At 66.8% G+C, this 112,740-nt stretch carries 120 protein-coding genes and 1 pseudogene (2 of these 121 running past the window's edge); 81 read left to right on the top strand and 40 right to left on the bottom strand.

Annotation, left to right across the window (positions count from 1 at the left end; genetic code table 11):
- A protein-coding gene (locus A5645_RS19530; RefSeq protein ID WP_065035120.1) for a formylglycine-generating enzyme family protein crosses the window boundary here: on the top strand, window positions 1-821 show its 3' portion. 73 nt of this gene lie to the left of the window's left edge; 821 of the gene's 894 nt are visible here — the last part of the coding sequence; its start codon lies off the left edge, out of view; the stop codon is at window positions 819-821.
- Between the two features lie 103 nt (window positions 822-924).
- Window positions 925-1,869, top strand: coding sequence for a DUF4436 domain-containing protein (locus tag A5645_RS19525; RefSeq protein ID WP_065035119.1), 945 nt, complete (start codon window positions 925-927; stop codon window positions 1,867-1,869).
- A 25-nt stretch (window positions 1,870-1,894) separates the two neighbouring features.
- Here the strand turns inward: A5645_RS19525 and pstS are convergent, their stop codons facing one another.
- Entirely contained in the window at window positions 1,895-3,001 is a 1,107-nt protein-coding gene (pstS, locus tag A5645_RS19520) for a phosphate ABC transporter substrate-binding protein PstS (protein WP_436405515.1), read from the bottom strand.
- A gap of 491 nt (window positions 3,002-3,492) precedes the next feature.
- On the opposite strand from pstS, the gene A5645_RS19515 reads away from it, so the two are divergent.
- The 13 genes from A5645_RS19515 to rplO all read left to right on the top strand — a co-directional run bounded on the left by A5645_RS19515 (window position 3,493) and on the right by rplO (window position 10,853).
- Window positions 3,493-4,413, top strand: coding sequence for a DUF4436 domain-containing protein (locus A5645_RS19515; RefSeq protein WP_065035117.1), 921 nt, complete (start codon window positions 3,493-3,495; stop codon window positions 4,411-4,413).
- Between the two features lie 107 nt (window positions 4,414-4,520).
- Entirely contained in the window at window positions 4,521-5,369 is an 849-nt protein-coding gene (locus tag A5645_RS19510; RefSeq protein WP_065035148.1) for a DUF4436 domain-containing protein, read from the top strand.
- A gap of 287 nt (window positions 5,370-5,656) precedes the next feature.
- Window positions 5,657-6,481, top strand: coding sequence for a DUF4436 domain-containing protein (locus tag A5645_RS19505; protein WP_414467393.1), 825 nt, complete (start codon window positions 5,657-5,659; stop codon window positions 6,479-6,481).
- A 231-nt stretch (window positions 6,482-6,712) separates the two neighbouring features.
- Entirely contained in the window at window positions 6,713-7,081 is a 369-nt protein-coding gene (rplN, locus tag A5645_RS19500) for a 50S ribosomal protein L14 (protein ID WP_036352708.1), read from the top strand.
- Window positions 7,082-7,399, top strand: a complete 318-nt coding sequence (gene rplX, locus A5645_RS19495) for a 50S ribosomal protein L24 (RefSeq protein WP_065035116.1) — start codon at window positions 7,082-7,084, stop codon at window positions 7,397-7,399.
- The gene (gene rplE, locus A5645_RS19490; protein WP_065035115.1) at window positions 7,399-7,962 is read left to right on the top strand and encodes a 50S ribosomal protein L5; all 564 of its coding nucleotides are present in this window, start codon (window positions 7,399-7,401) and stop codon (window positions 7,960-7,962) included. Before rplX ends, rplE begins: the two co-directional genes overlap by 1 nt.
- A 4-nt stretch (window positions 7,963-7,966) precedes the next feature.
- Window positions 7,967-8,152, top strand: coding sequence for a type Z 30S ribosomal protein S14 (locus A5645_RS19485; RefSeq protein WP_011739072.1), 186 nt, complete (start codon window positions 7,967-7,969; stop codon window positions 8,150-8,152).
- Between the two features lie 13 nt (window positions 8,153-8,165).
- Window positions 8,166-8,564: a 30S ribosomal protein S8 gene (rpsH, locus tag A5645_RS19480; RefSeq protein ID WP_036352718.1), complete on the top strand. Its 399-nt coding sequence runs from the start codon at window positions 8,166-8,168 to the stop codon at window positions 8,562-8,564.
- Between the two features lie 20 nt (window positions 8,565-8,584).
- On the top strand, window positions 8,585-9,124 hold the full coding sequence (rplF, locus tag A5645_RS19475) for a 50S ribosomal protein L6 (RefSeq protein WP_065130725.1): 540 nt from the start codon (window positions 8,585-8,587) through the stop codon (window positions 9,122-9,124).
- Window positions 9,125-9,126: 2 nt separating this feature from the next.
- Window positions 9,127-9,495, top strand: a complete 369-nt coding sequence (gene rplR, locus A5645_RS19470; protein WP_065035113.1) for a 50S ribosomal protein L18 — start codon at window positions 9,127-9,129, stop codon at window positions 9,493-9,495.
- A 37-nt stretch (window positions 9,496-9,532) separates the two neighbouring features.
- Window positions 9,533-10,213, top strand: a complete 681-nt coding sequence (rpsE, locus tag A5645_RS19465) for a 30S ribosomal protein S5 (RefSeq protein ID WP_065130724.1) — start codon at window positions 9,533-9,535, stop codon at window positions 10,211-10,213.
- Entirely contained in the window at window positions 10,210-10,410 is a 201-nt protein-coding gene (rpmD, locus tag A5645_RS19460; protein ID WP_036352730.1) for a 50S ribosomal protein L30, read from the top strand. The genes rpsE and rpmD overlap by 4 nt, the downstream gene beginning before the upstream one ends.
- 2 nt (window positions 10,411-10,412) lie before the next feature.
- The gene (gene rplO, locus A5645_RS19455) at window positions 10,413-10,853 is read left to right on the top strand and encodes a 50S ribosomal protein L15 (RefSeq protein WP_065035111.1); all 441 of its coding nucleotides are present in this window, start codon (window positions 10,413-10,415) and stop codon (window positions 10,851-10,853) included.
- An 81-nt stretch (window positions 10,854-10,934) separates the two neighbouring features.
- Here the strand turns inward: rplO and A5645_RS19450 are convergent, their stop codons facing one another.
- Window positions 10,935-11,861 carry an LLM class flavin-dependent oxidoreductase gene (locus tag A5645_RS19450; RefSeq protein WP_065130723.1) on the bottom strand — a complete coding sequence of 309 codons (927 nt, stop codon included), beginning with the start codon at window positions 11,859-11,861 and terminating at the stop codon, window positions 10,935-10,937.
- Between the two features lie 65 nt (window positions 11,862-11,926).
- Between A5645_RS19450 and sppA the strand changes: the two genes are divergently transcribed.
- On the top strand, window positions 11,927-13,708 hold the full coding sequence (gene sppA / locus A5645_RS19445) for a signal peptide peptidase SppA (protein ID WP_065130722.1): 1,782 nt from the start codon (window positions 11,927-11,929) through the stop codon (window positions 13,706-13,708).
- A 19-nt stretch (window positions 13,709-13,727) separates the two neighbouring features.
- On the opposite strand, the gene A5645_RS19440 is transcribed toward sppA, so the two are convergent.
- Together A5645_RS19440 and A5645_RS19435 are read right to left on the bottom strand one after the other, a co-directional pair.
- Window positions 13,728-14,639, bottom strand: a complete 912-nt coding sequence (locus tag A5645_RS19440) for a class I SAM-dependent methyltransferase (RefSeq protein ID WP_065130721.1) — start codon at window positions 14,637-14,639, stop codon at window positions 13,728-13,730.
- A gap of 15 nt (window positions 14,640-14,654) precedes the next feature.
- Window positions 14,655-15,608 (bottom strand): class I SAM-dependent methyltransferase, encoded by a 954-nt coding sequence (locus tag A5645_RS19435; RefSeq protein ID WP_065130720.1) that lies wholly within the window; start codon window positions 15,606-15,608, stop codon window positions 14,655-14,657.
- Between the two features lie 110 nt (window positions 15,609-15,718).
- On the opposite strand from A5645_RS19435, the gene A5645_RS19430 reads away from it, so the two are divergent.
- Together A5645_RS19430 and A5645_RS19425 are read left to right on the top strand one after the other, a co-directional pair.
- Window positions 15,719-16,474, top strand: a complete 756-nt coding sequence (locus A5645_RS19430; RefSeq protein WP_065130906.1) for an SDR family NAD(P)-dependent oxidoreductase — start codon at window positions 15,719-15,721, stop codon at window positions 16,472-16,474.
- The gene (locus tag A5645_RS19425) at window positions 16,471-17,703 is read left to right on the top strand and encodes a zinc-dependent alcohol dehydrogenase (RefSeq protein ID WP_065130719.1); all 1,233 of its coding nucleotides are present in this window, start codon (window positions 16,471-16,473) and stop codon (window positions 17,701-17,703) included. Before A5645_RS19430 ends, A5645_RS19425 begins: the two co-directional genes overlap by 4 nt.
- A gap of 23 nt (window positions 17,704-17,726) precedes the next feature.
- Here the strand turns inward: A5645_RS19425 and A5645_RS19420 are convergent, their stop codons facing one another.
- Complete coding sequence (locus A5645_RS19420) at window positions 17,727-18,371, bottom strand: class I SAM-dependent methyltransferase (protein ID WP_436405513.1); 645 nt, start codon at window positions 18,369-18,371, stop codon at window positions 17,727-17,729.
- Window positions 18,372-18,445: 74 nt separating this feature from the next.
- On the opposite strand from A5645_RS19420, the gene A5645_RS19415 reads away from it, so the two are divergent.
- The 3 genes from A5645_RS19415 to A5645_RS19405 all read left to right on the top strand — a co-directional run bounded on the left by A5645_RS19415 (window position 18,446) and on the right by A5645_RS19405 (window position 21,169).
- Window positions 18,446-19,297 (top strand): helix-turn-helix transcriptional regulator, encoded by an 852-nt coding sequence (locus A5645_RS19415; RefSeq protein ID WP_065130717.1) that lies wholly within the window; start codon window positions 18,446-18,448, stop codon window positions 19,295-19,297.
- 115 nt (window positions 19,298-19,412) lie between these two features.
- Window positions 19,413-19,946, top strand: a complete 534-nt coding sequence (locus A5645_RS19410) for a TetR/AcrR family transcriptional regulator (protein WP_065130716.1) — start codon at window positions 19,413-19,415, stop codon at window positions 19,944-19,946.
- The gene (locus tag A5645_RS19405; RefSeq protein ID WP_065130715.1) at window positions 19,943-21,169 is read left to right on the top strand and encodes a cytochrome P450; all 1,227 of its coding nucleotides are present in this window, start codon (window positions 19,943-19,945) and stop codon (window positions 21,167-21,169) included. The genes A5645_RS19410 and A5645_RS19405 overlap by 4 nt, the downstream gene beginning before the upstream one ends.
- On the opposite strand, the gene A5645_RS19400 is transcribed toward A5645_RS19405, so the two are convergent.
- Both A5645_RS19400 and A5645_RS19395 read right to left on the bottom strand, forming a co-directional pair.
- A complete protein-coding gene (locus A5645_RS19400) occupies window positions 21,166-22,074 on the bottom strand; it encodes an MBL fold metallo-hydrolase (protein ID WP_065130714.1) in 909 nt (302 codons plus the stop codon). The two genes, A5645_RS19405 and A5645_RS19400, sit on opposite strands and share 4 nt — an antisense overlap.
- Window positions 22,075-22,085: 11 nt before the next feature.
- Complete coding sequence (locus A5645_RS19395; RefSeq protein ID WP_065130713.1) at window positions 22,086-22,982, bottom strand: LysR family transcriptional regulator; 897 nt, start codon at window positions 22,980-22,982, stop codon at window positions 22,086-22,088.
- A gap of 71 nt (window positions 22,983-23,053) precedes the next feature.
- Between A5645_RS19395 and A5645_RS19390 the strand changes: the two genes are divergently transcribed.
- Window positions 23,054-23,770, top strand: coding sequence for an SDR family oxidoreductase (locus A5645_RS19390; protein ID WP_065130712.1), 717 nt, complete (start codon window positions 23,054-23,056; stop codon window positions 23,768-23,770).
- A 40-nt stretch (window positions 23,771-23,810) separates the two neighbouring features.
- On the opposite strand, the gene A5645_RS19385 is transcribed toward A5645_RS19390, so the two are convergent.
- Window positions 23,811-24,401: a TetR/AcrR family transcriptional regulator gene (locus A5645_RS19385; protein ID WP_065130711.1), complete on the bottom strand. Its 591-nt coding sequence runs from the start codon at window positions 24,399-24,401 to the stop codon at window positions 23,811-23,813.
- Between the two features lie 153 nt (window positions 24,402-24,554).
- On the opposite strand from A5645_RS19385, the gene A5645_RS19380 reads away from it, so the two are divergent.
- The 4 genes from A5645_RS19380 (at window position 24,555) to A5645_RS19365 (ending at window position 29,782) form a co-directional block, all read left to right on the top strand.
- A complete protein-coding gene (locus A5645_RS19380) occupies window positions 24,555-26,048 on the top strand; it encodes a flavin-containing monooxygenase (RefSeq protein WP_065130710.1) in 1,494 nt (497 codons plus the stop codon).
- Between the two features lie 54 nt (window positions 26,049-26,102).
- On the top strand, window positions 26,103-26,891 hold the full coding sequence (locus tag A5645_RS19375) for an alpha/beta hydrolase (RefSeq protein ID WP_253867069.1): 789 nt from the start codon (window positions 26,103-26,105) through the stop codon (window positions 26,889-26,891).
- A 384-nt stretch (window positions 26,892-27,275) separates the two neighbouring features.
- The gene (locus tag A5645_RS19370) at window positions 27,276-28,178 is read left to right on the top strand and encodes an SAM-dependent methyltransferase (RefSeq protein ID WP_155768084.1); all 903 of its coding nucleotides are present in this window, start codon (window positions 27,276-27,278) and stop codon (window positions 28,176-28,178) included.
- Between the two features lie 50 nt (window positions 28,179-28,228).
- Window positions 28,229-29,782, top strand: coding sequence for a GMC family oxidoreductase (locus tag A5645_RS19365; protein WP_081288465.1), 1,554 nt, complete (start codon window positions 28,229-28,231; stop codon window positions 29,780-29,782).
- Window positions 29,783-29,853: 71 nt separating this feature from the next.
- On the opposite strand, the gene A5645_RS19360 is transcribed toward A5645_RS19365, so the two are convergent.
- Together A5645_RS19360 and A5645_RS19355 are read right to left on the bottom strand one after the other, a co-directional pair.
- Entirely contained in the window at window positions 29,854-30,504 is a 651-nt protein-coding gene (locus A5645_RS19360) for an L-fuculose-phosphate aldolase (RefSeq protein WP_065035097.1), read from the bottom strand.
- Window positions 30,501-31,481 carry an NAD(P)-dependent oxidoreductase gene (locus tag A5645_RS19355; protein ID WP_065035096.1) on the bottom strand — a complete coding sequence of 327 codons (981 nt, stop codon included), beginning with the start codon at window positions 31,479-31,481 and terminating at the stop codon, window positions 30,501-30,503. Before A5645_RS19355 ends, A5645_RS19360 begins: the two co-directional genes overlap by 4 nt.
- A gap of 30 nt (window positions 31,482-31,511) precedes the next feature.
- Between A5645_RS19355 and A5645_RS19350 the strand changes: the two genes are divergently transcribed.
- Together A5645_RS19350 and A5645_RS19345 are read left to right on the top strand one after the other, a co-directional pair.
- Window positions 31,512-32,858, top strand: a complete 1,347-nt coding sequence (locus A5645_RS19350) for a xylulokinase (protein WP_065130709.1) — start codon at window positions 31,512-31,514, stop codon at window positions 32,856-32,858.
- A 68-nt stretch (window positions 32,859-32,926) separates the two neighbouring features.
- Entirely contained in the window at window positions 32,927-33,592 is a 666-nt protein-coding gene (locus A5645_RS19345) for a GNAT family N-acetyltransferase (protein ID WP_065035142.1), read from the top strand.
- Here the strand turns inward: A5645_RS19345 and A5645_RS19340 are convergent.
- Both A5645_RS19340 and A5645_RS19335 read right to left on the bottom strand, forming a co-directional pair.
- Window positions 33,579-34,505: a class I SAM-dependent methyltransferase gene (locus A5645_RS19340; protein ID WP_065130708.1), complete on the bottom strand. Its 927-nt coding sequence runs from the start codon at window positions 34,503-34,505 to the stop codon at window positions 33,579-33,581. The two genes, A5645_RS19345 and A5645_RS19340, sit on opposite strands and share 14 nt — an antisense overlap.
- 13 nt (window positions 34,506-34,518) lie before the next feature.
- Entirely contained in the window at window positions 34,519-35,463 is a 945-nt protein-coding gene (locus A5645_RS19335) for an SAM-dependent methyltransferase (protein ID WP_065130707.1), read from the bottom strand.
- A 254-nt stretch (window positions 35,464-35,717) separates the two neighbouring features.
- Here A5645_RS19335 and secY point away from each other — a divergent pair, with 254 nt between their 5' ends.
- Genes secY through A5645_RS19305 form a run of 6 tightly spaced genes read left to right on the top strand, consistent with a single transcriptional unit; the run spans window position 35,718 to window position 40,175 of the window.
- Window positions 35,718-37,043: a preprotein translocase subunit SecY gene (gene secY / locus A5645_RS19330; RefSeq protein ID WP_036352793.1), complete on the top strand. Its 1,326-nt coding sequence runs from the start codon at window positions 35,718-35,720 to the stop codon at window positions 37,041-37,043.
- A complete protein-coding gene (locus tag A5645_RS19325; RefSeq protein WP_065035092.1) occupies window positions 37,040-37,585 on the top strand; it encodes an adenylate kinase in 546 nt (181 codons plus the stop codon). The genes secY and A5645_RS19325 overlap by 4 nt, the downstream gene beginning before the upstream one ends.
- 2 nt (window positions 37,586-37,587) lie before the next feature.
- The gene (gene map, locus A5645_RS19320) at window positions 37,588-38,385 is read left to right on the top strand and encodes a type I methionyl aminopeptidase (protein ID WP_065035091.1); all 798 of its coding nucleotides are present in this window, start codon (window positions 37,588-37,590) and stop codon (window positions 38,383-38,385) included.
- 46 nt (window positions 38,386-38,431) lie between these two features.
- The gene (locus tag A5645_RS19315) at window positions 38,432-38,968 is read left to right on the top strand and encodes a sigma-70 family RNA polymerase sigma factor (protein ID WP_081282255.1); all 537 of its coding nucleotides are present in this window, start codon (window positions 38,432-38,434) and stop codon (window positions 38,966-38,968) included.
- Between the two features lie 6 nt (window positions 38,969-38,974).
- Window positions 38,975-39,667, top strand: a complete 693-nt coding sequence (locus tag A5645_RS19310; protein ID WP_065035090.1) for an anti-sigma factor family protein — start codon at window positions 38,975-38,977, stop codon at window positions 39,665-39,667.
- 7 nt (window positions 39,668-39,674) lie between these two features.
- Window positions 39,675-40,175, top strand: coding sequence for a MarR family winged helix-turn-helix transcriptional regulator (locus A5645_RS19305; RefSeq protein WP_036352803.1), 501 nt, complete (start codon window positions 39,675-39,677; stop codon window positions 40,173-40,175).
- 110 nt (window positions 40,176-40,285) lie between these two features.
- Here A5645_RS19305 and mmsB read toward each other — a convergent pair whose 3' ends face one another.
- The 9 genes from mmsB to A5645_RS19260 all read right to left on the bottom strand — a co-directional run bounded on the left by mmsB (window position 40,286) and on the right by A5645_RS19260 (window position 49,899).
- Window positions 40,286-41,158 carry a 3-hydroxyisobutyrate dehydrogenase gene (gene mmsB, locus A5645_RS19300; protein WP_081288463.1) on the bottom strand — a complete coding sequence of 291 codons (873 nt, stop codon included), beginning with the start codon at window positions 41,156-41,158 and terminating at the stop codon, window positions 40,286-40,288.
- Window positions 41,159-41,179: 21 nt separating this feature from the next.
- Window positions 41,180-42,340: an isobutyryl-CoA dehydrogenase gene (locus A5645_RS19295; RefSeq protein ID WP_065035087.1), complete on the bottom strand. Its 1,161-nt coding sequence runs from the start codon at window positions 42,338-42,340 to the stop codon at window positions 41,180-41,182.
- A gap of 7 nt (window positions 42,341-42,347) precedes the next feature.
- Window positions 42,348-43,868 carry a CoA-acylating methylmalonate-semialdehyde dehydrogenase gene (locus A5645_RS19290; RefSeq protein ID WP_065035086.1) on the bottom strand — a complete coding sequence of 507 codons (1,521 nt, stop codon included), beginning with the start codon at window positions 43,866-43,868 and terminating at the stop codon, window positions 42,348-42,350.
- A 113-nt stretch (window positions 43,869-43,981) separates the two neighbouring features.
- Window positions 43,982-45,856 carry a PecA family PE domain-processing aspartic protease gene (locus A5645_RS29145; RefSeq protein WP_065130705.1) on the bottom strand — a complete coding sequence of 625 codons (1,875 nt, stop codon included), beginning with the start codon at window positions 45,854-45,856 and terminating at the stop codon, window positions 43,982-43,984.
- 103 nt (window positions 45,857-45,959) lie between these two features.
- Complete coding sequence (locus A5645_RS19280; protein ID WP_065035140.1) at window positions 45,960-46,457, bottom strand: lipoprotein LpqH; 498 nt, start codon at window positions 46,455-46,457, stop codon at window positions 45,960-45,962.
- Window positions 46,458-46,548: 91 nt separating this feature from the next.
- The gene (gene rfbC, locus A5645_RS19275; RefSeq protein WP_065035084.1) at window positions 46,549-47,157 is read right to left on the bottom strand and encodes a dTDP-4-dehydrorhamnose 3,5-epimerase; all 609 of its coding nucleotides are present in this window, start codon (window positions 47,155-47,157) and stop codon (window positions 46,549-46,551) included.
- 1 nt (window position 47,158) lies between these two features.
- On the bottom strand, window positions 47,159-48,154 hold the full coding sequence (gene rfbB / locus A5645_RS19270; protein WP_065130704.1) for a dTDP-glucose 4,6-dehydratase: 996 nt from the start codon (window positions 48,152-48,154) through the stop codon (window positions 47,159-47,161).
- Window positions 48,155-48,164: 10 nt separating this feature from the next.
- On the bottom strand, window positions 48,165-49,025 hold the full coding sequence (locus tag A5645_RS19265) for an LLM class F420-dependent oxidoreductase (protein ID WP_065035082.1): 861 nt from the start codon (window positions 49,023-49,025) through the stop codon (window positions 48,165-48,167).
- Window positions 49,026-49,044: 19 nt separating this feature from the next.
- Window positions 49,045-49,899 (bottom strand): LLM class F420-dependent oxidoreductase, encoded by an 855-nt coding sequence (locus A5645_RS19260; RefSeq protein WP_065130703.1) that lies wholly within the window; start codon window positions 49,897-49,899, stop codon window positions 49,045-49,047.
- 241 nt (window positions 49,900-50,140) lie between these two features.
- On the opposite strand from A5645_RS19260, the gene infA reads away from it, so the two are divergent.
- The 8 genes from infA to truA all read left to right on the top strand — a co-directional run bounded on the left by infA (window position 50,141) and on the right by truA (window position 54,825).
- Entirely contained in the window at window positions 50,141-50,362 is a 222-nt protein-coding gene (infA, locus tag A5645_RS19255) for a translation initiation factor IF-1 (protein WP_003418601.1), read from the top strand.
- A 38-nt stretch (window positions 50,363-50,400) separates the two neighbouring features.
- A complete protein-coding gene (gene rpmJ, locus A5645_RS27270) occupies window positions 50,401-50,514 on the top strand; it encodes a 50S ribosomal protein L36 (RefSeq protein ID WP_003879483.1) in 114 nt (37 codons plus the stop codon).
- Window positions 50,515-50,680: 166 nt separating this feature from the next.
- Entirely contained in the window at window positions 50,681-51,055 is a 375-nt protein-coding gene (rpsM, locus tag A5645_RS19250; protein WP_036352829.1) for a 30S ribosomal protein S13, read from the top strand.
- A 3-nt stretch (window positions 51,056-51,058) separates the two neighbouring features.
- Window positions 51,059-51,475, top strand: coding sequence for a 30S ribosomal protein S11 (gene rpsK / locus A5645_RS19245; protein ID WP_036352831.1), 417 nt, complete (start codon window positions 51,059-51,061; stop codon window positions 51,473-51,475).
- Window positions 51,476-51,490: 15 nt separating this feature from the next.
- Complete coding sequence (gene rpsD / locus A5645_RS19240; RefSeq protein WP_065035080.1) at window positions 51,491-52,096, top strand: 30S ribosomal protein S4; 606 nt, start codon at window positions 51,491-51,493, stop codon at window positions 52,094-52,096.
- Window positions 52,097-52,179: 83 nt separating this feature from the next.
- Window positions 52,180-53,223: a DNA-directed RNA polymerase subunit alpha gene (locus tag A5645_RS19235; RefSeq protein WP_036352837.1), complete on the top strand. Its 1,044-nt coding sequence runs from the start codon at window positions 52,180-52,182 to the stop codon at window positions 53,221-53,223.
- A gap of 113 nt (window positions 53,224-53,336) precedes the next feature.
- Window positions 53,337-53,984, top strand: coding sequence for a 50S ribosomal protein L17 (gene rplQ / locus A5645_RS19230; RefSeq protein WP_065035079.1), 648 nt, complete (start codon window positions 53,337-53,339; stop codon window positions 53,982-53,984).
- On the top strand, window positions 53,980-54,825 hold the full coding sequence (truA, locus tag A5645_RS19225; RefSeq protein WP_065035078.1) for a tRNA pseudouridine(38-40) synthase TruA: 846 nt from the start codon (window positions 53,980-53,982) through the stop codon (window positions 54,823-54,825). The genes rplQ and truA overlap by 5 nt, the downstream gene beginning before the upstream one ends.
- Here truA and A5645_RS19220 read toward each other — a convergent pair.
- Complete coding sequence (locus tag A5645_RS19220) at window positions 54,822-55,481, bottom strand: cutinase family protein (protein ID WP_065130702.1); 660 nt, start codon at window positions 55,479-55,481, stop codon at window positions 54,822-54,824. The two genes, truA and A5645_RS19220, sit on opposite strands and share 4 nt — an antisense overlap.
- A gap of 32 nt (window positions 55,482-55,513) precedes the next feature.
- Window positions 55,514-56,308, bottom strand: a complete 795-nt coding sequence (locus A5645_RS19215; RefSeq protein WP_081288441.1) for a cutinase family protein — start codon at window positions 56,306-56,308, stop codon at window positions 55,514-55,516.
- Window positions 56,309-56,392: 84 nt separating this feature from the next.
- On the opposite strand from A5645_RS19215, the gene eccB reads away from it, so the two are divergent.
- Window positions 56,393-57,814, top strand: a complete 1,422-nt coding sequence (eccB, locus tag A5645_RS19210; RefSeq protein ID WP_301336996.1) for a type VII secretion protein EccB — start codon at window positions 56,393-56,395, stop codon at window positions 57,812-57,814.
- Here the strand turns inward: eccB and mycP are convergent.
- Both mycP and eccD read right to left on the bottom strand, forming a co-directional pair.
- Window positions 57,785-59,083, bottom strand: coding sequence for a type VII secretion-associated serine protease mycosin (mycP, locus tag A5645_RS19205; RefSeq protein ID WP_065130701.1), 1,299 nt, complete (start codon window positions 59,081-59,083; stop codon window positions 57,785-57,787). The genes eccB and mycP overlap by 30 nt on opposite strands.
- Window positions 59,080-60,405, bottom strand: coding sequence for a type VII secretion integral membrane protein EccD (eccD, locus tag A5645_RS19200; RefSeq protein ID WP_065130700.1), 1,326 nt, complete (start codon window positions 60,403-60,405; stop codon window positions 59,080-59,082). Before eccD ends, mycP begins: the two co-directional genes overlap by 4 nt.
- 93 nt (window positions 60,406-60,498) lie before the next feature.
- On the opposite strand from eccD, the gene eccCb reads away from it, so the two are divergent.
- From eccCb to A5645_RS19155, 9 genes are all read left to right on the top strand, one after another.
- Window positions 60,499-64,020, top strand: a complete 3,522-nt coding sequence (gene eccCb / locus A5645_RS19195; RefSeq protein ID WP_065130699.1) for a type VII secretion protein EccCb — start codon at window positions 60,499-60,501, stop codon at window positions 64,018-64,020.
- Window positions 64,017-65,234 (top strand): type VII secretion-associated protein, encoded by a 1,218-nt coding sequence (locus A5645_RS19190; protein ID WP_065130698.1) that lies wholly within the window; start codon window positions 64,017-64,019, stop codon window positions 65,232-65,234. The genes eccCb and A5645_RS19190 overlap by 4 nt, the downstream gene beginning before the upstream one ends.
- Window positions 65,235-65,298: 64 nt before the next feature.
- Window positions 65,299-65,607, top strand: a complete 309-nt coding sequence (locus tag A5645_RS19185) for a WXG100 family type VII secretion target (RefSeq protein WP_065130697.1) — start codon at window positions 65,299-65,301, stop codon at window positions 65,605-65,607.
- A complete protein-coding gene (locus A5645_RS19180; protein WP_065035071.1) occupies window positions 65,604-65,909 on the top strand; it encodes a WXG100 family type VII secretion target in 306 nt (101 codons plus the stop codon). The genes A5645_RS19185 and A5645_RS19180 overlap by 4 nt, the downstream gene beginning before the upstream one ends.
- A gap of 168 nt (window positions 65,910-66,077) precedes the next feature.
- Window positions 66,078-66,521 carry a 50S ribosomal protein L13 gene (gene rplM / locus A5645_RS19175; protein WP_065035070.1) on the top strand — a complete coding sequence of 148 codons (444 nt, stop codon included), beginning with the start codon at window positions 66,078-66,080 and terminating at the stop codon, window positions 66,519-66,521.
- Window positions 66,518-66,982, top strand: coding sequence for a 30S ribosomal protein S9 (gene rpsI / locus A5645_RS19170; protein WP_065035069.1), 465 nt, complete (start codon window positions 66,518-66,520; stop codon window positions 66,980-66,982). Before rplM ends, rpsI begins: the two co-directional genes overlap by 4 nt.
- Window positions 66,983-67,130: 148 nt before the next feature.
- Window positions 67,131-68,468: a phosphoglucosamine mutase gene (glmM, locus tag A5645_RS19165; protein ID WP_065130696.1), complete on the top strand. Its 1,338-nt coding sequence runs from the start codon at window positions 67,131-67,133 to the stop codon at window positions 68,466-68,468.
- Window positions 68,469-68,518: 50 nt separating this feature from the next.
- On the top strand, window positions 68,519-68,806 hold the full coding sequence (locus A5645_RS19160; protein ID WP_065130695.1) for a type VII secretion target: 288 nt from the start codon (window positions 68,519-68,521) through the stop codon (window positions 68,804-68,806).
- Window positions 68,806-70,110 (top strand): WXG100 family type VII secretion target, encoded by a 1,305-nt coding sequence (locus tag A5645_RS19155; RefSeq protein ID WP_065130694.1) that lies wholly within the window; start codon window positions 68,806-68,808, stop codon window positions 70,108-70,110. The genes A5645_RS19160 and A5645_RS19155 overlap by 1 nt, the downstream gene beginning before the upstream one ends.
- A 4-nt stretch (window positions 70,111-70,114) precedes the next feature.
- Here the strand turns inward: A5645_RS19155 and A5645_RS19150 are convergent, their stop codons facing one another.
- The 4 genes from A5645_RS19150 to A5645_RS19135 are packed head-to-tail and all read right to left on the bottom strand — an operon-like array spanning window position 70,115 to window position 72,912.
- Window positions 70,115-71,158, bottom strand: a complete 1,044-nt coding sequence (locus tag A5645_RS19150; RefSeq protein WP_065130693.1) for an LLM class F420-dependent oxidoreductase — start codon at window positions 71,156-71,158, stop codon at window positions 70,115-70,117.
- Between the two features lie 17 nt (window positions 71,159-71,175).
- Window positions 71,176-71,526 carry a nuclear transport factor 2 family protein gene (locus tag A5645_RS19145; RefSeq protein ID WP_065130692.1) on the bottom strand — a complete coding sequence of 117 codons (351 nt, stop codon included), beginning with the start codon at window positions 71,524-71,526 and terminating at the stop codon, window positions 71,176-71,178.
- Window positions 71,523-72,362, bottom strand: coding sequence for a dienelactone hydrolase family protein (locus A5645_RS19140; RefSeq protein WP_065130691.1), 840 nt, complete (start codon window positions 72,360-72,362; stop codon window positions 71,523-71,525). The genes A5645_RS19145 and A5645_RS19140 overlap by 4 nt, the downstream gene beginning before the upstream one ends.
- Window positions 72,363-72,381: 19 nt before the next feature.
- Entirely contained in the window at window positions 72,382-72,912 is a 531-nt protein-coding gene (locus A5645_RS19135; protein WP_253867067.1) for a DUF2510 domain-containing protein, read from the bottom strand.
- Window positions 72,913-72,996: 84 nt separating this feature from the next.
- Between A5645_RS19135 and glmS the strand changes: the two genes are divergently transcribed.
- The 5 genes from glmS to A5645_RS19110 are packed head-to-tail and all read left to right on the top strand — an operon-like array spanning window position 72,997 to window position 78,237.
- Complete coding sequence (glmS, locus tag A5645_RS19130; protein WP_065130690.1) at window positions 72,997-74,871, top strand: glutamine--fructose-6-phosphate transaminase (isomerizing); 1,875 nt, start codon at window positions 72,997-72,999, stop codon at window positions 74,869-74,871.
- A 19-nt stretch (window positions 74,872-74,890) separates the two neighbouring features.
- Window positions 74,891-75,772: a DUF4436 domain-containing protein gene (locus tag A5645_RS19125; protein WP_065130689.1), complete on the top strand. Its 882-nt coding sequence runs from the start codon at window positions 74,891-74,893 to the stop codon at window positions 75,770-75,772.
- A 24-nt stretch (window positions 75,773-75,796) separates the two neighbouring features.
- Window positions 75,797-76,672, top strand: coding sequence for a DUF4436 domain-containing protein (locus A5645_RS19120; protein ID WP_065130688.1), 876 nt, complete (start codon window positions 75,797-75,799; stop codon window positions 76,670-76,672).
- Complete coding sequence (locus A5645_RS19115) at window positions 76,669-77,505, top strand: DUF4436 domain-containing protein (protein WP_065130687.1); 837 nt, start codon at window positions 76,669-76,671, stop codon at window positions 77,503-77,505. The genes A5645_RS19120 and A5645_RS19115 overlap by 4 nt, the downstream gene beginning before the upstream one ends.
- Window positions 77,506-77,514: 9 nt before the next feature.
- A complete protein-coding gene (locus A5645_RS19110; RefSeq protein WP_065130686.1) occupies window positions 77,515-78,237 on the top strand; it encodes a rhomboid-like protein in 723 nt (240 codons plus the stop codon).
- Here the strand turns inward: A5645_RS19110 and A5645_RS19105 are convergent.
- Window positions 78,234-79,157, bottom strand: coding sequence for a class I SAM-dependent methyltransferase (locus tag A5645_RS19105; protein WP_065130685.1), 924 nt, complete (start codon window positions 79,155-79,157; stop codon window positions 78,234-78,236). The genes A5645_RS19110 and A5645_RS19105 overlap by 4 nt on opposite strands.
- A 76-nt stretch (window positions 79,158-79,233) precedes the next feature.
- On the opposite strand from A5645_RS19105, the gene A5645_RS19100 reads away from it, so the two are divergent.
- The 11 genes from A5645_RS19100 to A5645_RS19050 all read left to right on the top strand — a co-directional run bounded on the left by A5645_RS19100 (window position 79,234) and on the right by A5645_RS19050 (window position 91,154).
- A complete protein-coding gene (locus A5645_RS19100) occupies window positions 79,234-80,649 on the top strand; it encodes an NAD(P)H-hydrate dehydratase (protein ID WP_065130900.1) in 1,416 nt (471 codons plus the stop codon).
- A gap of 30 nt (window positions 80,650-80,679) precedes the next feature.
- The gene (gad, locus tag A5645_RS19095) at window positions 80,680-82,074 is read left to right on the top strand and encodes a glutamate decarboxylase (RefSeq protein WP_065130684.1); all 1,395 of its coding nucleotides are present in this window, start codon (window positions 80,680-80,682) and stop codon (window positions 82,072-82,074) included.
- 126 nt (window positions 82,075-82,200) lie between these two features.
- Window positions 82,201-83,376 carry an alanine racemase gene (gene alr / locus A5645_RS19090; protein WP_065130683.1) on the top strand — a complete coding sequence of 392 codons (1,176 nt, stop codon included), beginning with the start codon at window positions 82,201-82,203 and terminating at the stop codon, window positions 83,374-83,376.
- A gap of 52 nt (window positions 83,377-83,428) precedes the next feature.
- Complete coding sequence (locus A5645_RS19085) at window positions 83,429-84,493, top strand: alpha/beta fold hydrolase (RefSeq protein WP_155768099.1); 1,065 nt, start codon at window positions 83,429-83,431, stop codon at window positions 84,491-84,493.
- Window positions 84,486-84,989: a tRNA (adenosine(37)-N6)-threonylcarbamoyltransferase complex ATPase subunit type 1 TsaE gene (tsaE, locus tag A5645_RS19080; RefSeq protein ID WP_065130682.1), complete on the top strand. Its 504-nt coding sequence runs from the start codon at window positions 84,486-84,488 to the stop codon at window positions 84,987-84,989. Before A5645_RS19085 ends, tsaE begins: the two co-directional genes overlap by 8 nt.
- Window positions 84,980-85,609: a tRNA (adenosine(37)-N6)-threonylcarbamoyltransferase complex dimerization subunit type 1 TsaB gene (gene tsaB / locus A5645_RS19075; RefSeq protein WP_172830567.1), complete on the top strand. Its 630-nt coding sequence runs from the start codon at window positions 84,980-84,982 to the stop codon at window positions 85,607-85,609. Before tsaE ends, tsaB begins: the two co-directional genes overlap by 10 nt.
- Window positions 85,606-86,073 carry a ribosomal protein S18-alanine N-acetyltransferase gene (gene rimI, locus A5645_RS19070; protein WP_065130681.1) on the top strand — a complete coding sequence of 156 codons (468 nt, stop codon included), beginning with the start codon at window positions 85,606-85,608 and terminating at the stop codon, window positions 86,071-86,073. Before tsaB ends, rimI begins: the two co-directional genes overlap by 4 nt.
- A complete protein-coding gene (gene tsaD / locus A5645_RS19065; protein ID WP_065130680.1) occupies window positions 86,070-87,104 on the top strand; it encodes a tRNA (adenosine(37)-N6)-threonylcarbamoyltransferase complex transferase subunit TsaD in 1,035 nt (344 codons plus the stop codon). Before rimI ends, tsaD begins: the two co-directional genes overlap by 4 nt.
- Before the next feature lie 242 nt (window positions 87,105-87,346).
- Entirely contained in the window at window positions 87,347-87,649 is a 303-nt protein-coding gene (gene groES / locus A5645_RS19060; protein WP_036352908.1) for a co-chaperone GroES, read from the top strand.
- Between the two features lie 87 nt (window positions 87,650-87,736).
- Window positions 87,737-89,356 carry a chaperonin GroEL gene (gene groL, locus A5645_RS19055; protein WP_065130679.1) on the top strand — a complete coding sequence of 540 codons (1,620 nt, stop codon included), beginning with the start codon at window positions 87,737-87,739 and terminating at the stop codon, window positions 89,354-89,356.
- Between the two features lie 271 nt (window positions 89,357-89,627).
- A complete protein-coding gene (locus A5645_RS19050) occupies window positions 89,628-91,154 on the top strand; it encodes an adenylate/guanylate cyclase domain-containing protein (RefSeq protein WP_065130678.1) in 1,527 nt (508 codons plus the stop codon).
- On the opposite strand, the gene A5645_RS19045 is transcribed toward A5645_RS19050, so the two are convergent.
- Complete coding sequence (locus tag A5645_RS19045) at window positions 91,139-91,651, bottom strand: hypothetical protein (protein ID WP_065130677.1); 513 nt, start codon at window positions 91,649-91,651, stop codon at window positions 91,139-91,141. The two genes, A5645_RS19050 and A5645_RS19045, sit on opposite strands and share 16 nt — an antisense overlap.
- A 115-nt stretch (window positions 91,652-91,766) precedes the next feature.
- Here A5645_RS19045 and A5645_RS19040 point away from each other — a divergent pair, with 115 nt between their 5' ends.
- Window positions 91,767-92,624 carry an alpha/beta fold hydrolase gene (locus tag A5645_RS19040; protein ID WP_065130676.1) on the top strand — a complete coding sequence of 286 codons (858 nt, stop codon included), beginning with the start codon at window positions 91,767-91,769 and terminating at the stop codon, window positions 92,622-92,624.
- A gap of 32 nt (window positions 92,625-92,656) precedes the next feature.
- On the opposite strand, the gene A5645_RS19035 is transcribed toward A5645_RS19040, so the two are convergent.
- Window positions 92,657-93,421 (bottom strand): superoxide dismutase family protein, encoded by a 765-nt coding sequence (locus A5645_RS19035; RefSeq protein WP_065130675.1) that lies wholly within the window; start codon window positions 93,419-93,421, stop codon window positions 92,657-92,659.
- 39 nt (window positions 93,422-93,460) lie between these two features.
- Window positions 93,461-93,826 (bottom strand): cupin domain-containing protein, encoded by a 366-nt coding sequence (locus A5645_RS19030; RefSeq protein ID WP_065038035.1) that lies wholly within the window; start codon window positions 93,824-93,826, stop codon window positions 93,461-93,463.
- 117 nt (window positions 93,827-93,943) lie between these two features.
- Between A5645_RS19030 and A5645_RS19025 the strand changes: the two genes are divergently transcribed.
- Window positions 93,944-94,795, top strand: a complete 852-nt coding sequence (locus A5645_RS19025; RefSeq protein WP_065130674.1) for a LysR family transcriptional regulator — start codon at window positions 93,944-93,946, stop codon at window positions 94,793-94,795.
- Here the strand turns inward: A5645_RS19025 and A5645_RS19020 are convergent.
- Window positions 94,782-95,234: an OsmC family protein gene (locus A5645_RS19020; protein WP_065130673.1), complete on the bottom strand. Its 453-nt coding sequence runs from the start codon at window positions 95,232-95,234 to the stop codon at window positions 94,782-94,784. The genes A5645_RS19025 and A5645_RS19020 overlap by 14 nt on opposite strands.
- Window positions 95,235-95,322: 88 nt before the next feature.
- Here A5645_RS19020 and A5645_RS19015 point away from each other — a divergent pair.
- Window positions 95,323-96,246: pseudogene (locus A5645_RS19015) on the top strand (LLM class F420-dependent oxidoreductase).
- A 28-nt stretch (window positions 96,247-96,274) separates the two neighbouring features.
- A complete protein-coding gene (locus A5645_RS19010; protein ID WP_065130672.1) occupies window positions 96,275-97,330 on the top strand; it encodes a DUF4185 domain-containing protein in 1,056 nt (351 codons plus the stop codon).
- Window positions 97,331-97,470: 140 nt separating this feature from the next.
- Here the strand turns inward: A5645_RS19010 and A5645_RS19005 are convergent, their stop codons facing one another.
- Window positions 97,471-97,779, bottom strand: a complete 309-nt coding sequence (locus tag A5645_RS19005) for a WhiB family transcriptional regulator (protein WP_036352919.1) — start codon at window positions 97,777-97,779, stop codon at window positions 97,471-97,473.
- Between the two features lie 420 nt (window positions 97,780-98,199).
- Here A5645_RS19005 and A5645_RS19000 point away from each other — a divergent pair, with 420 nt between their 5' ends.
- The 3 genes from A5645_RS19000 (at window position 98,200) to A5645_RS18990 (ending at window position 100,680) form a co-directional block, all read left to right on the top strand.
- Entirely contained in the window at window positions 98,200-99,000 is an 801-nt protein-coding gene (locus tag A5645_RS19000) for a hypothetical protein (RefSeq protein ID WP_155768098.1), read from the top strand.
- A gap of 80 nt (window positions 99,001-99,080) precedes the next feature.
- Window positions 99,081-99,656: an ECF RNA polymerase sigma factor SigD gene (gene sigD, locus A5645_RS18995; protein ID WP_065141251.1), complete on the top strand. Its 576-nt coding sequence runs from the start codon at window positions 99,081-99,083 to the stop codon at window positions 99,654-99,656.
- Window positions 99,649-100,680, top strand: a complete 1,032-nt coding sequence (locus A5645_RS18990) for an anti-sigma-D factor RsdA (protein WP_065130671.1) — start codon at window positions 99,649-99,651, stop codon at window positions 100,678-100,680. The genes sigD and A5645_RS18990 overlap by 8 nt, the downstream gene beginning before the upstream one ends.
- A gap of 32 nt (window positions 100,681-100,712) precedes the next feature.
- Here A5645_RS18990 and A5645_RS18985 read toward each other — a convergent pair whose 3' ends face one another.
- Complete coding sequence (locus A5645_RS18985; protein ID WP_036356422.1) at window positions 100,713-101,126, bottom strand: DUF5319 domain-containing protein; 414 nt, start codon at window positions 101,124-101,126, stop codon at window positions 100,713-100,715.
- Window positions 101,127-101,301: 175 nt separating this feature from the next.
- Here A5645_RS18985 and guaB point away from each other — a divergent pair, with 175 nt between their 5' ends.
- Genes guaB through A5645_RS18970 form a run of 3 tightly spaced genes read left to right on the top strand, consistent with a single transcriptional unit; the run spans window position 101,302 to window position 105,835 of the window.
- Window positions 101,302-102,900, top strand: coding sequence for an IMP dehydrogenase (gene guaB, locus A5645_RS18980; protein WP_036352927.1), 1,599 nt, complete (start codon window positions 101,302-101,304; stop codon window positions 102,898-102,900).
- A 17-nt stretch (window positions 102,901-102,917) separates the two neighbouring features.
- Window positions 102,918-104,045 carry a GuaB3 family IMP dehydrogenase-related protein gene (locus A5645_RS18975; protein WP_065036103.1) on the top strand — a complete coding sequence of 376 codons (1,128 nt, stop codon included), beginning with the start codon at window positions 102,918-102,920 and terminating at the stop codon, window positions 104,043-104,045.
- Between the two features lie 44 nt (window positions 104,046-104,089).
- Entirely contained in the window at window positions 104,090-105,835 is a 1,746-nt protein-coding gene (locus A5645_RS18970; protein WP_065130670.1) for a GMC oxidoreductase, read from the top strand.
- 8 nt (window positions 105,836-105,843) lie between these two features.
- Here A5645_RS18970 and A5645_RS18965 read toward each other — a convergent pair whose 3' ends face one another.
- Window positions 105,844-106,740: a TauD/TfdA dioxygenase family protein gene (locus A5645_RS18965; protein WP_065130669.1), complete on the bottom strand. Its 897-nt coding sequence runs from the start codon at window positions 106,738-106,740 to the stop codon at window positions 105,844-105,846.
- Window positions 106,741-106,939: 199 nt separating this feature from the next.
- Here A5645_RS18965 and A5645_RS18960 point away from each other — a divergent pair, with 199 nt between their 5' ends.
- From A5645_RS18960 to A5645_RS18950, 3 genes are all read left to right on the top strand, one after another.
- Window positions 106,940-107,509, top strand: a complete 570-nt coding sequence (locus A5645_RS18960; protein WP_081288438.1) for a TetR/AcrR family transcriptional regulator — start codon at window positions 106,940-106,942, stop codon at window positions 107,507-107,509.
- A 24-nt stretch (window positions 107,510-107,533) separates the two neighbouring features.
- The gene (locus A5645_RS18955) at window positions 107,534-108,229 is read left to right on the top strand and encodes a dTDP-4-amino-4,6-dideoxyglucose formyltransferase (RefSeq protein ID WP_065130667.1); all 696 of its coding nucleotides are present in this window, start codon (window positions 107,534-107,536) and stop codon (window positions 108,227-108,229) included.
- A 115-nt stretch (window positions 108,230-108,344) separates the two neighbouring features.
- On the top strand, window positions 108,345-109,913 hold the full coding sequence (locus tag A5645_RS18950; protein ID WP_065130666.1) for an FAD/NAD(P)-binding protein: 1,569 nt from the start codon (window positions 108,345-108,347) through the stop codon (window positions 109,911-109,913).
- Between the two features lie 4 nt (window positions 109,914-109,917).
- Here the strand turns inward: A5645_RS18950 and A5645_RS18945 are convergent, their stop codons facing one another.
- The 3 genes from A5645_RS18945 to A5645_RS18935 all read right to left on the bottom strand — a co-directional run.
- Window positions 109,918-110,913 (bottom strand): glycosyltransferase, encoded by a 996-nt coding sequence (locus A5645_RS18945; protein WP_065036118.1) that lies wholly within the window; start codon window positions 110,911-110,913, stop codon window positions 109,918-109,920.
- A 29-nt stretch (window positions 110,914-110,942) separates the two neighbouring features.
- Window positions 110,943-112,067, bottom strand: coding sequence for a DegT/DnrJ/EryC1/StrS family aminotransferase (locus A5645_RS18940; protein WP_366663769.1), 1,125 nt, complete (start codon window positions 112,065-112,067; stop codon window positions 110,943-110,945).
- A 279-nt stretch (window positions 112,068-112,346) separates the two neighbouring features.
- Window positions 112,347-112,740 carry the final stretch of a glycoside hydrolase family 65 protein gene (locus A5645_RS18935; protein WP_065036110.1) on the bottom strand. It continues 1,979 nt past the right edge of the window, so only the last 394 of its 2,373 coding nucleotides appear in the window; its start codon lies beyond the right edge, outside the window; its stop codon occupies window positions 112,347-112,349.

The following is a 112,740-nucleotide window of genomic DNA, read 5'->3' as shown; positions in this document are numbered from 1 at the left end:
CGCCGATCCATACCGTGACGGTGGCCGGGTTCGCGGTGGAACGCCACCCGGTGACCAACGCCCAGTTCGCCGAATTCGTTGCCGCGACAGGCTATGTGACCGTCGCAGAGCAGCCCCTGGACGCGGCCCTGTATCCGGGGGCCGATCCCGCCGATCTGTGTCCAGGCGCCATGGTGTTCCGTCCCACGCGGGGACCGGTCGACCTGCGCGACTGGCGGCAGTGGTGGGACTGGGCACCCGGAGCGAGCTGGCGGCAGCCCTTCGGTCCCGACAGCGACGTCGCGGACCGCCCCGATCACCCGGTCGTGCAAGTGGCGTTTCCTGACGCCGCGGCCTACGCACGATGGGCGGGACGGCGCCTGCCGACCGAAGCCGAATGGGAGTACGCCGCCCGCGCCGGGGCGGCCGGCCGATACGCGTGGGGTGACGAGGAAAAGCCCGACGGCCAGTTGATGGCAAACACCTGGCAGGGGCGGTTCCCGTACCGCAACGACGGCGCACTCGGCTGGTTCGGCACGTCGCCGGTCGGCACCTTTGCGCCCAACGGTTTTGGCCTTTCCGACATGATCGGCAACGTCTGGGAATGGACCACAACGGAGTTCAGCGCGCACCACCGCCTCGACCAGCCGCCGAAAGCATGCTGCGCCCCCGCCAATCCGGCCGACCCGTCGATCAGCCAAACCCTCAAGGGCGGCTCCCATCTGTGCGCGCCGGAGTACTGCCACCGCTACCGGCCGTCGGCCCGCTCGCCGCAGACCCAGGACACCGCGACCACCCATATCGGATTCCGTTGCGTGCTGGATTCAACCCGAGTCGAATAAATTCCCCGCCGGACGCCGCGCCGCATTGCGGGCGGAATGTCTATGAGTTTCAATAGCCTTTCGCCAGCAAATCCCCAGCGCTTCCACCGAAAGGCCGCGTCCGATGAGCCATCAGGCCCCGCCGCCCGCCCCGCCCGCGCCGCCACAGAGTCAGCCGGCCGGGCCACCGCCGGGGCAGCCGAAGCAGCCGTCACGGGCGCGGCGGCTGCTGATCGATCTCGGTGTGGTCCTGGCCGTGGTGTTTGTGTACGTGATCTCATTGGTCGGCGTCCATCTCCTGGCTACGTCAGCCGAACCGCTCCCACCCGCGGACCTGGGCACCACCGACGACACCGTGGTGCAGGTGAAGGTCGAGGAACTGGACACGGTCAACAATCGCCTGAAAGTGAGTGTCCTTGTCAGTCCCGAACAGTCGAAAGTCGACAAGGATTTCCACACGCTGACTCAGGATCTGACAGTGCACCTGTATCCCGAGAATGACTTGGGGGACCTGCAATACCCGGTCGGTAAGGCGCCTGCGCAGCAAAGCACTTACCTTGACGCCGAGGGCGATCCGGCCAACTGGCCGTTCGACTCCTACACCACCGGAACGATCCAGGCCGAGGTGTACTCGGGGACCGGGTCTAACCGCGTCAAGGAGGACGCGCGCGTCGAGGTGATCGGCGAGGTCGGCGGCTGGGATGTCAGCGTCCGACGTGTAGGTGAATCCAGCCAGACCGATCCTCGTCCTGATGACGTGATCATCACCTTGCACCGGTCCAAGAGCACCCTGATCTTCGACATCGGCATCGTCCTGGTATTGATCTCGCTGCCCGCGCTGGCGTTGTGGGTGTCCATCCCAATGGTGTTGGGCAAGAAGAAGTTCCTGCCGCCGTTCGTATCCTGGTTCGCCGCCATGCTGTTCGCGGTGGTCCCGCTGCGAAATATCTTCCCGGGCAAGCCGCCGGAGGGCTCGTGGGTGGATCAGGCCATCACGCTGTGGGTGCTGCTGGCGCTGATCGTTGCGATGACGTTGTTCATCGTGGCGTACCGAAAACAGTCGGACTGAAGTCCAGCCTCGTCGATCGGAACAATCACTCTGCCTGCACGGAGCCACCGACAGCGCTGATCGCGTCGACGGCTTCGGACACCCGCGCCTGGAACTGGGGCGACAGCGGGATGTAGCCGACCCTGTTCAGGTCCAACTGGCCGGGGCCGATCGCCGCCTGCAGGAACGCCTTGACCGCGTTGGCTACCTCGGCCGTGGGGTATCGAGAGCAGACGATCTCGTAGGTGGCCAGCACGATCGGGTAGACGTCGGGTTGAGCAGGGTTGTAGAACGACGAGATGTCGAGTACCAGGTCGTTGCCTTGGCCGACGATCTTGGCGCCCCTGATCGTCTTGCCGACGGTGTCGGTACCGATCCGCACCGGGCGCAGTGACCTGCGGCTGGCGGGAGTTTTGATCTCGGCGGCGAAGAGCCCCTGTTTGAGTGCGAAGGACAATTCGTTGTAGCTGATCGCTCCCTCGGTGGCTTTAACGATTGCTGCCGTGCCGTCGTTGCCGGCAGCGCCGACCCCGACGCCGCCGCTGAATGCCTTGCCGGCACCCGCTGTCCAGGCCCCGCCGGACGCGGCTTGCAGATACGACTGAAAGTTGTAGGTTGTGCCGGACGCGTCGCTGCGATAGATGACTCGGATATCTTCTGCCGGCATGGATGCGTTCAGTGCGGTGAGGGCGGGGTCGTCCCAGCGCGTGATAGTGCCGTTGAAGATCTTGGCAAGGGTGGGCCCGTCGAGCACCAGGGAATCGACCTTGGCGAGGTTATACGTGATCGCCATCGGGCCGAACACCACAGGCAGGTTCCAAGCGTCGGCACCGCCGCACCGCTCCTTGGCCGCGGCGTACTGATCTCGCGACAGCGGTGTATCCGAACCCGCGAAATCGGTTTCCCCAGACAAAAATTCGTTGATACCGGCACCCGATCCATTGGGGTCGTATCTGAGAGTCTGGTTGCCGCAGGCCGTGTGATACGCGTCGATGAACCGCAACATCGCATAGGTCTGTGCGGTCGAGCCGCTGGCGATCAAGGTCTGTTTACCGCCGCAGTCCACCTTGGCTCCGCTGACATATGGCAGGTTGGCGTGGGCGGCGCTGCTGCATCCCGAGAGCACCACCGCGCCCGCAGCCAGCAAGCTCATCGCGACACTCGGTTTGCGCTTCATGTCAGGTTTCTCCCTTGAGACGCCCGGCACCGTGGCGAGCGGTGGCTGGCGGCGTGCTTCGGACGATGAATCACCCGGCTCGGATACACGTTGACAATTACCGCCACTGGAATCAGTTGGCAAGCAAACATCAGATGAACCGGCATTCGGCGCCGGACGAATAACGGTTCTCCACAATTTCGGTCGCGAATTAGCCTGGCTTGCAATGACTTCGATGTATCGGCCGTCGCTCATAGTCGGATTCTCCGCACTGTCAATCTCGTATCAAGGTAGCCATACGGACGGCGGATTGCCGCGAGATGTACTGATAGTGAACGAAATTACAGAAAGCGTAAGGACGGGATTAGTTTGCTAGCATCGAGACCCATGTTGTTTGGCCCAGCCGGACCGGGTCCGCGACTCGTGGGTGGAGGTGACCAGTGACCCTTCAAGCGCCACCCAATGCGCCGACGGATGATCCGCAGGCGATGGCGGACGAACAACCCAAGAAGAAGGAAGCGACTGGGAAAGAGCCGAGCCGATCACGCATTTTGATCGGCATGATCATTCTTCTGGTTGTCGTCATCGCTTATGCGTTGTCGCTGGTCGGTGTCCACATCCTGCAAAGATCAGAAGGGCCGCTACCGCCGCTGGACCTCAGCCAGGGTGGCGGTGACGCCACGATTGTGCAGCTGCGGCTTGAGGAACTGAAGCCGGTAGCTAACCGCCTCACGGTCAATGTGCTTGTCTATCCGGCAATTTCGGCGTATGACAACCGCTTCGATGTGCTGGGCACCGACGTTGCGGTGCGCCTGTATCCGCCGAGCGATCTGGGAGACTTGCACTACCCGAAGGGAAAGGCGCCAGCCCAACTCACCAGCACCGTCGAAGCGCACGGCGATCCCGGTAACTGGCCCTTCGACACGTACCGCACCGAGTCGATTTCGGCCGACGCTTTCGTCGGTTCTGGCGACGGCCTCAAGAAGGTGCCTGCCCGTGTGGAGATCACCGGATCGCTGGACGGCTGGGACGTCACCGTCAACCGCGTTCACGACGCCGCCGCCTTGCCGACCGCACGCTCCATGGACAACGGGAACGTGGTCATCACCTTCAAGAGGGCGAAGGGCCCGCTCATCTTCGACCTGGGCATCTGCCTGGTGCTCATCGCCTTGCCCACCTTGGCGCTGTTGGTTGCCGTTCCAATGGCATTGGGCAGACGAAAGTTTCTGCCGCCGTTCGCAACTTGGTACGCCGCCAACCTGTTTGCCATCGTCCCGTTGCGCAACATACTGCCGGGTGCCCCGCCGCCGGGCTCCTGGATCGACCAAGCGATCGTGCAATGGGTCTTGATCGCGTTGGTGACGGCGATGAGCTTGTATATCTTCGCCTGGGTTCGACAAGGCGACTGATCTCCAACCGGGCGCCGTCGCGCCGGCCGATTGCTACCATCTGCTCCGTGTCATCGCCCGAGGCCGCGCCGCCGGTGCACGAGCCGGGGCCGCCCGAACACAAGCACATGTCGGTGCGCAAGCACCTGGTGCTGGACACGTCGATCATCGTCGGAGTCTCGGTGCTCTGGCTTATCGGAGTGCTCAGCTACAAATGGCTGGCACCGCATCCGCTGCCGAAGGTCGACCTGGGCACCACCGACGACCCGTTGGTCGTGGTGCACGTCGAGCAGCTCAACGCCACCGAGCAATTGCTTGAGGTGAAGGTCTTGCTCCGGCCGGATGAGTCCATCATCAACCGGCGACTCAACCGGCTCACCGCCGAATCGGCGGTGCGGTTCGTCTCGCAGAACGACATGGCCGAATTGCAGTACCACACCGGCAAAGCTCCGGAATGGGTGTCGACCACCATCGACGCCCGCGGCAAGTCCACGGAATGGCCGGTGGACGAATACGTCACGGACCCGATTCAGGCCGAATGGCTCGTCGGTGCCGCGGATACCAGCCACTACGAGCCGGCGCGGGTCGAGGTGGAAGGGGCGGTGGACGGATTCGATATTCACCTCGAAAGGGTGGCCAGCTCAGACCCGAAAGCGCCCGCCGCCGTCGTCATCAAGCTGAAGCGGACCAAGGCGCAGCAATTCTTCGACATCGGAATCTGTTTGGTGCTGATCACGTTGCCGGCGCTCGCGTTGTTCGTCGCCATTCAGATGGTGACCAGGCGGCGGCCGTTCCTGCCGCCGTTCGGCACCTGGTATGCGGCCATGCTGTTCGCGGTGGTGCCGCTGCGAAACTTCCTGCCCGGAGCCCCGCCACCCGGTGCCTGGATCGACCAGGGACTGGTGATCTGGGTGCTGTTGGGCCTGGCCACCGCCATGGTCATCTACATCATCGCCTGGTACCGCGACCGGGCGTAGCTGGCAGCAAACAAAATCGGCGCGCCCGCCGGCGCCGTGGCCGTTGCCGTGTTAACGGTGATGACATCGATTGTTACGAGCGCGTAGCCGCCTTCGTCAAAAAGTGCTAGCAAACTCATAGATTGCTAACATCTGGCTCCGTGACGGTTCATCGGAACTTGGCCATCTCGGCAGGTCATCCGGCAGCTGCGGGTTCCGACTTCGAGCTGGCCACGACCTACGTGCTGCCCGCCCACGGTCAAGATCCGCCGAACCGAACCCGCCACAGACGAGCGGTCGACCTTTCGGTGGTCGTCGGTGTCGCTGTCGTCTACCTGCTGTCACTGTTCGGCTATCACTGGCTGGCCACCGCGCCCGGCCCACTGCCCGACCCGGACCTGAGCACCGCCGACAACAGCGTCGTCCTGGTGCGCATCGAGCAGCTGCACCCCGTCGAGCACCGGCTCGACGTAAAGGTGCTGGTGATGCCGGACAGTTCGATGATCGACAAGCGACTCGACGTGTTGACGACGGAGGCGTCGGTGCGTTTCGACCCCGACAACGACCTGGGGGATCTGCAGTACCCGAAGGGAAAGGCGCCGGCCCAGGTCGCGACGACGATCCAGGCGCACGGCAACCCCGGGGACTGGCCGTTCGACACCTACCGGACCGACACCATCCAGGCCGACGTGCTCTTCGGCACCGATGAGGGGCGGCAACCCCGGCACGCCCGGGTCGAGGTGACCGGATTGCTGGAGGGCTGGGACGTCTCGGCCACCCGGGTCGGACGCGCGGGCCAGGACCCGAATCGCCCCGACGACGTCGTCATAACGCTGCAGCGGGCCAAGGGGCCGCTGGTCTTCGACCTGGGAATCTGCCTCGTCCTGGTCGCGCTGCCCACCCTGGCGCTGTTCGTCGCGATCCAGATGTTCACCGGCCGGCGCAAGTTCCTGCCGCCGTTCTCGACCTGGTACGCAGCCATGCTGTTCGCCGTGGTGCCGTTGCGCAACATCCTGCCCGGTTCACCGCCGGCCGGCTCCTGGGTTGACCAGGCCGTCGTGATCTGGGTATTGATAGGGCTGGCCACGGCGCTGGTGCTCTACGTACTGGCCTGGCACCGGCAGGGCGACTGAGCGGCCGGACGATCGCCAATTTGGCGCTGAGCTGGCTGTCACCTAGACTCTAGGGGTTGCCTTGGGCAGACCTCGGCTGGTTCATGTGTAAGCATTCACCGGCCCCGCGTGCCCTTCGGGAACGAATGCTTTTCAAGACCGCGCTCGGCTCGTGCTGCCGTCGGTTGTGCCCGTCCCGGGTACACCGCCTGTTCTCTTGCCGCGCACACGTCAACCAGGTCAGGAGATCTAGTGATTCAGCAGGAATCGCGGCTCAAGGTCGCCGACAACACCGGCGCCAAGGAGATCTTGTGCATCCGGGTGCTCGGTGGTTCGTCGCGACGCTACGCCGGCATCGGTGACGTCATCGTCGCCACGGTCAAGGACGCCATCCCCGGCGGCAACGTCAAGCGGGGCGACGTCGTGAAGGCCGTCGTGGTGCGCACCGTCAAGGAACGCCGGCGGCCCGACGGCAGCTACATCAAGTTCGACGAGAACGCCGCGGTGATCATCAAGCCCGACAACGACCCGCGCGGCACGCGCATCTTCGGCCCGGTCGGCCGTGAGTTGCGAGAGAAGAAGTTCATGAAGATCATCTCGCTGGCCCCGGAGGTGTTGTAGATGAAGGTCCACAAAGGCGACACCGTGCTGGTCATCGCCGGCAAGGACAAGGGCGCCAAGGGCAAGGTCATTCAGGCCTACCCCGACCGCAACCGGGTGCTTGTTGAGGGTGTCAACCGCATCAAGAAGCACACAGCGGTGTCGACCAATCAGCGTGGCGCCCGCTCCGGCGGCATCGTCACACAGGAAGCGCCGATCCACGTGTCCAACGTGATGGTCGTTGATTCGGACGGCAAGCCCACTCGCGTCGGTTACCGCGTCGACGAGGAGACCGGCAAGCGGGTCCGTATCTCCAAGCGCAACGGCAAGGACATCTGATGACCACTGCAGAGAAGACTCAGCCGCGCTTGAAAGAGCGCTACCGCAACGAGATTCGCGACGCGCTACACAAGCAGTTCAATTACCGCAACGTGATGCAGATCCCGACGGTGACCAAGGTCGTTGTCAACATGGGTGTCGGTGAGGCCGCTCGCGACGCGAAGTTGATCAACGGCGCCGTCAACGACCTGGCGCTGATCACCGGGCAACGTCCCGAGATCCGCAAGGCGCGAAAGTCCATCGCGCAGTTCAAGTTGCGCGAGGGAATGCCGATCGGCGTACGGGTTACGCTGCGCGGCGACCGGATGTGGGAGTTCCTCGACCGGCTCACGTCGATCGCACTGCCCCGTATCCGTGACTTCCGCGGGTTGTCACCCAAGCAGTTCGACGGTGTCGGCAACTACACCTTCGGGCTGGCCGAGCAGTCGGTTTTCCACGAGATCGACGTCGACAAGATCGACCGGGTCCGCGGCATGGACATCAACGTCGTCACTTCGGCGACGAACGACGACGAAGGACGAGCGCTGTTGCGGGCCCTCGGCTTTCCCTTCAAGGAGAACTGAGCAGATGGCGAAGAAAGCACTGGTCAACAAGGCCGCGCGCAAGCCGAAGTTTGCAGTGCGCGGCTACACCCGCTGCAGCAAGTGCGGCCGTCCGCGCGCGGTGTTCCGCAAGTTCGGGCTGTGCCGGATCTGCCTGCGCGAAATGGCGCATGCGGGCGAGTTGCCCGGCGTGCAGAAGAGCAGCTGGTGAGGAGTAGCGCTCAATGACTATGACCGACCCGATCGCAGACTTCTTGACCCGTTTGCGCAACGCCAACTCGGCGTACCACGACGAAGTGACCTTGCCGCACTCCAAGATCAAGGCCAACATCGCCCAGATCCTCAAGAACGAGGGGTACATCACCGACTTCCGTACCGAGGATGCTCGGGTGGGCAAGTCGCTGATCGTCCAGCTCAAGTACGGACCCAGTCGGGAGCGCAGCATCGCCGGCCTGAAGCGGGTGTCCAAGCCCGGCCTGCGCGTGTACGCGAAGTCCACCAACCTGCCGCGCGTGCTCGGCGGCCTCGGCGTTGCGATCATTTCGACGTCGTCGGGTCTGCTCACCGACCGTCAGGCAGCCAGACAGGGCGTGGGCGGCGAAGTCCTCGCTTACGTCTGGTAGTAGGGGAGAGGCAGCGAAAGATGTCGCGAATTGGTAAGCAGCCGGTTCCGGTTCCGGCCGGGGTCGACGTAACGATCGAGGGCCAGAACGTCTCGGTGAAGGGGCCCAAGGGCACCCTCGAATTGACGGTGGCCGAGCCAATCTCCGTGTCGCGCAACGACGATGGCGCAATTGTGGTGACGCGTCCCAACGACGAGCGGCACAACCGCTCGTTACACGGGCTGTCGCGGACCCTGGTGTCGAACCTGGTCACGGGCGTGACCGAGGGCTACACGACCAAGATGGAAATCTACGGTGTCGGTTACCGTGTGCAGCTCAAGGGCAGCAACCTGGAGTTCGCGCTGGGATACAGCCACCCGGTTGTGATCGAGGCACCCGAAGGCATCACCTTCGCGGTCCAGGCGCCCACCAAGTTCACGGTCTCCGGGATCGACAAGCAGAAGGTCGGCCAAATCTCGGCGAATATCCGTCGCCTGCGCCGTCCCGACCCGTACAAGGGCAAGGGCGTGCGCTACGAGGGCGAGCAGATCCGCCGCAAGGTCGGAAAGACAGGTAAGTAGTCATGGCGCAAACATTTTCCGCAACCCGGCGGGTCTCGCGGCTGCGTAGGCACGCCCGGCTGCGCAAGAAGATCTCGGGCACCGCGGAGCGTCCCCGCTTGGTGGTGAACCGGTCATCGCGGCACATCCACGTGCAGCTGGTGAACGACCTCAACGGCACCACCGTGGCCGCCGCTTCGTCTATCGAAGCCGACGTCCGCGGTCTGGACGGGGACAAGAAGGCCCGTAGCGTGCGGGTCGGCCAGTTGATCGCCGAGCGTGCCAAGGCAGCCGGCGTCGACACCGTGGTGTTCGACCGCGGCGGCTACACCTACGGTGGACGGATCGCGGCATTGGCTGATGCCGCCCGCGAGAACGGATTGCAATTCTGATGAGCAGCATCAGCCTGATGAACGGAAGGTTCGCATAATGGCGGAACAGCCGGCTGGGGGCCCGGGCCCGGACAGTCGTGACGGCCGCGACTCGCGCGACGGACGGGGCCGCCGGGACGGCGGTGGCCGTGGTGGCCGCGACCGTGACCGTGACGGCGACAAAGGCAACTACTTGGAGCGGGTCGTCGCGATCAACCGCGTCTCCAAGGTGGTCAAGGGTGGTCGGCGCTTCAGCTTCACCGCCCTGGTCATCGTGGGTGACGGCAACGGCATGGTCGGCGTCGGTTACGGCAAGGCCAAGGAAGTTCCGGCCGCCATCGCCAAGGGCGTCGAAGAGGCTCGCAAGGGCTTCTTCCGCGTGCCGCTGATCGGCGGAACGATCACGCACCCGGTGCAAGGTGAGGCCGCAGCCGGCGTCGTGCTGCTGCGTCCGGCGAGCCCGGGCACTGGTGTGATCGCCGGTGGTGCGGCCCGCGCGGTGTTGGAATGCGCTGGGGTGCACGACATTCTGGCGAAGTCGTTGGGCAGTGACAACGCGATCAACGTGGTGCACGCCACCGTCGCCGCCCTCAAGATGTTGCAGCGTCCCGAGGAGGTGGCCGCCCGGCGCGGTCTGCCGATCGAGGATGTCGCCCCGGCCGGGATGCTGAAGGCCCGTCGCGAAAGTGACGCGCTGGCCAGGGCCGCGGTGGCAAGAGAGGCTCAGGCACAACCATGAGTGACGGACAGCTGAAGATCACCCAGGTGCGCAGCACCATCGGGGCACGCTGGAAGCAACGCGAGAGCCTGCGCACGCTGGGCCTGCGCAAGATTCGCCACTCGGTGATCCGCGACGACAACGCACAGACCCGCGGGCTGATTGCCGTGGTGCGCCACCTCGTCGAGGTGGAGCCCGCGAATACCGGAGGTAAGTAGAAGTGACCATCAAGCTGCACGACCTGCGGCCTGCGCCCGGGTCGAAGACCGCGCGCACCCGTGTCGGCCGCGGTGAGGGTTCCAAGGGCAAGTCCGCGGGTCGCGGCACCAAAGGAACGAAGGCGCGCAAGAACGTTCCGGCGACCTTCGAGGGCGGGCAGATGCCGCTGCACATGCGGCTGCCCAAGCTCAAGGGGTTCCGCAACCGGTTCCGTACCGAGTACCAGGTCGTCAATGTCGGCGACATCAACCGGCTGTTCCCCGAAGGGGGCTCGGTTGGTATCGATGAGCTGGTGGCCAAAGGCGCCGTTCGCAAGAACACGTTGGTGAAGGTCCTCGGTGACGGCAAGCTGACCGTCAAGGTGGACCTCACCGCGCACAAGTTCAGCGGCAGCGCCCGCGAGAAGATCACTGCCGCCGGCGGCTCGGCCACCGAGCTTTAGTACCGCGCGTACCCCCGCGAGAAGACGCAAAAGCTCCCGCACGCCCGGCGTGTCGGGAGCTTTTGCGTCTGCTCGCGCAACCTAACTGAGCTGCGGAATGACCTCTGCGGCAAGACGTTCCATCTGCTCCCGATCCTCCGCCACGTTCTTGCCGACCGGATTGAGCAACAGCATCTCCGCGCCCGCATACATCACCTCGCGCAGCCCGCGGACCACGTCAGCCGGAGTCCCTGACACCGGGACCGCCTCGATGCCGGCCATCTTTCCGTAGATTCTTCGCAGCCCGGCGAGCACGCGTTCGCGAGCCCGATCGGCGTCGTCGTCGATCATCAGATAGACCCGCTTGCCGATGGTGAAGTGCGCGGGATCCCTTTCCTGTTCGGTCAGTTCCCGGCGCACCACCTGCACCGCGCTGGCGAAGTCGGCCGTCGTCGACGACCCGGCGCCCAGGAAGGCGTCGCCATGGCGCACGGCGCGGGCCAGTGCCTTGGGCGCGGAACCGCCGAACCAGATGGGCGGATGCGGTCGCTGCACCGGCTTGGGCTGGATGGGCAGGTCGTCGACCTCACGGAACCGACCGTGGAATGTCACCCGCGGTTCGTCCGACCAGGCCGCCTTCATCAACCGCAGGCCCTCGGTGAAATAGCTGATGTACGTGTCCTTCTCGACGCCGAAGGCGGCGAACCTGCGGCGACCACCACCCGGCGCGACCCCGATGTCCAGCCGCCCGTGGCTGAGCCGGTCCACCGCGGTCACCGAAGACGCCAGCTGCAACGGATCGTGCAGTGAGGTCACCAGGACGGCGACCCCGAGCCGCAGCCGCTGGGTGCAGGCTGCGGCGTAGGCCAGCAATTCCAGGGGCGCCAGCAGGGGTGCATCACCGATGACTTGTTCGAGCACCCAACCGCCCTCGAAACCGAGATATTCGGCCCGGGTCAGGTACGAGCGCAGTCCGTCGGCATCGAAACCGTCCGAGTCGAATTGGGGAATGGCAATCGCGTATCGCACGCCTCCACGGTACGGGTGAAGTTTGGTTGCTCGCGCCAACTCGGGCGATCGGTACGCTGGCAAACATGTTCGCCTTTCTGCCTACGCTGCCCGGCTTCGACGACGTGCGCGCCCTCGTCGGCCGGGTCGACACCGCTCGACACCACGGCGTACCCAACGGCTGTGTGCTGGAGCTGAACCTGCGCAGCGCCCCGCCGGAGACGACCGGCTTCGACCCGCTGACGCTCATCACCGGTGGCGGACGCCAGCTGGCGCTGCGCGATGCGGTCGCGGCCATCCACCGCGCCGCCGAGGACCCTCGGGTCGCCGGCCTCATCGCCCGGGTACAGCTGCCGCCCTCGCCGATAGCGGCGGTGCAGGAGTTGCGCGATGCCATCGCGGCGTTCAGCGCGGTCAAGCCATCGCTGGCCTGGGCCGAAACCTATCCCGGCACACTGTCCTACTACCTGGCTTCAGCATTCCGAGAGGTGTGGATGCAGCCCTCCGGCGACGTCGGGCTGATCGGGTTCGCCAGCCACGCAATGTTCCTGCGCGATGCGCTGGAGAAGGCGGGCGTCGAAGCCCAATTCATCGCAAAGGGCGAATACAAGTCGGCGGCAAACCTTTTCACCGAGGACGGCTTCACCGAGGCGCATCGCGAGGCGGTCACCCGGATGCTGGAAAGCCTGCAATCTCAGGTGTGGCAGGCGGTTTCGGAATCCCGCAAGATCAATGTCGGCCTGCTCGACGAGTTGGCCGACCGCGCCCCGTTGCTGCGTGACGACGCGATCGAATCCGGTCTGGTGGACCGGATCGGATTCCGCGACGAGGCGTATGCCCGGATAGCGGAATTAGTCGGCGTCAGTCCCGCGGAGTATGAAGACGCCGACGACAAACCACTGCGCATGTATCTGGCGCGCTACGCCGGTGCCGCCCGGTCGCGGTTGGCGCCGCCGGTGCCGTCGATGCCGGGACGCCGGGCCAAGCCGACGATCGCCGTCGTCACCCTCGAAGGCGCGATCGTCAACGGCCGGGGCGGACCGCAGGGTTTGCCGATCGGACCGTCCAGCGCCGGCGGCGACACTATCGCGGCGGCGCTGCGTGAAGCGGCGGCCCAGGAGTCGGTGTCGGCGATCGTGCTACGGGTGGACAGCCCCGGGGGCTCGGTAACGGCGTCGGAAACCATCTGGCGGGAGGTGCTGCGGGCCCGCGAACGCGGCAAGCCGGTGGTGGCGTCGATGGGTTCGGTCGCGGCGTCCGGGGGTTACTACGTCTCGATGGGCGCGGACGCGATTGTGGCCAATCCGGGCACCATCACCGGTTCCATCGGCGTCATCACCGGCAAGCTGGTGGTTCGTGACCTGAAGGACCGCCTCGGTGTCAGCTCCGACACAGTGCGGACCAACGCCAACGCCGACGCCTGGTCCATCGACGCGCCGTTCACTCCGGAACAGCAGGCCATCCGCGAGGCCGAGGCGGACCTGTTCTACAACGACTTCGTTCAGCGGGTCGCCGACGGCCGAAATCTCACCACCGACGACGTGGAAGTCGTTGCCCGAGGCCGGGTTTGGACGGGTGCCGACGCGCTTGAGCGCGGTCTGGTCGACGAACTCGGTGGTTTGCGGACCGCGGTGCGCCGCGCCAAGGTGCTGGCCGGGCTGGACCCGGACGACGAGGTCCGGGTGCTTAGCTATCCCGGCTCGTCGCTGCTGGACATGGTGCGGCGGACGTCGTCACAGCCTGCCGCGGCGTCGCTGCCCGACGCGGTGGGGGCACTGCTCGTCCGGTCCGTGCTGGGCGTCATCGAACAAGCGGGGCAGACGTTGAGCGGCGCCAATGTGCTGTGGCTGGGCCCGTCGCGCTTCTGATTCCCAGCGCGGCGCGCGGTCAGCGCAACGCGCCGCTGATGAAGATGATCTCACCGAGTGGGTCGTCGTCTTCGGTGGCCCGAACGGGTAATCCGTTTTGGCGGAACAGGTCGGTGCGGGTGACGCCGTCGACTTCCCACCCCTTACCCCGCAGATAATCGAGCACATGGTTGCGCTCGCCGGAGTAGACCAGCGACGCCATGTCGACGTCGAGACCGTGATTGCGCAACGAACCGGACATCTCGCGTACCCGGTCGGCGTTGAAATCGATGATGCCGGGCACGAATTCGGTCGCTACGGTGCTGCCGGGCACACTGAGTGCGGTGATGTTGTCGAAGAGCCGGTCCTGGGCGTCCGGCGGTAAGTAGATCAGGAGACCCTCGGCAAGCCACGCAACAGGTTTCGTCGCGTCCAGACCGGCCGCCTGCAACGCCGCCGGCCAGTCGCCCCGCAGGTCGATCGCGACCGGGCGCCGCGTGGCGGTGGGTTCAGCGCCGATACCGGCCAGGGTCGACGTCTTGAACTCGATCACCTGCGGCTGGTCAATCTCGTAGACCACCATGCCGTCCGGCCAAGGCAACCGGTAGGCGCGCGCGTCCAGCCCGGACGCCAGGATGACGGCTTGTCGCACCCCGTTGCTGGTGGCGTTCGCGAAGTATTCATCAAAGTACTTGGTGCGCACGCCCATTCCGTTGATCATCGCCTGCATGCGGTCGGGCGAGAAATTCTCGAAGGACTCGAGTTCGAGCTCACCGTCGATCATCTTGGTGAAGAAGTCCACCCCTACCGCGCGAACCAGCGGGTCAGCGAACGGATCGTGGATCAAGCCGTCAGGGGACTTGGTCGCCAGCGCGCGCCCCGCGGCCACCATGGTCGCGGTGGCACCGACGCTCGATGCGAGGTCCCAGTTGTCGTCGTGAGCGCGTGCCATACCCGTCCCGTCTGCTCAATGTGTGGTGTACAAGGTGCCACTGATGTACAACATCTCCACCGCGGGTACGTCTTCCTCGACCTCTGGTGAAAGTCCGTTGGTCGCACGCAATTCCGGTAGCGGGATGCTGGTCATCAGCCAACCGCGGTCGGTCAGGTAGGCCGCGGCCTCGTTGCGGTCACCGAAGTATACGAGCGTGGTCATATCCAGATCGAGCCCGTGCGCGCGCCAACGCTCCGAGACGGCCCGCATGCGCTCCCGTAACCGGTCCTCGTCCCCGTCGTCGACCCTGTTCATGCTTTCGCTGGCGATCCTGCTGCCCAACGCGCTGAGCCCGGTGACGGTCTCGAGCAAGCGGTCCTGGGCATCCGGCGGCAAATAACCGAGCAATCCTTCGGCGCTCCAGGCGGTTGGTAGGGCGGGGTCGAAGCCCGCTGCGCGCAAGGCGGCGGGCCAGTCATCGCGCAGGTCTACCGCGACCGTGCGGCGGTCGGCGCGCGGGTAAGCGCCCAAATTGGCCATCGTGCGTGACTTGAACTCGATGACTTGCGGTTGGTCGACTTCGTAGACGACGGTCCGTCCCGGCCAGGGCAGCCGGTACGCACGCGAGTCCAGTCCCGCGGCCAGGATCACGGCCTGGGTGATGCCGGCGCGGGCCGCGTCCAAAAAGAACTCGTCGAAGAATTTGGTGCGGACGGCCATGTTGTCGGCGGCGGTGGCTACCGCGTTGAAGGGGCGCTCGGGGTCGTCGTCGAGGTCGGCGGCACTGAGTTCGCCGGTCGCCAGCCGGGTGAGCACATCGATGCCGACGGCCCGCACCAGCGGCTCGGCGAACGGGTCGTCGATGAGCGGATTTTCCGCGCGGGTCGCCATTGCGCGCGCGGCCGCGACCATGGTGGCGGTCACTCCGACGCTGGACGCCAGATCCCAGCTGTCTCCCTCGTATCGTGCGGAACCGGAGGACGTCATGCAGTGCCTCATTCGCCAGATAGCCGTTGATCTTTAGCCAACGTAACAAACTTTGACCGGCAAAGTGGCTGCGGGTCGGCCGGCTTAGCGGCAACCTGTAACCCATGACTCTGGCAGGCAAACGAGTGCTCATCACGGGGGCCTCATCGGGTGTCGGCGCGGCGCTGGCGAGAGCGGTGGCCGCGCAGGGGGCGGTGGTGGGCCTGATCGCCCGCCGGGAGGATCGCCTGGCCGACGTCCTCGCCGACTGCCGCGCGGACTCGCCCGAGTCGGTGATGTGGGTCGCCGATCTCGCGGACGGGGTGGCGGCGAGTCGGCTGGCCTTGCAGGCGTGGCACGCGCTGGGCGGCATCGACGTGCTGGTGAACAACGCGGCGGTGCCCAAACGCCGGGCCGTGACTGCGCTCAAACCCGACGAGGTCGAGGGCGTGATGCGGGTGAACTTCTTCGCGCCGATGCGGCTGACGCTGGCACTACTGCCGCGCATGCTGGCCCGCCGCTCGGGCGTCGTCGTCAACGTGGCCAGCGTCGCGGGACGACTGGGTATCGTCAACGAAACAGCCTATTGTGCAAGCAAGTTCGCACTATCCGGGTGGAGCGAGGCCATGGCGATGGATCTGGCGGGCACCGGAGTCTCGGTGAAGCTGATCCAGCTTGGTCCGGTAGACACCGAGATCTGGGATCGTCCCGACAACGACGAGCCCCGCTACCACGGCCCGAAGGTGGCACCCGGGGAAGTCGCGGCGGGCATCATCGCGGCACTGGACAGCGAGCGCTTCGAGCACTACCTGCCGGATCTGAAGGCCGTGGTCGACGCGAAGAACGCGGACCTCGATGCGTTCATCGCCGGCATGGCATCGCAATGAGAGCGCTGGTCTACGGGGTGCAGGCCGAGGACGTCGGGGTCCCCGAGCACGCGGGTCCGCTGGTACAGAACCTGGCCCGTACCCCCACGGCGTTGCGAGATGTGCCGGATCCCGTTCTGCTGCATGAGGACTGGGTGATTACCCGGCCGCTGTTGACCGGCATCTGCGGGTCGGACTCCAAGCAGATTCTGCTGGACTTCGGCGCCGACGATGCCGACAACGCCCTGGCCGCGTTCTGCTCCTTCCCGCAGGTGATGGGGCATGAAGTGGTCGCCGAGGTGGTCGAGCTGGGGCCGCGGGCCAGGGGCCTCGAGGCGGGGCAGCGGGTGGTGCTGAACCCGTGGCTGTCGTGCGGGCCCCGTGGCATCGCGCCGCCGTGCCCCGCCTGCGAAAGCGGCGACTACAGCCTGTGCTGGAGCTTCACCGACGGTGACATCAAGCCCGGCATTCACACCGGGGTGTCGGCCGATGTCACCGGCGGATACGCCGAGTTGATGCCGGCCCATGACAGCATGTTGTTTCCCGTTGCGGATTCGATGCCGGACGAGGCCGCGGTGTTCGCCGACCCGTTCTCGGTTTCCCTGCATGCGATCACCCGCCACCCACCGCCCCGTTCGGGCCGGGCCCTGGTGTACGGCGCAGGTTCGCTCGGCCTGTGCGCGGTCGCCATCTTGGGCGCCCTGTACCCGGACGTGGCGGTGGCGGTCGTGGCGCGGTTCGATGCTCAAGCCGAGCTGGCCCGACGGTTCGGTGCGGCCAAAGTCCTTGCGCACGAACCACGGTCGGTTCTCGTCGAGGAACTCGTCGCCTGGGGCGGCGGACGATTACGCCAACCGTTACTGGGCTTGCCAATGGCCTATCCCGGTGCCGTCGACGTCGTCTATGACACGGTGGGCAAGCCGGAGACATTCGAGGTCGGGGTGCGGGTGCTGCGCGCGCGGGGGACGCTGGTCAAGGCCGGGGTGCACGCGCCCGGCCGCTGGGAGTGGAGCCCGCTGTACTTCAAGGAGATCAGCTGGGTCGGCTCCAACGCCTTCGGCGTCGAGGAAGTCGACGGTCAGCGCAAGCATGCCATCGAGCACTACCTCGATCTGGTGACGGCCGGCCGCATCGATCTGCGGCCCATGCTCACGCACGCGTTCCGGCTGGAGCAGTGGCGGGAGGCGTTTCTGGCAGTAGCCGATCAGGGTGAAAGCGGTGCGGTGAAGGTGGCGATCGACCAGCGCTGAGCGTGCTTGCCCGGCGAGCGTGACTACGTCGGACGTGTCGCCTGGTAGTAGGTCAGCTGCCCGACGATCCGTTGCCGGTGGGAGGCGACTTCGGTGCAGTCGAAGCCCGCGTCGCGCAGCAACCGCGGGATCGCGTCGCCGAAGTTGCCCGCCGCGTGATGGTTGCGCCGGATGAGTCGCGACATCAGGCCCCCGCTGTGCGCGTCGCCGCCGATGTCCACCAGGTGCAGCCTGCCGCCGGGACGCAACACCCGGTAAATCTCCGCGGCCGCTGCGGTCTTCGCCTCGCTGTCCAGATGGTGCAGCATCATCGACGACAGCACCCGGTCGAACTCGCCGTCGGAATAGGGGAGCCGTTGGGCATAGCCCTGTTCGAAGCGAATCCGGCTCATCCCGGCCGCTTTTCGTTTCGCCACTTCCAGTATCCGTGGGTCCGGATCGGAGCCGGTGACGTCCGCCGAGGGGTGGGCGCGCTTGACTTCTAGTGCTAGATTGCCCGTACCGCAACCGATTTCCAATACGCGGTGACCATCGGAGATATCGGCCTGCGTAACGAGTCGCTGGTAGACGCCCTTGAACCCCATCAGGCGCGCGATCAGGTCGTAGGCCGGCAGGAACGCGTCATGACCGGTGGCCGGCAGGTAGTCATGCGGATGATGTTTGGTCATACGCTCCATGCTGAGCCATTGCTCGGCTGAGTAATTGGGTGATCGTTGCCGAAATTGGGACTATCTTTGGCCATATGACTCAGCCGGCCCGACTCGTCCAGCACCGCGGCGGCGTACCCGTTTACCGGTACCGGACCGGCCCGGACACACCCCCGGTGTCGATCGCCCGGCACGACGAGCTCGTCGAACCGCGGCCGCACATCCACGACTTTCCTGCGCTCTGGTACGTCGCCCGGACGGGAATGGTGTACGTGGCGGCGCCAGGCAAGGTGCTCGATCCGGGCCGGGTGGTTCCCGCGGAAGACGGGGTCGCTGTGTTCTTCGACCCGGCCGCCCTCGGCGAGGATGCGCGGTCGCCGTGGCCGGCCTGGCAAACCCACCCCCTGTTGTTCCCTTTCCTGCACGGGCAGTCGGGTGGCGTGCTCGCGCTGGAGGTGCCGGTGGCCCGGCGAGCGGCGTGGGATGACACGATCCGATCGATCGAAACGGAATTGACGCAGCGTCTGCAGGGCTACCGGCAGGCCGCGCTGGCGCATTTGACCCTCTTACTGATCGAACTGGCGCGTTTGGCCAGTGACGTGGTGGCCGATCTACGGCGTAGCGGGGAGCCGCTGCTGGCCGAGGTGTTCGAGGTGATCGACAGACGGCTCGGTGAGCCGCTGTCGCTGCGCGACGTCGCGGGTGAGGTAGGCATGACACCCGGGCACTTGACCACAGTGGTGCGCCGTCGCACCGGACGAACAGTGCAGGAGTGGATTATTGAACGCCGGATGGCCGAAGCGCGCGAACTGTTGACCGAGACCGAACTTCCCGTCGGTGAGGTGGCCAGGCGGGTCGGCATCGCCGATCCCGGGTATTTCAGCCGTTTGTTCAGCCGTACCCACGGTGGCACGCCCCGCCAGTGGCGTGCGCGGCAGAGCCGCTGATCGGTCGATCGGTCGGCCCGATGACGCCCTTGCGCCGCACCCGCTCGCCGCAATCGTTGACAGCCTTGTCGAACACTGTTCTAATCAGAACGCTGTTCGAAACGGGGGTGCGGGGATGCAGACGCCGGTGCTGCGGTACGGCGCCCTGGACCGCGCGCACCTGACCAAGCACCTGTGGCAGATGGCCAAGCGCGTGGGTGTGAAACAGGTGACGATCCGCGCCCTGGCGGCAGAGGCAGGCACGCGACCGTCGTCGGTGTACTACCACGTGCGCGACAAACGTGAACTGCTCGATTTGCTGATCGAATCGGTGCTGGCGCAGATCGAAGTGCCTCAAAAGGGTGGCTGGGAGTCCAAACTGGTTGCGCTCTACACCAACGCCTTCAAGGTGCTCATCGAGGTCCCGGGCATCGCGGGCCTGCTCCAGGAACACCCACACACCGCCGCGGCCACCGAGATGGATCGCGCCTCCCGCGCCATATTGCACCAATCCGGCTTGCCCAAAAGAGATTTCGAGGCGGCTCATGCCACGCTCTACGTGCACCTGCTGGGTTCGGTGCAGCTTGCACACCTGGGCGCCCTCGGCGACCGGACATTCAGCTACGGGTTGCGGGTGATTCTGAACGGACTGCGTAAGGAAATCAAATGACGGAAACCGCAATCGATCTGGCTCATCCGGACGTTTGGGCGTCGTCCTTCCCGGAGGGCCTGTTCGCGCAGTTGCGGGCCCGTGCGCCAGTGTTCCATCAACAACTCACCGATGACGTCAAGTCGGCGGTGGGCCGCGAGTTCTGGGTGTGCACCAAGCACGCCGACGTGGCCCGGGTGCATCGCGACTATGAATCGTTCACCGCCACAAGGGGTCCGCTCATCCAGGATGTGCCGCTCTTCGACGCTTACCCGGCAATCGTCAGCCTGGACCCGCCGGATCACACCATCCGTCGCCGAGTCATCACTCGTGCCTTCACGCCCCGCGCGGTAGCCAAGTTGGAGGACGGGATTCGCGCCAGGGCCGCCGCGATGGCCGGCGAGTTGCTGAACAACGGTGGCGGCGAGTTCGTCGATCTCGCCGCGGGGCTGCCGATCTCGGTGATCGGCGACATCGTGGGTATCCCCGAGGCGGACCGGCCGCGGGTTTTCGGCCTGATCGATCGGGTGTTGAAGAGCGCAGGGGCGCAGATGTCGGTTCCAGAGGGCGAGGACCTGATGCCGTTCATGGAGCTGTTCCAATACGCCAGCGAGTTGACGGCGCAGAAGCGGGCACATCCGGTCGACGACATCTGGAGCGCCCTGTGTACGACCGAGATCACCTCGGAATCCGGGGATAGCTTCCTGCTGCCGGCCAACGAGTTGGAGATCTTCTTCTTCATCCTCGGCTTGGCCGGCGCCGACACGACTCGCAATGCGCTGTGTGACGGCATCCGCGCATTCGTGGCCAACCCCGACCAGATCGCCGCCTATCGGTCCGATCCACAATCGCGTCCCACCGCGGTCGAAGAGGTGATCCGCTATTCCACGCCGATCATCTTCTGGGTGCGCGGGGCGACCAAGGACGTGCGACTTGGGGACGCGCTTATCCCGGAGGGTGCGCGGGTGGTCACCATGCTGCGCTCGGCGAACCGGGACGAGGACGTCTTCGCCGATCCTTACCGGTTCGACATCCGCCGGGATCCGAACCCACACCAGTCCTTCGGAGGCGGGGGTGCCCATCACTGCTTGGGCGCGATGCTGGCCCGCGCCGAGGTGCGGGCGGCACTCGACGAAATCCTGTTGCACACCAACAGGATCGAACTCGGCGAGCCCCAACTGCAGCTGCCCAATCTGTGCAACAACATGACCGTGTACGAGTCGCTGCCGATCGGCCTGAGTTAGAGCGTTTCGAGGTCCAGCCAGCGGTCGATGTCGAACCGGCCGTCTTGCGCGCGCAGGGTCGCGCCGCCGCGGCCGGGATAGTGAGCGGGGACGACGGCGGCTCCGGCGTGGACGGATTGGGTGAAAATGCGGTGCCGGGTTTCCGCGGCCGCGGCCGCGTCGACGTCGAAGGCGCAGGCGTCGAAGGGCCGGCGCACCTGCAGCGGGCTGTGGGTGAGGTCGCCGACGAAGACAGCCGGCTCACCCGCGTCCAGCCACAGCACCGAGGAACCCGGCGTGTGGCCCGGCGCCGGTCGCAGTCGCAGTGACGGGCTGATTTGGTAGTCATCCGACCACTGGACGAGCTGTCCCGCCTCATCGATGGGCAGGACGCTGTCCTCGAACACCAGGCGGTCAGCTTGCTGGCCGGCCTCCTCCTCCGCCGTGCGCGGCGGCTGGCGGGCCGCCCGCCCGTCCGGTTCGAAATGGCGGTAGTCGAGCGCGGGCACCAGGTACCGGGCGTTGGGAAATGTCGGGACCCAAACTCCGTTGTCCAGCAATGTATTCCACCCAACATGGTCGGAGTGGACATGGGTGTTGACCACCACGTCGACGGCGTTTCGGTCGATGCCCGCCTGTTGCAGGGTGGTCAGGAATGCGGTGTTCAGCCGGTTCAGCGGTGGCATCTGCGGACGGGTGCGGTCATTGCCGACGCCGGTGTCCACCACCACGGTGAGCCCGTCCACTTGGACCACCCAGCTTTGAATCGCGATGTGGCACTTCTCGGTGCCGGGATCGAAGAATTCGGGCACCAGCAAATCGGAGTTGTCGTGCCAGCCCGCCGCAGGTGTCCCCGGGAAGACGCGGGTAGGCAGGTCGAAGCGCAACTCCAAAACCCGCGTCAGGGTGGCACGACCGAGTTTCATCGGCACCTATGTTATGCGTGCGCGGCCGGATCGATCGTCTGCCCGGCACACGCCAGCGCGGCCGCGATGAACTCGTCGCGAGCCGCATCCGCCACCGTGCCGTCCCACGCCAGCACCACCTGGCTGGGCGCCAGGTCGTCGGCCGGCAGCACCCGCAGGTCGGGCCGTCGGTAGGAGTTCACCGTCGAGCGCGGTAACACCGCGAAACCTGCTCGCGCGGCAACCATTTCGAGCTTCTGCTCGACTCCGCTGACCGACGACTGCACGGCCTGGCGGCGCAGCGCCGGGCCGGCGACCGCGTACCACTCGGGCACCGATGCCGGATCTTGCAGCAGGCGCCGCGACGCCAGGTCCGCCAGCGATACCGATCGCCGCGCGGCCAGCGGGTCATCGGCGGGCAGCACCACGTCACGGGGTTCCTCCAGTAGCGGCGCGGTCGCCAGCCCGGAAAGGTCGAATGGAGAACGGGCGTACACCACCTGCGCATCGCCGCGGCGGATCACCTCGGCCTGCTCGCTCCAATTCACGGGCACGATCACCACCCGCCGCGCCGGATCGACCGCCTCGAAGGCGCGCGCCGCCGCGGTCGCCAGCAGGCCGGGCAACACACCGACGGTGACGACGATGGCGGGGGCTTCGCTCCGCGACAACCGTTGCCGCAGTGCCTGAACCTCCGTGAGCAGAAACCGGCCGTCTTCGAGGAGCCGCGACCCGGCGGCGGTCAGTGTGGTGCCACGGGTGTCCCGGTTGAGTAACTTGACGCCCAACTCGCGCTCGAGCGAGCGGATCTGGCGTGACAGCACCGGCTGGGCGATGTGCAGGCGTGCCGCCGCGCGGCCGAAATTGAGTTCCTCCGCTACCGCCACGAAGTAGCGCAGCTTGCGCATGTCCAGGTCGGTGGAGGTCATACCTAAAGGGTATCGCTCCGGGACGAAAAGAGTCTTGGACGAAACGAGGCGTCCGGCCCGACTCTGGATGCATGAGCTTGCGCAACCAACGCGTCCTGATCATCGGCGGGACGTCGGGCATCGGTCTTGCGGTGGCCGCGGCGGTCGCCGAGCAGGGCGCGACGCCCGTCGTCGCCTCGCGCCGCGCCTCGAGCGTCGAGCGCGCGCTGGCCGCACTGCCCGCCGGCGCACGCGGCGCCGCAGTCGATCTCGCCGACCTATCGTCCATCGAGCGGCTCGCCGACGAGGTGGGGCCCGTCGAGCATCTGGTCTACACCGCGGGCGAGCCGCTGGAGATGGTCCCGCTGGCGGGGCTGACGCCGGAGGTGATTCTTGGCTTCTATCAGACCCGTTTCGTCGGCGTGTGCAGCGCAGTGCGGGTCTTCGGCCCGCGCCTGCCCTCCGGCGGGTCGATCACGCTGACCAGCGGATCGGCCAGTGAGCAACCCGAATTCGGGCCGCTTCCGGTGAGCCTGTGTGGCGCGATGAACGCACTGACCGCCGCCCTGGCCGTCGAGCTCGCGCCGATACGGGTGAACGCCGTCGCGCCGGGCGTGGTGCGCTCGCCGCTGTGGGACACCATGGATGCTGCCGCCCGAGAGGGGATGTTCACCCAAGCGGCACAGGGGATTCCGCTGCACCGGATCGGGGAGCCCGACGAGGTGGCGCGGGCCTATCTGTACTGCATCGAGCAGGCCTATTCCACCGGGGCCGTGGTCAAGGTCGACGGTGGCAGCGTCCTTGTGTAGGTGTCACGTCCCTCAGGCGCCAGTGGTGCCGCCGTCGCAATCACTGGGCGGATTGAGCGCAGGAAGCGGTGGCAATGCCGCGGATGGCGGCCCGCACCCGTTCGGACACCGCGTCGGGGGACGCGGTGTCGAACTTGCCGTCCAGGTGCAGGAAGGCCAGACCGTGCACGAGGCTCCACAGGGCGTTGCTCGTGGCTTCGACGTCAGCGCTTGGGAAGCACGCTCGGGCGGCGCCACTGACGAGCTGCCAGATCGCGGCCGTGGCGGCGACCCGTTCGCTGTTGTCGCGCTCGCAGGGCTCACCGAACATCAATCGGAACAAGGCTGGGCGGCGCAGGGCGAACTCGACGTAGGCGAGACCCAGTTCCGCGAGATCCTCTGCGGTACTTGGCGAGGGGTTGGGGGCGGCCATGCAGTCCGCCAGTTCTCGATAGCCGACGGCGGCGACCGCGGAGACCAATGCGTCGCGGTCCTCATAGTGGCGGTATGGCGCGCCGGGCGACACGCCGGCGCGGCGTGCCACCGCGCGCAGCGACAGGCCGGCGGTGTTGCCGTCCTCCTCGAGGAGTTCGATCGCCGCGCGCACACATGCGGCGCGCAGGTCGCCGTGGTGGTATGTGGAACTCGGCATGAGCTAGGTCACACTCCCAGATGTAGACACTGCATACATCGCGGATTAATGTAAGCACTGTTTATCAGGATAGGTCAGTGGCCGGCGGTGTACCGCATCGGGTTCTGCCTCACATTCCGAGCAATCGCTCCTGCGAGCCCATTTGGAGGCGTCGTGAACTCAAATGCCTTTTCTCACAACCACATCGTCATTGTCGGCGCCGGATTCGGCGGACTCGCCGTGGCTATCCGGCTGCAGCAAGCCGGATTGAACAACTTTGTGGTGCTGGACCGCGCCGCGGACATCGGCGGCGTGTGGCGGGACAACACCTATCCGGGCGCTGCCGTCGACGTCCAGTGTCAGCTGTACTCGTATTCATCCGCGCTGAATCCACAGTGGCGCAACCTGTTCGCGAAACAACCGGAGATCTGGAATTACCTGCATGATGTGGTCCAGCGGTTCGGGTTACAGCCCCACCTGTTGCTCCACTGCGCCGTCGACAGGCTGGATTGGGATCGCGTCCAACAGCTTTGGCGAATCCAGACAGCGCAGGGAGAGCGGACCGCCAACCACGTCGTGATCGCCACGGGGGCGTTGGCGGAACCCAACATTCCGGAAATTCCAGGCATCGAACGGTTTGGTGGAGCGTCGTTCCATTCGGCCCGGTGGGACCACGGGATCGACCTCACCGGAGAACGCGTCGCGGTCATCGGAACCGGTGCGTCGGCCGCACAATTCATCCCGGCCTTACAGCCAACTGTCGGTCATATGACGGTATTTCAACGGACGCCCGCGTGGGTCTTACCGCGGCACGACCGCGAGATCAGTGTCCGCAAGCAGCAACTGCTTAGGGCTGTGCCCCCTCTGCAACGGCTACAACGGTTGCGCTTCTACCTCAAGCGCGAGCGACTTCTTCTGGGATTCCGTCATCCCGCATTTCAGAAACCGGCCGAGTTCCTCGCACGCAAGCATCTTTACGCACAAGTCAAGGACCCCGAACTGCGGGCGAAGCTGCTTCCCAGCTATCGGCTGGGCTGCAAACGCGTGCTGATCTCCGACGACTACCTGTCCGCACTCGCCAAGCCCAACGTCACCGTGATCACCGAAGGTATTCAGGCGATCACCCCGGACGGCATTATCGACGGCACCGGCACCGAACATCGTTTCAACACAATAATTCTCGGGACGGGATTCAAGACGGATCGGTTGCCGTTGACCGACCGCATCCACGGCGTCGACGGGACGAGCATGGCGGAGAGGTGGGCCGACAATCCCACCGCCTATCTGGGCACCACGGTCGCGGGCTTTCCCAACTGCTATCTGATCGCCGGACCCAACACCGGCCTCGGACACACATCGGTGCTGTACATGTACGAGTCCCAGGCCAACTACATTGCCTCGACGATCGGTTATGCGCGCGCACATTCCGTTGCCGCCCTCGAACCGACCGTCCAGGCGCAGGAGTCGTACACCGCCGAAGTGGATCGGCTCAGCGCCGGAACGGTGTGGTCGAGTGGCGGCTGCCGGAGTTGGTACTTGAACGCCAACGGCCGCAACACCAACCTATGGCCCGGCGGCACCCTCAGCTACCGGCGGCTGACGCGGCGGTTCGACCCCGACCATTACGTGTTGCGTGGCCGGCTCGCGCCCGCGCCGGCGTCACCGTGAGTTGCGGACGCCCATCAGCCCATTCGCAGGCATCGGCAGGAAGGCGAGGCCGCCGTGCTGGAAGTGATCGACAAAGGTGAAACCAGCGAAATGCACCCGTACCCCTTGCTATTCGTGCATGGCGCATGGCACGGGGCCTGGTGCTGGGACGAGTACTTCCTTGATTTCTTCGCCGGCCGGGGGTTTCGGGTCCTGGCCCCCAGCCTGCGAGGTCACGGTGCCAGTCCGGTCGAGAAATCCGTCCGGATGTGCTCTATTTCGGAATTCGTCCGCGATGTGGCCACGGTTGCGCAGCGGCTGCCGCGGCCGCCGGTGCTGGTGGGGCATTCCATGGGCGGGTTCGTCGTGCAGAAGTACCTGGAAAGTCACGATGCGCCGGCCGCGGTGCTGATCTCCTCGGCGCCGCCACGTGGCCAACTCGGCTCCCTGATCCGCTCGCTCCGCCGGCATCCCTGGCGTTCAACGAAATTCGCGATAACGGCAAACCCCGCCGACCTGTGCGGATCCCCTGCGGGTACCCGGGAGATGTTCTTCGGCCGCCGCGCTCCCGACCATCTCGTCCAGGTCACCGTCGCGCGGCTTCAGCCGGACAGCATGCGGGCCATGTTCTTCGACATGGTGACCGGCGATCTGGTGGACACGAGAAAGATCAACACACCGATGCTTGTCATGGGCGGGCCAAACGACCAAATCTATTCGGCCCGGGACATCGGCCGTACCGCCGAGGCCTATCGGACGTACCCGGTGTTCATCCCGCACGCGGGGCACGACATCATGCTGGAGCCGGGATGGAGTACGGCGGCCGAGACGATCGAGTCCTGGCTTGGTCAACATGGGCTCTGAGCTCGTCCCGTTTCGACGCCCAATCGGAAACGCCGCTGCCGCAAGGCGCTCGACCCCGCGACGTGAAACGCGGGTATCGGTCGGCGCAGAGAGCGCTCTGGACAGACGGCATCGCTATGCCGGGAACGAGATTCCCGAGACACGGTCCTTCGACGGTCCCGCCCGGGCGATCAAATTCTCGGGTCGACCATCGCTTTTGATGATCGCGGCACTCATGACGTCAAGGGCGTACCGGGCCGCTAGTTCGTCATGGCAGTGCGCAACACCGGGTGCCGACACCAATGGGCACCGCGGCGAGCAACGGCACCGAAACGCGTTGAGGTGCATCTGGTTTCAACTTGATGCTCACTATCTGTCCGGGATCGACCACACAAAAGGAGACCGATGAATGTGAACGAAGTTCTGGAGGGAGTGGGGTGGACGGGTCTGATGACCGCGTACAGCCGTGCGCATGAGTCGCTGCGGAAAGACCGAATGTTCGACGATCCGCTTGCCGCGGCGGTCGTTACGACCGCGAACGGGATCGGGTCTGCAACCGACGAGCAATTGCCGCGCCTGGGACCGGCAACAAACGACGGTTCGTCGAGTCTGTGGAACTTGTTCAGCTTCTATTTCGCACACCGCACGGTCTTTTACGACAACCGTGTGCTGAAGGCGATCGACGCGGGGTGCCGACAGATTGTCCTCTTGGGCGCAGGATTCGACGGTCGTGCATTTCGGTTGGGGCTGCCCGGGGACGCCACCGTATTCGAGATAGATCAGGCATCGGTGCTTGGTTTCAAAGAGCGGGTCCTGCTGCAGCACAGTCTTATTCCCAGCTGCTCTCGGGTGCCGCTATCGGCCGATCTTCGGCAGGAGATCGGGGGCCCACTGATAGCCGCCGGATTTCGACCGGATCAACAAACGCTGTGGATCGCAGAGGGGCTGCTGATGTATTTCACCCAGGCGGAGGCCGATCGGCTGCTCGACCGTGTCTCAGCTTTGTCAGCCGCCGGAAGTCATTTCATCAGTGAGTATTTCACTACCCAATGGGACTTCGAGGACGTCAACTACGAACTGTTGGACGAAAAAGACCGGGCGGTCTGGGACCTGCTGACGTGGGAATTTCCCAGCGATCCGGTGGCCCAGAAGCCCGGAGATTGGCTCGCATCGCACGGGTGGCAGATCCGCAGCTGCACGACGGTCGGCGAATTCGGCCGCGCTGCTCGTCGCGAAGTGCCACCGCAGTTTGCGACGGCGGACGGCCCAGACATCTGGCTGTTCGACGGCACCAAAGGTGCCGGTTGAGGTTTGAGCGCGACCCAGCCAACTTCATTCGAATCAGTCAGGAGAAGATCGTGAATACCGTTTTTGAGCCGCGATACGACGTCATCGTGTGCGGCGCTGGCTCGTCGGGATCGGTGGTCGCCGGTCGGTTGGCCGAGAATCCCGACATCAAGGTCTTGCTGTTGGAGGCCGGTGGCAACGACGACGTCCCCAGCGTGACCGATGCAACGCAATGGCCGGCCAACCTGGGCAGCGAACGCGATTGGGGCTTCATGTCCGATCCGGACCCGCGGTTGCACGGACGGGCGATCCCCTTCTCGATGGGCAAAGTGCTCGGCGGCGGGTCCAGCATCAACCTGATGATCTGGGCGCGGGGACACCGCGATGATTGGGATCACTACGCTGCCGAGGCCGGTGAACCGGCCTGGGATTACGAGTCAACCCTCGAGCTGTACCGCCGGATCGAGGATTGGCAGGGTAGCGGTGAGCCCGGTCATCGAGGCCGGGGCGGGCCGGTGTTCGTCCAACCGGCGCCCAATGCGCATCCCCTCGCCGCGGCAACGTTGGAAGCGGCCAGGGCGCTGGGGATTCCGACTTACCAAAGCGCCAACGGCCGCCTGATGGAAGAGACTCGCGGCGCGGCCATCACCGACCTGCGCTGGCGTGACGAAAGGCGTCTATCGGTCTTTCGCACGTACACCGCTCCGCACCAAGAACAATCGAACCTGACCGTGGTACCGCACGCACTGGTCACCCGTGTGATCTTCGACGGCAACCGGACCACTGGTGTCGAGGTGGTCCACGCCGGCGAGGTTCACCGGGTGGCCGCGGCGGCCGAGGTCGTACTGTCGCTCGGTGCCATTCACACCCCAAAGGTCCTGATGCAATCCGGTATCGGCGACGCGGGCGAATTGCGTCGCGTCGGCGTCGACGTTCGCGAGAACCTGCCCGGGGTCGGGCGCAATCTGCAGGACCACTTCGGTTTCGACTGCGTGTGGGAATTACCCGAAACCATACCGGGCAGCGTTCAGGTGGGATCGGCATTGTTCTGGGATTCCGGAGCCGCCGATCTCGGGGGACCGGACCTGTTCGCATGTTCTGGGGCCTTTCCCAAGGCCACCGTGGAGAACGCCGCGAAATTCGCCCTACCGCACAGCGGTTGGACTCTGTTCGGTTCACCGACTCACCCCAAGAGCCGGGGTCGGCTTCGGCTGACCGGCGGTGATCCGACCGATCCCATCAGGATCGAAGCCAATGCCCTGTCGGAGCCCGAGGACCTCAAATCAGCGATCACCTGCGTCGAAATGCTGCGCGAGATCGGCAACTCCCGGGAGCTTCGTCCTTTCGTGGCGCGCGAGGTCATGCCGGGCGACCTCACGGGGGCCGAGTTGGAGACTTTTCTGCGCAACGCAGTCACCACCTATTGGCACGAATGCGGTACGGCGAAGATGGGCCGCGATTCCATGTCCGTGGTCGACGGACACCTCAAGGTCTACGGAGTCGAAGGCCTGCGCGTTGCCGACGCGTCCATCCTTCCTCGCATCACCGTTGCCAACACCATGGCACCGTGCGTCGTCATCGGTGAACGGGCCGCGGATTTCATTCGTGCCGAGCATCGAGTGTGAATTCAGCCCCGACCAAGCGTCGCGGGATTCACACTCGCCAGGGCCCTGCACACCCGGCGAGCCGGCGCGGATCAGTTGGCGCGCAGGTAGCTGTACACCCCGGCGAAATTGCGGTTGACCTCCTCAGGCACCGGCACCGGGCCGCCGAGTGCCCTTGCACCCCAGGCGATCTGCGCGGTTCGCTCGACCAGCGCGGTGATGTGCAGGGCTTTGTCCGGTCGCGGACCGACCGCCACCAGCCCGTGGTTGGCGATCAGGGCCGCGCCGCGACCCTCCAGCGCCTTGACCGCGTTCGTGCCGACATCGGGTGTGCCGGAGGCGGCGTACTCGGCACACCGCACGTCACCGCCGCAGTACACCGCGAACTCGTCGATGCACGCCGGGATCGGCTGATGCGCGACCGCGAACATGGTGGCCCAGACGGGGTGGCTGTGGATGACGCTGGCGATGTCGTCGAAGGCGTGATAGCACGCCAGGTGCAACTGCATCTCCGTCGACGGCATGCGGCCGTCCTTGGCTTGCAGCACAGCGCCTTCCGGGTCGACCAGGACGAGGTCGTCGAGCGCCATGTCGGCGTAGTCGACCGATGACGGCGTGATCACCAAGTTGCCGTCGGAGCGCCTCGCCGAGATGTTGCCGGCGGTACCCTCCACGAGGCCGCGGCGCAGCATGTCCTTGGCCGCCGCCAGTACTGAGTGTTCGGCGTTGTCCACAAACTTCACGAGCCCAGCACCTCCGGGTTGACGATATGGGCGGGCGTCTCATCAGACAGCAGTGCCGCCAAGTCGTCGGCAACCATCTGTGCCTGCCGGGCTTCAGTGTTCCACGTGGCGCCGCCGATGTGCGGCGTCAGGACCACGTTGGCCATCTGGGTCAGGGGGTGGTCGGTGGGCAGCCACTCGCCGGCGAAGTGGTCCAGCCCGGCCGCGGCCACCTTGCCGCTGCGCAACGCCTCGACGAGGGCGTCGGTGTCGTGCAGCTGAGCCCGCGCGGTGTTGAGGAAGACGACGCCATCGCGCATGGCGGCAAACTGCTCGGCGCCGATCATCCCCACGGTGTCGTCGGTGACAGGCGCATGCAGCGAGACGACATCGGCCTCGCCGAGCAACTCGGCGAGACCGTGCGAGGCCCTGTCGTTGTAAGGGTCGTGGGCGATGACCCGCAGGCCCAATCCGGACAATCGCCACGCGGTGGCCCGGCCCACCGCACCGAGACCCACCAGGCCGGCAGTGAGGCCGGCGATCTCCCAACTCCGGAAGCGCTGATACGGAATGGTGCCGTCCCGAAAGATGTTGCCTGCGCGCACGTCCGCGTCCGCGGTCAGCAGGCCGCGGGTGGCGGCCAGCAGGAGCGCCACCGTCATCTCGGCGACCGCGTCGGCGTTGCGCGCGGGTGTGTTCAGCACCGGGATGCCGGCCGCCGTGGCCCCCGGGATGTCGACGTTGTTCGGGTCGCCGCGGGTTGACGCGATGGCCCGCAGGCCCAGCTCGAAGACCGGTCCTTTGACCGAATCACTCTCTACCACAACGATATCGGTGCCTTCGGCGGCGACCCGCTCGGCCAGTTGTTCGGCCGTGTAGATGCGCAGCGGCGTGTGCTCAATCCAAGGGTCATAGATCACATCGGCCAATTGCCGAAGCTTGGCAAAGCCTGGTCCCCGCAGCGGGGCGGTCACCAGGGCGCGTGGTCGAGACGTCACGAATGCCAATGCTGGCGTACCGTTGCGCCCGTGTCACGCGCAGACGTCACAATCGGCATCGACGTCGGCACCACCGCGGCCAAGGCGGTCGCGGCCGACGAGAACGGTCGCGTGCATGCGCGGGCACGGATTCCGCACCAGCTTCGGGTGCCGGCCCCCGACCGTCTCGAGCACGACGCCGACGAAGCCTGGCGACGGGGCCCGGTGGCCGCGCTCGAAGGGCTGAATCTGCCTGCGAACACGAAGGTTAAGGCGATCGCGGTCTCGTCCATGGTGCCTTCGCTGACCGCTGTCGACTCAAGCGGGCATCCGTTGACGCCAGGACTGCTCTACGGCGATGTGCGGGGCCGGGTTCCCGAGGCCGCCGCCCAACCGCTTCCCGCGGTCGGCGAGGCGGTCGAGTTCCTGCGCTGGACGGCCGCAGCGGCGCCCGGTGCGGCCGGGTACTGGCCGGCGCCCGCCGTCGCCAACCACGCGTTGGCTGGGGAACCGGTCATCGACTTCGCCACCGCCATCACCTCCCTGCCGTTGTTCGACGGCACCGGGTGGAACGCCGCGGCCTGCGCGGATTGCGGTGCCACGGTCGAGCAGATGCCGCGGGTCGAAACCTTCGGTACACCGATCGGGCGGGTGCCGGGCTCGGGTGCGGTGCTGGCAACGGGCGCCATCGACGCTCTGTGCGAGCAAATCGTGGCGGGTGCGGATCAGGACGGTGACGTGCTGGTGTTGTGTGGCACCACGCTGATCGTCTGGACGACGATCGCCGCGCCGCGGCAGGTGCCGGGATTATGGACGATTCCCCACACCGCCGTAGGCAAGAGCCAGATCGGCGGGGCCAGCAACGCTGGCGGTATGTTCCTGGGCTGGGCGGATCGTGTTGTCGCGCAGGCTGATCCGGCCACAGCCGACCCGCGGCGCGTGCCGGTGTGGTTGCCTTACGTCCGCGGCGAGCGGACCCCGTTCCACGATCCCGACCGCCGTGCGGTGCTAGACGGAGCGGACCTCACTCATGATGCCGCTGCACTGCGGCGGGCCGCCTACGAAGCGTCCGCCTTCGTCGTCCGGCAAATTTTGGAACTGAGCGGTGCGCCGGTGCGTCGCATCATCGCTTCCGGCGGCGGCACCCGGTTACAGCCGTGGATGCAGGCCATCGCCGACGTCACCGCCCGGCCGGTAGAGCTGTCCGCGGTGGCAGAAGGAGCGGCGCTGGGGGCGGCTTACCTGGGCCGGATGGCGCTCGGGCTGGAATCCACCATCGCCGACGCGGCACGGTGGGTGTCGGTGCAGCGGGTGGTCGAGCCCCGTCCGGAGTGGGTGGGTCCCGTCAAGGACCGCTATCGCCGATTCCTCGAACTCAGCGGATCGAGGTTGGCATAGCGACAAGCCAGCGACAAGCCGACGATTTGGGTGGCGCGCTTCCCGGCGTGTGGTTCTACGCTTATGCAATGACTGACCACGACCAGAACGCCGCCCGTCGAGAGATCGCAGACGCCTTGCTTGCCGCGTTGGAGCGTCGGCATGAGGTCGCCGACGCGATAGTGGAGGCCAAGGACAAGCCCGCCGCGGTCGAGGCGATCGTCAAGCTGCTCGGCACCTCTCATCTGGCGGCCGAAGCCGTCATGAGTATGTCGTTCGACCAACTCACTCAGGACGCCCGCGCCAAGATCCTCGCCGAGCTCGACGACCTCAACAAGCACCTCAGCTTCAACCTCAACGAGCGTCCGGCGAGCTCGGGGGAGACGCTCGAACTGCGTTCCTTCTCCGCGGTCGAGGACCGCGACATCTTCATCGCCCGCACCGAAGAGATCAAGGCGGCCGGCGACGGGTCGGGCGCGCCGGCGGGCGACATCGACGACGAAATCGCCAAGGCGCTCAAGCGTTTGCACGACGAGGAAGCCGCCTGGTTCGTGGCCGTCGACTCCGGGGAGAAGGTCGGCATGGTGTTCGGCGAACTGTTGAACGGCGAGGTGAACGTCCGGATCTGGATCCACCCCGACCACCGCAAGAAGGGCTACGGCACCGCGGCACTGCGCAAGTCCCGCTCGGAGATGGCGTGGGCCTTCCCGGCGGTGCCGATGGTGGTCCGTGCCCCGGCCGCTAATCCCGGATAGCGGTGATGGTGACGATGTTGCGCAGCTGGCCCAGCTCGTCGCCGTCCGGGAAGTCGCACCCGTAGGCGGCGTACAACTCCCGCCGCGGCCGGGTGCTGACCTGCCAGCCCTTGCCGCCGAGGTAGTCGATCACGTTGCTGCGTTCGCCGTCGTAGAACAGTCCCGAGAAGTCGATGTCGCAGCCCAGGTTGGCCCAGCGATCGCTGAACTCCTGGGCGCGCTGTGACATCGGAACGTCCGAGTCGGGGTGGAACTCGGTCGCCAGTCTGCTGCCGGGCCCGCTGAGTTCGGTGATGTTGTCGAAGAGGCGGTCCTGGGCGTCGGGGGGCAAGTACATCAGCAGCCCCTCGGCGCTCCACGCCGTGGCCCGCGACGGGTCGAATCCGGTGCGCCGCAACGCCGCCGGCCAGTCGTCGCGCAGGTCGATGCTGACCGCCTTGCGGTGCGCCGACGGGGAGGCGCCCAGCGCCGACATGGCGGAGTTCTTGAATTCGATCACTTTCGGCTGGTCGACTTCGTAGACCACGGTGCCGCGCGGCCAGGACAGCCGGTAGCTGCGCGCATCCAGCCCGGCCGCCAGGATCACAGCCTGGCCGACGCCGGCCCGGGCGGCGTCGAGGAAGAAGTCGTCGAAGAAGCGGGTGCGTATCGCCATCGAATCGGCCATCAGGCGCAGCTCCCGTGCGCGGGTTTCGTCGCTGGTGACCTCGGGCACCTGGCCGTTGACCAGGCGGGTGAAGAAGTCCAGACCGACGGCCCGCACCAGGGGCGCCGCGAACGCATCGTTGATGATCGGGTTGTCCTGTTCGGAGGCAACCGCGCGGGCGGCGGCCACCATCGTCGCGGTGGCGCCCACGCTGGACGCCAAATCCCAGGTGTCCCCGGAGGATCGTTGTGACTCAAACGAGGTCATGGCTTGTGCTCCTTCACAACCGCTCTGCACTCAGATAAACCACTTCGCCGAACGGGGCATCGTCGCCCTCGGCCGGCACCAGCCCGTGTCGGGCGAACAGCTCCGCGTTGCGCTCGCTGGCGGTCTGCCAGCCGTGCGCGGCCAGATAGGTTCCGGCGTCCGTGCGATCGTCGAAATACACCAGCGCGGCCATGTCGAAATCCAGGCCGTGGCTGCGCCACCGGTCGTTCTGCCGCTGCATGCGGGTGCGCAACTCGTCCTTGTTGAGCTCGTTGATGTCCAGCAGGCCCTCGGTGGCGAACCGGCTGTCGGGCACGCTCAGCGCGGTGACCTGGTCGAGCAGCCGGTCCTGGGCCTCGGCCGGCAGGTAACCCAGCAGGCCCTCGGCGATCCAGGCGGTGCGCTGGGCGGGGTCGAATCCGGCTTCGCGCAGTGCGGCAGGCCAGTCGTCGCGCAGGTCGACGGCCACCGTGCGTCGGTTCGCGGTCGGCTCGGCGCCCAGCTGGGACAGCGTGGCGGTCTTGAACTCGATGACCTGCGGCTGGTCCACCTCGAACACCGTGGTGCCCGTCGGCCAGGACAGCCGGTAGGCGCGGGAATCCAGCCCCGCCGCCAGAATCACGGCCTGCCGGATGCCGGCAGCGCTCGCGTCGGCGAAGAAGTCGTCGAAAAACCGGGTCCGGATGGCCATGGCGTTGGCGAAATGCCTGGTGCCGGTGGCCGTTTCCTCGTCCAGATCGGTCAGGTCCAGCTCACCGGTGGCCAGCCGGGAGAAGAAGTCGACGCCGACCGCGCGGACCAGCGGCTCGGCGAAGTTGTCCGTGGCGACCGCCGCCGCACCCTGGCTGTCCCGGGCGGCCACTGCGCGTGCCGCGGCGACCATGGTGGCCGTCAAACCGACGCTGGACGCCAAATCCCACGTGTCGCCCTCGTACCGCGCGCTGCCTATCTGGGTCATCGATGTGCTCCCGGAAACCAGTTCTGTTATTTAGCAAATATAACGAGCTATCAAGACTGTACGCCCACCCTGGCAGGGCCGGTGCGTACCAGCTGTTAGTCTCGTACACGGTTTGACGCGCGACGGCGTACGTCCTGGCCTGCTGGGTGTTGGGCACGTGACGCGGGGTGAACCCAGGACTGATCAGAAAATGGACCCAGCCGGCCGAACCGGTTGGCATGCCGCGACCAGAGTTCGGCTGCGCAGGAGGAAGAGTGCTTTCGGCTTTCATCTCATCGCTGCGAACAGTGGACCTGAGACGGAAGATCCTTTTCACACTGGGCATCGTCGTGCTCTACCGCGTGGGGGCCTCGTTGCCGTCGCCCGGTGTCAACTTCCCCAACGTGCAGCAGTGCATCAAAGAGGCCAGCGGCGGCCAGGCCGGCCAGATCTATTCGCTGATCAACCTGTTCTCGGGCGGCGCGCTGCTCAAGCTCACGGTGTTCGCGGTGGGTGTGATGCCCTACATCACCGCGAGCATCATCGTGCAGCTGCTCACCGTGGTGATCCCGCGCTTCGAAGAGCTACGTAAAGAAGGTCAGGCCGGTCAGGCCAAGATGACGCAGTACACGCGTTACCTGGCGATCGCGTTGGCGGTATTGCAGGCCACCAGCATCGTCGCGCTCGCCGCCAACGGCGGGCTGTTGCAGGGCTGCTCGCTGGACATCCTGTCGAACCAGACCATCTTCTCCGAGATCGTCATCGTGCTGGTGATGACGGCCGGTGCCGCCCTGGTGATGTGGATGGGCGAGCTGATCACCGAACGGGGCATCGGCAACGGCATGTCGCTGCTGATCTTCGTCGGTATCGCCGCCCGCATTCCGGCCGAGGGCAATCAAATCCTGCAGAGCCGCGGGGGGATGATCTTCGCCGCGGTGTGCGCGGCCGCGCTGGTGATCATCGTCGGTGTGGTGTTCGTCGAGCAGGGACAGCGCCGGATCCCGGTGCAGTACGCCAAGCGCATGGTCGGGCGGCGGATGTATGGCGGCACGTCGACGTATCTACCGCTCAAGGTGAACCAGGCCGGCGTTATCCCGGTCATTTTCGCGTCGTCATTGATCTACATTCCGAATCTGATCACCCAGCTTGTTCGGAGCGGTAGCGGCGGTGGCGGCCACAGCTGGTGGGACAAATTCGTCGGCAGTTACCTTTCGGACCCGAGTAATCCGGTGTACATCGCGATCTATTTCGGGCTGATCATCTTTTTCACGTACTTCTACGTTTCGATCACCTTCAATCCCGACGAGCGCGCCGACGAGATGAAGAAGTTCGGCGGCTTCATTCCCGGTATTCGCCCCGGTCGCCCCACCGCCGATTACCTGCGCCATGTATTGAGCCGAATCACCCTGCCCGGGTCGATCTACCTTGGTGTGATTTCGGTGTTGCCGAATGTCTTTTTGCAGATGGGCAACAGCGGCGGCATCCAGAATCTACCCTTCGGGGGTACCGCGGTTTTGATCATGATCGGCGTCGGATTGGATACGGTCAAACAGATCGAGAGTCAGCTCATGCAGCGCAACTATGAAGGGTTCCTCAAGTGAGAGTGGTATTGCTTGGGCCGCCGGGGGCGGGCAAGGGCACGCAGGCCCAGAAGCTGGCCGAGAAATTGGGAATCCCGCAGATCTCCACCGGCGAGCTGTTCCGCAGCAATATCCAGGAAGGCACCAAGCTCGGCCTCGAGGCCAAGCGGTATCTGGATGCCGGTGACCTGGTGCCGTCCGAGCTGACCAACGAGCTCGTCGACGACCGCCTCGACGACCCGGACGCCGCCAACGGCTTCATCCTGGACGGCTACCCCCGCTCGGTCGAGCAGGCCAAGGCACTGCACGAAATGTTGCAGCGCCGCGGCACCGACATCGATGCGGTGGTGGAGTTCCGGGTGTCGGAGGAGGAGTTGCTGGAGCGGCTCAAGGGCCGTGGCCGCGCGGACGACACCGAAGAGGTCATTCACAACAGGATGAAGGTCTACCGCGACGAGACCGCGCCGCTGCTGGACTACTACCGCGACGAGCTCAAGACCGTCGACGCCGTCGGTACCCTGGATGAGGTGTTCGCCCGCGCATTGCAAGCTCTGGGCAAGTAACCGTGGGTGCGCTGGCACGGCTGCGTAGCCGGAGAGTCGTGCCGCAGCGCACTGCCGGAGAGCTGGATGCGATGGCCGCGGCGGGTTCCGTCGTCGCCGCCGCCCTGCAAGCCGTACGAACCGCCGCGGTCGCCGGCGTGTCCACGCTGGCCCTCGACGAAATCGCGGAGTCGGTGATCCGCGAAGCGGGCGCGACCCCGTCGTTCCTGGGCTATCACGGCTACCCGGCATCGATCTGCAGTTCGGTGAATGACCGTGTGGTGCACGGCATTCCGTCGGCCGCCGAGGTTCTGGTACCCGGTGACCTGGTGTCCATCGACTGCGGCGCGGTGCTGGACGGCTGGCACGGTGACGCCGCCGTCACATTCGGCATCGGCGATCTCATCCCGGCCGATGCGGCCCTTTCCGCGGCGACCAGGGAGTCGCTGGAAGCCGGAATCGCGGCAATGATCATCGGCAACCGGTTGACCGACGTCGCCCACGCCATCGAAACGGGCACGCGGGCCGCTGAAGTTCGCTACGACCGCGCGTTCGGGATCGTCGAGGGGTACGGCGGGCACGGTATCGGGCGGCAGATGCACATGGACCCGTTCCTGCCCAATGAGGGTTCGCCTGGGCGGGGCCCGCTGCTGGCGGCCGGGTCGGTGCTGGCCATTGAACCGATGCTGACGCTGGGGACGGGCAAGACGGTCGTTCTCGATGACGAATGGACGGTGACCACGGCCGATGGGTCGCGCGCCGCGCATTGGGAGCATACGGTTGCGGTAACCGAGGACGGTCCGCGCATTCTGACCGTTTGAACCACCCACTTACTCGCCTCGTGCTTGTAGGGCAGGAGGTGATCGGGTGGCTCGTTTGGGTGACACCGAGGCGGCTGAAGCCGCCCTGATGAAGGCGCTCTACGACGAGCACGCCGGGGTCTTGTGGCGCTACGCGTTGCGGTTGACCGGGGGTGATGCCAGTCACGCCGAGGACGTCGTGCAAGAGACGTTGGTGCGGGCCTGGCAACATCCGGAGGTCGTCAGCGACACAGAGCGTTCGGCGCGGGCATGGTTGTTCACCGTGGCCCGCAACCTGATCATCGACGACCGGCGCAGCGCGCGGTATCGCAACACCGCCGGATCGATCGACGACACGAATGTTCCGGAGCATTCCAGCCCGGACGAGGTGAACGCGGCCCTGGACCGGCTGCTGATCGCCGATGCGATGACGCAACTTTCCGCCGAACATCGTGCCGTGATCGAGCGGTCCTACTACCGTGGCTGGACCACCACACAGATAGCCAACGACCTGGGGATCGCGGAGGGGACCGTGAAGTCGCGCCTGCACTACGCAGTGCGGGCGCTGCGCCTGACCCTGCAAGAACTTGGAGTCACGAGGTGACAGGACATGAATGACGTGAGGACGCACCATTACGCGACCTGGGATGCCGCGTATGTGCTGGGTTCGCTGTCGGCCCTCGAGCGGCGTGAATTCGAAGCGCATCTGGCGGAGTGCCCGTCGTGCCGGGCGGCGGTCGCCGAGCTGAGCGGCGTTCCGGCCCTGCTCTCGCAATTGAGCCGGGAGGACGTCGCAGCGATCGACGAGTCCGGCCGTGCGCCGGAGATCTCGCCGCGCCTGCTGCCGTCGTTGCTGCAGACGGTGCGCTGGCGGCGCCGCCGCACCCGGGTGACGGCGTGGGTGGCCGGGGCCGCGGCGGCCGTCGTGCTGGGCCTCGGTGTGCTGGTGGGCGTGCAGGGTGATGTGTCGCTGCATCCGCACCCGGGAACCGCGTCGGCGCAACCGATGGCCCAGGTTGGCACCCAACTGCTGACGTCGACGGTTTCGGTCACCCGTCAGCACTGGGGGACGTTCATCCACCTGCAGTGCTTCTGCCTGGCCCCACCGGATGCGCACCACGACACCCTGGCCATGGTGGTCGTGGGACGTGACGGCAGCCAAACCCGGCTGGCGACCTGGGTGGCCGCGCCCGGCCATACCGCGAACCCGGCCGGCAGCATCGCCACCCCGATCGACCAGATCGCGTCGGTCCAGGTGGTCGCCGCTGACAGTGGCAAGGTGTTGCTGGAACGTTCGCTTTAATTGGTGCGTGACCGATTCCGCCAAGCGCGATCCGATCGCCGCAGCGCGCGACAACTGGGAGCGGGCCGGCTGGGGTGACGTCTCGCAGGGCATGGTGGCGGTGACGTCGGTGATGCGTGCCCACCAGATCCTGCTGGCGCGCGTCGAGAACGCCTTGCGGCCCTACGATTTGAGCTTCTCCCGGTACGAGTTGTTGCGGCTGCTGGCCTTCAGCCGCACCGGTGCCCTGCCGATCACCAAGGCATCGGATCGGCTGCAAGTGCACGTCACCAGCGTCACCCATGCGATCCGCCGGCTCGAGGCCGACGGCCTGGTGCAGCGGGTGCCCCATCCCACCGACGGCCGGACCACGCTGGTGCAGATCACCGAGTTGGGCCGCTCGACGGTGGAGGACGCGACGGTCACGCTGAACGAACAGGTCTTCGCCGATATCGGTATGGGCCCCGACGAGTCACAGGCGCTGGTGTCGTCGATCGAGACGCTGCGACGGCATGCGGGGGATTTCTAGACCGCCCGCCGAGCGCACCCTGACGCCGAGCGTCACGCCAGAGCGACGCTCGCGGTCGACAGCCACGCTGGCGTGACGCTCGGCATCAGGACAGGCGGGACGCGTGGCGCTCAGGACCCGCGCAGCGTCTCGATGATCGCGCTGAAGTCCTTGTCACCGTGGTCCGCGGCGAATTTGGCGTAGATCTCGGCGGCATGGGTGCCCAGTGGTGCGATCGACCCGGTGGAGGCGACCGCATCCATCGCCAAGCCCAGGTCCTTGTTCATCAGCACCGTCGCGAATCCGGGCCGGAAATCATTGTTGGCCGGCGACGTCGGAACCGGGCCGGGCACAGGACAATTGGTGTGCACTGCCCAGCAGTTGCCGGTGGCGCCGGTGATGACGTCGAAGAGGGACTGCGCCGACAGTCCGAGCCTCTCGGCCAGGACGAACGCCTCGCCGATGGCGATCTGCTGCACGGCGAGCACCATGTTGTTGCAGACCTTGGCGGCCTGGCCGGCGCCGGCCGCGCCACAGTGAATGATCTTGCCCGCCATGGGCTCCAGCACCGGCCGCGCGCGCTCGAGTGCCGCCCCGTCGCCGCCGACCATGAACGCCAGCGTCCCGGCCACCGCACCCTTTACTCCGCCGGAAACGGGAGCGTCGATCTGCGCCATGCCGTGTTCTTCGGCCAGCGCGTGCACCTCGCGCGCGTCGTTCACCGAGATGGTGGAGCTGTCGATGAACAACGCACCGGATGGCGCGGCCGGCAGCACGTCGGCGTAGCAGCGTTTGACGACTTCGCCGTTGGGCAGCATGGTGATCACGATGTCGGCCTCGGCCACCGCTTCCGGGGCGCTGCCGAACACCGCCGCGCCGCGCTCGGCTGCGGTGTCCGCGGCGGCCGGCACGGGGTCGTAGCCCCGCACGATATGGCCCGCCTCAAGCAGATTCGCTGACATCGGCCCGCCCATGTGGCCTAGTCCCAGGAAAGCGACCTTCAGCGACAACTCTGGCCCGCCCTTCTATGCGCTGGCGCGAAACCGGGTGGCTTCGGCCCGGCCGATGACCACTCGCATGATCTCGTTGGTCCCTTCCAGGATTCGGTGCACCCGCAGATCGCGCACGATCTTCTCCAGACCATACTCGCGCAGGTACCCGTAGCCGCCGTGCAGCTGCAGCGCCTTGTCGGCGACCTCGAAACAGGTGTCGGTGACATAGCGCTTGGCCATCGCGCACAGCTCGACCTTATCGGCGGCGTCCTCGTCGAGGGCATTTGCCGCCCGCCACAGCATCATTCGCGAGGTCTCCAACCCGGTGGCCATGTCGGCCAGGGTGAAACGCACTGTGGGTTCGTCGAGCAGGGCCGAGCCGAACGCCTGGCGCTCCCGCACGTAGGCGCCCGCCTTGTCGAAGGCGGCCTGCGCGCCGCCCAGCGAGCACGCCGCTATATTGAGCCGTCCGCCGTTCAGCCCGTTCATCGCGATGCCGAAACCGGTGCCTTCACCGTCCGAGCCGCCCAGCATGGCATCCGCCGGCACCCGGACGCCGTCGAGCACGACTTGCGCCGTCGGCTGGGCATGCCAGCCCATCTTCTCCTCGAGTGCACCGAAACTCAGTCCGGGCGTGCCCTTCTCGACGATGAACGCCGAGATGCCGCGCGGGCCCTCACTTCCGGTGCGCGCCATGATGACGTAGACATCGGAGGCACCCGCGCCGGAGATGAACTGCTTCACACCGTCGAGAACGTAATCGGAACCCTGCTTGACCGCGCGGGTACTCAACGCACTGGCATCGGAACCGGCACCCGGCTCGGTCAGGCAGTAGCTCGCGATGACATCCATGGTCGCCAGCCGCGGCACCCACACCTTGCGCTGTTCGTCGGTGCCAAAGCGGTCGATCATCCAGGAGCACATGTTGTGGATGGACAGGAAGGCGGCCGTGACCGGGTCGGCAATGGCCAGCTGCTCGAAGATGCGCACCCCGTCCAGGCGACGTAGCCCGCTGCCGCCCACATCATCGCGGCAGTAGATCGCGGCCATCCCGAGTTCGGCGGCCTCGCGCAGCACGTCAGTCGGGAAGTGGTTGCTGGCATCCCATTCCAGGGCGTACGGGGTGATGCGCTTCTCGGCGAACGCGGCGGCCGTCTCGGTGATGACCCGTTCGTCGTCGTTGAGAGTGAACATTGCTTTCTTAATTCATTGTGGGGATGACGAATTCGGCACCGTCTTTGATGCCGGACGGCCATCGCGAGGTGACGGTCTTGACCTTGGTGTAGAACTGGATCGAGGCCGGGCCGTGCTGGTTGAGGTCGCCGAAACCGGAGCGCTTCCAGCCGCCGAAGGTGTGGTAGGCCACCGGGACCGGGATCGGGACGTTGACCCCGACCATTCCCACCTGCACCCGGGAGACGAAGTCGCGGGCGGTGTCGCCATCGCGGGTGAAAACCGCTACGCCATTGCCGTATTCGTGCTCGGACGGCAGCCGCAAGGCCTCCTCATAGTCGTGGGCGCGCACGATGCACAGCACCGGTCCGAAGATCTCGTCGGTGTAAATCGACATCTCCGGGGTGACGTGGTCGAACAGCGTGGGGCCGATGAAGAACCCACCTTCGAGGTTGGCATCACCGAAGGTCAGGTCGTCGCTGGCGCGCTCGCGCCCGTCGATGACGAGCTCGGCTCCGGCGTCCACACCCTGGGCGATGTAGTCACGCACCCGGGTCAAGGCGGCCTCGGTGACCAGTGGGCCGTAGTCGGCTTTGGGATCCAGGCTGTGGCCGACACGCAGGCCGTTGATCCGCTCAACCAGCCTGGCGCGCAACCGATCTGCCGTCTGCTCACCGACCGGGACGGCGACGCTGATCGCCATGCAGCGTTCACCGGCGCTGCCGTAGCCGGCCCCGATGAGGGCGTCGACGGCCTGGTCGAGGTCGGCGTCGGGCATCACGATCATGTGGTTCTTGGCCCCGCCGAAGCACTGCGACCGCTTGCCGGTGGCGGCCGACGTGGAGTAGATGTACTGCGCGATGTCGGAGCTGCCGACGAAACCCACCGCCTGAATGTCGGGGTGATGCAGGATCGCGTCGACGGCTTCCTTATCGCCGTGCACCACCTGGAATACCCCTGGCGGTAGGCCGGCCTCGGTGAACAGCTCCGCCAGCCGCACCGGAACCGACGGGTCGCGCTCACTCGGCTTGAGGATGAAGGCGTTTCCGCACGCGAGGGCGGGCCCGGCCTTCCACAGCGGGATCATCGCGGGAAAGTTGAACGGGGTGATGCCCGCGACCACACCCAACGGCTGGCGCAACGAGTACACGTCGATGCCGGGGCCGGCACCCTCGGTGTAGTCGCCCTTGAGCAGATGCGGGATGCCGATGCAGAACTCGATCACTTCGATCCCGCGCTGGACGTCGCCGCGGGAGTCGGCCACCGTCTTGCCGTGCTCGAGGGACAGCAACTCGGCCAGCTCGTCGATGTTCTTGTTGACCAGGTCGACGAAACGCATCAGCACCCGGGCACGGCGTTGCGGATTCCAGGCCGCCCAATCTTTTTGGGCCCGTGCCGCGGATGCCACCGCGGCGTCGATGTCGGCTTGGCCGGCCATCGGGACGGTCGCCTGCACCTCGCCGGTGCTGGGATTGAGGACCTCGGCGGTGCGGCTGGACTGGCCGGCGGTGCGCTGCCCATCGATGAAATGCGAAATCTGCGTGGTCATGGTTGTCCCGGAGAAGTGAGGAAGGATTTTAGGGATACTTGGATATCCTAGTAACTCCGGGGCGGGCAAGCAAGAATGGCGCCTTGTCGCAGGTCAGGGGCCTGCTGAAAGGTTTATGTGGGTAGCGAATCGAAGACGACTGTCCCGATGCCGGCCGGCAGGTAGGAGTGGTAGATCGGCATCAGCGTGTAGGGGTAGTTCCCGGTATTGAAGAATCCGCCCACCCCCGTGGGGACCGTCGCCCGCGTGGCATTGATGCCACCGAGCGTTGTCTGGCTGTAGATGACGGTATTGCCCACCAGGACAGTGATTTTCGTTCCAGCCGGAAGCGACTGGCCCGGCGGAATGTTCTGCAGGTCTGCGGGCAGCAGATTGCTGGGGATCGCACCGTTGACACCGCCGGTATCGACGACGCTGACGCTCACCGGTTGCACGACGGTGTTGTTGACCATGATCCGCAGCCCGTTGGTGAACGGTGATCCAGTGACGTGGGCAACCTCGGGGAAAGGATTGTTGCCGAACTGGAAGTAATGGCCGGGCTGGTTGACCAGGATCCCATTGGCGAGCAAGCCCGGTAATTGCTGCACGGCAACGGTATTGAAAACCGGGTCGTTCACATTGGCCCCGACCCCGATCAGCGTTTCCGGTCGCACCGGCGTGCCGTTGTAGACCTCGGAGGTGATGACGCCGACGGTCGTCGGCTGGGTCATGATCCCGTTGCCGAAGTTGAGCGCCGCTTTGTAAACGTTGTAGGTGACTACCGTCGAGTCTCCGGGGCTGCCGAAGTTGTAGGTGAGGCCGGTTTGGACAGGTACGCCCAGTGCGGCCAGATCGACGTCCTGGGGTGCGAACAATAGGGCGTTGGAGCCGGTATCCACGGTTGCCTGCACGAACGGTCCGCCGTCGACGGAGACCTGCAAGGTCGGGCGGGTCGCGTGCATCGTCAACTGGACAGCGGCCGGTCCGCCGTTGGCGCCGGTCGCCCCGGTTTGCCCCAGCAATTGGCCGCCGGTGCCGCCCGAGCCGCCCAGACCGGAGATGACGCCGCCGGTGCCACCGTCGCCGCCGCTGCCGATCAGCTGCCCGCCGTTGCCGCCCAGGCCGCCGTTGGCGAAGGCGCCACCCATGCCGCCGGTGCCCCCGTCGCCGAGCCATTGCGCGCTGCCACCGGTGCCACCGACTCCGTAGGGCCCGCCGGTGCCGCCGGCACCGCCGTTCCCCCAAAGCAGGCCCCCGATGCCGCCGGTCCCGCCCGTTCCGCCCGGGAGAATGGTGCCGACGGCGTTGTAGATGAACGTCCCGCCCTGACCGCCGGCCCCGCCGTCACCGAAGAACAGCGCATTGCCGCCGGACCCACCGACGCCGGTCCAGCCGCCCAGCCCGCCGGTTCCGCCGTTGCCCCACAACAATCCGCCGGTGCCGCCGGTCCCGCCGGCCGCGCCGAGCCCACCCATTCCGCCGGTGCCACCGCTGCCGATCAATCCGGCCGGGCCGCCGGCGCCGCCCGCCACGCCATCGGCGACGCTGGCGCCCCCGCTACCGCCGTTACCCCACAGGATGCCGCCCGCGCCTCCCGACATTCCGATGCCGGCCGCGGTGGTGATGCCGTCGGCGCCATCACCGATCAGCGGCCGCCCCAGCAGTGTGTTGGTAGGCGCATTGATCAGCGCCAGCACCTCGTCCTGCAGGGTTTGCAGCGGGGCCGCGTTGGCCGCCTCGGCCGCTGCGTAGGCTCGCACACCCGCGTTGAGCGCTTCCACCAATTGGCCGTGAAACGCCGCGGCCTGGGTGCTCAGCGCCTGATAGGCCGTTCCCTGCTGGGCGAACAGTGCCGCGATCGCCGCCGACACCTCATCGGCGGCGGCCGCAGCGATGGTGGTCGTGGGAGCGGCCGCCGCCGCGTGCGCGGAACGGATCGTCGCGCCCAGATTTCTTAGGCTCGTCGCCGCATCCGCTACCGATGCCGGCGCCACGGTCACGAAAGACATCGGCCCACCCCGTCGTTATCATCCGGTCGCGGCCCGACCGGCAACATCGGATGGTAGCTAGTCAATTCATGAAAGGCGGTGATTTCGACCGTAATTCGCGTGTTTAAGGGCAGGTCGCGTCGACTTCGAAAGTCTTGCTGACCTCTTGTCCGGCGTTGTCGACACCGGTGGCCGTGCCGGTGATCTGGTAGCTCTTGCCATTCTTGGTCGCCTTGGCGCTGTTACCGGGCGCGCCCTCGGTGAAGCTGAGCACCACCCCGTCGACGGTGCCCAGACCCGCGCTGCGTACTGCCGATGCGTCCTGCTCGAGCCCGACGATGACGCCGGTGATCATGTCGCCGATCGCGATGGAGAATCTGCCCTGGTTGGTGTCGCACACCACCGGCCCGCTGACATTCTGCGGCTGGCCGCCGATGATGACTCGGGTCTCGCCGGCGGCCGCCGGGGTGGCACTCGCCGGCGCAGGGCTGGAACTGACCGCCGCGCTGGAGGATGCCGCACCGGACGACGAAGGGGCCGACGTTTTCCCGTCGTTGGAACACCCGGCCATACCGGCCACCAGAGTCGCCGCGCCAACGGCAATCAACAGCTCACGCTTCACCGAATTCTCCTTGCCCGAGGTTTTCATTCCGCTGCGCAGCGGACGTGCCTTGCAGTATCTACGGTCAAGGAACTGTCGTACAGATGTGGAATTAATGCCCGCGAAGCTCGGCGATGAACTGCCGGGTCTCGGCCCAGGTGGGCAACAGGCCGGACGCCTGTACCTCCGCGAAGCTGGGAGCGGCGGCGTCCCGATCGGACAAGGTGGGCGCGACCCCGTTGACCAGCGGCCAGTCGATGGCCAGGTCCGGGTCCGTGGCGGCGATGGTGTGTTCGCGCTGCGGGTTGTACTCCGCCGAACACAAGTACATCACCGTCGAATTATCCTGCAGCGCAAGGAAAGCGTGCCCGAGTCCCTCGGAGACGTAGATGGTCCGGCGATCCTTGTCGTCGAGCAGGACCGCATCCCACTGCCCGAATGTCGGTGAGCCGACCCGGATATCGACGACCACGTCGAACACCGAACCGAACAGGCAGGACACATACTTGGCCTGGCTCGGCGGTACCTGGGCGAAGTGCAGCCCGCGCAACACACCCGCCGATGACGTCGAGCAGTTGGCCTGGCGCAGGTCGAACCGGTGACCGGCGAAACCGCTGAAGCCGCGGTCGGTGAACCATTCGAAGAAGATGCCGCGCGAATCGCCGTGAATGGTCGGGGTGATCTCCCAGGCGCCAGGGATCTTGAGCTCGCGTACTTTCATGTCACTGACCGCGTTCTTCGTAGCGCGCTTCGGCGGCGTCCTTCAGTGGGCGCCACCATGATTCGTTCTCCCGGTACCAGTCGATGGTGGCCTGCAGCCCCTCTTCGAAATTGGTGTGCTTTGGCGCCCAACCCAATTCGCTGTAAAGCAGTGACGGGTCGATGGCGTAGCGCAGGTCGTGACCGACGCGGTCGGTGACGTGGTCGAAGTCGTCGGGTTCGCGCCCCATCAACTGCAGCAGTGTGCGCAGCACGCTCAGGTTGTCGCGTTCGCCCTCGGAACTGATCAGGTAGGTCTTGCCGATCTCGCCCTTTTCCAGGATTCGCCGCACGGCGCTGTTGTGGTCTTCCACGTGGATCCAGTCGCGGACGTTGTGACCGCTGCCGTACAGCTTGGGCCGGCGGCCGGTGAGCACGTTGGTGATCTGGCGCGGGATGAACTTCTCGATGTGCTGATACGGGCCGTAGTTGTTGGAGCAGTTGGACAGCGTCGCCTGCACGCCGTAGGAACGCACCCAGGCCCGGACCAGCATGTCGCTGCCCGCCTTGGTCGCCGAGTACGGGCTCGACGGGTTGTACGGGGTGGACTCGGTGAACCGCTGTGGGTCGTCGAGCTCCAAGTCCCCGTAGACCTCGTCGGTGGAGATGTGGTGCAACCGCACACCGTGTCGCCGTACCGCTTCCAGGATGGTGAACGTGCCGACCACGTTGGTGTGCAAGAACGGTTCGGGGTCATCCAGTGCGTTGTCGACGTGGGACTCGGCGGCGAAATGCACGACGGCGTCGCACTCCGCGACCAGCCGGTTGACCAGGTCGGCGTCACAGATATCGCCTTCGACCAGCCGGATGGCGTCCTCGATGTCGGCCAGTGACTCCCGCCGGCCCGCATAGGTCATGGCGTCGATGACGGTCACCGCGTCCTCGGGATGTTCGCGCACCGTGCTGTGCACGAAATTCGCGCCGATGAAACCCGCCCCGCCGGTGACTAGCAACCGCATGGGGGCAACCCTAACGGGTGAGGTCCAGCGATCCTGCCAGTTCGCCGAGTACCGAAGTGAGCTGCTCGGGCTGCGCGGCGCCCAGTACCTGGATGGCAACGTGGTCGGCGCCGGCGTCCAGATGTTCGTGCAGGCGTCGCGCGATCGCGTCCGCAGTGCCGTAGGCGACCAGGGCGTCGATCAGCCGGTCACTGCCCGGCTTTCGCACGTCCTCATCGGTGAAGCCCAGTCGCAGCCAGTTGTTCACGTAGTTGCTCAGGCCCAGGTAGAAGTCGACGAACTGGCGTCCGATCGCGCGGGCCTCCTCGGCGTCGGTGGTGAGCACGACCTTGTGCTCGGGCGCCAGGAAGACGGTGTTCCCCACCAGGTGGCGCGCCCGGCCGGTGTGCTCGGGTGTGGTCAGGTACGGGTGGGCGCCCGCGCTGCGTTGTGCCGCCAGGCGCAGGACCCGGGGCCCGAGCGCGGCCAGCACCCGGCGGCTGTTCGGCACCATCGCGTTGTCGAGTTCGTCGAGGTAGGACACCAGCGCGTCGTAGGGCTTCTGGTACTGCTGGGTGTGCTCGGGGTGGCCCACGCCGACCCCGAGGACGAACCGGCCCGGATGTGCGGTCTCGATGCGGTGAAACGAGGCGGCGACGGCTTTGGCAGGTGCCGCCCAGATGTTGACGATCCCGGTGGCCAGCTGGAGCCGGTCGGTCTGGGCCAGCGCGGGTTCGACCCACGCCAAGTCGGCGTCGGGTGACGCGCCGATCCAGGCGGCGCCATAGCCGAGGGACTCGATTTCCGCGGCCAGTTCCGGGGCGATGGACCGGCTGCCCAGCCAGACGCCGAACCGTCCCAGGTCGGGTTTGAGTGAAACTGCGTCAGTCACGAGGCCACATATACCCGTCTCAGAGACCTAGCGCCTCGGCCAGCTGGGCCAACGCCGGCACCAGATCCTCGTTCCGGGTCAGCACCTGCACCGGGACATGGTCGGCGCCGGCGTCGAGGTGCTCACGCAGCCGGGCGGCGATCTCGTCGATGGTTCCGTAGGCGACCACGGCGTCCACCAGCCGATCACTTCCCGGTTTAGCGACGTCCTCGTCGGTGAAACCCAGCCGCTTCCAGCTGTTGAGGTAGTTGGCGAGGTTGAGATAAATGCCGAGGGCCTTGCGGCCTACGGCTCGGGCCTTGTCGGCATCGGTGGTCAGCACCACCTTGTGCTCGGGGGCCAGAAACGCCGACGGCCCGATCAGTTCCCTGGCCTGCGCCGTGTGCTCCGGCGTGGTCAGGTACGGGTGGGCCCCGGCCGCGCGCTGCGCGGACAGTTTGAGTACCCGTGGGCCCAACGCGGCGACCACGCGGCGGTTGGCCGGGACGCCGAGCTGGTCGAGCTGCTCGAGGTACTCCACCAGCGCGTCGTAGGGCTTGCGGTACTGGGCGTGCGCCTCGGGATGGCCCACTCCGATACCGAGCAGGAACCGCCCGGGGTAGGCCTTGTCGATCCGGTGGAACGATTCGGCGACCGGGCCGGCGGCCGCCGTCCAGATGTTGACGATGCCGGTGGCCACCTGCAGCGTGGTCGTTGCTGCCAGGATCGGTTCGACCCAGTCCAGTTCGGCCGGTGGTGAGCCGCCCACCCAGACCGCCCCGTAGCCGAGGGCTTCGATCTCTTTGGCTTGCTGGGGAGTGACGCCGCGCCCGAAGGATCCAAACCGGCCGAGATCGGGCTTACTGTGGGCTGAAGCTGCCTGGGAGTCGGTCATGGTTGGTCTAACCGGCCGCCCGGCCCGCGCTATTCCGCTCGGAGCGAACCGGTCGTTTTTGCTTCCGGAGCGAGGGTGCGGGTATCGTGGACCAACGGTGCGGCGTCCGTGCCGGCTCTTCGCGTGCCCTGTCTGAAATTTCTTCTGGGAATTTCCATCACCGGCTCACGGTTTGTAGTCCGGACGAATGCTGCGCCCACCCAGGTGCACGGACAACAAGGTAGAGGATCTCCGAAAAGTAATGGCCAAGAAGGACGGTGCCATCGAGGTCGAGGGCCGCGTGGTCGAGCCCCTGCCCAATGCGATGTTTCGCATTGAGCTGGAGAACGGCCATAAGGTGCTCGCCCACATCAGTGGCAAGATGCGGCAGCACTACATCCGCATCCTGCCCGAGGACCGCGTGGTAGTGGAGCTGTCTCCCTACGACCTGTCCCGGGGCCGCATTGTGTACCGGTACAAGTAACGAACCACCCAAGACCAGAGAACAGGACCGAGACTGCCGTGAAGGTGAACCCGAGCGTCAAGCCGATCTGTGACAAGTGCAGGGTGATCCGTCGGCACGGACGGGTCATGGTGATCTGCTCCGACCCGCGCCACAAGCAGCGGCAGGGTTAGGTCAGGGCTAGTCCTCTTTGGGCGCCCCACACAACTGAATGCAGACCTCCCAGTACCAGTGAGCGGATACGCCGCTCACCTGCGCCCGGACGGAGGCCGGGCCCTCGCCAACAGGTGAGGAACGGACTGGGAAAAGACCTCCGCTGAGAAAGAGGAAACGCCACCTATGGCTCGACTAGTAGGCGTCGATCTCCCGCGTGATAAGCGGATGGAGATCGCGCTGACCTACATCTTCGGCATCGGCCGTACCCGCTCGAACGAGATTCTGGCGGCCACCGGCATCGATAAGGATCTGCGCACCAAGGATCTGACCGATGACCAGCTCACCCACTTGCGCGACTACATCGAAGCGAACCTGAAGGTCGAAGGTGACCTGCGTCGTGAGGTGCAGGCCGACATTCGTCGCAAGATCGAGATCGGCTGCTACCAGGGTCTGCGGCACCGCCGCGGCCTGCCGGTGCGCGGCCAGCGGACCAAGACCAACGCGCGGACCCGTAAAGGCCCCAAGCGCACCATCGCGGGCAAGAAGAAGGCCAGGTAACCGATGCCACCGAAGAAAGCCAGTGCCGGGGGCCCCAAGAAGGGGCAGAAGACCCGCCGCAGGGAAAAGAAGAACGTTCCGCACGGTGCCGCGCACATCAAGAGCACCTTCAACAACACGATCGTGACGATCACCGACCCCCAGGGCAACGTCATCGCCTGGGCGTCGTCGGGTCACGTCGGCTTCAAGGGCTCGCGGAAATCGACCCCGTTCGCCGCGCAGTTGGCCGCGGAGAATGCTGCCCGCAAGGCCCAGGAGCACGGGGTGCGCAAGGTCGACGTGTTCGTCAAGGGCCCGGGTTCGGGCCGTGAGACCGCGATCCGTTCGCTGCAGGCGGCCGGCCTGGAGGTCGGTGCGATTTCCGACGTCACGCCGCAGCCGCACAACGGTGTCCGCCCGCCCAAGCGTCGGCGCGTCTAGGAGGGTTGAACTGATATGGCTCGTTACACCGGACCCATCACCCGCAAGTCGCGCCGGTTGGGCACCGACCTCGTCGGCGGCGACCAGTCCTTCGAGAAGCGGCCCTACCCGCCCGGCCAGCACGGCCGCGCGCGGATCAAGGACAGCGAATACCGTCAGCAGCTACAGGAGAAGCAGAAGGCTCGCTTCACCTACGGCGTGATGGAGAAACAGTTCCGTCGCTACTACGAAGAGGCATCGCGTCAATCCGGCAAGACCGGTGAGGAACTGCTCAAGATTCTGGAGAGTCGGCTGGACAACGTGGTGTACCGCGCGGGGCTCGCGCGTACCCGGCGGATGGCCCGCCAGCTGGTAAGCCATGGGCACTTCTCGGTCAACGGCGTACGCGTCGACGTGCCGAGCTACCGGGTGTCGCAGTACGACATCATCGACGTACGGGACAACTCGCTGAATACCGTGCCGTTCCAGATCGCGCGGGAGACCGCGGGCGACCGCCCGATCCCGAGCTGGTTGCAGGTGGTGGGGGAGCGGCAGCGCATCCTGATCCACCAGCTGCCTGAGCGTGCGCAGATCGATGTCCCGCTCTCCGAGCAGCTGATCGTCGAGTACTACTCGAAGTAACAGACTTCCGGACCGGCAGCCGCCGGCGCGGAAACCCCAACGGCATCAAATAGCGGGTGCCGAGAAGGAGAAGAAGAAACACCATGCTGATTTCTCAGCGGCCCACCCTGTCCGAGGACATCCTCAACGACAACCGGTCCCAGTTCGTCATCGAACCGCTGGAGCCCGGATTCGGCTACACCCTGGGCAATTCGCTGCGTCGCACGCTGCTTTCGTCGATTCCCGGCGCGGCGGTGACCAGCATTCGCATCGACGGTGTGCTGCACGAGTTCACCACCGTGCCCGGCGTCAAGGAAGACGTCACCGACATCATCCTGAACCTCAAGGGTCTGGTCGTGTCCTCCGAGGAGGACGAGCCGGTCACCATGTATCTGCGCAAGCAGGGGCCGGGTGAGGTCACCGCGGGCGACATCGTGCCGCCGGCCGGAGTCACGGTGCACAACCCGTCCATGCACATCGCGACCCTGAACGACAAGGGCAAGCTCGAGGTGGAGCTCGTCGTCGAGCGCGGCCGCGGTTACGTCCCGGCGGTGCAGAACCGGGCATCCGGTGCCGAGATCGGCCGCATCCCAGTCGATTCCATCTACTCGCCGGTGCTCAAGGTCACCTACAAGGTGGACGCGACCCGTGTCGAGCAGCGCACCGACTTCGACAAGCTGATCCTGGACGTGGAGACCAAGAGCTCGATCACGCCGCGTGACGCGCTGGCTTCGGCCGGTAAGACGCTGGTCGAATTGTTCGGCCTGGCACGCGAACTCAACGTCGAGGCCGAGGGCATCGAGATCGGGCCGTCGCCGGCCGAGGCCGACCACATCGCCTCGTTTGCGCTGCCGATCGACGACCTGGACCTGACCGTGCGCTCCTACAACTGCCTCAAGCGCGAAGGCGTGCACACCGTCGGCGAACTGGTCTCGCGCACCGAGTCCGACCTGCTCGACATCCGCAACTTCGGTCAGAAGTCCATCGACGAGGTCAAGGTGAAGCTGCACCAGCTGGGTCTGTCGCTCAAGGACAGCCCGCCGAGCTTCGACCCGTCCGAGGTCGCCGGTTACGACGTGGCCACCGGCACCTGGTCCACCGAGAGTGCGTACGACGACCAGGACTACGCGGAAACCGAACAGCTTTGAGCAACCGTCCGGCGACGATGCGGCCGCGCAGCGGCGGCTGAGGAGCCGGACACAACAGAATCCGTCCCGGTCCTACCTGATACGGGGACCGGCCCCATTTAGGAGAAGTCGCAATGCCCAAGCCCACCAAGGGTCCCCGCCTCGGCGGGTCGTCTGCGCACCAGAAGGCGATCTTGGCCAACCTGGCTACCTCGTTGTTCGAGCACGGCCGGATCAAGACCACCGAGCCCAAGGCCCGGGCATTGCGGCCGTACGCGGAGAAGCTGATCACCCACGCCAAGAAGGGCACGCTGCACAACCGTCGCGAGGTGCTCAAGAAGATCCGGGACAAGGACGTGGTGCACACCTTGTTCGCCGAGATCGGGCCCTTCTTCTCCGACCGCGACGGCGGCTACACCCGCATCATCAAGGTCGAGCCGCGCAAGGGTGACAACGCTCCGATGGCCGTCATCGAACTCGTGCGGGAGAAGACGGTGACGTCCGAAGCCGACCGGGCACGCCGGGTGGGGGCCTCGAAGAAGGCTGCGCCCGAAGCGGCGGCCGCGGCACCGCAGGCCGCCGTCGAGCCCGAGGCGGTGGACGATTCGGCCGCCGACGAGGCTGCGACTGACACCGAAGCCACCCCGGAGGCGGCGGCCGCGACGCCGCAGGCGGGCCTCGAAGGCGACACGGCAGGCGACACCGACGCCGCCGACGAAGCCACGGCCGAGGGCACCGACGAGGCCAGCACCGAAGCCACCGACGAGGCACCCGAGAATTAGCGAAGTCGTCCGGCTGCGGTTCGACATCGCTTACGACGGAACGGATTTTGCGGGTTGGGCGGCGCAAGCGGGTTTGCGCACGGTCGCCGGTGTGCTCGATGAGGCACTGACGACCGTGTTCCGCGCGCCGGTGCGGCTGCGCGCGGCGGGCCGCACCGACACCGGTGTGCACGCCACCGGACAGGTGGCGCACGCCGATGTGCCGGCCGATGCCGTGTCGAATGCCTACTCGCGGGCCAGCCGTCGCGAGGACCCGGAGTTTCTTTCCCTGGTGCGTCGGTTGGGTAGGTTCCTGCCCGCCGACGTCCGGGTACTGGACATCGATCGGGCGCCGGCCGGTTTCGACGCACGGTTCTCGGCGTTGCGGCGACACTACGTCTACCGGCTGTCGACCGCGCCGTACGGTGTGGTGCCACAGCAGGCCCGGTTCGTCACCGCCTGGCCGCGTCCCCTGGACGTGGACGCGATGAGCATTGCGGCCCGGGAGTTGTTGGGGCTGCACGATTTCGCCGCCTTCTGCCGTCGTCGTGAAGGGGCCACCACGATCCGGGAACTGCAGCGGCTGGACTTCTCCCGCGAGGGCGATCAGATCACGGCGCACGTCAGCGCCGACGCGTTCTGCTGGTCGATGGTGCGATCCCTGATGGGGGCACTGCTGGCCGTCGGTGAACACCGGCGCACACCGTCGTGGTGCCGCCAATTACTCGGCGCGACAGAGCGATCCAGCGATTTCGCGGCCGCGCCGCCGCAGGGGCTCACGCTGGTTCAGGTGGATTATCCGCCCGACGACGAGCTCGGTGCCCGTACGCTGATCACCCGCGACATCCGTTCGCCCCGTTAGAGTTTGCCGGCGACAAAAGTTGCGGCCTGGTTGGTCAGGCCGGGCACATACCCGGTGTGCGCCTTCCATTGGTTGCCGTCCGAGCAGATCGGGTCGCCCTCATTGCACAGGTCGATGATCTTGCCGTCGAACTGGAAACTCAGTGCGTTCATCAATCCGCCGGCCCGGCCCGAAGGGTTGCCGAACAGGGCCACCGCGGCGACGTGCTCGGCGGCGTCGGACGGCAGCGGCTGGGTGAAGCCGAGGCCGGGTAGCGGTGCGGCGGTGACGATGTCGATCACCGCGGCGCCCTGAGAATATCCGCCGAGGACGAGCTTGGTGCCCGGGCAGTTGTTGACCATCTGCTGCACGTGGTCGCTGGCGTCGTTGGCGCCGTCGGTGGCGGCGAGGAAGTCCTTGCTGGCCGGGTAGTTGACCCCGTAGGCGCCGATATTGCGGCCCGTCTTCTGGCGCAGTGAGCCGACCAGCGCATTGCCCACCCGCCCCAGGCCCGGCGGTTCACCGGTGCCGCGCGCGAAGACCACTTCGGCGTCCGGACAGGCGGCATGGGCCGGTGGTGCCAGCGGCGGGGCAACCAGCAGCGCGGCCGCCACGAGTGCGGCGGCCGCGATTCCGGCGACGCGGGGTCGCTTGCAGCCCAAGGGGTTCAGGCTCATGGACCGAAATAGTAGGGGCTACCGGCGGCGCGTCAGCGGACCTGTACCACCGGCGCGGTGGCCGGTGCGCCCGGCACCTGCGGGACCGAGCCCGGGGGCGTCAGAGGCAGCTGGGGGACGGGCAGTTGTCCCGGCATGTGCGGGACCCCGTTCATCAGCTTGGGTGCCACGAAAGCGGCGGCCTGCGTGGTGTAGGTGGGGACGTAGCCCTCGGTGTGGCCGGTCCACTCGTTCCCGGCCCCGGCGTGGCAGATCGGGTCGGTGGGGTTGCAGTAGTCCACGGCTTTGGCGCCCAGCAGCGCGCTCTTGGTCGGTAGCGAGCCCCCGGCACGATCGGCGATGTCGCCGAACGTCACGACCGCGGCGATGTTGCCGGCGTATTCGGGCGGTAGCGAACTGCCGAAGCTGATGCCGCCGATCGGGACACCGGCCACGATGTCCATCACCGAGGCGCCCTGTGAGTACCCGCCCAGCACGATCTTGGTGTTCGGGCAGCTCGCCACCGTCTTCTTGACGTGCGAGATCGTGTCGTTGGCGCCGTCGCCGCCGTGCAGCTGCAGCTTGCTGGCCGCATAGTTCACCGCGTAGGTGTCGATGTTCACCCCGGGGGCCTGCTGGCGCAGCGTGTCGACGAACGCATCGCCCACCCGGCCCAGGCCGGGCGGCTCGTTGGTTCCTCTGGCGAAGACGACCTCGGCGTCCGGGCAGTCGTCGGCGGACGCCGACGGGACAGCCCCGAGCGGGTTGACCAGCAGAACAATGGCCGCCGCGGCCGCGGCGCCCACACCGGCCCGACCGGCTAGGCGGAGGATGGGGTGTTTACGCACCTGGGAATTTTATACGCCGACCGGCGGAGCATCATCTCTGCGCCTGTGGATAACTGCACGCAGCGGGCCGGTCGGCGGCCTACCTTGAGGTCATCCGGGCAACGTATTGGGGGTGCAGGGCGGCTGGAGACCACCACCTGGCTGCAGGTCAGCGCATACCGATACCAGAGGCGGCGTCTCGAGCGTGCGTTGCTGGGCGGCGGCCATCGCGCGGCCGACCGTTCGCGGCGGATTGCGCTGGTGCTTGGTGCGGTGTTGGCGGCGGTGGCGCTGGCCGGAACCGCGTTGCTGAGTTGGCTGCGCCCGCAGCCCTCGTTTGGGGACGCCCCGATCGTGATGGGTCAGGTATCGGGCGCCTTGTACGTGCGGGTGGGCGACACCTGGCATCCGGTGCTGAACCTGGCCTCGGCCCGGCTGATCGCGGGTTCGGACGCCAATCCGCGCCCGGTGCGGGAGTCGGACCTGGCGCGCGCCAAACGTGGCCCGTCGCTCGGCATTCCGGGCGCACCGCAGCAGCTCAACCCACCACTGCCGGCGGCGGAGTCGGTGTGGACGGTTTGCGACGGCGAGGGTGAGGCGGGGACAACTGTGCTGGTCGGGCGTCCGGCGGGCACATCCGTCGGCGCGCTGAGTGCTGACCGCGCCATCCTGGTCGCCACCGACCCCGCCGCCCAGCCCTACCTGCTCTACCGCGGTTCCCGCGCGTTGGTCGACTTGTCGGACCCCGCGGTGGTGCGCGCGCTGAACGTGTCGACGCAGACTCCGCGTATCGTCTCGCGGACTTTGCTGAGCGCCGTCCCGGAGGCACCGGCCATCACCGTGCCCCGAATTCCACAGGCCGGCGGTCCGCCGCGCGCATGGCTGCCCGGGATTCCGCTCGGCACTGTGTTGCGGATCACACGCGCAGTGGGCGAGGAGTACTACGTGGTGCTGGCGACCGGGGTCCAGCGCATCGGGCAGGTCGCCGCCGACCTGCTGCGGTTCAGCGATGCGCAGGGCATCGTCAACGCCATTACGGTAGCGCCCGATGCACTACGTCACGCACCGGTCGTCGACGCGTTACCGACCGCTGCGTTTCCCGACCGGGCGCCGGCTGTGTTGGACAGGGCGGAGGTGGTGTGCGCGGTCTGGACACCGGCGCGATCGGGTCCGGCCGGCATCACCCTCGTGGCGGGCAGCGCGTTGCCCCTCGTCGGAGGGCAGCCCGCGGGCTTGGCGCAAGCCGACGGCCGCAGGCCGGCCGTGGACGCCGTTCAGTTACCGCCTGGCCGCAGTGCGTATGTGTCGGCGCAGCCCCTGACCGGCACCAGCCCTCGCAGCGCGCCACGCTTCCTCGTGACCGAGAGCGGAGTGCGGTTCGCCGTTGCCGACGACGAGGCGGCCCACGATCTCGGTCTGCCGTCGACGCCAGCGCCGGCGCCGTGGGCGGTGCTGGGGGCGTTGCCGTGCGGGCCGGAGCTGAGCAGGGTGAAGGCGTCAGTCGGCCGGGACACGGTGGCGCCGTAGCCGCCGGAACGCGACTGAGGTCACCGCCACCAGCAGCACCACGAGGCAACTGGCGGCGCCCCGAAAAGCGGTGTCGCGCGCGCCGTTGTCGGTCGGCTGCGGCGTGATCGGCGCGGGCAGGTCCACCGGCCTCGGGCCGGGTGTGCCAATCTGCCCGACGGAGCCGGTGCTGACCGCGGCAAGCGCGTCGACGACGCCGTTGCCGACGGCTCGATCCCAGCCTGCCGGCGGATGGTGGGCCGTCGCCTCGATGCGCTGCATCACAGCACGCGCGGTCAGCGTCGGGAAACGTGCCCGGATCAGTGCAGCAAGCCCGCTCACCACCGGCGCGGCATAGCTGGTGCCTGAGATCGGTTGTCCAGCAACGCTATTGACGACGCCATCGTTGATTGGGCTGAGTGAGGTCACGCCCTCACCGGTCGCGGCGACGTCGACCCACGGCCCGGCCAGTGTGGACGAGGACGGTACGCCCAAAGGATTCACCGAACCCACGGTCAGTACGTAGTCGTCGTACCAGGCGGGGCTGACGGCGGCTGGTTGTGGCGGACACTGCGTGGCGTCCCCGGTATTGCCGGCTGCGGCCACCACCACCGCGTTCTTGACGTCGACCGCGTAGGCGATCGCGGCGCCCAGGGCGCGGTCGTCGAGCGTGTCCGCGGACGCGACGCATGCCACGGACGAGATGTTGATGACGGTGGCACCCATATCCGCTGCGGTACGGACCGCCTTCGCCATCGTCTGAACATCACCGACGCCCCGGCCGGACCGGTCGCCGGCCGCGGAGTATCGGGTGCTGGATTGCCGGATGCTGATCACCGTGGCCGCCGGGGCCACACCACTGAACTGGTCGGCTTCGTAACCGGTCGCCGCGATTATCCCGGCCACCAGCGTGCCGTGCGCGTCGCAGTCCTGCGTTCCGTCGCCCGACGACACGTAGTCGCCGCCGGCCACGACGTTCGATAACCGAGGGTGGCGCCGGACACCGGTGTCGATCACCGCGATTCGTTGTCCGGCGCCCCGGGTGAGCTGCCAGATCCGCGGCAGGTCCATGTCAGCGACCTGGGCAGGGATACCGGTGATGGCCGGATCCATGGCCGCCACCGCGCACACCTGTCGCTGCACGGTGGGCCCGGACGGAGAGGGCAATGCCGCTGCGGGTAACCACTTTTCGTCGACCGGCGGCGGTGACACCGCACGGGCCAGCGGTGTCGGGGACGGCGCCGTCAACGCGGCCGCGAGCAGCAAGCGAGCCACCCCGCTGGTCGTCACGCGCTTAACAGGTTCAGGCCGCGGACGGCACCGAAGGCGCCACAGGTCCAACAAGCCACTGGCACGGCCGCGGCCAGCGCCACGCACCCCAGGGCGTCGACGCCGCGCCGTGCGACCGGTGAGAGCGATATCGAGGGGGCGACGACACCGAGGTACATCGCCGCTGCGGCCGAGGCTGTCGTCACCGCGGCGATCCACGGTCCGCGCTGCGGCAGGTGTTCTGCTGTGATAGCCAAAACCACTGCGGTGGTGGCGATTCCGGCGCAGGCGAACATCAGCCTTCGTCTGTGATCCAGCCGGGCGTGCAGTAGCAGCAGTGCCGACGTCAGGGCGGCAAGAAGGACGGCCCGGCGGCTGGTGAGGGCGGCAAGCGCGGCACCGGATCCGGCACCGACCGCGAACGCGGCCCGCAGGCTGGTCAACCAACGATCGGCGCGGGCCGTGTTGTCGGCCAGTGCCCTCTCGTCGGGCAGTCCAGGTGACAGACCGGCCAGCCGCATCGAGAGCCGCGGTGCCACCTCGATCAGGCCTAGACAGGAAAGCGCTGTCAACGCCCCGACGACGTGCGGCGGTGCCGCGGTCACCACACCAGCCATCGCGGCGGCCGCGCCGATCAGCGCGCAACCGGCCAGCGCGGTCAATGCGGTTACGCCGCAGGAGATCAGGCGCATCGACACGACGGCCGAGGCGGCAACCGCCATGGCGGCGAGTAGCACATGCGGACCGCCCGGGGCGCCGGGCACGGCGGCCAGCCCGGTGACAGCGGCGAACATGGCGGCGATGATGCTCAGGGTCAGCGCGGGGGCCGGCTGCCGGTGGATCCGCTGCGCCACCGCCGCCAGGCAGAGCGCCACGACGGCGGCGGCACCCGTCATCCCGGCGGCATTCAGATCAGATTCATCAGTGCTGAATGCGTTTCGGGCCAGCACCAGCACACCGGCGGCGGTGATGACGACCGCACCGAGCGTGGCGACGACCTGGGACGTACCCCGCTCCTGGGCCGGATCACCCAGGCCGGCCCGCACCGCCTCGGCCTCGTCCGTGCGGGGCCGGGTGGGTGACCGGGGTGCTTCGCGGTGCAATACGAGCGTGGCGCCGTCTTCGATGCCGTTCTGTGCGAGGGTCGTCGCGCTCAACAGCGGCGGCCCGCCCAAGGTACGGAGCAGGTGACGGTCTGGCACCGATGCCGGACGGCCGAGCAGGTCGACGATTGCCGGGATCAGTACGGCCACTGGAACGTCGGCGGGCAACGCCAAATCGACGTCGCCGCTGCCCGTGTGGACGGCAACGCGGCGCATCTCGGTTGTGGAGACTGGGTCCATCAACGAGACGGTAATCGGATGCCGACCATCGGGTTTCCAACTGTCCACAGCCGGTTTGCGCCCAAAACTGATGCGGCATAACGTCGTCGAACTGTGACCGCGGTGATTGAAATCGCCGGACCGCCCGAGGTGCCGCAGACGGGACCGAGCCGGCTTGCCGTGCTGCTGCCCGTGGCGATGTCAGCCGTAGCAATGGCGGTAACGGCCGGTGCATTTGTCGCGGGCTCGCCGGCGACTCGTAACCCGAGCTATGTCCTCCTCCCGGTGATGATGTCGGCCTCGGCAGTGGTGACTGCAATCGCCGGACGGGGTCGGCGGCGCGGCGCGGCGATCGACGCAGACCGCGACGAGTACCTCGCGTACCTCAGCGAGATGAGCGACCAGGTCAGCGAAATCGCCGGTATGCAATATATGTCGCTGATCCGGGAGTTCCCGGACCCCGATTGTATGTGGACGTTGAGCGGGGATCCCCAGCTGTGGGCGCGCCGGGTGAGCGATTCCGAGGGCCTGCGGGTCCGGATCGGTATCGCCAGGCAGCCACTCGGCACCCGACTGGTCGGCGCCCGCCTTCCGCCCGAACGGCGCTGCGATCCGGTCACCGTGACAGCCATGCAACGGTTCCTCGAACTGCACACCACGATCGAGGCGCCGACAGTGCTGCGGCTGCGCCCCGGGCACGCGGTCACAATCGACGGCGACGCTGCGCAGGTACGGGGCATGCTGCGTGCCATCGTCTGCCGGCTCGCGTGCTGCTATGCGCCGGAGGACATGTCGATCGTCGGCGTCGGCTCCGAGTGGGATTGGCTGAAGTGGCTGCCGCACAACCGGCATCCCCGACTGACCGATGCGTTGGGGCCGGCGCGGATGGTGTATCGCAACGTTGCGCAAGCCCGCGCCGCGGTGTCCGCGCGGGCGGCACCGACGGTGGTAGTGGTCGTCGATGTGCCCGATGCCAAGCCGGTCCCGGGTGCGATAAGTCTGGTAGTCGGTGGCCACGCGACATCCATCGCGGTCCGGCACGCGGACGGCCAGCAGACATTGACGTGCCCGGACCAGCTTTCCGAGCTCGAGGCGACCGTGTGCGCGCGCCGGCTGCTGGCCCGCACCGGCACCGCCCCGCCCGTTGGAGGCGGCCTGTTTCACGGGTTTGACGACCCGATTAACTTGTGGCGCAACCGACACGGGCGTGACCGGCTCAGTGCCCCGATCGGTACCGCGGCCGACGGGCAACCGGTCAACCTGGATATCAAGGAGGCGGCCGAACAGGGCATGGGGCCGCACGGGCTGTGCGTGGGAGCCACCGGATCGGGCAAGTCGGAACTGCTGCGCACCGTCGCCCTGGGCATGATCGCGCGCAACTCACCCGCGGTGCTCAACCTGCTCTTGGTGGATTTCAAAGGCGGAGCGGCGTTTCTCGACTTTGTAACGGCGCCGCACGTGGCGGCGGTGATCACCAACCTTGCCGACGAAGCACCGCTGGTCGCCCGGATGCGCGAATCCCTCGCCGGGGAGATGAACCGGAGACAGCGGCTGCTCCGCGCGGCGGGCTGTGCCGGCATCACCGCCTACGAGCAGCGACGGGGCGCGGACTCCGACTCGCTACCAACCCTTTTCATCATCGTCGACGAATTCTCTGAGTTGCTCAGCCAGCATCCCGACTTCGCCGACATGTTCGTGGCGATCGGCCGGCTGGGGCGGTCGTTAGGGATGCACCTATTGCTGGCCAGCCAGCGGCTCGACGAAGGAAGGCTGCGCGGACTCGAGGCGCACCTGTCCTATCGCCTGTGTCTGAAGACGTTGTCCGAGAGCGAGTCGCGGGCCGTGCTGGGAACGACCGATGCTTACCACTTGCCGAACACGCCGGGTGCCGGCTTCCTGCGGACCGCCAGTGGGGAGCTGGTCCGATTCCAGAGCGCGCTGGTCTCGCAGCCGGGTGCGCCCACCCGGCCCACTGGCACCGCACCCGTGGCACCACAAAGGTTCACAGCTGAGCCCGTCGGGAATATCACTGAAGCCATTTCGGTGCCGGCGCCATCCATCGCGGACGGCGTCATCGCTCGGGTCAAGGACCACGGACCGCCCGCCCACCCGGTATGGCTGCCGACGCTGAGCGCGGCGCCGACCCTTGGCTCACTCTTGCGCGACCGCGAGCCGGCGGATTTGGCCGTGCCAATCGGCGTGGTGGACCGGCCCTACGAGCAGTCCCGCACCCCGCTGATGGTCGAGTTGTCCGGTGCCGCCGGCAATGTCGCGGTAGTGGGTGCGCCGCGAGCAGGCAAGTCGACCGCACTGCGCACGTTGCTCACGGCGCTGGCCGCCACCCACGGCCCGGCACGACTGCAGTTCTACTGCCTGGACTTCGGTGGCGGAGCGTTGTTCGCGCTCGATGATCTGCCGCACGTCGGCGCGGTGGCCGGCCGGTCTGAGCCCGGACTCGTCGGGCGCATCGTCGCCGAACTGGAGTCGGTCCTGCGAACCCGGGAGTGCTCCGCGCGAGACCGGCGCGACGTGGACTCTGCTGAGGTGATTCTGGTTGTCGACGGTTGGGCAGCCCTGCGCCAGCAGTTCGACGGCCTCGAAGAGACCATCACCATGATTGCGGCGCAGGGCCTTTCGTACGGTGTGCATGTCGTGCTGTCGGCATCGCGCTGGGCTGAGATCAGGCCGGCGCTGAAGGACCAGATCGGCACGCGCATCGAGTTGCGGCTCGGCGATCCGGCGGACTCCGAACTGGATCGCAGGCGAGCCCGAGAAGTGCCCCGCGACCGTCCCGGTCGCGGTCTGAGCCCCGAAGGCCTGCACATGATGATGGCTCTGCCGGAGCTGCGGGGCGTCGAGATCCGCCGCGATGGTTCCGCGGCACCGCCGATACCGCAGCTGCCCGCCCAGTTGAACCACGGGGCCATCGTGGCCGGCGCCGACGGCGGGATGCTGCTCGGCCTCGGCGAACCCCGCTTGCAGCCGGTTTTCGTCGATCTCGATGATGGCCGGCACCTACTCATATTGGGCGACAACGGATGCGGGAAAACCGCGACCCTGCGCGTCCTGTGCCGGGAGATCACTCGCGCCAAGACTGCGTCGCAAGCTCAGCTGTTCCTCGTCGACTACCGGCGCACCCTGATCGGTGTCGTCGGGTCCGGACATCTGGGCGGTTATGCCATGTCGCCCGCGGCGTTGACCACGGTGCTGCCGGACCTGATCGGTTTGCTGCGAGACCGGATGCCCACCGCTGACGTCGATCACGCGCAGCTGCGTACCAGGTCCTGGTGGACCGGTCCCGACATCTATGTCGTCATCGACGATTACGACCTGGTCGCCGCCTCGACCGGCAACCCGCTGCTCGCTCTGCTCGAATACCTGCCGTACGCAACGGATCTCGGACTGCACCTGGTGGTGGCGCGGCGCAGCGGAGGCGCCGCGCGCGCCCTGTATGAACCGCTGCTCGCCGGCCTGCGCGATCTCGGTTGCACGGGCCTGATGATGAGCGGACGCGCGGAGGACGGCGTGCTGCTCGCCGCCCAGCCGGTCGGGCCGATGCCACCCGGTCGCGGGGTGCTTATCACCCGCCCCGGTGTCGAACAGGTGATTCAGGTCGGCTGGGCCGCGCCGGCATGACCGCACACCGTGCCGTCATCGCGGCCGGACCGATCGCGGTGCACCGATTATGTTGTGGTGCAGCAGATTCCAGTGAAGTCGGAGCGGTCGCGCTGGAAGCCATCGACGACCCGGTGGCGCTGCTGGACGAGCAACCCGTCTCGGTCGGCTCACTGTGGACGACCGCACTGCGCGCTCTGGCGGACGGGCATCTCGGTGGCCCGATCGTCGTGCACCCGTCCTGGTGGCCGACTTCACGAGCGGGCGTGATCACCGCGGCCGCGGCCACCCTGACCGGCGCCACCGTGCAGCCGCGGTCGTGGCTGACTCGGGGTGGGTCCGCGGATTCGACGGTGGTGGTGGAGGTCGCCGCCCACCTGGTGGCGATCGCAGGACGCGAGATCACTGCGGTGTCGCGCCGGACGGAAACTCCGCTTGCCGATCAGGTGGCAGACGCCGTCGAGACGACGGCGCCCCGTGCTGCGGTGCTGATCGATGCGTCCGGCGCGGTACCCGGCGCGCCGCTGCTCGCCGGGCAGATCGCCGCTGCCCTCACCGCACGCGGGCACATCGTCACAAAGATCGACGACACCGCACTGGGCCGACGCGCGACAACAGCCGCGGTGATCGACGAGCAGCTCGGCCGGCCCGCGCCGGTGCGGTCCCGGCCCCGGTCCAGAGCGCGTGTTGCGGCCACCTTCGTGGCCACCGTCGTGGCCACGGGCGTCGTCGCGACCCTCGTCACCGTCTCGGTGCCGGCCACCGACGCCGCGGGTCCGCCCCGCTCGCCGGAGCCGCAACCGGCCCCGACGACAGTGCTGGTGGAAGGCCAGGTGGCGCTCACCGTCCCGGCCGCCTGGCTGACCCAGCGGGTGACTGCCGGACCCGGGTCGGCGCGCGTGCAGGTCACCTCGCCGGCGGACCCGGAGGTCGCGCTGCACATCACCCAATCGCCGACGCCGGGGGAGACGCTGACCGGCGCCGCCGACCGGCTCCGACGAGCGATCGACGCCGAACCCGCGGGGGTGTTCGTCGACTTCGATCCGTCCGGAATCACCGCCGGCAGACCAGCTGTGACCTACCGCGAAGTCCGGCCGGGTCACGACGTGCGCTGGAGCGTGCTGCTGGACGGATCCGTGCGGATCAGCGTCGGATGCCAGAGCCGACCCCAGTCCCCGGACGCTGTCCGCGACGCTTGCGAGCAGGCCGTGCGGTCGGCTCACGCGGTTCATTGACCCGTCCGCGAATCCGTCGCGAAGAAGAGGGAACCGAACGGCCTCGGCGACGGTCGAATCCGGTATGAGCACCTTGAATACCGATTTCGATTTGATGCGCTCGGTCGCGGCCATCACGGATACCCGCAACGAGGAGATCCGTGCGATGCTGCACGCCTTCATCGGCCGGATGAGCGCCGTGCCCACCTCGGTGTGGGCAGGGTTGGCGGCGACGCGGTTCAAGGAGGTCCTGGACCGCTGGAACGCCGAGTCGACGCGTCTGTACCACGCCCTGCACGGCATCGCGGAGACGATTCGGTCCAACGAGGCCGCCTTGCGCGAGTCCGGCCATAGCCACGCCCAGCACATTGGCGCGGCGGCGGGCGCACTGTGAACGAGGCCGCGCTGTCGTACAACTTCGACGCGATCGAACACTCGGTCCGCCAGGAAATCCACACCACCTCCGCACGCCTGGAATCCGCGCTCGAGGAGCTCAGATCCCGCATTGCGCCCCTACAACAGCTGTGGACCCGCGAGGCCGCCGCGGCCTATCAGGCCGAACAACTCAAGTGGCATCAGGCGGCCACCGCGCTCAATGAGATCCTGAACCAACTGGGCCACGCGGTCGGCGACGGCGCCGACGAGTTGGCCAGCGCCGATCGCCGGGCCGCCGGTAGCTGGGCACGCCCGTTTTGACCTGCGGGGATGCGGATCGGTAAGCTGCTCCGTTGGCGTGCGGTACGCCGGGGCTCGGGTCAACGTCGGTCGCCGAGAACAACCCCAGCCGCAATCGCCTGACCGGCCCCCGGCTCACACCGGGATCCAACCCGAGCTACCAGGCTCGCAGAGAAAGAGGTAAGCGCTGTGCCTACATACGCGCCCAAGGCGGGTGACACCACCAGGTCGTGGTACGTCATCGACGCCACGGACGTGGTGCTTGGCCGCCTTGCCGTCGCAGCAGCCAATCTGTTGCGCGGCAAGCACAAGCCGACGTTCGCGCCCAATGTCGACGGCGGTGACTTCGTCATCGTCATCAACGCCGAGAAGGTCGCCATCAGCGGCGACAAACTGCAGAGCAAGATGGCTTACAGCCACTCGGGTTATCCCGGCGGTCTGCGCAAGCGCAGCATCGGCGAGCTGCTGGAGAAGCACCCCGACCGCGTGGTGGAGAAGGCGATCGTCGGCATGCTGCCGAAGAACAAGCTGAGCCGGCAGATCCAGAAGAAGCTTCGCGTCTACGCGGGCCCGGAGCATCCGCACACCGCTCAGCAGCCCGTTCCGTTCGAGATCAAGCAGGTGGCGCAATGACCGAGACCGTGGAAACCACCGAGGTGACCGAGACCGCGGCCGAGGACACGGCCGTCGCCGAATCGTTCGTGTTCGAGCGCCCCATCCAGACGGTCGGCCGCCGCAAGGAAGCCGTCGTCCGGGTTCGTCTCGTCCCGGGTACCGGCAAGTTCGACCTCAACGGCCGCAGCCTGGAGGACTACTTCCCCAACAAGGTGCACCAGCAGCTGATCAAGGCCCCGCTGGTCACCGTGGAGCGGGTGGACAACTACGACATCTACGCGCTGCTGCACGGCGGAGGCCCGTCCGGCCAGGCCGGGGCCCTGCGCCTGGGCATCGCCCGCGCGCTGATCATCGCCTCGCCGGAGGACCGCCCGGCGCTGAAGAAGGCCGGGTTCCTCACCCGTGACCCGCGCGCCACCGAGCGCAAGAAGTACGGCCTGAAGAAGGCCCGCAAGGCGCCTCAGTACAGCAAGCGCTGATCAGTCACTGGCAGGCTGCGGGCGTGTATCGCCCGCGCGATATCTACGCATGTTTCGGCGTGTCGCGGGTACTCGACGCACGCTCGCAGCCAACAGTGGTTATCTGCACGCTCGCCATGTGTGAGCCAACTGTGAGAGGTTTGTCCGCATGGGTCGACTATTCGGCACCGACGGCGTACGCGGAGTCGCCAATCGTGAGTTGACCGCCGAATTGGCGCTCGCGCTGGGCGCCGCAGCGGCACGCCACCTGGCAGATTCAGCCGGCCCGGGCCGCCGCGTCGCCGTGATCGGCCGGGATCCCCGCGCCAGCGGCGAGATGCTGGAAGCGGCGGTGATCGCAGGCCTGACCAGCCAGGGTGTCGACGCCCTGCGGGTAGGGGTGCTCCCCACCCCCGCAGTGGCCTATCTGACCAGCGCCTACGACGCCGACTTCGGTGTGATGATCTCCGCGTCGCACAACCCGATGCCCGATAACGGCATCAAGATCTTCGGCCCCGGCGGCCACAAACTCGACGACGACACCGAAGACCGCATCGAGGACCTCGTCGCCGCCGGCCCCGGGTTGCGCCCGGTCGGCGCGGGCATTGGCCGGGTGCTGGACGCTGCCGACGCGGCCGATCGCTACCTGAGACACGTCAGCAAGGCCAGCACCAGCCGCCTCGACGGGCTCACCGTAGTCGTCGACTGCGCACACGGCGCGGCGTCCGCGGCGGCCCCGGCGGCCTACCGCGCGGCGGGCGCGCGGGTCATCGCGATCAACGCCGATCCCAACGGGCTGAACATCAACGACGGGTGCGGTTCGACGCACCTGGATTCGCTGCGCGCCGCGGTGGTCGACCACCGCGCCGACCTGGGGCTGGCGCATGACGGGGACGCCGACCGCTGCCTGGCTGTCGACGCCAACGGTGAGCTTGTCGACGGCGACACCATCATGGTGGTGCTGGCACTGGCCATGAAGGAGGCCGGGGAGCTCGCCTCCGACACGCTGGTGGCGACCGTGATGAGCAACCTCGGGCTGCATCTGGCCATGCGGGCGGCCGGCGTGACGGTGCGCACCACCGGTGTCGGCGACCGCTACGTCCTGGAAGAGTTGCGGGCCGGCGGTTACAGTCTCGGCGGCGAGCAGTCCGGACACATCGTGATGCCGGCCCTGGGCTCCACCGGCGACGGCATCGTCACTGGCCTCCGGCTGATGACCCGCATGGTGCAGACCGGTTCCTCGCTGGCCGTCCTCGCGTCGGCGATGCAGTCCCTGCCGCAGGTGTTGATCAACGTTCAGGTGGCGGACAAGGCCACCGCCGCCGCCGCGCCATCGGTGCGCGACGCGGTCGACCAGGCCGAGGCCGAGCTCGGTGACACCGGGCGAATTCTATTGCGGCCCTCGGGAACCGAGCCGATGATCCGGGTGATGGTGGAGGCCGCCGACGAGGAAGTCGCGCAACGGTTGGCCGGAACTGTGGCCGACGCGGTCAGCGCCGCCGGCTGAGCCGGAAATCTCGGGGGAACCCCGACGCCACGGGCGGCGTCGGATCAGGTATGAGACTCGACAACGCGGCGGTGCGCTCGATCGCCGACCAGTTCAGCGCGGCGTCCGAACTGATCGATGACGCGGCGCGAATACACTTGGCGCAGTTGACTTTCGGTGGTGCCCGGGCGGGCCGGTCGTACGCGGCCGGCGGTGACGGGGTGTGGGCCGGGCTGGCCGGGTTGGCGGGCGACTTGGCTCGATGGTCACGCGCGGCCGCCGAGATCGCCGCCGCGCTGCGGGCGAGCGCCGAGCGCTACGCCGACGCCGAGTTGTATGCCGCCGGCCGGATCGCCTGATGGCCGATCGATTGGATGTTGCCGGACGCCTGGCCGAAGGGCTCCCCGCCGTCGAGCACACCGAAACGTATGCGCGGGCCTGCCATGATCCGCTGCCGGTTCGCGACCTGTACGGCAGCGAAGACGGACTCGACCTTTATGCGCTGGACGCCGATTGTGCGCGGTTGCGCGAGGCGGCCACCGTGATCGCCGAGGCGCTGCGGTCACAGCGCGCGCAAGTTTCCGCGCTGACGCAGGCGTGGACGGGCGCGGGAGCCGACGCCGCCGTTGCGTTCGTTCAGCGGCACTGCGACACCGCGGACGCCGTTGTCACCGAACTCCGCGGCGCTGCCGAGCAACTCGAGTCGCTCCGGGACAACCTGTGGTACCTCGTCGACTCGCGAGTGACGACGACCGTCGCCGTTGATGAGCGGACCGAGGCGCAGCGCCCGGTGTGGCTGGCCGCCGCGGCCGCCGTCACCGCCGGCGCGGGGGATCGGACAGCCGCCCACGAAGTGGTCGAACGGCAGGTAAAGCCCTACGTGGACAACGTGATTCGCCAGGACTGGCTGACCGCGATGCGTGCCGCGACCGCGTCTGTAGCTGCGTCGTACGACATGGTCGTCGACCGATTGGCCGCCGTGCCGCGAGCCTCGTTCGAGATCCCGGGCGATCTCGGGCCGAGCAGCCCGCTGGTTGCGGCCGCGGCCACGCCCGCGGTCGTCACCGTGTCGGCGCCGGTTCCGGGTTTCGCCGCCGCGTCATCGACCCCGCCGGTCACCGAAGCGAGGTCAGCGACTCCTGCGCCGGTGAGTCCGAATGTGCCACTGGCACAGCCGGATTCGGGAATGTTGCCGAGCGGTGTTTCCGGCATGACGGGCGGTGGGTCCAACACGTCCGGCGGCGGCTTGGGCGGTGGCGGTGACCTGGGCGGGCTCGGCGGGGTTGGCGGGCTCGGCGGTCTCGGCGGGCTCGCCAGCCGGATCGTGGAGGCGATGGGTGGTCTGCTGGATTCGACGGCCGACCCGCCCGGCGACGACGCCTTCGGCATGGACCCCGACGACGATCCGGACGGGGAACGGAAGAAGCCGCGCCATCCCGAGCCTGACGACGCGACCCAGGTCGCCAAGACGGTGACAGGGCCCGGGCAACCGGCGGCCGAGCAACCCGCGCCCGGTCAACCGGCCGGGTCACCGCCGGCCGGTTCTCCCGCGGCCACACCGATGGGTCAACCCATGCCGGCCCAGCCCCCGCCCATACCCGTACCCGCCGGGGAGACACCCTGCGAGATCGCCGCGGACGAACTGCCGAAGGCGGGGCAGTGAACGGTCAGGAGGGCTGAATCTGTAGCAGCTCTTCGACATAACGCACCGCCTCACCCGTGTCGGTTGTCACCGGCCGCACCAGCAGCGTCGTCACTCCCGCTTCGGCGAACACGGCCAGCCGTTCCGCGACGAACCCGCGTGGACCGATCAACGAGACGCCGCGGACCAACTCGTCGGGCAGCGCGTCGATCGCCTCACGTTTGCAACCGGCCAGGTACAACTCCTGGATCCGGTCCGCGACCTCACCGAACCCGTAGCGGGTCGCCAGACTGTGGTAGAAATTGCGGCCCTTGGCACCCATCCCGCCGATGTAGAGCGCCAATTGCGGCTTGGTCCAAGCCAACCGGTCCTCGACGTCGTCGCCGATGGCCAACGACGTGCCGACCATGACGTCCAGCGGGCCCAGTGCGGGGTCTCGCTTCGCGGCACCGGCCGCCAGCGCCTCGCCCCACACCAGATGCGCCTTGTCCGGATAGTAGAACGCCGGTTGCCACCCCTCGGCGATCTCCGCGGTGAGTTCGACATTCTTGGGGCCGAGCGACGCGATCGAGATTGGAATGCGTTCGCGCACCGGGTGATTGATCAGGTGCAGGGCTTTACCCAGCCCGGTGCCGCGGTCGGCGGGCAACGGGATCTGGTAGTGCTTACCGTCGTAGTGCAGCCGTTCCCGCCGCCACACCCGCCGACAGATCTCGACGGTCTCGCGGGTGCGACCCAGTGGGGCATCGAATTCGATACCGTGGAATCCCTCGATCACCTGCGGCCCGGACGTGCCGATCCCGAGGTGGAACCGTCCGCCCGAAACGTAGTCCAGGCCCGCCGCCGTCATCGCCAGCAGCGACGGCGAGCGGATATAGATCGGCACCACGCCGGAGGCCAGCTCCACCCGGTTCGTCTTGGCCGCCAGATAACCTAGCTGGCTGATGGCGTCGAAGGCGTACGCCTCGGCCACGACCGCAACATCGATACCCGACTGCTCGAGCTCGACAACGCGGTCAACGGCCTCGTGAAACCCGCCCGTGTAGTCCAGCGCGATCCCGATTCGCATCAACGACACTTACCATGTCAGGCGGCGGAGGTACCCGTCCAGTACTCCGCGAACCGCTGCCCGTCCGCCGCGAGCCGCAGGATGTCGTTGCCGGTGAACTCAACCTGGCCGTCTGGTCCACGGCCGCTGCCGACCCACCGGCCGGCCACCAGGTTCCCTTCCTGCAGGGGGCCGATCTCGACTCGGAATGTTAAGTTCGCCAACATGTTTCGGGTCTCGTCGATGATCTGCTGGAGTTCGGCCGGACCGTGCACCTCGCGGTCGGGCCAATGGCCGACGAAGTCCTCGGTGACGATCTCCGCGGCGACCGGGCGCCCCGACCACAGTTCGGTGATCCATCGGTGGTAAAGCTCGCGCGCGGTGGTCATTTGAGCAGTGCGACGATCTTCTCTTCGGGCGTGACCGACAGAGCCTCGGGATCCAACTGCTCGGTCCTGGGCAGCTGCACGTCGGGATCGGCGAACTCGCGGTAGGTCTTGTCGCCGCCCAGGGTGTACAGCAGATAGCCCGTCAGCAGTGCCCGGACCGCGCGCTGCGTCTTGCGATCGGAACCGGCCAACCCCAGCGCCTTGGGCAGGCGCCGGCCCTCGACCAGACCACCGGGTTTGGACTTGCTGATGATCCGCACCGTCGCGTCGTCCCACGCCCGGGACAAAGACCACGCGTTGGAGTTCAGCGTCTTCGGGTCGTCCAGCGCGGTCATGATGAGACCGGGCAGGTCCAGGGTGGCGGCCGGTTGTTCGGCCGGCGGCACCGTCACCGTTGGGAAGAGCGCGGCCGCGGCCTTCAACCTGCCGGGCATCCCGGCCGCCGCGAACACCGCCGCCGAACCACCGAAACCATGGCCCACCACGCCGAGCTTGCCGGGGTGCACGCTGATCTCACCCGGCCCCAGTCGCACCCCAGCCACGATGTCCAGGGCCACACCAAGATCGAAGGCCAGGTTCAGCGCCGAGGGCGCCAGCCCGCGCTGGGTGTCGGGCGCCGCGGCCACGATGCCCCAGGACGCCAGGTGCTCGAGCAAGCCGGCGTAGTGGGTCGACACGGTCAGCCAGTCGTGACCGAAGGCGATGGCGGGCAGGTTCAGTCCGGCCTCAGGGGTGTACACCGCGCCGGGCAGTCCGGCAAAGGCCAGGTCACCGCGCAATACGCGATGTGGACCACGGCGGTTGAGGGCGGCGACGAGCTTACGGATGCGGGCCACCTTCGAACCCTAGCCCGCGTTAGCGGTGCGCCGGTGGATGGGTAAAGCCCGTCCACGTTGCGCCGTCCCAATAGCGCTGTCCGGGGTGTCCGGACGGGTCGGGATACCAGCCCGCCGGCATCGCTCCCGGCGGCCGCGCCCCGGCCGCCTGGGGCTGCTGGAGCTGCGGGGCCTGCTGGAACTGCTGCGGCTGCGGGGCCTGCTGGAACTGCTGCGGCTGCTGCGCCAGATTGCGGATCTTGCGGATAGCGCCGCGGTTATGGAACAGCGCAATCGGGTTCAACAGCAAAGATGCGATGCTCCACCAACCGGCGATCAGGCAGTGGTTCTGCGCATCGCGGTAAGCCCGCTCGCACTGCTCCAGGGTCCCGGTGAACCGGACGGTCTGCTGAAACCAGAGGATCAGCGCGCCGGTGTGCTTGAGCAGCCCGATGTAGAACAATTCGCCGGACTGCTGGTAGGGCTGAGGCTGCTGATACGGCCCACCAGCCTGCTGGTGCGGCTGGGGCTGGTGATACTGGCCACCGCCCTGCGGGTATGGATATGACAAAACCGCTCCTCACAGGCCCATCCGACGGATAAACGATACCGTCGCGCCCGATGGTAAATCCGCACCTGCACTACCCTGGTCAGAATGTGCGGAATCGTCGGATACGTCGGGCATCGCCCGGCCTGCGGCGTAGTCATGGACGCACTGCGCCGGATGGAATACCGCGGCTACGACTCGTCGGGCATCGCCCTGCTCGACGGTAAAGGCAAGCTGACGGTGCGGCGTCGCGCCGGTCAGCTGGCGAATTTGGACGCCGCGATCGGGGAAATGGATCCGGGTGAACTCGCTGGTGTGGCCGGTCTGGGCCACACCCGGTGGGCCACCCACGGCCGCCCCACCGACCGCAATGCACACCCGCACCGCGATGCCGCGGGCAAGATCGCCGTCGTTCACAACGGCATCATCGAGAACTTCGCCGGCCTTCGTCAGGAGTTGGAGGCCTCCGGGGTGGAGTTCGCCAGCGACACCGACACCGAAGTCGCGGTGCACTTGGTTGCGTGGGCCTACCACCACGGGCCGACGGCCGGTGACTTCGTCGCCTCCGTGCTGTCCGTGCTGCGCCGACTGGAGGGGCACTTCACCCTGGTGTTCGCCAACGCCGACGAGCCCGGCACCATCGTCGCCGCCCGCCGGTCCACACCGCTGGTGCTTGGTGTTGGCGAGGGCGAGATGTTCGTCGGGTCCGACGTGGCCGCATTCATCGAGCACACGCGCCAGGCGGTCGAACTCGGCCAGGACCAGGCGGTCGTGATCACCGCCGACGGCTACCGCGTCACCGACTTCGCCGGCAACGAGGACCTGGGGCCCGGGGCATACCGGGAATTCCACATCGACTGGGACCTGGCCGCTGCCGAAAAAGGCGGCTACGAGTACTTCATGCTCAAGGAGATCGCGGAGCAACCCGCCGCGGTCGCCGACACCCTGCTCGGGCATTTCGTGAACAACCGGATCGTGCTCGACGAGCAGCGGCTCTCCGACCAGGAGTTGCGCGAGATCGACAAGGTGTTCGTCGTCGCCTGTGGCACCGCCTACCACTCCGGGCTGCTGGCCAAGTACGCGATCGAGCACTGGACCCGACTGCCCGTCGAGGTGGAGCTGGCCAGCGAATTCCGTTACCGCGACCCCGTTTTGGACCGCAGCACCCTGGTGGTGGCGATCTCGCAATCCGGCGAGACCGCCGACACGCTGGAGGCGGTGCGGCACGCCAAGGAGCAGAAGGCCAAGGTTCTGGCGATCTGCAACACCAATGGCTCCCAGATTCCGCGCGAGTGTGACGCGGTGCTCTACACCCGGGCCGGACCGGAGATCGGCGTCGCATCGACCAAGACATTCCTCGCCCAGATCACCGCGAATTACCTGGTGGGTCTGGCGCTGGCGCAGGCGCGCGGCACCAAGTACCCCGACGAGGTCGAGCGCGAGTACCGCGAACTGGAAGCGATGCCGGACCTGGTGGCCAGCGTGATCGCCGGGGTCGACCCGGTCGCCGACCTTGCCCACCGGTTCGCGCAGTCGTCGACGGTGCTGTTCCTGGGCCGCCACGTCGGCTACCCGGTGGCGCTGGAAGGCGCGCTCAAATTGAAGGAATTGGCGTATATGCACGCCGAGGGATTTGCGGCCGGGGAGCTCAAGCACGGTCCGATCGCGCTTATCGAGGACGACCTGCCGGTCATCATCGTCATGCCCTCACCGAAGGGATCGGCGACGCTGCACGCGAAGCTGCTGTCCAATATCCGCGAGATTCAGACACGCGGAGCGATCACCATCGTGATCGCCGAGGAAGGCGACGACACGGTGCGCCCCTTCGCCGACCACCTGATCGAAATTCCCGCGGTCTCAACGCTTTTGCAGCCTCTTCTCTCGACCATCCCGCTGCAGGTGTTCGCCGCCGCGGTGGCGCAGGCCCGCGGCTACGACGTTGACAAGCCCCGGAATCTGGCAAAATCCGTCACCGTCGAATAGTCGTCGTCGGGGAGGCACCATGAGATGGGGCATCGCTAGTATCGCGGTTTTCGTCGCCGCATATATCGGTCTGGCCGCACTGTATGCCCTCGCCGGCATGGGCCCGGCCCACCCGCTCACCGAGGCTCAGCCGACGGCCGATGGAACGACCGTGACTCTGGACATCGTGAGCATCCAGCCGTATCGCAATGCGCTGCTCGGTGATTTGACGGTGACACCGGGCCCTGAGTTGCTGGACCCGCAAACCGGCAACCTGAAGGACGACCTCACCGTCGCCGTCACCTCAGCGACGACACCCACCAGCCGGTCCTGGCCCAAGGGCACCCAGCCGGGTGTTTTCCCGGTGTCGCTGAACATCAACGGTGACGTCTCGGATTGGCCCTTCGACAGCTATAGCTCCAAACCGGTTTCGGTCAATGTGTTCCGCGGCTCCCCGCAGACACCGGAACGGGCCTCGGTGGGCTTCGTCGATCGGCTGCCCGGCTGGCAACTCAGCGTGCAGGGCGACAAGCCCGGCGGCGCCGCTGGGCCGTACCGGGTGGACGTCCACCGGTCGCCGAGCACCGTGGCAGTGGCCGTTGTCCTGCTGGGAGTGCTGGTCGCACTGGCCTGCTTCGGCCTGTTCGTCGCCGTTCAGACGGTACGCAACCGGCGCAAATTCCAGCCGCCGATGGCGACGTGGTTCGCCGCGATGCTGTTCGCCGTGGTGCCGCTGCGCAACGCCCTGCCCGATTCGCCGCCCTTCGGCGCCTGGGTCGATGTCATGGTGGTCATCTGGGTGATCGTGGCCTTGGTGACCGCGATGGGGTTGTACGTCTCCTGCTGGTGGCGCCACCTGGCACCGGACTACGACAAGCCCGCCGAACCAGCACCGAAACCAGCTGAGTCGACACCCAAATAGGTCGCGGCGTGCGAAGGTAAAGCCGTGACGAGGATCTCGGTGTCCAGACGCACGATCATTGGAGTCGTCGTCTTCGTCGCGGGGTACATCGCATCGATCGTGCTTTACGTCAACGGCGGCATGGGTCATCGTCACCAGATCTCCAACGGTTCGGGTGACGGCACCAAGGTGACGGTCGACATCGAGGACATCCAGTCCAACACCGGCGTCCTGGTGGCCAACATCGCCGTCGTGCCGGCGCTCGCACTACTGGACGAGCAGAACGGCACACTCAAGGACGACCTGAACGTCGTCGCCAGCTCGGTGATACAGGCCAGCAAGCGCACCTGGCCGAAAGCCTCGCTGCCCGACGCCTTCCGGGTTTCGATCAGCCTGACCGGTGACGTCGCCGACTGGCCCTTCGACCGCTATGAAACCGGACCTATCAACGTTCAGCTTTTCTCCGGCACTTCGCAGACACCCGAGTCTGTGACGGTGACTCTGGTCGATCGACTGCTGGGCTGGGAAGTCGACGTGGCTCGCCCGGGCAAGGGTGAACCACACGCACCCTACCGGCTACAACTGCACCGCTCGCACAGCACGACGGCGTTCGCCGTGCTGATCCTCGGTGTCCTCATCGCGCTGGCCGGCCTGGCCTTCTTCGTCGCGATCCAGACAGTGCGCAATCGCAGGAAATTTCAGCCGCCGATGACGACGTGGTATGCGGCCATGCTGTTTGCGGTGATGCCGTTGCGCGATGCGCTGCCCGATTCTCCGCCCTTCGGTAGCTGGGTGGACGTCACCATCGTGCTCTGGGTGATCGTCGTCCTGACCATCTCGCTGGTGCTCTACATCTCCTGCTGGTGGCGGCATCTGGCACCGGAATACGGTGACACCTCGACCCAGGACAGGCGCGCATGAAACTCGGGATCGCCGGCTTCCTGCTATTTCTGGTGGCCTACTTCGCCTCGACCTCCCTGTACGGCACTGCCGGCAAGGGACCGCACGACCTGACCCAAGGCCAGCCGACCACCGACGGGACAACGGTCACCATCGACCTGCAAGACGTTCAGCAGAGCAACACCGTGCTGGTCACCAACCTCGCGATCTCACCCGGACCGAAGTTGCTGGATCAGCGCACCCACGGTCTGACCGAGGACCTCAGCGTGGTGGTGACCTCAGCGGTATCGCCCACCAAGCGGTCGTGGTCGAAAGGGATGTTGCCAGGCACATTTCCGGTCCCGCTCACGCTCAGCGGTGACGTCGCCAACTGGCCGTTCGACCGCTACACATCGGGTCCGATCACCGTCGAACTCTTCCGGGGCCCCGAGGAGGTGCCCGAGCGGGCAGCGGTGACGTTCGTGGACCGGTTGGCCGGCTGGCAGATCACCATTCCCGCTCCCAGCACCGACGGTGGGCTGGCGCCGTACCGGGTGAAGTTGCAGCGGTCGGCGGGCACGGTGGCGTTCGCGGTCATCATCCTCGGGGCGCTGGTTCTGCTGGCCGCGATCGGGCTGTTCGTCGCCATCCAAACGGCCCGCGACCGCCGGAAGTTCCAGCCGCCCATGACAACCTGGTACGCGGCAATGCTTTTCGCGGTGGTGCCGCTGCGTAACGCTCTGCCCAACGCACCGCCGTTCGGCTCTTGGATCGACATCAGGATTGTGCTCTGGGTGATCGTCGCCCTGGTGCTCTCGATGCTCATCTACATCACCTGCTGGTGGCGGCATCTGGCACCGGATTTCGACAAGTAAAGTTGCCAAGTGGCAAAAACTTCGGTGTCGGCTCGAGCGCGCACGTTGGTGCGTGCGGTTTGGCACTGGATCGTCCGGGCACCGCTGACGTACGGCTGGCTGCTCGCTTTGACGATCACCACGATTCTGCAGAACGTGCTGACCGGCCAGCAGCTGCACTCGGTGCTGCTGCACCGCTACACCAATATCCATGCGCTGGCCACCGATCCGCTGGGGGTGCTGTTTTCCAGCCTGATGTGGATCGACGGCAAGAGCCTGGAACCCTACCTGCTGCTGTTCACCCTGTTTCTGGCGCCGGCCGAGCGATGGCTGGGCCAACTGCGTTGGCTCACCGTGGGATTGAGCGCTCACATCGTCGCCACCTACTTCAGCGAAGGCCTGCTCTTCCTCGCCATCGAATTGCGAGACGCCTCCGAGCGGTACGTCCGCGCCCACGACATCGGGGTGAGCTATTTCCTGGTCGGGGTGATGGGGGTGCTGACGTATCGGATTGCGCGGCCGTGGCGCTGGGGTTACCTCGCCGTACTCCTGCTGATCTTCGGTTTCCCGGTGATCACCATGGACCGGATCGGACTCAGCTTCACCGCGATCGGCCATTTCGCCGCGCTGCTCATCGGTCTGGCGTTCTACCCGATGGCCCGCGAGCGCAAGACCGTCCCGTGGAACCCGGCCGCCCTCCGCGAACTGTTCCGCCGACGCAGGGAGCCCGAAGCGACGGCGGAAGCCGGCTAACCGCGGGTGGCGGAGACGTAGCTCAGCGAAGCGAACACCGCAGCGCGCTCGTCGTCGGCGTCCATCCGAACGCCTTGAGTGGCAAGCAACTCAGTGACCGGGGCGGCATCGGCCGACCAGCCGTGGGCGTTGAGGTACTCGATCACGTCGTTGCGATCGCCGGCATACCAGAGGTCGGTCATCTCGACGTCGAAGCCGTGCGCGCGCCAGCGGTCAGTGGTCTCCTTCATCTGGTCTGCCATCAACGACACCGCTCGGCTGCCGTCGGACATGTTCTCGGTGGCCAGTCGGCTGCCGGGCGCGCTGAGTTCGGTGATGTTGTCCAGCAGCGCGTCCTGGGCTTCCGGCGGTAGGAACGGCAACAGGCCCTCGGCGCTCCACGCACTGGGCGCCTGCGGGTCAAAACCCGCGTAGCGCAACGCCTGTGGCCAATCGTGGCGCAGGTCGACCGCCACCGTCCGCAGCTCTGCTTTCGGCCTGGCTCCAAGCTCGCTGAGCGTCGCGGTCTTGAACTCGATCACCTGCGGTTGGTCGATCTCGTACACGATGCTGCCGGCCGGCCACGGCAGCCGGTAACCACGGGCATCCAGGCCGGACGCCAGGATCACCGCCTGCCGGATGCCCGCCTCGGCGGCAGCGAGGAAGAAGTCGTCGAAAAACCTGGTGCGCACGGCCATCATGTCGCGCATCCGCTCCATGCCGAACTCGGCGTGATCGTCGACGACGCCGGGGTCCAGTTCGCCGCTGGCCAGCCGGGTGAAGAAGTCGACGCCGACCGCCCGCACCAGCGGCTCGGCGTACGGGTCGTTGATCAGCGGGTCGTCGCCCCGGCTGGCCAGCGCGCGTCCCACGGCGACGCCGGTGGCGGTGGCGCCCACGCTGGTCGCGAGATCCCAGGTGTCGTTGTCGGTCCGTGCCATGTCTGCCCCTCCTTGGTCGGTGGACGCGAATGTACGGACGGCTCCTGAACATCAGCTGTGTGGAATGCTGGCTGTGATGCGGCACTACTACTCCGTGGACGCAATTCGCGACGCCGAAGCGCCGTTGTTGGCGAGCATGCCCGACGGGGCGTTGATGCGGCGCGCCGCTTACGGTCTGGCGACCGCGATCATGGGTGAACTCAGGGCCCGCACCGGCGGGGTGGCCGGCCGGCGGATCTGCGCGGTCGTGGGTTCCGGCGACAACGGCGGCGACGCGCTGTGGGCGGCCACGTTCCTGCGCCGTCGCGGCGCAGCGGCCGACGCGATACTGCTCAACCCCGAACGCGCCCACCAGAAGGGACTGGCGGCGTTCCGCAAGGCCGGCGGCCAGGTCGTCGAAAAGGTCCAGCCGGCAACGGATCTGGTCGTCGACGGGGTGGTGGGCATCTCGGGTTCGGGTCCGCTGCGCCCGGCCGCAGCCGAGGTGTTCGACGGCGTCGGCGACATCCCGGTGGTCGCGGTCGACATTCCCAGCGGCGTGGACGTGGCGACCGGGGCGATCAGCGGACCCGCCGTGCACGCCGCCCTGACGGTGACCTTCGGCGGGCTGAAACCGGTGCATGCGCTGGCCGACTGTGGCCGCGTCGAGCTCGTCGACATCGGGCTGGACCTGCCCGAGACCGACATGTCGGGATTCGAGGCCGCCGACGTGCTCGCGCGCTGGCCGATCCCCGGCGCGCACGACGACAAGTACACCCAGGGCGTCACCGGCGTGCTGGCCGGCAGCGCCACGTATCCCGGTGCCGCGGTGCTGTGTACCGGCGCCGCGGTCGCGGCCACGTCGGGCATGGTCCGCTACGCCGGCAGCGCCAACCACGAGGTGCTCGCACACTGGCCGGAAGTCATCGCCTCACCCAGCCCGGCGTCGGCCGGCCGGGTCCAGGCGTGGGTCGTCGGACCCGGGCTGGGGACGGATGAAATCGGGGCCGCCGCACTGTGGTTCGCGTTGGACACCGATTTGCCGGTGCTGGTCGACGCGGACGGATTGACCATGCTGGCGGCCCACCCGGAGCTGGTGGCCGACCGGACTGCCCCCACGGTGTTGACGCCGCACGCCGGCGAATTCGCCCGGCTCGCCGGAGCACCGCCCGGTGACGACCGGATGGCGGCCTGTCGCAAGCTGGCCGACACCTTCGGTGCCACCGTGCTGCTCAAGGGCAATGTCACGGTCATCGCCGATCCCGGCGGACCGGTGTATCTGAACCCGGCCGGTCAGTCCTGGGCGGCGACCGCCGGGTCCGGTGACGTGTTGTCCGGCATGATCGGTGCGCTTCTGGCCTCTGGTTTGCCGGCCGGCGAGGCCGCCGCCGCGGCCGCATTCGTGCACGCCCGTGCCGCGGCGCTGTCGGCCGCGGACCCCGGGCCGGGCGACGCACCGACGTCGGCGTCGCGCATCCTGCACCACATCCGGGCCGCCCTGGCGGCGCTGTAGCCGACTCCCTCGTACAAGAAAGGATCCACTGTGCCCCAACATCCCTCGCTGCCCGCGCACTCGATCGCTCCCGCCTACACCGGCCGGTTGTTCACCGCGCCGGTGCCGGCCCTGCGGCTGCCCGAGGAGTCGATGGATCCCGACGCCGCCTACCGCTTCATCCACGACGAACTGATGCTGGACGGCAGCTCGCGGCTGAACCTGGCCACCTTCGTGACCACCTGGATGGACCCCCAGGCGGGGCAGCTGATGGCCGAAACGTTCGACAAGAACATGATCGACAAGGACGAATACCCGGCGACCGCAGCCATCGAGCAGCGCTGCGTGTGCATGGTTGCCGACCTGTTCCACGCTGAAAACCTGCGCGACGACGACCCGAGCAGCGCCGTCGGCGTGTCCACCATCGGCTCCAGCGAGGCCGTCATGCTGGGCGGTCTGGCGCTGAAGTGGCGGTGGCGCGAGAAGGTGGGCAAGAACTGGAAGGCGCGCACCCCCAACCTGGTGATGGGCTCCAATGTGCAGGTCGTATGGGAGAAGTTCTGCCGGTACTTCGACGTCGAACCCCGTTATCTGCCAATGGAAGAGGGGCGCTACGTCATCACGCCCGAGCAGGTCATCGAGGCCGTCGACGAGGACACTATCGGTGTGGTGGCGATCCTGGGCACCACCTACACCGGCGAGCTGGAACCCATCGCCGAGATCTGCGCCGCACTGGACAAACTCGCCAGCAAACCGGCCTCAGAAGGGGGCGTCGACGTTCCGGTGCATGTCGATGCCGCCAGCGGCGGGTTCGTGGTGCCGTTTCTGCACCCGGAACTGAAATGGGATTTCCGGCTGCCCCGGGTGGTGTCCATCAACGTCAGCGGCCACAAGTACGGGCTGACCTACCCCGGCGTCGGGTTCGTGGTGTGGCGCAGCAAGGAGCATTTGCCCGAGGACTTGGTGTTCCACGTGAATTACTTGGGCGGCGACATGCCGACCTTCACGCTCAACTTCTCTCGGCCGGGCAACCAGGTGGTGGGCCAGTACTACAACTTCCTGCGCCTGGGCCGCGAGGGCTACACCCAGGTGATGCAGGCATTGCAGTCGACCGCGCGATGGCTGGGTGAGCAGCTGCGCGTCGGTGAGCATTGCGAGTTGATCTCTGACGGGTCGGCGATCCCGGTCGTCGCCTTCCGGCTGCAGCGCGGCCTCGGCTACACCGAATTCGACGTGTCGCACGAGTTGCGCGGCTTCGGGTGGCAGGTTCCCGCCTACACCATGCCCGACAACGCGACCGACGTGTCCGTGCTGCGCATCGTGGTTCGCGAAGGCCTGTCCGCCGACCTGGCCCGGGCCCTGCACGACGACGCCCGCACCGCTCTGGCCTCGCTGGACAAACTGCGGCCGGGCGGGCACTACGAAGCCGCGCACTTCGCGCACTAGCGGCTTGCTAATGGCTGTGACGCGTTGACTCTGCGCGACGGGCGCAGGCCTCCTGAATCCAAGTCGAAAAGCTCGCCACCAGCGCAGAGTCAATCGGGAGAAGCCGTTGCGCCGCGCTCTGGGACAATGGCGGCCGTGGCCGTTACGTCGCTCTCTTTGACGCCGGGTGTCCTCGCCGAGGCGGTGGTGGACCTCGGCGCTATCGCCCACAACGTGCGGGTGCTGCGCGAGCACGCCGGAAACGCGGAGGTCATGGCTGTCGTCAAGGCCGACGGATACGGCCACGGCGCCACCAGAGTGGCCTACGCGGCGCTGGCCGCCGGTGCCGCCGAACTCGGCGTCGCCACCGTCGACGAGGCGCTCGACCTGCGCGCCGCCGGCATCGTCGAGCCGGTACTGGCCTGGCTGCACCCACCCGGCTTCGACTTCGGACCGGCGCTGGCCGGCGACGTACAGATCGCGGTCTCCTCGGCACGCCAACTGGAAGAGGTGTTGGAGGCGGTGCGCCGGACCGGCACGCAGGCCGTGGTCACCGTGAAGGTCGACACCGGCTTGAACCGCAACGGCGTGGCGCCCGCCGAATACCCCGCGGTGCTGAACGGGTTGCGCAAGGCCGTCGCCGCCGACGAGATCCGGCTGCGGGGATTGATGACGCACATGGTGTACGCCGATGCACCCGAAGAACCGATCAACGACCTGCAGGCCAAGCGGTTCCGGGAGATGCTGGCGTACGCCCGCGACCAGAAGGTGGACTTCGAGGTGGCACACCTGTCGAATTCCTCGGCCACCATGGTCCGTCCCGATCTCACCTTCGACCTGGTGCGACCCGGCATTGCGGTCTACGGCCTGAGCCCGGTGCCTAAGCTGGGGGACATGGGTCTGATTCCGGCGATGACCGTCAAATGCCCTGTCGCCCTTGTCAAGTCGATCAAGGCAGGTGAGGGCGTCTCGTACGGGCACACCTGGGTCGCGCCGCGTGACACCAATGTGGCACTGCTGCCGATCGGGTACGCCGACGGTGTGATCCGCTCGCTGGGTGGACGACTCGAGGTGCAGATCAACGGCCGGCGCCGGCCCGGGGTGGGACGGGTCTGCATGGACCAGTTCGTCGTCGACCTGGGTCCGGGACAGCCCGACGTGGGTGAGGGTGACGAGGCGATCCTGTTCGGGCCGGGCAGCAGCGGCGAGCCCACCGCGCAGGACTGGGCCGACCTGGTGGGCACCATTCACTACGAGGTGGTCACCGGCATTCGGGGGCGGATCGGCAGGACCTACCGCGAGGCGCAGACCGTTGAGTCCTGACGACAAACACCACCCGCACCGGGGCAGGGCGTGGTTGGCCGGAAGTACCGGACTGACCGCAGTGGCCACCCTGGTCGGCGCCTCGGCACGCAAGACCATTGTCGAACGCACCAACGTCGGCGAAGATCCCTGGGCCGACGAGGATTTCGAGCGGCTGGACAGCGACCGGGATTATGTCGTGACGACATCCGACGGGGTGTCGCTGGCGGTGCGCGAGGCCGGCCCGGAGGATGCGCCGTTGACCGTCGTCTTCGCCCATGGATTCTGTCTGCGCATGGGCGCATTCCACTTTCAGCGGATACGGCTCGGCGACGTCTTCGGTCCGCAAGTGCGGATGGTGTTCTACGACCAGCGCGGGCACGGCGAGTCCGGGGAAGGTGAGCCCGAGTCCTACACGCTGACCCAACTCGGGCAGGACCTGGAGTCGGTGCTGCGGGTGACCGCACCGCGTGGGCCGATCGTCCTGGTCGGTCACTCGATGGGCGGCATGACGGTGCTTTCGCACGCCCGCCAGTTCCCAGAACGGTACGGCCGCCGAATCGTCGGCGCGGCGCTGATCTCCTCGGCCGCCGAAGGCGTGACCCGCTCACCGCTGGGCGCATTCCTGAAAAACCCTGCGCTGGAAGCCGTTCGGTTCGCCGCCAAGTCCGCGCCCAATCTGGTGCACCGCGGCCGCAACGTATCCCGGTCCCTGATTGGCCCGATCCTGCGCGCCGCGTCCTACAGCGACCTGCAGGTCAGCCGCAGCCTGGACGCCTTCTCGCAACGGATGATGAACGGCACCCCCATTGCCACCCTGGTCGGCTTCCTGCGCGCACTGGAAACGCACGACGAAACCGCCGGGCTGTGGACGCTGCTGAAGATCCCAACGCTGATCGCCTGCGGTGACCACGATCTGCTCACCCCGGACGAATACTCGAGGCTGATGGCGGCGTCGATGCCGCAGTCCGAGTTGGTGATCGTCACCGGGGCCAGCCACCTGGCCCTGCTGGACAAGCCCGACGCCATCAACGACGGCCTGATCCGGCTGATCGACCGGGCGCTGCCGGGCAAAGTGCGGCAGCGTTACCGGCGGTTGGGTGCTCGGCTGCGAAAGCGGTTGCGGCGCAATGGATAACGGCACAGCCACCCTTGAGCGTGTCGAAGACACCCTGCAACTCGGATCCCGGCTGGGAGAGCAGCTGCGCGCCGGTGACGTCGTGGTGCTCACCGGCCCGCTCGGTGCCGGAAAAACGGTGCTGGCCAAAGGAATCGCGGCGGCCATGGACGTCGACGGTCCAGTGACGTCGCCGACGTTCGTACTGGCCCGGGTGCACCCGGCGCGGCAGGCGGGCAAACCCGCGCTGGTCCACGTCGATGTCTACCGGCTGCTGGACCAACACGGCGCCGACCTGCTCGGCGAACTGGACTCGCTGGATCTGGACACCGACCTGCAGGACGCCGTCGTCGTGGTGGAGTGGGGCGAAGGACTGGTCGAACGCCTTGCCCAGTGGCACTTGGATATTCGGTTGGAGCGCGTCATGCACTCCGACGTGCGGATCGCGACTTGGGAGTGGGTGCGCACCACCGGCGACGATGCAGAGTGCAGCGCTGAGGAGGAGCGGTGCAGATAGGCATCGTCTTGGCGTTGGACACCGCGACCCCGGCCGTCACGGCGGGCATCGTCCGGCTCGAGGACCTCGCGACGCTTGCCGAACGCGTAACCGTGGACGCGCGGGCGCACGCGGAGCGATTGACGCCCAACGTCATTGAGGCACTCGCCGAGGCGGGTCTGACGATGGCAGACCTGGACGCCGTGGTGGTGGGCTGTGGTCCAGGACCGTTCACCGGACTGCGGGCCGGCATGGCCACCGCCGCCGCCTACGGGCACGCGTTGGGCATCCCGGTACACGGCGTCTGCAGCCTGGATGGCATCGGCCGGCTGACCAGCGGAGACACCCTGGTCGTCACCGACGCCCGCCGGCGTGAGGTCTATTGGGCGCGCTACCGCGACGGCGTCCGCACCGACGGCCCGGCGGTCAGCGCGCCGGCCGATGTCGACGCCGGACCCGCACGCGCGGTTGCGGGCTCGCCGGAGCACGCGGCGCTGTTCGATCTGCCGCGCTGCGAGCCGGTGTATCCCACACCGGCCGGATTGGCGCTGGCCGTACCCGATTGGTCGGCGGAGCCCGCACCGCTGGTGGCGTTGTACTTGCGGCGTCCGGACGCTAAACCGTTGGCGGCAAAGGCATGAACTCCGACATTGAGCCGATCACCATCGGAGCGCTGACGTTCGCCGATGCCGGCCGGTGCGCGGAACTGGAGGCGCTGTTGTTCGACGGCGACGACCCGTGGCCGGCCGTGGCATTCAAGCGGGAGCTGGCCAGCAAGACCAACCATTACGTGGGCGCGCGCAGCGGCGACGTGCTGGTCGGCTACGCCGGGATCTCGCGGCTGGGCCGCACGCCGCCCTTCGAATACGAGGTGCACACCATCGGTGTCGACCCCGGCTACCAGGGGCGCGGGATCGGTCGTCGGCTACTGGACGAATTGCTCGATTACGCCGACGGGGGCGTCGTGTTCCTGGAAGTCCGCACCGACAACGAGCCGGCGATCGCGCTGTACCGCAGCGTCGGTTTCGAACAGATCGGCGTGCGCAAGCGCTACTACCGGGTCAGTGGCGCCGACGCCTACACCATGCGACGGGAAGCCCGATGACGACCATCCTTGCTATCGAAACATCCTGCGACGAAACGGGTGTCGGCATCGCACGCCTCGACGGAGCCGGCGACGGGGCCACGGTGACACTGCTGGCTGACGAGGTGGCGTCCAGCGTCGACGAGCATGTCCGGTTCGGGGGCGTGGTGCCCGAAATCGCCTCGCGTGCCCACCTGGAGGCGTTGGGCCCGGCGATGCGCCGGGCGCTGGAAGCCGCCGGTCTGACGAAGCCCGACATTGTCGCCGCCACCATCGGGCCCGGGCTGGCCGGTGCTCTGTTGGTGGGAGTGGCTGCGGCCAAAGCATATTCGGCGGCCTGGGGGGTGCCGTTCTACGCCGTCAACCATCTCGGCGGACATCTGGCCGCCGATCTCTACGAACACGGACCGTTGCCGGAGAGTGTGGCGTTGCTGGTGTCCGGCGGCCACACCCACCTGCTGCATGTGCGTTCGCTGGGCGAGCCGATCGTCGAGCTGGGCAGCACGGTCGACGACGCCGCGGGCGAGGCGTACGACAAGGTGGCACGCCTGCTGGGCCTGGGTTATCCGGGCGGGCGAGTGCTCGACGAGCTGGCCCGTACCGGCGATCGGGACGCCGTGGTATTTCCGCGCGGAATGTCCGGACCGAGGGACGACCCGTACGCGTTCAGCTTCTCCGGCCTCAAGACCGCGGTCGCTCGCTATGTCGAAAGTCACCCCGACTTCCGGCCGGCCGATGTTGCCGCCGGATTCCAGGAGGCGGTCGCCGACGTATTGACCAAGAAGGCGGTGCGAGCGGCGACCGAGCTGGAGGTCTCGACGCTGCTGATCGCCGGGGGAGTGGCGGCCAATTCGCGGCTGCGCGAGCTGGCCACGCAGCGATGCGCCGACGCCGGCCTGACACTCCGGATCCCCCGGCCCCGGCTCTGCACGGACAACGGGGCGATGATCGCGGCGTTCGCCGCGCAGCTCGTCGCCGCGGGAGCCCAGCCATCGCCGCTGGACGCGGCCAGCGACCCGGGGCTGCCAGTGGTCAAGGGACAGGTGGGATAGCCCCACCGATCCCGACCGGGAGAAGCACCGGGCCGCCCTTGAGTGCTAGCACTCTCGTGTATAGAGTGCTAGGTGGCAGTCGGAATTCCCCGTGCGTCGGCACCCGCGACGACGACGCTAGGGCTAGGAAGAATGCCAGGTCATCTGGTAATTCGGACGGTTCGGGGCAGCCCCCGGACCGACCGCCAACTCGGTCGGGGCGAACGTCCCGGACCCGATCTAACTAGTGGAGGGCTCCAATCGTGGCGAAGGTGAACATCAAGCCACTCGAGGACAAGATTCTCGTACAGGCCAACGAGGCCGAGACCACGACCGCTTCCGGTCTGGTCATTCCTGACACCGCCAAGGAGAAGCCCCAGGAGGGCACCGTCGTTGCGGTCGGTCCCGGCCGCTGGGACGAGGACGGCGAGAAGCGGATCCCGCTCGACGTCTCCGAGGGTGACACCGTCATCTACAGCAAGTACGGCGGCACCGAAATCAAGTACGGCGGCGAGGAATACCTGATTCTGTCGGCGCGCGACGTGCTGGCAGTCGTTAACAAGTAAAACACCATGTTCGCCCCGGCGATCCCCGTGCGCAGGCACGGGTGATTTCCGGGGCGGCATGCGTTAGGAGCTGGGCTAAGGAGCCTGATGAGCAAACTTATTGAGTACGACGTGACCGCGCGTCGCGCCATGGAAGCGGGCGTCAACAAGCTCGCGAACGCGGTCAAGGTGACTCTGGGACCCGGCGGCCGGCACGTGGTGTTGGCCAAGGCATACGGTGGCCCGCAGGTAACCAACGACGGCGTGACGGTGGCTCGCGAGATCGACCTGGAAGACCCGTTCGAGAACCTGGGCGCTCAGCTGGTGAAGTCGGTGGCCACCAAGACCAACGACGTCGCCGGCGACGGCACCACCACGGCGACCGTGCTGGCCCAAGCCCTGGTCAAGGGCGGGCTGCGCCTGGTGGCCGCCGGGGCGAACCCGATCGCGCTGGGTTCGGGGATCAGCAAGGCCGCCGACGCCGTGTCCGAGGCGCTGTTGTCCGCGGCCACCCCGGTGTCCGGCAAGGAAGCCATCGCTCAGGTGGCCACCGTCTCCTCGCGCGACGAGCAGATCGGTGAGCTGGTCGGCGAGGCCATGAGCAAGGTCGGCCATGACGGCGTCGTCAGTGTGGAGGAGTCCTCGACGCTGAACACCGAGTTGGAGTTCACCGAGGGTGTGGGCTTCGACAAGGGTTTCCTGTCGGCGTATTTCGTCACCGACTTCGACTCCCAGGAAGCCGTGCTCGACGACCCGCTGATCCTGTTGCACCAGGACAAGATCAGCTCGCTGCCCGACCTGCTGCCGCTGCTGGAGAAGGTTGCCGAGGCCGGCAAGCCGCTGCTGATCATCGCCGAGGACGTCGAGGGTGAGGCGCTGGCGACGCTGGTCGTCAACTCCATCCGCAAGACGCTGAAAGCCGTCGCGGTCAAGTCGCCGTTCTTCGGCGACCGCCGCAAAGCCTTCATGCAGGACCTGGCCATCGTCACCGGCGGCGAGGTGGTCAATCCCGACACCGGCCTGGTGCTGCGCGAGGTGGGGCTCGACGTGCTGGGGTCGGCCCGTCGCGTGGTGGTCAGCAAGGACGACACGATCATCGTCGACGGCGCCGGGTCCAAGGACGCGGTCGCCAACCGGGTCAAGCAGCTGCGCGCCGAGATCGAAGCCAGCGACTCCGACTGGGACCGCGAGAAGCTGCAGGAACGGGTTGCCAAGCTGGCCGGCGGCGTCGCCGTGATCCAAGTCGGCGCGGCCACGGAGACGGCACTCAAGGAGCGCAAGGAAAGTGTCGAGGACGCGGTCGCTGCCGCCAAGGCTGCCGTCGAGGAGGGCATCGTCGCCGGCGGTGGTTCGGCGCTGATCCACTCCCGCCACGTGCTCAAGTCACTGCGCGAGGAGCTCAGCGGTGACGAGCAGCTTGGTGTCGACGTGTTCTCCGAGGCGTTGGCCGCCCCGCTGTACTGGATCGCCACCAACGCCGGACTTGACGGCGCGGTGGTGGTCAGCAAGGTCAGCGAGCTGCCCGCCGGGCAGGGCCTCAATGCCGCCACTCGCGAGTACGGCGACCTGGCGGCCCAGGGCGTCGTTGACCCGGTCAAGGTGACCCGCTCTGCGGTGCTCAACGCGTCGTCGGTGGCCCGGATGGTGCTGACCACCGAGACCGCGGTGGTGGAGCGGCCCGCCGAAGAGGCGGACGACGGCCACGGCCACCACGGCCACGCGCACTAAGTCCTGCCCATCAGACGCAAAGCCCCCGACACGCGGAGTGTTCGGGGGCTTTTGCGTCTGTTCGCGCCAGGTGGCGGTCACTCAGGCCCATCCAACTTGCGTGGTACGTCGAGCACCACCGAGACCGCGGTGCTAGATCGGCCCGCCGCGGAGGCAGACGACGGCCACGGGCGAGGTCGCCACCGGCACTGAGTACGCGAGACGAAACGCCCCGGTCATCTGGCCGGGGCGTTTTCGTCGCTCAGCCATCGGATGCGTCTAGTCTCGCGGCATGGACCGCTTCTTGAAGTGGGCGTGGAGCCGGTTCGGCACGCAGTACTCGTGGGTGATCTACGGGGTCTCTTTCCTCGTACCGTTCCCGATATACCTTTTCTTGTCTTGTGCCATCGTGGCTTTCGAGAAATCGGGTCACTACCTCCAAGCGGCGAGCGCCACCGCCGTTGCGATGTTGATGCTGGCGTACGGGATTGTTCTGCCCGGCCGTGGCGCATGGCGGCTTGTCGAGCGATGGGCAGGGGGTGAAGCGGTGGATCCGGCGAAGGCCCTGGAGGCCACGTACACCTGGTCTCGTCGTGCGGTTGCCCGTGGGTTAACGGTCGTCAGCGTGTGCGGCGCCCTGCTGTCGTCCGTCGTTGGCGTCATTGCGGGCGCGGCGGGACCGCGGCTGGTCCAGTATGCGGTCCTGGGTGGCGTTGTCGGGGCTGGCACGCACCTGATCGGTGTGCACAGCGTGCCGGAAGGGCCCATGCGACCGGTACGGGCCGCCATCGCCGGTGAGTCCGGGATCGGCGACTCCCTGCCCCGGTCGCGCCCCACCTTCGCCGCGTGGTCGAACTTGTCCATACTCTCGGTCGCGTTCGGTTTCTCCGTGGCGGGCGCGACGGTGGCGGGGGAGTTCGATCAGTCCGAGCAGTCCCCCCTGCTGTGGGTGATCATCGCCTGTGTTCTGACCCTGGGCTTCGCCGTGCCGATCACCGTGATCAGTGTGTTCGGGCCGTCCTTGCAGCCGATTCGGGATCTTGCCGAGGGCACCAAACGGGTTGCGGCCGGGGACTACTCGCGACGTCTCCCGGTGGTTCAAGACGATGATCTCGGCGCGCTGGCGGGGTCGTTCAACCGCATGCAGGCCGGTTTGGCCGAGCGTCAACGACTTCACGCCGCGTTTGGGACCTACGTCGACCCGTCCTTGGCGGCGCGGCTGCTCGAGCAGGGCGATGACGTGTTCACCGGCGAACGCCGCGAAGTAAGCGTGATGTTCGTCGATATTCGCGACTTCACACCGTTCGCCGAGGCACACACGGCAGAGGAGACCGTCGCTCATCTCAATGCATTGTTCGAGATCGTCGTCCCTGCCGTCGTCGGGGCTGGTGGGCACGTGAACAAGTTCCTCGGCGACGGTGCTCTGGCCGTCTTCGGCGCTCCCAACGAACTTGCCAAGCATGCCGACGCCGCGGTGAGGGCCGCGGTATCGATCAGCCGCCTTGTCGCCGAGCGATTCGGTGGAAGGCTTCGCATCGGCGTCGGGATAAATACCGGCGTTGTGATCGCCGGAACGATTGGCGGCGGTGGCAAACTCGAGTTCACCCTCATTGGTGACACGGTCAATGTGGCGGCCCGCGTCGAGCAGCTCACGAAAATCACGGGTGATGTGATTCTGATGACTGACCAAACCGTACGCGCCTTGGTTTCTCGACTGCCCGGACTCGCCGACCGGGGTGCTCACGCACTGAAGGGTAAGTCGGACCCGATAACGCTCTTCGGACTCGATCCAGCGGTCAACCTTCAGTTGCTCGGCTGAATGGATACAAGCCGGAACGTGCCCGGTTGGGCGTCGTCCGGCGTGAACCGCACCACCAGGACGCCCGGGGGGAACTTGCTGGCCAGGTCATTGAGGGTCCTCGGCAGGAACGCTCTGGCCTTGGCATTGCCGTACCAATTCGGGTCCGACGGGTCAACGCTGAGGTTGTTCACCCGGTCGATGGCGGCGTCCCACTGTTGAACGGGGTCGGGAGCGCCGTTTCCGAATCCCGTCGACTTGAGGTAGGCATCTGCCTGTCCCGCAAGGGTTACCGCCGCACCGCCACCAACCGGTGCCCCGGTGATCGTCCCGTCGACGACATTGGCCCTCACCGACTGCAACCGCGCGGTGCAGACGTTGTCGACGACGCTGGCCGGGATGCAGAAGTCGGGCAACGGGCCGGCGTGGGCGGGGGCGGGGTTCAGGAAGGCTGGGAGCGCCAGGGCAGCTATGGCCGCGCCAGTGGCGGCCACTGCACGGCTGCGATCTTTCCGCATCCTTGAATTGTGTCACCGAGTTTGCCGAGCAGACGCGAAAGCCCCCGACGCGCCGGGCGCGCGGGGGCTTTCGCGTCTGCTCGCGCAACAACGAGCGGAAGATACGCTGCGGGGCATGCAGACATTGGCGACCGCGCGGGAGGCGGCGCGGGCGGGATCGGCCACGCTGTCCCACGGCGTCACGGCGTACCACGTGGTCGGCGACCACGGCCCGTGGGTGGTGTTGGTGCACGGTCTCGTCACACCCAGCTACGCGTGGGAGTCGCTCGCCGAAACGCTTGCCGATCAAGGGTTCCGGGTGCTTCGCTATGACCATTTCGGTCGCGGACTGTCGGATCGGCCGGCTGTGCGCTACGACCTCGACCTGTACGTGGCGCAACTGCGCGAACTGCTCGACGCACTGGGCATCGACACCATGCATTTGATCGGTTGGTCGATGGGCGGGGTGATCATCACGCGCTTCGCCGCCGAAGCTCCCGACCGTGTCACCAGCCTCACGCTCATCGCACCCGCCCTGTACGTGGGCGGACCGCTGACACACATCGGCAAGCTGGCGTTACGACTGCCCGGTGCCGCCAAATTCCTGGCTCGCCATATCGACGACGTGATCAACCGTCTGGACAAAGAGCACTTGAGCCGGCCCCACCAGTTCCCCGATTACAACCGGCGTGCCCGCGAACAACTGCAATTCCCCGGAGTCGCAGAATCTTTCGCTTCGACGGTCATCAACTTTCCGGTCAACGCCGGGGATCAGTGGGTCGCGGTGGGAAGGCATCCGCGCCCGGTGCTGGTGGTGTGGGGCACTCGGGACTCCGCGGCGCCGTACGCGAACAGCCGCCACGTCTCGAAGCTGTATCCACGCTCGGAGTTACTCAGTGTCGAAGGCGCGAAACACGCACCGCACCTGGACTACTCCGAGCTCGTTTTTCCGGCGATCCTGCGGCACTTGACGGGTGACTCGTCAGGACAGTGATGCTACGGCGAGCGCCGAGCGCCGAGCGGGCGTCAGCCGGGCACAGTCGTCGCGGTCTTTGGCGCCGTGGAGGTGACGGTCGGAACGCCGGGGCTGGTGGTGGTACTGGTCGTACTGGTCACCGTGCTGGTGCTGGTGATCGTTTCCGGCGGCGGCACAACAACAGTGGTGGTGACCGTACTGACGCTAGTCGTCGGTGTGGTGGTGGTGGACGACGTTGTTGTCGCCGCGGGCGCGGCAATGACACCGCACGCCACCCGCTTACCTGAATCCCCAGTGGGACTGCCGCCCAAGTTATCCGCGGTCTGATGGATGACCAAAGAGGTACCGGAATTGCTTCGAAGGTCCGCGGCGGTGAACAGGTTGCTGGTGGTGACGAGTTTGGCCGAGCCGTCCGTGCGCACCTGCAGCGCGGTCAGTTCGCCACTTGCGGGGTAGCCGGTGTGATTCGCTGCTTGATAGACGTCTCCGGCGGAGCTGAAAGCTCCTTCGGCGGACCCGGAATCGGCATCACATCTGCCGACCGAATGGATCTGAAGCCCGTGAAACCCCGGGCTCAGAACCTGGTTGGGGCCGGCCTCCACCGTCACGGTCGCATAGCCGTTGGCGAACTCGAACGTCGCGGTGGCGACCTGGGTGCCGTCAGTGCTCTTCACCTGAGTCGTCATACGGTCCGACCCGGACTGCGCGGAAGACGATGACGTGCCGGATTGTCCACCCTGCTGATTGCCGCACGCCGCTAGCGGTGCGACGGCCGCGGCGAGTAGTGCGGCCGCCAAGGGTACGCCTTTGTACATGCGCCGGGCCTACCCCGAATCATCTGAGTTGAAACGATCTCAGTCGGTCGCGACGTGCGGTGGGTCGTAAATGACCAGGAACACGAGATCGTCGGACCCCACGTTGACGAGGCTGTGCACCATGTCCGCCGGAACCTTGACGAAGGTGCCCGGTGTTGTCCGGCTGAATTGGGCGCCCAGTCGCACACGGCCGGTGCCGCTCACGAAGTAGAACGCATGGTTGTAGTCGTGCCGGTGCGGGGCGGATCCCCCGCCAGGGCCGAACTTCGTCAGCTGTGCACTGAACAGCGCGGAGTACTGGGATCCGACCAAATCGTCGGTGACCCAGAAGTCGCGACCGAGCTCGGTCTGGTGCCAGGCAAGGTCTTGTGGCGCAATCACATTCGACGTCGCAATGCTACTCATCGGAATCTCCTTCTAGTGTCCAGGCTGCATTCCGCATCATTACCCAAACCTTCTAGAATGCAAAGCATCCATAAGACTAGTGATATGCCTGCATGGCAGGCGCGTGATGGAGGATCGATGCCGACCCTGTTGCAGCTGAACACGTTCGTGACGGTGGTCGACCACGGTGGCTTCACCGCAGCCAGCCGGCGGCTCGGGTTGTCGCAGCCCGCTACCAGCCGCGCGGTTGCGGCGCTGGAGAAGGAACTGGGGCTGCCGCTGCTGATCCGTCACCGCGACGGAATCTCCCTCACCGAGGCCGGTTCGGTGGCTCTCGATCACGCGCGAAAAGCGCTGCAGCACTTGACATTGATGCGCACCGAAGTCGCGGGTTTGGCCGGTGACGTCACCGGAACGCTCTATCTGGCGAGCCTGCCGACGGCGACCGCGACGTTCGTCGCTCCGCAGCTGCGCACGTATGCCCGGCGCCATCCTGCGGTCACCATCCGGCTGTTGGAAGGAAGCGAGGAGGAGATCCGGGACTGGCTCGACCAGGGTGCCGCCGAAGCCGGTGTGGTCAGCCTGCCCATCAAAGGCCTCGAGTCAGCGGTGCTGGGCGAACAGGACATGGTCGCGGTGGTCCCGGCCGACGATAAGTTGGCGGCCAAGGACAGCATCACCTATACCGACCTGGCCACCGAACCCTTTGTTCGGGGCAAGGGCGGGTGCGCGGACGTGTTCATGCCGATCGCGCGGCGCCAGGGCGTCGAGCTCGACCTGGCCTTCGACGCCCGCGAGATCCCGGCGGCTCTCGAAATCGTGCGGGCCGGGCTCGGGGTGACCATCCTGCCCCGCGCCGGCCTGCCCGAGCTGCCCGGCGTTGCCGTACGACCGCTGGTGCCCAAGACCGTGCGGCGCCTCGGAATTGCGGTCTCTGCCAGGGCTTCGCGGGCGGCACGTGCGTTCCTTGAACAGATCAGCGCGTCGTGATGTGAACCGCTGAGGTCAGCGTCTGGTGCACGGGGCAACGGTCGGCGATCTGCATCAACCGCTGCCGTTGCGAATCGTCGAGGTCGCCGGTGAGCTCGATGTCGCGATCGATATGATCGACCCAGCCGATTTTGGTCTCGCAGTCCGCGCAGTCCTTCGCGTGAATCCGCTTGTGCTGCAACGTCACCCGAACCCGCTCAAGCGGCCAGCCCTTGCGGTTGGCGTACATGCGAACCGTCATGGACGTGCATGCCCCGAGTGCGGACAACAGCAGGTCGTACGGTGTGGGACCGGTGTCATCGCCGATCGGTTGCGGTTCGTCGGCGACAAGGCTGTGCCGTCCGGCGGAGATCTGCTGGGTGTAGGTCCCGGTTCCGGCTTCAGTGACGGTCACCGTGCCTTCGGTCGCTGAGTCTTCGTCCGTCGGTTGTATGTTCATCGCGTCAGTGTGCCGCCGCACGGCCGCGCGTGGGACCAATTCGGAGCGGCGCGGAAGAAACCGGCACAGGTTGCCGTTGCACCCAGGCGTGACTATTCGCCTTGGATTACAGATTCCCAACTTCTCCTACGGCACGCCCGTCGCCGAACTATTTCCCGCCGTCAAGGCCCAAGCCCAGGAGGCCGAAGCCGCCGGGTTCGACACGGTTCTGTTGATGGACCACTTTCATCAACTGCCGGGACTCGGTGAGCCCGATGAACCCATGCTCGAGGCCTACACCGCGCTGGCGGCATTGGCCCCGGCCGTCGAAAATGTCCAGCTGTCCACGCTTGTCACCGGCAACACCTACCGCAACCCGACCCTGCTCGCGAAAATCATCACCACTCTGGACGTGATCAGCGCCGGTAGGGCCATCCTCGGCATCGGGGCGGGCTGGTTCGAGCTGGAACACCAGCAACTGGGCTTCGAGTTCGACACCTTCACCGAGCGGTTCGAAAAGCTCGAAGAGGCGCTGCAGATCATCCTCCCGATGGTGCACGGCGAGCGCCCCACCTTCACCGGCAAGTGGTATCGCACCGAAAGCGCCATCAACGAACCTCGCTACCGGGACCACATTCCGGTGATGCTCGGCGGCAGCGGCGAGAAGAAGACGTTCCGCCTGGCCGCCCGCTACGCCGACCACCTCAACCTCATCGCCGACATCGACCAGCTGCCCGCCAAGCTCGATGTACTGAAATAACGCTGCGCCGAATTCGACAGAGACCCGGCGACGTTGGAAACCAGCGCGTTGCTGACAGTTGTGGTCGACGGGTACGGCGCCCCCACCGATATCGGCGAGGCCCAAGGAGGTCGCGCGGTCACCGGCAGCATCGAACAGATAGCCGACGACATCAAGCGTCGGGTCCTCGACGTGGGCATCGACGGAGTGATCGTGAACCTTCCGACGCACGGTTACACGCCCGGTGTCATCACGAAGGTCGGCGAGGCGCTGCGCCCGCTCATCGACGCTTAACGCAGCACCGCGCGCTACATTCGGCTGCATGAAGCGCCCCCGGTCCGATGGGCCGGGGGCGCTTGCCTTCTCGCACGCGAGCCTGGGCCGGGGCCAGTCGCGCAACCTGGGTGCGGTCGCCGGGACGGGAGCGCGTCGCGGCATCCGCGGCATAGGCGCCGCCGACCTGGGCGAGATCGTCCGGCTGCCCAACGGGAAGCTCGTCGCGGTGTTCGGCGACTCGTTTCGCGGTGACCACGTCGGCGCGGACCCGCACTACCCGTCGGTGGCGGTGCCGGTGTCACTCGACTCGGCAGGACGGGTGCGGTTCGGCCGGCCGCTCACCGGACCCTCCGGAAGCAGGACCGTGCTGTTCCCGCCACCCCCACCCGCCCACGGACGAAACACGTTGCCCGCGGGCAGTATTGAGCTGCTTGACGGGACGACGTACATGATGGTCACCGGCACCAGCGACCTCGTCCCCGACGGCGGGTCCTGGCTGGTGCAGGTCACCGACGACCCGTCGGCCGGTTGGTGCCCCATCGACGGATCATGGCGACCCTGGACACCCGCGCCGGACCCCGGCCATCCCACCCAGATCAGCGGTTATCAGGCCGCCGACGGTGACGTCTACATCGCCGCGGATTCGTTCGACCGGACTCTGCCCGTCACCATGTACCGCGTCGATGCCGCTGAGGTGACCGACCGCAGCGCGTGGCGGCCATGGACCGGCACCCACTGGGGCCGGCCGGGTGAATTGGCCGCAAAGCCCTTGAGCCCCGGCAACTACGGAGAACTCAGCTTCCGCGAGGTCGACGGCAGACCGGTCCTCGTCGGATTCGACGCCTCGATCGGATTCGGCGCCGTCCGGGTGCAGGTGGGTCGGGACGGGCCCACCGAGATCTTCAGCGACGGCGCGGCGACCCTCGCCATGCAGCAGCATGATCCGGACGCGGCCAACTTCGTCCCGCAGAACTACGGGGGATTCATCCTGCCAGGATCCACGCTGGACAACCTGCACATCTTCGGCAGTCAGTGGCATTCGCCGAAGGACGGGCCACAGATCTACAACACCCAGCACATCGTGGTGCACCCGCACCGCTGAACGGGGTCACCGAACGTGGGCCTAATGGATGAATTTCGCAGCGCTTCGCGCGCGCGGCCCACGCTCGGCGCCCAACAGGCGCGAGACACGAACGCAGGCCCGGAGGCTAGGCACCCCGGACCTGCGTCGTCTAGGAGGACTCAGGCCGAGCGCCGGATCCCGCGACCGCGTCCGATGGAACCCTTGAGCAGCATGTCGCGCTCGGATTCCGACAGACCGCCCCACACCCCGTAGGGCTCGCCGACATCCAACGCGTGGGTGCGGCACTCGTCGATCACCGGACACCGCCGGCACATCTCCTTGGCACGCTGCTCGCGTTGCATGCGGGCCCGGCCACGCTCACCGTCAGGGTGGAAGAACATGGACGAGTCGACGCCGCGGCACAACCCCTGTAACTGCCAGTTCCAGATGTCGGCGTTGGGTCCAGGTAGCTGCTCCGGCTGTGGCATTGCTGATTCCTCTCTGCACGGCGCACCTGATGCGGATAGGCTCGCGATCAGGGCGAGTGTGCAACTGAATTGGCAGTGGCGTCACCGATGACTACACCGAACACTCCTAGACGCTAGGGGTGCTAACGAATTGCCGTCAATAGGCGTGCGTTGTGGCGAAATACGCACGCGTTGTAAGAGAATTAACTTCGCGTTCATCTGTGGCGCTTTAGCCGACGACTAGGTGTGCTAACCGGATCGGAACGTTATCGCAAAACGCCTGCTCAAACCGCTGACGTGAGCGTCTTGTAATTGGCACATGAAGGGCTGTGAGTAATATTCCGGTAACACGGATCGCACAAACTTTTTACCATTGAGGCGGCTTCTATCACGGTGATTGAAACCCGTTCCAGTTCCGCGGCTAGGGGTCCAGCAAACGAGCTGGCCGAGGCTGCTTTCGGCAGCCGGCCGGGCACCTGGCCGCTGCCCACGGCAACCACCCCGCGACAGCTCTGGCTGCGCGCCGTCGCCGCCGGCGGGCAGGGCAGGTACGGCAGCGCATACACCGACCTGGCCGCGCTGCGCGGGCAGCAGCAAGCCGGCCCGCTGGCCTCCCTGGCGCACAGCACCCACGGATCGTTCCTGCGGCAATTGGGCTGGCATGCCCTGGCGCGCCGCTGGGACGGCCGCGCGTTCGCGCTGGCGGGCCAGGATCCGGAGGCGGGTGCCGATGCTTTGGTGGGGTTGGCGGCCGACGCGCTGGGCGTCGGCCGCTTCGGGGCGGCGGAGCGATTGCTGGCCCGCTGTGACACGTTGCTCGACGGCACCGACCTGCCGGCGGCGACGGCCGACCGCCTGGCGGTGCGCCGCCGGTGGGTGGGCGCCGAACTGGCGATGGCCTCCGGCGACGGTGCGACCGCGGTCAGTCGGGCGCAGGAGGCGGTCGAGCTGGCGCAGGTCATGACCGGCGCGTCGGCGCGCCATCGGGTCAAGAGCGACGTCGTGCTGGCGGCGGCCCTGTGCAGCAGCGGGGCGGTCGAGCGGGCCCGCGACGTCGCGCAGCGGGCGCTCGAGGCCACCGGACCGCTCGGATTGCGGCCGCTGCGCTGGGCGCTGGCTTGCTTGCTGATCGATACCGGAAGCGTCACGGTTGAAGCACAAGGGCTGCGCGAACTCGTCGAAATCCGGGATATTTGCGCAGGTGAGGTGCAACGCGCTGGCGGAATCTGGCGTACCGCCTGACGTCCTGTCCGCCCGTTATTGTCGATCATCGAGTTAGCCCGGGATGAGTCCCGTTTGTGACTTTGGAGAAACCAGCGTCGATGACAATGCAAGGGGAACGTCTCGACGCTGTGGTCGCGGAGGCCGCCGCAGGGGACCGGAATGCCCTTCGGGAGGTGCTGGAGACCATTCGTCCGATCGTCGTCCGATATTGCCGAGCGCGAGTCGGCACGGTCGAGCGGAGCGGCTTGTCAGCAGACGACGTGGCTCAGGAGGTCTGCTTGGCCACCATTACGGCGCTGCCGCGCTACCGGGACCGGGGGCGCCCGTTCCTGGCCTTCTTGTACGGCATCGCAGCACACAAGGTCGCCGACGCACACCGCGCCGCCGGCCGGAACCTGGCCTATCCCGCCGAAGAGGTGCCCGAGCGCCGTTCGGCGGACGCAGGGCCGGAACAGCGGGCCATCGAAGCCGATTCGGTCACGCGGATGAATGAACTGCTCGAGATCCTGCCGGCCAAACAGCGCGAGATCCTGGTCCTGCGGGTCGTGGTCGGCCTGAGCGCAGAGGAGACCGCCGCCGCGGTGGGCAGCACCACGGGAGCGGTTCGGGTGGCTCAGCATCGCGCACTTCAACGGTTGAGAGACGAGATCGTCGCGGCAGGTGAGTATGCGTAATTCAGATTTCGGCAGCGCCTGGGGTGATCGCCTGGACGACGTGGCCCACACCGACCTGTTGCTCGATGCGCTGGCCGCACGCACCGAAGGCGACTTCGGCGCTCCGGTGCCCGATCCCCTGACCGCGCTGCTGGGGGAATGGCGTGACGACCTGCGCTGGCCGCCGGCCAGCGCGCTGGTGTCGCAGGAGGAAGCCGAGGACGCCCTACGGGCCGGGATGATGCATCGCGGGCGGGGCCGGCGCGGCCTTGCCGCGGTCGGCTCGGTGGCCGCCACCCTGCTGATGCTCAGCGGGTTCGGCGCCGTGATCGCCGATGCCCGTCCGGGCGACCTGTTGTACGGGCTGCACGCCATGATGTTCAACGAGCCGCGGGTTAGTGACGACCAGATCATGTTGTCCGCGAAGGCGGATCTGGCCAAGGTTCAGCAGATGATCGCCCAAGGGCAGTGGGATCAGGCTCAGACGCAGCTGGCCGAGGTCAGCAGCACCCTGCAGGGCGTCAACGACGGCAGCCGGCGCCAGGGGCTGCTGGACGAGGTGACCCAGCTGAACACCAAGGTGGAAAAACGCGATCCCAACGCGACGGTGCGACCGGCGTCGCCGCCGAGCGGGCAGCTCGCGCCCGACGCCCCGGCCAACTCCTGGACGCCGCCCGCGGCTCCCGCCCCCGAACTCACCGAACCCAGCACGCCCGTCGCGTCACCCACACCCACGCCGACCACCACGCCGCCGGCGGAGGCCGGCACCACCGAACCCACTACGCCTACCGAACCGACTACGCCGACGACCACCAAGCACCGGCATTCGTCGACGACACCGTCGCCCAGCACGACCCCGCCCACGCCGACACCGTCATCGAAGGGCAAGCCGAAACCGAGCACGTCGGCCCCGGCTACCTCGCCGACCTCGCCGGTGGCGGCGCCGGGGTCACCGACGGTGCCGACACCGTCGGGACAGCTGTGGGACAGGACAACGGGGGCGTCCACGCCCAGAACACCGTTCCCAGCCGGTCCTACGCCCTGAGCGAAACGGGCCCAGGGGCAACCAGAAATAACTCAGAGGTGGCGCCGGAATCCGTCCGCGTCTGAGGTCGCTTCGTTGAGCGACGCGTCGGCGTACCCGCGGCAATAATCCCACGTGACGTAGGCGTCCGGTTCCGGGTCGTAGGCAGGCTCGTGCGGGCGGACGGTGCCGTCGATCAGCAGCTGCAGCAGGTTAGCCCGCAGCATGTCCCAATCGTGGTAATGGTCCTGCTGGCATTCGTCACAGCAGACCACCAAACCGCGAATTCCCCTGTGCGCCAACAACGCTTCGTACACAGCCAGGTCGGCCAGATCCGCTTCGACGGCTAACCGTTCTTGCTGATCGAGCGGCTGACCCGGCTCGACGGCCTCCAACGCGGCCGACGGGTCACAAGGGTCGTCGGCGAAAGGGTCAGGCGGCAAACCCGGCGGGAGGTGGTCACGCACCCCCATAGCCTACGCAGCCGGGCAGTGATAATGCCAGAAATTGTCCGGGCGAGCCGAACTCCAGGGCCGCTTCCCGAGCCGGTGACGCGCCACGCAGAACTTGCGAGTAGGAGTGTCCGGCCGAGCCGATAGGATGACCTTTTCACCCCGAACATGCATCTGGAGGGCTCCACCGATGTCCCGTGGCATGTCCCACCTCGAAGACAGCTCCGACCTGGTCGGCAGCCCATATGTGCGCGACGCCCAGCTGGGCGACCTCGCGCACGACCCGGTGCCCACCGGCGGTGACGACCCGCACAAGATCGCGATGCTGGGCCTGACCTTCGACGACGTCTTGCTGCTGCCGGCGGCCTCGGACGTGGTGCCGGCGACCGCGGACACCTCGAGCCAGCTCACCAAGCGGATCAGGCTCAAGGTGCCCCTGGTCAGCTCGGCGATGGACACCGTCACGGAGTCCCGGATGGCGATCGCGATGGCCCGGGCCGGCGGCATGGGCGTGCTGCACCGCAACCTGCCCGTCGCCGAACAGGCCGGCCAGGTCGAAATGGTGAAGCGGTCCGAGGCCGGCATGGTCACCGACCCGGTTACCTGCCGTCCGGACAACACCTTGGCCCAGGTCGACGCGCTGTGCGCCCGGTTCCGGATCTCCGGGTTGCCCGTTGTCGACGACGACGGCGCGCTGGTCGGCATCATCACCAACCGCGACATGCGCTTCGAGGTCGACCAGTCCCGGCAGGTCGCCGAGGTGATGACCAAAGCGCCGCTGATCACCGCTCAGGAGGGCGTCAGCGCATCGGCTGCCCTGGGCCTGCTGCGCCGCAACAAGATCGAGAAGCTACCGATCGTGGACGGCCACGGCCGACTGACGGGGCTGATCACCGTCAAGGACTTCGTCAAGACCGAGCAGCACCCGCTGGCCACCAAGGACAGCGACGGCCGGCTACTGGTGGGCGCCGCGGTGGGCGTCGGCGGCGACGCCTGGGTGCGCGCCATGATGCTGGTCGATGCCGGGGTTGATGTGCTGGTGGTCGATACCGCACACGCCCACAACCGGTTGGTGCTGGACATGGTCAGCAAGCTCAAGCTCGAGGTCGGTGACCGCGTCGAGGTGGTCGGCGGCAACGTCGCCACCCGCTCGGCCGCCGCGGCGCTGGTCGATGCCGGCGCCGACGCGGTGAAGGTGGGCGTGGGCCCGGGCTCGATCTGCACCACCCGAGTGGTCGCGGGGGTAGGAGCGCCACAAATCACCGCGATTCTGGAAGCGGTCGCGGTGTGCCGCCCGGCGGGTGTGCCGGTGATCGCCGACGGCGGGTTGCAGTACTCCGGTGACATCGCCAAGGCGCTGGCCGCCGGTGCGTCGACCGCGATGCTGGGCTCGCTGCTGGCCGGCACCGCCGAGGCGCCCGGCGAACTGATCTTCGTCAACGGCAAGCAGTACAAGAGCTACCGCGGCATGGGATCGCTCGGTGCCATGCAGGGTCGCAACGGGACGAAGTCGTTCTCCAAGGACCGCTACTTCGCCGACGACGCGCTTTCCGAGGACAAGCTGGTGCCCGAGGGCATCGAGGGCCGAGTGCCGTTCCGCGGCCCGCTCGGATCGGTGATCCACCAGTTGACCGGTGGCTTGCGCGCCGCGATGGGTTACACCGGCGCGCCCACCATCGAGGTGCTGCAACAGGCGCAGTTCGTCCGGATCACGCCGGCGGGGTTGAAGGAGAGTCACCCACACGACGTCGCCATGACCGTCGAAGCGCCCAACTACTACGCCCGGTAGAGCGCGCGGACATCGAAATGGTCGAGATCGGCATGGGCCGCAGCGCCCGTCGTACCTATGAGCTCAGTGACATCAACATTGTGCCGTCGCGGCGCACCCGCTCGTCGCAGGATGTGTCCACGGCCTGGCAGCTGGATGCCTACCGGTTCGAGATCCCGGTACTGGCGCACCCGACCGACGCCCTGGTGTCCCCGGAATTCGCCATCGAGCTGGGCCGGCTCGGTGGGCTGGCGGTGCTCAACGGGGAGGGGCTGTACGGACGGCACGCCGACGTCGAGGCCAAGGTCGCCCAGCTGGTCGAGGCCGCCACCAAGGAGCCCGAGCCGTCGGCGGCGATCCGGTTGCTCCAGGAGCTGCACGCGGCCCCGCTGAATCCTGACCTGCTCGGCGCCGCCGTGGCCCGCATCCGCGAGGCCGGGGTCACCACGGCGGTACGGGTCAGCCCGCAGAATGCGCAGGCGCTGACCCCGGTGCTCGTGCAGGCCGGTGTCGACCTGCTCGTGATCCAGGGCACCATCGTGTCGGCCGAGCGGGTGGCCAGCGACGGGGAGCCGCTCAACCTCAAGACCTTCATTTCCGAACTCGACATTCCCGTCGTCGCCGGCGGCGTGCAGGACCACCGCACCGCCCTGCACCTGATGCGGACCGGCGCGGCGGGCGTCATCGTCGGCTACGGCTCCACCCAGGGCGTCACCACCACCGATGAGGTGCTCGGCATCAACGTGGCAATGGCCACCGCGATCGCCGACGCCGCCGCCGCGCGCCGCGAATACCTCGACGAGACCGGTGGGCGCTACGTCCACGTGCTGGCCGACGGCGACATTCACACCTCGGGTGAGTTGGCCAAGGCGATCGCCTGCGGAGCGGACGCGGTGGTGCTCGGCACGCCGCTGGCCGAATCCGCCGAGGCGCTTGGCGACGGCTGGTTCTGGCCGGCCGCCGCCGCGCACCCCTCGTTGCCCCGTGGGGCGTTGCTCCAGATCGCGGTCGGCGAGCGACCGCCACTGGAACGGGTCCTCAACGGCCCCTCTGACGACCCATTCGGCACGCTCAATCTCGTTGGGGGCCTTCGGCGTTCGATGGCGAAAGCCGGATACTGTGACCTCAAGGAATTCCAGAAGGTCGGGTTGACAGTAAGCACCTAGGGGTTGCTGTTTAGTTCCGGTGTAAAGCCGGTCATACTGCAGCAATGCAGCCTGATTATGACGTCCTGATTATCGGTTCGGGATTCGGCGGCAGCGTCAGCGCGCTGCGGCTCACCGAGAAGGGTTACCGAGTCGGCGTGCTGGAGGCCGGCAAGCGCTACGCCGACGACGAATTCGCCAAGACCTCATGGGAGCTGCGCAAATTCCTGTGGGCGCCCAAGTTGGGTTGCTACGGCATCCAGCGCATCCACCCGCTGAAGAACGTGATGATCCTGGCCGGTGCCGGGGTAGGCGGCGGTTCGCTGAATTACGCGAACACGCTGTACATCCCGAACGACCCGTTCTTCAACGACCCGCAGTGGCGCGAGATCACCGACTGGCGGTCGGAGTTGATGCCGCACTACGAGCAGGCCCAGCGGATGCTCGGCGTGGTCTACAACCCGACGTTCACCGACGCCGACCGCATCGTCAAAGAAGTCGCCGACGAGATGGGTTGCGGCGACACCTTCGTGCCGACCCCGGTCGGGGTTTTCTTCGGCCCGGACGGCACCAAGACGCCCGGCAAGAAGGTGCCCGACCCCTACTTCGGTGGTGCCGGGCCCGAGCGCACCGGCTGCCTGGAATGCGGCTGCTGCATGACGGGCTGCCGCTTCGGCGCCAAGAACACGCTATTGAAGAACTACCTCTATCTCGCGGAAGCGGGTGGGGCAGAGGTGATTCCGATGACGACCGTGAAGAACTTCGAACAGCGCTCCGACGGGGTCTGGGAAGTGCAGACCGTGCGGACCGGCAGCTGGCTGCGCCGCGACCGGCGGTCCTACACCGCCAATCACCTGATTCTGGCCGCGGGAACCTGGGGCACCCAGCACCTGCTGTTCAACATGCGCGACAAGGGCAAGCTGCCACGACTGTCCAAGCGCCTGGGCGTGCTGACCCGCACCAACTCCGAGTCGATCGTCGGCGCCGCGCGGCTCAAGGTGTCACCGGACCTCGACCTCACGCACGGCGTGGCGATCACCTCCTCGATCCACCCGAGCTCCGACACGCACGTGGAACCGGTTCGCTACGGCAAAGGCTCCAACGCCATGGGGCTGCTGCAGACATTGATGACCGACGGCTCGGGACCCGAAGGCACCGACGAGCCGCGGTGGCGCCAGCTCATCCGGCTGGCCCGCGAGGACCCCAAGGCGATCATTCGGCTGCTCAACACCAAACAGTGGAGCGAGCGCACCATGATCGCGCTGGTCATGCAGAACCTGGACAACTCGATCACCACCTACACCAAGCGCGGCAAGCTCGGCGTCCGCTGGTACACCAGCAAGCAGGGCCACGGCGAGCCGAACCCGTCCTGGATTCCGGTCGGCAACGAAGTCACCCGCCGGATCGCCAAGAAGATCGACGGCGTGGCCGGTGGTACCTGGGGCGAGTTGTTCAACATTCCGCTGACCGCGCATTTCCTGGGCGGGGCGGCAATTGGGGACAGCCCGGACAACGGTGTGATCGACCCCTACCACCGGGTCTACGGCTACCCGAACCTCTATGTGGTTGACGGAGCGGCGATCTCGGCGAATCTGGGCGTGAACCCGTCGCTGTCGATCACCGCCCAGGCCGAGCGGGCCGCCGCGCTGTGGCCCAACAAGGGGCAGGATGACTTGCGTCCTGAACAGGGGGAGCCTTACCGCCGGCTGGATCCGATCGAGCCCGAGAACCCGGTGGTCCCCGCCGACGCGCCGGGTGCGCTACGCCGGTTGCCGATGGAGGAAATCGCCCCGACGGCCGACGCGAGTTAGGCCGCCCCTCACCCCGCCAAGGCCAGCGGTGACCCGCTGACCACCCGGCTGCGCCGGCCGTGCACGTCGACCGGGACATCGCCGATCAGGGTGACCCGGTGCATCAGCCGGTACTGGTCGTCGTAGTCGTCGACCGCGCGGTGCTGGGTGGCCCGGTTGTCCCAGATCGCGACGTCGCCCGGCCGCCAGTTCCATCGAACGGTGTTCTCCGGCACGGTTATTCGCCGTTGTAGCAGCTCGAACAGCGCGTTGGACTCGGTGCTGTTCAGGCCGACGAAGCTGCGCACGAAATCTCCGGCCACCAGCGTGCGCTCGCCGGTATCTGGATGGACGCGCACCACCGGGTGCTCGGTGCGAAAATCGGGCTTCTCGAACGCCTGCCGGAACGCCCGCTGCAGATCGGTGGCTGATTCGGTGGACGCGCTGTCCACGTAGTCGTAGCGGTTGGTGTGCAGCGCCCACAGATTTTCGACCAGGCACTTCAGCGGCTCGGGCAACGCCGTGTACGCCGCGGCGGTGTTGGCCCACAGCGTTGAACCGCCGTAGCTGGGCAACGTCACCGCACGCAAGATGGACGCCGCCGGGTAGTTCGCGGCGAAGGTGACGTCGGTATGCCAGCGGTTGGCCTTGCCGAACTCGGAGTTGATCGGGGTGATGATCGGGGCGTCCGGTGCCAGGGCGACGGCAGCCGGATGACCGATCGGAGTGCCCAGCAGCTCCGCGAACGCCAGCTGTTCGGCATCGTCGAGGTGATGCTGATCGCGGAAGAAGATCACCTTGTGGGTCAACAGGGCCGCGCGAATCTCTTCGGTCGCGGCACGGGGGAGCTCGCCGCTCAAGCGCACTCCGCTGACTTCGGCGCCGATGCGGCTGCCGAGCTTGTGCACGGCTATCTGGTCTGCCATCGTTCTAGCCCTTCTCGAAGGGGTGTAGTCACCCGACTACGGCAGGAGTGTAGTCATATGACTACACAACCGCAAGGGCCGTCGCCGATCCTGCCGAGCGTGGGCCCTACGCAGCCGAAACGCGTTCACCGCATTCCTGAGCCCCACGCTCGACGCGGGCTTCGGTGTAGTCGCTTGCCCACCCGGTTACCGTTGGCGGGTGACTACACGGTCGGCAAACGCCTCGCGGGGCCCGATTCCTACCGGACGGGAGGAGGTGGCGGCCGCGGTCCTGCAGGCGGCGGCCGACCTGTTCGCCGAGCGGGGCCCGGCCGCGACGTCGATCCGCGACATCGCCACCCGCTCAAAGGTCAATCACGGGTTGGTATTTCGTCACTTCGGCACCAAAGACCAGTTGGTCGGCGCCGTGCTCGATCATCTGGGCACCGAGTTGACGACGCTGCTGCAGTCGAACGCCGAGCCCGACGTCCTGGACCGGGCGATGGACCGTCAGATGCGGGTTTGGGCGCGGGCCCTGCTCGACGGCTATTCGGCCGAGCAACTGCAGACCCGCTTTCCCAACGTGGTGCCGCTCCTCGATTATGCGCGCACGCGTCACGACAAAGATTCCGAGGCGCGCATGGCCGTCGCGAATGCCCTTGCGCTGCAATTGGGCTGGCGGCTGTTCGAACCGATGCTGCGCTCGGCGACCGGGCTCGACGAGCTGACCGACGCCGACCTGCGGCAGGCAGTGATCGCAGAAGCGACCCGGTTGATCGAACCGCACTGAGCGGTCAAGTAGGGTGCGCGGGCGATGAGAATTCTGATCCTGACCGACAACGTGCACGCCCACGCGATCGCGGCTGAACTGCAGGCCAACTACGACGACGTCGAGGTGTACCAGACTCCGATCGGGCAACTGCCGGGCGTGCCGCGCCTCGACGTCAAGGAGCGCACGACCGACATCATCGAGAACTATGGGCTGGTGCTCTCGCTGCACTGCAAGCAGAAGTTCCCCGACGCACTACTCGACGGAGTTCGGTGTGTGAACGTGCACCCAGGCCTGAATCCCTATAACCGCGGCTGGTTTCCGCAGGTCTTCTCGATCATCGACGGGCAGAAGGTCGGGGTGACGATCCACGAGATGGACGACCAGCTCGACCACGGCCCCATAATCGCCCAGCGCGAATGCCCGATCGAATCGTGGGACACCTCGGGCAGCGTCTATGTCCGGCTGCTGGAGATCGAGCGCGAGTTGGTGCTCGAACATTTCGAGGCCATCCGCGACGGCCGCTACACCGCCTCGCCGATGCCCGGCGAGGGAAATCTCAACTTGAAGAAGGACTTCGCCGCACTTCGGCAGCTCGACCTCGATGAACGAGGAACTTTCGGCCAATTCCTGAATCGGTTGCGCGCGTTGACACACGACGACTATCGCAATGCGTGGTTCCTCGACGAGAACGGGCGCAAGGTGTTCGTCCGGCTGGTGCTGGAGCCCGAGGACCGCTGAAGCGCGGGACGCCCGCCCCGAACCCCCCACCCCACACAGTGATTATGTTAGCCTTGCCTAATTCGGCCGGAGCGATGGAGAGGTGGAGTGCGTGCCACGTACGAGCGCTCCACCGATGTTCGATCTCGCCTTCATCGGCAGTGGCATTGCCACTTCCATGACCTTGCTGGAAATTGCTCAGGGCCTGCAGGCTGGCCGGCCGACCAAACTGCGAATCGCAGTCGTCGAGCGCGATGACCAGTTCTGGTGCGGAATTCCCTACGGGCGCCGCTCCAGCGTCCGTTCGCTCGCCATCCAGAAGCTCGACGAGTTCATCCACGAACCCGAGAGGTCGGCGTACATCGCCTGGCTCGAGCACAACAAACACCGTTGGCTGCCCGCTTTCCAGGTGCACGGCGGTGACGCGGCGGCGCGCTGGATCAGCGACAACCGTGCGGCGCTCGACGCCAATCAGTGGGGCGAGCTTTACCTGCCGCGCAACGTGTTCGGCATATTCATCGCCGAGCAGGTCGCTGCCGCCGTCGCCGCGCTCGAGGAATTGAACGTGGCCGAGGTGATGCCCATCCACGCCGAAGCGATCAGCATCAGGGCTGTGGACGGTCGCTTCGTGATCGGCCTGAGCTCAGCTGAGCCCAACGAGATCATTGCGCGCAAGGTCGTGGTCGCCGTCGGTAGCCCGCCGCCGAAGACGCTGTGGACCGAGCCCGCCCCCGCACCGTTCACCTACCTCAACGACCTGTACTCGCCGGACGGGGAGAGCAACATGGCGCGGCTCCGTGACGCACTGGCGCGGGTCGAGGTGCCAGAGCAGCGCAACGTGCTGATCGTCGGTTCCAACGCGACCTCACTGGAAGCGCTCTACCTGTTGCGTCATGACGCGCGCATTCGCGGACACCTCGACTCCGTAACCGTCATCTCCCGTTCTGGCTTGCTGCCCTACCCGATTTTCCAGGACCCGCCGGACTTCGACTTCCCCCGACTGAATGGGGTGGTTGCCGCGAAAGCGGTTGACGCGGCGGGGCTTATGGCGGCGATTCGTGCCGATCTGGAAACCGCCGAACAACGGTCCCTGAATATCGCCGATCTGTATGACGGCATCGGGGCACTGGTGGGCCAAGCCCTGGGCCGGATGGATCCCTTGCAGCAGGAAGAGTTTCACTGCGTGCACGGGATGAACTACACCAAATTGGTGCGGCGCGCCGGACGCGACTGTCGTCAGGCCGCCGACGAGCTGGCGGCCGAAGGCAAACTCACCATGCTGGCGGGGGACGTTGTCAGCGTGGCCGCGTGCACGTCCGGCAGGCCGGTTGCCACGGTGCTTTACCGTACCCCGGAAGGGGAGCGGAGACATCCGAAAACGTTTGCCGCGGTGTTGAATTGTGGCGGTTTCGAGGATCTGGACGCATGCTCGTCGCCGCTATTGGTCAGCATGATGCGTAGCGGCCTGTGCCGGCCGAACCGCACCAACCGCGGTTTCCTGGTGAACGACGAATTCGAGGCCAGTCCGGGGCTGCACGTGATCGGGCCGCTGGTCGGCGGCAACTTCAACTCGACGATCCGGTTCTGGCACGTGGAAAGCGCACCACGCATCCGTTCGTTGGCGAAACTGTTGGCCCCCAGCCTGATTACTGCACACCGCTACGACGGAACCGTCGGCTCGTGCGGAACTCAGCTCTCGGCTTAGCGCGTCACGGTTGCGTTTGCGCGCCACTACGGCGTCGCTTTCTGAATTGGTGTACGACCGCCGCAGAGTAAACCTGAGTGGCAGTATGCGCTTTGGACACCTTGTGCTCGAGCCGGCGCAATGGTGTTCCCGTCCAGCGGTGCTGCCAGGCAAGCGCCGCCAACCGTGGATGGTCCGCAATGGATTGACGGAGGACGGCATGTCCCGCGGGGCCCGGCAGGCGTGCCATCTCCGCGAAGACGATATCGGAAACCTTCCCGACAATCCTTTCCCGCGTTTCGTCGCCCGAAACCAGGTCGAGCATCGCATTGAGGGACGCGGCCACCCCGTGGCCCCGCTTGCGCCAGAACTCATGGCGGTCGTGATCGACGTCGTACCAAATACCTTGTGGCTGGCGGCGATACACCGCCATTGTTTCCGGCAGCATGGCGATCTGACCATTTATTGCGTGTCGAACATGCAGATACCAGTCGATGGGCATGACGTTGGCCGGAATGTCGTCGTAGCGGACGTCGCGGCGATACATGACGGAATTGGTCTGAATGAAATTGCGCTCCAGCAGGGCTTCCAGGCTCAAATTGCGGCGTTGACGAAGTGGCGGGAACACCGAATCGGGTGTCCCATCTGTGTGAACCACTCGCACCGGGTGAAAGCACACAGTCGTTTCGGGATGCTGATCCATGAATGCGACCTGCTTTGCCAGCTTGAGTGGATCAGTCCAGAAATCGTCGCCTTCACATAGCGCGACGTACTGACCTCGCGCGGCAGCCAACGTTTCGACGAAATTGGTGTAAACACCGACGTTTTCGGACCTGAGGATGACTCGGAACAGGCCAGGGTAGCGCTCGGCGTATTCCCGGATGATCGCCGGCGTGGTGTCCGTGGAGGCGTCGTCGGCGATGACGACCTCGACCGGAAAGTCAGTCATCTGCGCGACGAAACCCTCTAGGGCATCACGAATGTAGTCCTCCTGGTTGTAAGCGATCGAGACGACGCTCACTTTCGGCGGACCGGCGGCGAACGTCTCAGTCACGTCGACCGTCCGCCGGACTGAACTGCGGCCACCACCCGGGCAACGTCAACTGCTGCCATGTGGTCATGCACCGGCAGCGACACGATTCGTGAACAAATGTCCTCTGTGACAGTCAGATCCGTGCTTTGCACCAATTCGCTGTTGGTCGCGAAGTAGGGATGCAGGTGTTGTGCCGGGTTGTAGTAGTCACGTGCCCGGATCGCGTCGCTGTGCAGACTGGCCATGACCGCGGCCTTTTGGTCCGCGGACGTGCAGCACACGCTGGCAAAGCAGAGCGACGAAGCATCGGCATTCTGCTGAAAGGACACGCCTGTGCCGGCAAGTCCGGCACGATAGCTCGCCAGCACGCGACGGCGGCTGGCGAGGCGGTGATCGAGATTTACCAGCTGGCGCAGCCCAATGGCGGCGTTGATCTCCTGCAGCTTCGCATTCATGCCGAAATGGGTGGATTCGCGAGACTTGGCGAAGCCGAAGTTCTGAAACTTATACGCCTGCTCGACCAGTCGACGGTCGCGAGACGCCAGAGCGCCCCCCTCACCGACCGCGAACGGCTTGGTCGCATGCAACGAGAAAATCTCACAGGCGCCGCGTCCCCCGACATGCGTGCCGTCTTCGTATGTGGAGCCGAACGCGGCCGCGGAGTCCACCACCAGCGGAAGGTCCCATTCGGCCGCGAGTGCCTCCCAGGCGTCGATCTGCGGGTTCCCGACCCCGAATACGTTCGCCAGCACGATGCCGGCGATCTGGTCCCGCGACCGTTCCAGGACCGAGCGCGCCGACGGAACGGATGGCTGCCAGCTCTGGGCGTCGATGTCGATGAACCAGGGCCGGTATCCCGTCCACAGCGCCGCTTGCGACACCCCGACAAAAGTGAAGGAGGGCATCAGCACGTAGCGGTCCCGACTGCCCTCTCCGAGCGTGACGTGCAGTGCGGCGATCAGTGCCATGGTCCCGTTCGCCATGGTGGCAACATGCAGGTCTGGGCCGAGGTATTCGCCCATGGCGCGGGCGAACCGTTGCTCCATCGGACCGAAATTCGTGTACCAGTTCGCCGCGGAGATCCGCCCGAAGTCCTCGGCGAGCTCGGCTGGTCCCGGAAAGGTGGGGCGGATGAACGGAATCTCGGAAGTGGTCCAACGGACCGATTCGGCTCGTGGCCGCGAGCCGGCGCGGCTCGCGTACCGGCTCGACAACGGCTCCAGCAACGAACCGTGAAACGTCCGAGTTTTGTTAGAGGCAGAAGTCAAGTTCGGTCTACTCAGTTAGCTGGGTAATCGGCGTGGGAACTCAAGTTGCCTAGGTTAGCCTACCCTGATTTTGCTGTCTACTCGGAGTAGCTAACCCAGCGGCGACCCATACGTTCGGGATGAAATGAGCGTCGCAGCCTGCGACAGACGCGCCTATGTGGTTGCGGTGCGCGTCAGGCTTCTGCGGTGCAGCGGCTCGCGCCCCGGGGGTTGCGGTGGCGGCGGCAGGAGTGCCTCGCGCTTACGCACGGGGATGGTCACCGGCTCTTCGGTGGTCAACGTGACTTCTTCACCGGCGTGCAGAATAGTGAGTTCGGCATCGGAGCCGTCGCGCAGTGCGTAGGTGACGTTCTCGTGGTCGGCGTCCACAGTGACTCGGCAATTGCGCCATCGCACCCGGAACCGCAGCCGCGAAATGCCATCGGGTAGTTGCGGATCCATCGACAAGATGCCCTGGTCGTCGCGCAGCCCACCGAAACCAGCGACGAATGCGATCCACGCTCCGGCCAGCGATGCCATGTGCAATCCGTCGCGGGTGTTGTGGTGC

This window comes from Mycobacterium asiaticum, assembly GCF_001673635.1.
Taxonomy (GTDB): domain Bacteria; phylum Actinomycetota; class Actinomycetes; order Mycobacteriales; family Mycobacteriaceae; genus Mycobacterium; species Mycobacterium asiaticum_C.
This window is presented reverse-complemented; position numbering and strand designations above follow the sequence as displayed.

Coding starts and splice junctions, on each gene's coding strand:
- A5645_RS19425 (WP_065130719.1), top strand. CDS start 16,471: ATGAGAGCGCTGGTCTACGGGGTGCAGGCCGAGGACGTCGGGGTCCCC.
- rpsD (WP_065035080.1), top strand. CDS start 51,491: ATGGCTCGTTACACCGGACCCATCACCCGCAAGTCGCGCCGGTTGGGC.
- A5645_RS19105 (WP_065130685.1), bottom strand. CDS start 79,157: ATGGCACGGACCGACAACGACACCTGGGATCTCGCGACCAGCGTGGGC.
- A5645_RS19020 (WP_065130673.1), bottom strand. CDS start 95,234: ATGAACATACAACCGACGGACGAAGACTCAGCGACCGAAGGCACGGTG.
- A5645_RS19035 (WP_065130675.1), bottom strand. CDS start 93,421: ATGTACAAAGGCGTACCCTTGGCGGCCGCACTACTCGCCGCGGCCGTC.
- rpsM (WP_036352829.1), top strand. CDS start 50,681: ATGGCTCGACTAGTAGGCGTCGATCTCCCGCGTGATAAGCGGATGGAG.
- A5645_RS19415 (WP_065130717.1), top strand. CDS start 18,446: ATGACTCAGCCGGCCCGACTCGTCCAGCACCGCGGCGGCGTACCCGTT.
- A5645_RS19510 (WP_065035148.1), top strand. CDS start 4,521: ATGTCGGTGCGCAAGCACCTGGTGCTGGACACGTCGATCATCGTCGGA.
- rfbC (WP_065035084.1), bottom strand. CDS start 47,157: ATGAAAGTACGCGAGCTCAAGATCCCTGGCGCCTGGGAGATCACCCCG.
- A5645_RS19050 (WP_065130678.1), top strand. CDS start 89,628: ATGGACCGCTTCTTGAAGTGGGCGTGGAGCCGGTTCGGCACGCAGTAC.
- A5645_RS19045 (WP_065130677.1), bottom strand. CDS start 91,651: ATGCGGAAAGATCGCAGCCGTGCAGTGGCCGCCACTGGCGCGGCCATA.
- A5645_RS19235 (WP_036352837.1), top strand. CDS start 52,180: ATGCTGATTTCTCAGCGGCCCACCCTGTCCGAGGACATCCTCAACGAC.
- tsaE (WP_065130682.1), top strand. CDS start 84,486: ATGGATAACGGCACAGCCACCCTTGAGCGTGTCGAAGACACCCTGCAA.
- A5645_RS19345 (WP_065035142.1), top strand. CDS start 32,927: ATGACTGACCACGACCAGAACGCCGCCCGTCGAGAGATCGCAGACGCC.
- A5645_RS18975 (WP_065036103.1), top strand. CDS start 102,918: ATGGTCGAGATCGGCATGGGCCGCAGCGCCCGTCGTACCTATGAGCTC.
- A5645_RS18970 (WP_065130670.1), top strand. CDS start 104,090: ATGCAGCCTGATTATGACGTCCTGATTATCGGTTCGGGATTCGGCGGC.
- A5645_RS19115 (WP_065130687.1), top strand. CDS start 76,669: ATGAAACTCGGGATCGCCGGCTTCCTGCTATTTCTGGTGGCCTACTTC.
- A5645_RS19100 (WP_065130900.1), top strand. CDS start 79,234: ATGCGGCACTACTACTCCGTGGACGCAATTCGCGACGCCGAAGCGCCG.
- sppA (WP_065130722.1), top strand. CDS start 11,927: ATGTTCGCCTTTCTGCCTACGCTGCCCGGCTTCGACGACGTGCGCGCC.
- A5645_RS18965 (WP_065130669.1), bottom strand. CDS start 106,740: ATGGCAGACCAGATAGCCGTGCACAAGCTCGGCAGCCGCATCGGCGCC.
- glmM (WP_065130696.1), top strand. CDS start 67,131: ATGGGTCGACTATTCGGCACCGACGGCGTACGCGGAGTCGCCAATCGT.
- A5645_RS19125 (WP_065130689.1), top strand. CDS start 74,891: ATGAGATGGGGCATCGCTAGTATCGCGGTTTTCGTCGCCGCATATATC.
- rplX (WP_065035116.1), top strand. CDS start 7,082: ATGAAGGTCCACAAAGGCGACACCGTGCTGGTCATCGCCGGCAAGGAC.
- A5645_RS19190 (WP_065130698.1), top strand. CDS start 64,017: ATGACCGCACACCGTGCCGTCATCGCGGCCGGACCGATCGCGGTGCAC.
- A5645_RS19295 (WP_065035087.1), bottom strand. CDS start 42,340: ATGTTCACTCTCAACGACGACGAACGGGTCATCACCGAGACGGCCGCC.
- alr (WP_065130683.1), top strand. CDS start 82,201: ATGGCGGCCGTGGCCGTTACGTCGCTCTCTTTGACGCCGGGTGTCCTC.
- rpsE (WP_065130724.1), top strand. CDS start 9,533: ATGGCGGAACAGCCGGCTGGGGGCCCGGGCCCGGACAGTCGTGACGGC.
- eccD (WP_065130700.1), bottom strand. CDS start 60,405: ATGGACCCAGTCTCCACAACCGAGATGCGCCGCGTTGCCGTCCACACG.
- guaB (WP_036352927.1), top strand. CDS start 101,302: ATGTCCCGTGGCATGTCCCACCTCGAAGACAGCTCCGACCTGGTCGGC.
- rplE (WP_065035115.1), top strand. CDS start 7,399: ATGACCACTGCAGAGAAGACTCAGCCGCGCTTGAAAGAGCGCTACCGC.
- rplR (WP_065035113.1), top strand. CDS start 9,127: ATGGCGCAAACATTTTCCGCAACCCGGCGGGTCTCGCGGCTGCGTAGG.
- rpsK (WP_036352831.1), top strand. CDS start 51,059: ATGCCACCGAAGAAAGCCAGTGCCGGGGGCCCCAAGAAGGGGCAGAAG.
- A5645_RS19335 (WP_065130707.1), bottom strand. CDS start 35,463: ATGACCCAGATAGGCAGCGCGCGGTACGAGGGCGACACGTGGGATTTG.
- A5645_RS19010 (WP_065130672.1), top strand. CDS start 96,275: ATGAAGCGCCCCCGGTCCGATGGGCCGGGGGCGCTTGCCTTCTCGCAC.
- A5645_RS19040 (WP_065130676.1), top strand. CDS start 91,767: ATGCAGACATTGGCGACCGCGCGGGAGGCGGCGCGGGCGGGATCGGCC.
- A5645_RS19160 (WP_065130695.1), top strand. CDS start 68,519: ATGAGACTCGACAACGCGGCGGTGCGCTCGATCGCCGACCAGTTCAGC.
- A5645_RS18950 (WP_065130666.1), top strand. CDS start 108,345: ATGTTCGATCTCGCCTTCATCGGCAGTGGCATTGCCACTTCCATGACC.
- rplQ (WP_065035079.1), top strand. CDS start 53,337: ATGCCCAAGCCCACCAAGGGTCCCCGCCTCGGCGGGTCGTCTGCGCAC.
- A5645_RS19290 (WP_065035086.1), bottom strand. CDS start 43,868: ATGACCACGCAGATTTCGCATTTCATCGATGGGCAGCGCACCGCCGGC.
- rpmD (WP_036352730.1), top strand. CDS start 10,210: ATGAGTGACGGACAGCTGAAGATCACCCAGGTGCGCAGCACCATCGGG.
- A5645_RS19220 (WP_065130702.1), bottom strand. CDS start 55,481: ATGAGCCTGAACCCCTTGGGCTGCAAGCGACCCCGCGTCGCCGGAATC.
- A5645_RS19185 (WP_065130697.1), top strand. CDS start 65,299: ATGAGCACCTTGAATACCGATTTCGATTTGATGCGCTCGGTCGCGGCC.
- rfbB (WP_065130704.1), bottom strand. CDS start 48,154: ATGCGGTTGCTAGTCACCGGCGGGGCGGGTTTCATCGGCGCGAATTTC.
- groL (WP_065130679.1), top strand. CDS start 87,737: ATGAGCAAACTTATTGAGTACGACGTGACCGCGCGTCGCGCCATGGAA.
- A5645_RS19340 (WP_065130708.1), bottom strand. CDS start 34,505: ATGACCTCGTTTGAGTCACAACGATCCTCCGGGGACACCTGGGATTTG.
- A5645_RS19410 (WP_065130716.1), top strand. CDS start 19,413: ATGCAGACGCCGGTGCTGCGGTACGGCGCCCTGGACCGCGCGCACCTG.
- A5645_RS19260 (WP_065130703.1), bottom strand. CDS start 49,899: ATGACCGACTCCCAGGCAGCTTCAGCCCACAGTAAGCCCGATCTCGGC.
- A5645_RS19005 (WP_036352919.1), bottom strand. CDS start 97,779: ATGCCACAGCCGGAGCAGCTACCTGGACCCAACGCCGACATCTGGAAC.
- A5645_RS19390 (WP_065130712.1), top strand. CDS start 23,054: ATGAGCTTGCGCAACCAACGCGTCCTGATCATCGGCGGGACGTCGGGC.
- A5645_RS19420 (WP_436405513.1), bottom strand. CDS start 18,371: ATGACCAAACATCATCCGCATGACTACCTGCCGGCCACCGGTCATGAC.
- A5645_RS19310 (WP_065035090.1), top strand. CDS start 38,975: ATGAATGACGTGAGGACGCACCATTACGCGACCTGGGATGCCGCGTAT.
- A5645_RS18990 (WP_065130671.1), top strand. CDS start 99,649: ATGCGTAATTCAGATTTCGGCAGCGCCTGGGGTGATCGCCTGGACGAC.
- A5645_RS19025 (WP_065130674.1), top strand. CDS start 93,944: ATGCCGACCCTGTTGCAGCTGAACACGTTCGTGACGGTGGTCGACCAC.
- pstS (WP_436405515.1), bottom strand. CDS start 3,001: ATGAGCTTGCTGGCTGCGGGCGCGGTGGTGCTCTCGGGATGCAGCAGC.
- A5645_RS19030 (WP_065038035.1), bottom strand. CDS start 93,826: ATGAGTAGCATTGCGACGTCGAATGTGATTGCGCCACAAGACCTTGCC.
- A5645_RS19370 (WP_155768084.1), top strand. CDS start 27,276: ATGAATGTGAACGAAGTTCTGGAGGGAGTGGGGTGGACGGGTCTGATG.
- A5645_RS19485 (WP_011739072.1), top strand. CDS start 7,967: ATGGCGAAGAAAGCACTGGTCAACAAGGCCGCGCGCAAGCCGAAGTTT.
- A5645_RS19440 (WP_065130721.1), bottom strand. CDS start 14,639: ATGGCACGCGCTCACGACGACAACTGGGACCTCGCATCGAGCGTCGGT.
- rplF (WP_065130725.1), top strand. CDS start 8,585: ATGTCGCGAATTGGTAAGCAGCCGGTTCCGGTTCCGGCCGGGGTCGAC.
- A5645_RS19525 (WP_065035119.1), top strand. CDS start 925: ATGAGCCATCAGGCCCCGCCGCCCGCCCCGCCCGCGCCGCCACAGAGT.
- glmS (WP_065130690.1), top strand. CDS start 72,997: ATGTGCGGAATCGTCGGATACGTCGGGCATCGCCCGGCCTGCGGCGTA.
- rpsI (WP_065035069.1), top strand. CDS start 66,518: ATGACCGAGACCGTGGAAACCACCGAGGTGACCGAGACCGCGGCCGAG.
- A5645_RS19515 (WP_065035117.1), top strand. CDS start 3,493: ATGGCGGACGAACAACCCAAGAAGAAGGAAGCGACTGGGAAAGAGCCG.
- rpsH (WP_036352718.1), top strand. CDS start 8,166: ATGACTATGACCGACCCGATCGCAGACTTCTTGACCCGTTTGCGCAAC.
- A5645_RS19385 (WP_065130711.1), bottom strand. CDS start 24,401: ATGCCGAGTTCCACATACCACCACGGCGACCTGCGCGCCGCATGTGTG.
- A5645_RS19395 (WP_065130713.1), bottom strand. CDS start 22,982: ATGACCTCCACCGACCTGGACATGCGCAAGCTGCGCTACTTCGTGGCG.
- A5645_RS19145 (WP_065130692.1), bottom strand. CDS start 71,526: ATGACCACCGCGCGCGAGCTTTACCACCGATGGATCACCGAACTGTGG.
- infA (WP_003418601.1), top strand. CDS start 50,141: ATGGCCAAGAAGGACGGTGCCATCGAGGTCGAGGGCCGCGTGGTCGAG.
- A5645_RS29145 (WP_065130705.1), bottom strand. CDS start 45,856: ATGTCTTTCGTGACCGTGGCGCCGGCATCGGTAGCGGATGCGGCGACG.
- A5645_RS19405 (WP_065130715.1), top strand. CDS start 19,943: ATGACGGAAACCGCAATCGATCTGGCTCATCCGGACGTTTGGGCGTCG.
- A5645_RS19435 (WP_065130720.1), bottom strand. CDS start 15,608: ATGACGTCCTCCGGTTCCGCACGATACGAGGGAGACAGCTGGGATCTG.
- A5645_RS19150 (WP_065130693.1), bottom strand. CDS start 71,158: ATGCGAATCGGGATCGCGCTGGACTACACGGGCGGGTTTCACGAGGCC.
- tsaD (WP_065130680.1), top strand. CDS start 86,070: ATGACGACCATCCTTGCTATCGAAACATCCTGCGACGAAACGGGTGTC.
- A5645_RS18955 (WP_065130667.1), top strand. CDS start 107,534: ATGAGAATTCTGATCCTGACCGACAACGTGCACGCCCACGCGATCGCG.
- sigD (WP_065141251.1), top strand. CDS start 99,081: ATGACAATGCAAGGGGAACGTCTCGACGCTGTGGTCGCGGAGGCCGCC.
- A5645_RS19155 (WP_065130694.1), top strand. CDS start 68,806: ATGGCCGATCGATTGGATGTTGCCGGACGCCTGGCCGAAGGGCTCCCC.
- A5645_RS19400 (WP_065130714.1), bottom strand. CDS start 22,074: ATGAAACTCGGTCGTGCCACCCTGACGCGGGTTTTGGAGTTGCGCTTC.
- rimI (WP_065130681.1), top strand. CDS start 85,606: ATGAACTCCGACATTGAGCCGATCACCATCGGAGCGCTGACGTTCGCC.